This is a genomic window from Sphingobium anseongense (assembly GCF_037725245.1).
Lineage (GTDB): Bacteria > Pseudomonadota > Alphaproteobacteria > Sphingomonadales > Sphingomonadaceae > Sphingobium.
The window spans coordinates 342940-454010 of record NZ_JBBJUL010000002.1; the positions used below are offsets into that span (position 1 = coordinate 342940).

The following is a 111071-nucleotide window of genomic DNA, read 5'->3' on the forward strand; positions in this document are numbered from 1 at the left end:
CGTCGCCACCGGGCCGGAGATCGAGGACGACTGGCATAATTTCACCGCGCTCAACATTCCCGAAACGCATCCCGCGCGCGCGATGCACGACACCTTCTATTTCCCGGACGGGGAAGGGCAAAAGAAGATGCTGCTGCGCACCCACACCTCGCCGGTGCAGATTCGCACGATGATGGCCAGCCCGCCGCCGATCCGCATCATCGCGCCGGGCCGCGTCTATCGCAGCGACTCGGACGCGACCCACACGCCGATGTTCCACCAGATCGAGGGGCTGGTGATCGACAAGGGCATCACCCTTGGCCACCTCAAATGGACGCTCGAAACCTTTCTCAAGGCCTTTTTCGAGCGGGATGACATCGTCCTGCGCCTGCGTCCGAGCTATTTCCCCTTCACCGAACCCTCGGTCGAGGTCGATGTCGGCTACACCCTCATCAACGGCCAGCGGGTGATCGGCGGCGACGGCGACGCACCCGGCGGCGGCTGGCTCGAAGTGCTGGGCAGCGGCATGGTCCATCGCAAGGTCATCGAAGCCTGCGGTCTCGATCCCGACGAATGGCAGGGCTTCGCCTTCGGCACCGGGGTCGATCGCCTCGCCATGCTCAAATATGGCATGAGCGACCTGCGCGCCTTCTTCGACGGCGACCTGCGCTGGCTGCGCCACTACGGCTTTGCGGGCCTCGACGTGCCCACGCTGAGCGGAGGAGTGGGCGCATGAAATTCACCCTGAGCTGGCTCAAGACGCATCTCGCCACCGATGCCGACCTGCCGACGATCCTCAAGACGCTCAACGCCATCGGCCTCGAAGTCGAAGGCGTCGAGAACCCCGCCGAAAAGCTCGCCGCGTTCAAGATCGCGCGCGTCCTGACCGCCGATCCCCATCCGCAGGCGGACAAGCTTCAGGTCCTGACCGTCGACCATGGCGACGGCAATCCGTTGCAGGTGGTGTGCGGCGCCCCCAATGCGCGCGCGGGCCTGATCGGCGTGTTCGGGGTCGAGGGCGCGGTGGTGCCGGCGAACGGCATGGTCCTGAAAAAGACCGCGATCCGGGGCGTCGAATCCAACGGCATGATGTGCTCCACGCGCGAGCTGGAACTGGGCGACGATCACGACGGCATCATCGAACTGCCGGGCGACGCGCCGGTGGGGCAGGTCTATGCCGACTGGGCGGGCCTCAACGATCCGGTGATCGACGTCGCCATCACCCCCAACCGGCAGGATTGCATGGGCGTGCGCGGCATCGCGCGCGATCTGGCGGCGGCGGGACTTGGCACGCTCAATGCCATCGTCATACCCGCCATCGAAGGCACCGGCCCCGGTCCCGACGTGCGGACGGAGGACGGGGATGGCTGTCCAGCCTTCTTCGCCCGCACAGTGCGCGGCGTGACCAACGGCCAGTCGCCCGACTGGATCGCCAAGCGCCTCAAGGCGATCGGGCAGAAGCCGATCAGCGCGCTGGTCGACATCACCAACTATATCATGATCGACCTTGGCCGCCCGCTCCATGTCTATGACATGGCAAAGCTCCAGGGCGGCCTCGTCGCGCGCCGGGGCAAGCCCGGCGAGCAGGTGCTGGCGCTCAACGGCAAGAGCTACACCGTCGACGAGACGATGACTGTCATCGCCGACGATGCCGCCGTCCACGACATCGGCGGCATCATGGGCGGCGAACATTCGGGCGCGCAGCCCGGCACCACCGACGTCCTCATCGAATGCGCCTATTTCACGCCCGAACGGATCGCGATGACCGGGCAGAAGCTCGCCCTCACCTCCGACGCGCGCGGCCGGTTCGAACGCGGCGTCGACCCCGCCTTCCTCGACGATGGCCTGTCGATCGCGACCAGCCTGGTGGTCAGCCTGTGCGGCGGCGCCCCCAGCGAGGCGACCCGCGCCGGTACGCCGCCTGCAACCGCGAAGACGATCGCCTATGCCCCCGCCCGCTGCCTGGCGCTCGCCGGAGTCGATGTGCCCGCCGAGCGGCAGAAGCTTATCCTTGAAAGCCTGGGCTTCACCGTCGCGGTCGAGGACAGCCGCACCGATTATGAAGACGGCATGCCGGTCATCGTGCCCGGCGTCTGGACGATCACCGTGCCAAGCTGGCGGCGCGACGTCGACGGCTGGGCCGATATCGTCGAGGAAGTGGTGCGGATCGTCGGTCTCGACCATGTCCCCTCCACGCCGCTGCCGCGCGCGCCCGGCGTCGCCCGGCCGACCGCCACCCCCGAACAGCTGGTCGAACGCAAGGTGCGCCGCACCGCCGCCGCGCGCGGCCTGTGCGAAGCGATCAACTGGAGCTTCATTTCGGAAAAGGAAGCCGCATCGGTCGGCGGTGGCGAATGGACATTGGCGAACCCGATCTCCGAAGATTTGAAGGTCATGCGCCCGTCGCTGCTGCCCGGCCTGCTGTCGGCGACCCGGCGCAATATGGATCGCGGCGCGTCGTCGGTGCGGCTGTTCGAACTTGGCCGCCGCTATTTCGCGCAAGGCGAACGTGCCACCGTGGGCTTCCTGCTGGCGGGTGAAAAAAGCCCGCGCGGCTGGCAGGCAGGCAAGGCGCAGGGCTTCGTCGCCCATGATGCCAAGGCCGAAGTCACCGCCCTGCTCGCCGCTGCGGGCGCGCCCGTCGCCAATCTGCAAAATTTCGGCGATGCGAGCGCGGCCTATCATCCCGGCCAGTCGGGCACGCTGCGCCTTGGTCCCAAGGCGGTGCTTGCCGAATATGGCGTGCTGCATCCCGCCCTCGCCAAGCAGTTCGGCCTGACGGGTGTGGTCGTTGCGGGCGAAATCTTTCTCGATGCCATTCCGGCCAAACGCAAATCGGGCTTCATGCGCGCCCCCTATGCGCCGCCCGCGCTCCAGGCGGTCAAGCGCGACTTCGCCTTCCTCGTGCCGCAGAATGTCGAAGCCGACGCCCTGGTGCGGGCGATCAGGGGCGCGGACAAGAAGGCGATCGTCGATGCGCGCCTGTTCGACGTCTTCACCGGCCCCGGCGTCGATGAAGGCTTCAAGAGCCTCGCCGTCGAAATCACGCTCCAGCCCGGCGACAAAAGCTTCGCCCAGGACGAACTGGACGCGATCAGCGCCGCCGTGGTCAAGGCGGCGGCGAAGCTCGGCGGCGTGTTGCGGGGGTAGAAAGGCGTCAAGCCCCCTCAAGGCATTACGGCTTCTTCGGCTCGGTCTTTTCCACCACCGGCGGCGGCGTGATCGGCGCGACCTTGCACCGCTTGGCGCTTGCCAGCCCGCGCAGATAGCCGCGCCGCGCGACCCCTGCGGTCACGGCCGCCTGCAACCGCCTTTCGGCGGGCGCCGCGCCGCTGATCTCGCGCACCAGTCCGCGAAACGGGATCAGCGAATTGATGACCGTGCGACCGACCGCCTCGGCGATCTTGCCGGTGCGGTTCTCGTTCTGCTCCGCGCCGACGGTGAAATCGTCGCCCAGCGCGGCGTTCAGCTCGCCCAGGCCCTCGTTGATCGCCCGGCATCCGGGTGCGGGCGGCGCGTAGGGGTTCTGGACGGCGCTTTCCAATGCCGGCGGAATCTCGTCCTTGTCCAAGCCGATGTCGCGCACCGGCTGGATGGCGACCTTCCCCGCCTTGTCCAGCGTATCGTCCTTCTTCTTGTCCGGCTCCTGCGTGCTGGCTTGCTGCGCCATGGCGACCGGCGCGAGTATGAGCAGCGCCGCAGCCGCCAGATATCTGAATGTCATGACCTGTTCCTCCCGCGCGGTGAACTGCGGCGATGGCCATCGGTTCCCGCACGTCGGGTCGAGCGCGACCGAGACAAAGCCGCGGCGCGTTGCTATCGACGCAGGCGAAGGGATAAAGCGCATGGCCGACGACCGCATCACCATCCGATCGGGCGCCCTGACCGCCACCATCGACCCGGTCGGCGCGGAACTCTGGTCGCTCGCCGACGCGCAGGGCCGCGATCTGATGACCGACGCCGACCCCGCTTTCTGGACCGGCCATGCGCCCTTGCTCTTCCCCTTCGTCGGCCGCTCGCGCGGTGACGTCTATCGGCTGGACGGCGTCGACTATCCGATGCCTCAGCATGGCTTCGCCCGCCGCCTGCCCTTCGCTCCCGTCGACCAGAGCGCCCAGGCGGTCACCTTCCGGCTGGAGGCCGATGCCGACACCCGCGCCATCTATCCGTTCGACTTCCGGCTCGACATGGATTTCGCGCTGGCGGGCGCGACGCTGATGATGACCGCCACCGTCACCAACCGGGGCGAAGCGACCATGCCGTTCAGCTTTGGCTATCACCCCGCCTTCGCCTGGCCGCTGCCCTTTGGCGGCGCGGCGGAGGATCATCGCATCGTCTTCGACCGGCCCGAACCGGCGCCGATTCGCAAGGTGGGCGACGAACCCGGCCTCATCGCGCGGGACAGCGTCCGCTCGCCGGTCGTGGGCGATACGCTCGCGCCGACCCACGCCATGTTCGATGGCGACGCGCTGATCTGGGACGATCTTGCCAGCCACGGCCTCCTTTGGGGCGTGCCCGGCCGCACGCGGCTCAAGATCGACTTTCCCGACACGCCCTGGCTCGGCCTGTGGCAAAAGCCGGGCGCACATTATCTGTGCGTCGAACCCTGGGCGGGCATGGCCGATCTGGTCGGCTTTTCCGGCGACGTCTGGGACAAGCAGGGGATCATGGCGCTGCTGCCCGGCGATCGGCGTAGTTTCCGCATGGGCGTGAGCGTCGTCGGCGGCTGACGCTTTCGCTGTCCTACAGCCGGGCGACCGCGCTACAATGGCGCGACCGCTCCTTGACATCGTCAGCCCATCGTCCCCCTCCGCGATCCTTTATGACGGGAACGCGACATAAAATATCACATCGAACGCGAAAAGTGCGAAGTTAAGCGCCGCCGCCTCGCTGGCGTCGCTGGCAAAATCGCTTATATGCGCCCCTCATGACCATTCCATCCCGCCGCACCTTCGCGATCATTTCCCACCCCGACGCGGGCAAGACCACGCTTACCGAAAAGCTGCTGCTGGAGGGTGGCGCCATCCATCTCGCCGGTGAGGTGAAGGCGCGCGGGCAAAACCGCCGCGCCCGTTCCGACTGGATGAAGATCGAACAACAGCGCGGCATTTCCGTAACCTCGTCGGTCATGACCTTCGAGCGCACCCGCGACGGCGAAACCATCACCTTCAACCTGCTCGACACGCCGGGGCATGAGGATTTCAGCGAGGACACCTACCGCACCCTCACCGCGGTCGACTCGGCGGTCATGGTGATCGACGCGGCCAAGGGCATCGAGCCGCAGACTCGCAAGCTGTTTGAAGTCTGCCGCCTGCGCAACCTGCCGATCATCACGTTCGTCAACAAGGTGGACCGCGAAGGCCGCGAAACATTCGGCCTGCTCGACGAGGTCGCCGACCAGTTGCAGCTCGATGTCTGCCCGATGAGCTGGCCGGTCGGCATGGGCGGCGAGTTCGAAGGCATATATGACTTCGCCACCGACCGGCTGATGCAGCCGACGGGGCCGTCCAGGGAATTTGACGGCACCCGCCAGCAATTTTCCGGCATCGACGATCCCAGGCTCGCCGAATTCATCTCGGAACCCGGCCTGGCCAAGCTGCGCGAGGAGGCCGAACTTGCCCAGGGCGGCTATGCCCATTTCGACCTCGCCCGCTATCGCCATGGCGATCTGACCCCGGTCTATTTCGGTTCGGCGCTCAAGCTGTTCGGCGTGACCGAACTGATCGACGCTCTGGCCGCCCACGCCCCGCCGCCCCGGCCCCAGCCCGCTCAGCCCGCCCCGGTCGAACCCGAAGACAGCGAGGTCACCGGCTTCATCTTCAAGGTTCAGGCGAACATGGACCCGCAGCATCGCGACCGCATCGCCTTCATGCGGCTGGTGTCGGGCAAGTTCAAACGCGGCATGAAGCTGACACCATCGGGTTCGGGCAAGCCGCTCGCCGTCCACTCGCCGATCCTGTTCTTCGCGCAGGACCGCGAACTGGCCGACGAAGCGCATCCCGGCGATATCATCGGCATCCCCAACCACGGCGCGCTGCGGGTGGGCGACACGTTGAGCGAAAAGCCGGGCCTGCGCTTCACCGGCCTGCCCAATTTCGCCCCGGAAATCCTGCGCCGCGTCCAGCTCAAGGACCCGACCAAGACGAAACAGCTCAGAAAGGCGCTCGACGATCTTTCAGAAGAAGGCGTCATCCAGGTCTTCTACCCCGAAATCGGCAGCAACTGGATCGTCGGCGTCGTCGGCCAGCTCCAGCTCGAAGTGCTGATCTCGCGGCTGGAAGCGGAATATAAGGTCGCGGCCGGCCTGGAGCCCTCGCCCTATGATACCGCCCGCTGGATCAGCGGCGACGACGCCGCGCTTCGCGATCTCATATCCTTCAACGGCGGCAACATGGCCAAGGATCGCGACGGCAACCTCGTCTTCATGGCCAGGAGCGCCTGGGACATCGGCTATCAGCAGGAACGCCACCCCAAGGTGATGTTCAGCGCGACGCGGGAACGCTGATCAGTTCGCTGTCAGCGTGTCCATGATCTGCCGCACCGGCGACAGGTCGTATCCCGCCGCCGCCGCCTGCGCGGCCAGCGCGTCGCCGTCATCCCCCGCCCGCGCCCGCGTCAGCGCCCATAGCAATGTGCTGCGCGTGCCTGATCGGCAATAGGCGAGCGTCTTGCCCGCGCCCGCCTGCGCCAGAGCGTCGCCCATGCCGTCGAGCTGCCAGGGCGCAAAGCCACCATGCGACACCGGCACAGCCGCATAGCCGATGCCTGCAGCCTTCGCCGCCGCTTCGATCGTCGCGCCATTGACCTGGCCGGCATCCTCGTCATCCGGCCGGTTGTTGATGATCATGGTGACGCCCAGCGCCTTGGCCGCTTCAACGTCCTCGACGCCGATCTGTGGCGACACATACAGGCTATCGGTCAACTGCCGGAACATCGTGCTTCTCCATGGCTGGGGCGTTACAGATACGGTCTTATCGCCGCGAGAAAGGCGTCGCCATAGGCATCGAGCTTTTTCTGCCCGATGCCGCTGATCGTACCCAGCTCGCGGATCGAACGCGGCCGCTGCTCGGCCATCTCGCGCAGCGTGGAATCGTGAAAAATGACATAGGGCGGCACGCCAGCGTCCTCCGCCAGTTCCCGGCGACAGGCCCGCAGCGCGTCGAACAGCGGATCGCCGATCGGATTGGCCGCGACACTCCCCTTGGCGTTGCGCCTGCGTTCGCGCTTTGGCGGCAGGACGATCCGCACCTCCTCCTCACCGCGCAGGATCGTCCGCGCATTGGGGCCGAGCATCAGCCCGCCATGTTCGGTCGTTTCCAGCGCATCGCGCACCAGCAGCGCGCGCGACACCGGGCGCAGCAACGCCGTTTCCTCCCCGGAAACGATGCCCGAAACCGACAGCTTGTCGTGGCCGCGTTCGCGCACCTTGTCGTTCGCCGCCCCGGTCAGCACCGCCTCGATATGCCCGCTGCCATAGCTTTGACCGGTGCGATAGACGGCGGACAGATATTTTCGCGCGGTCTGCGTCGCATCGACGCTGGCGGGCGGGATCAGGCAGTTGTCGCAATTGCCGCAGCTCGCGGGCGGATCTTCGCCGAAATGGCGCAGCAGGACCGCCCGGCGACATCCCCCCGTTTCGACCAGCGCGCCCAGCGCGCCGATCCTCGCCCGCTCACCCTGCCTGCGTGCGGCCTCCACTTCCATGATGCGCTGGCGCGCCCGAGCGAAATCCTCCGCACCCCAGAACAGATGCGCGCGCGCCGGCTCGCCATCGCGTCCGGCCCGGCCCGATTCCTGATAATAGCCCTCGATCGACTTGGGCAGCCCGGCATGGGCGACGAAACGTACGTCCGGCTTGTCGATCCCCATGCCGAACGCGACGGTGGCGACCATCACCATGTCCTCGCTGGCGATGAAGGCGCTCTGGTTTGTGGCGCGGACCTTGGCATCGAGACCGGCATGATAGGCCCGCACCGCTCGTCCGCTCTTGCCCAGCATGTCGGCCAGCTTTTCGGTCGCGGCCCGCGTCTGGGCATAGACGATGCCTGGCCCCGGTTCTGAAGCAACCAGGTCTGCGAGTTGCCGGCTGAGGCCATCGCGCGGATGCACGGCGTAGCGGATATTGGGCCGGTCGAAGCCCGATATGATCAGTCCGTCGCGCGGAATGCCGAGCTGGACGAGGATATCCTCGCGCGTGTGGGCATCCGCCGTGGCGGTGAGGGCCAGACGGGGGACGTCGGGAAACTCATCCAGCAATGGCCGCAGCAGGCGGTAATCGGGACGGAAATCATGCCCCCATTCGGACACGCAATGCGCCTCGTCGATCGCGAACAGCGACAGCGTCGCGGAACGCAGCAGCGACCGGAAACCCTCGGTGCTGGCGCGTTCGGGCGCGACATAGAGCAGATCGAGGTCCCCGGCCCTCAGCCGATCCTGCGTCTCGCGCCAGTCGGTATCGACGCTGGTCAGGCTCGCCGCGCGGATGCCCACCGCTCTTGCCGCGCGCAACTGGTCGTGCATCAGCGCGATCAGCGGCGACACGACGACGCAGCAGCCATCGAGCGCAACAGAGGGCAGCTGGTAACATAGCGACTTGCCTGCGCCCGTCGGCATGATCGCGAGCGTCGGCTGGCCGGCCATCACCCGGTCGACCACCGCTTCCTGCACTCCGCGAAAGGCGGAAAAGCCGAATATGTCGTGCAGCAGATTGGGGATATCGGCGCGCATTGCGTTAATGATGATGCCCGTCATGCCCCTGCGACAAAGCTTCCAGCACATCGTCCATCCGCGCCGGATCGCCCAGCGCGATGACATTGCCGTCGCTGTCGGCGCACAGCGGTTCGCCCGTCCAGTCGCACATGCGCCCGCCCGCGCCCTCCACCACCGGCACCAGCGCCGCCAGATCATGCAGCTTCAGGCCCGCCTCCACCACGATGTCGACATGGCCCGATGCGACCAATGCGTAATTATAGCAGTCCCCGCCCCACACGGTATCGCGGCACTGGCCGGCGAGACGCGCGAAATGTTCGCCGGAACAGCCTGGAAAAAGCTGCGGCGCGGTCGACGCCAATATTGCCTGGTCCAGATCGCGACAGCGACGCGTCGTGACCGGCTTGCCGTTGAAAGTGGTCGGCTGGCCGACCATGCCTGCCCATCGCTCCCCCCCGATCGGCTGGTCGATAATGCCGATCGTTGGCCAGCCGCCTTGCGTCAGGGCGATCAGCGTGCCGAAGATCGGCCGTCCGGCGATGAAGCTGCGGGTGCCGTCGATCGGATCGAGAATCCAGACTCGCTCCGCATCCTCGCGCACCGCGCCATATTCTTCGCCGATAATGCCGTCGCGGGGTCGCTCCTTCTCCAAAATTGCGCGGATCGCCGCTTCGGCCGCACGATCCGCCTGAGTCACCGGTGACTTGTCGGATTTGAATTCGGTATCGTAGCGGGCACGGAAAAAGGGACGGATCGCCGTTCCCGCCGCGTCGGCAAGGCGGTTGGCGAGGGCAAGGTCATCGCGGCTGGTCATGGCTCCGCCTAGCGTGGATCATCGTCGCGCGCTAGGCTGCCGCAAACAGTTCAATAAAGGAGAGGCCCGTGCCCGGATCGCCCATCATCCCCTGCCTGCGCTATGCCGATCCGGCGGCCGCGATCGATTTTCTGTGCGGGGCGTTCGGCTTCGATCATCACGCCATCTATGCCGACCCGAACGACCCCACCATCATCCTGCACGCTCAGCTGGCCCTGGATGACGGCATGATCATGCTGGGCAGCACCCGGCCAGCCCATGCCGGCGACCTTTACCGCTGGCGGACGGTGCGCGAGGCAGGCGGCGTGACGGGCTGCATCTATATGGTCGTCGCCGATGTGGACGCCCATGCCGAGCGCGCCGAACGGCATGGCGCAACCATATTGCGCTATCCGCACGACAATGACGGCTTTCCGGGGCGCGGCTACGAAACGCTCGACAGCGAAGGCAATGTCTGGACCTTTGGCAGTTACGATCCCTGGGCCGCGTTCACCGATTAAGCCTTCGGCAACCGACATGCGCTAGGGTCTGGCCATGGCGCTCCTGGGATGGATCATCAGCTTTGGCACATTGTTCGCGGGCCTCGCCCTGCGACAGGACATGCCTGCCGGCGGATCGACGGCGATCGCCAATGGCCTGTTCATGGCAGCCTTTCTGGCCTGCCCGACAATCTGGCAGCCAAAGCCGCTGGGCATTTCGCGCGGTCAACGGGTTGTCGCGGTGGTGGCCCTGATCCTGTGCCTGCCGATGGTCATGCTACCGGCCTGAAGTCGCGCCGCGCGACTTTTGTGGGGCAAGATAGCATCGCCAAGCGGGCCAATGCCGCTTCGCCTCTGCAAATATTCAGTCGAACAGGCTGGAAACCGAGCTTTCATCGGCGATGCGCTTGATCGCTTCGCCCAACAGCGGCGCGATCGGCAGCTGGCGGATGCGGCTGGCGCCGTTGACGCCTTCGGTGCCCAGAATCGAATCGGTGATGACCAGTTCGTGCAGTTCGGATGCTTCGACACGCGCGACCGCCCCGCCCGACAACACGCCATGCGTGACATAGGCGACGACATCCTCTGCCCCTTCGGCCTTCAGCGCGGCGGCGGCGTTGCACAGCGTACCGCCCGAATCGACGATGTCGTCCACCAGCACGCAAAAGCGGCCGCGGACATCGCCGATGATGTTCATGACTTCCGATTCGCCCGCACGTTCCCGGCGCTTGTCGACGATGGCCAGCGGCGCATTGTCGAGCCGCTTGGCGAGCGCGCGCGCGCGGACCACGCCGCCGACATCGGGCGACACGACCATGATATTCTTGTCGCCAAAACGCGCCTGAATATCGGCGGACATCACCGGCGCGCCGAACAGATTGTCGGTCGGAATATCGAAAAAGCCCTGGATCTGCCCGGCGTGCAGGTCGACCGACAGGACGCGGTCGGCTCCCGCCGTGGTGATCAGGTTGGCGACCAGTTTGGCTGAAATCGGCGTACGCGGGCCGGGCTTGCGATCTTGCCGGGCGTAGCCGAAATAGGGGATGACCGCCGTAATCCGTTTGGCCGATGCGCGCTTGAGCGCATCGATCATGATCAGCAGTTCCATGAGGTTGTCGTTGCAGGGGTAGCTGGTCGATTGCAGCACGAACACATCCTCGCCACGGACATTTTCGTGGATCTCGACGAACACTTCCTCATCGGCGAAGCGGCGGACGCTGGCGTTGGTCAGGGGGATTTCGACATAGTCGGCGATCGCGGAAGCAAGCGGCATGTTCGAATTGCCGGTCAACAATTTCATGGCGAAAATCACCCCCGTGACAAATCGGTTACGCTGCGTGAGACGCCGCCCCTTTAGCGGCGTCACGCCAAGGTGCAAAGGCGCTTTTGCGCAAGGGGGTAAAATGCTTTAGGGGCGCGCTCCATGACCGAAAAACTCGTGATCGCCCTGGCGCAGATGACCCAGTCGGTGGGCGACCTTACGGCCAATGCCGACGCTATGCTGGAATGGCGCGACCGCGCGAGCGGCGCCGACCTGATCGTCTATCCCGAACTGCAACTCATCGGCTATCCGCCCGAAGACCTGGTGCTCAAGCCCGCCCTCATCGAACGCGCCAATGTCGAACTGGACCGGCTGGCGCAGGCGACGGCGGACGGCGGCCCGGCGATGCTGGTCGGCACGGTGGTCGCCGCGCAAGGGGTGTTGTTCAACGTCGTGGCGCTGCTGGATGGCGGCGCCGTCACTGCGATCCGCCAGAAGCGCGAACTGCCCAATTATGGCACTTTCGATGAAAAGCGCCTGTTCGCGCCCGGCCCGTTGCCCGCGCCGATCGATTTTCGCGGCGTGAAGATCGGCGTGCCGATCTGCGAGGATATCTGGTTCCCCTTCGTCACCGCCCATTTGAAGGCACAGGGGGCGGAAATCCTGATCAGTCCCAATGGCAGCCCCTATGAAGTCGACAAGGATGATCGCCGCATCAACGGCGTGGCCGGCACGCGCGTGCGCGAAACCGGCCTGCCGCTGGTCTATCTCAATCGCGTCGGCGGCCAGGACGAACTGGTGTTCGACGGCGCGTCCTTCGTGATCAGCGGCACGCTGGCATTGCGCCATCAATTGCCCGACTGGGAGGAAGCGCTGGTCCTCACCACATGGGAAAAGCGCGAGGGCGCATGGGATTGCCTGCCAGGCGCGATCCATGCCCTCGATGATCGGCCGGCCGACATCTATCATGCCATGATGATCGGGCTGCGCGACTATGTGAACCGCAACCGGTTTCCAGGCGTGGTGCTGGGCCTGTCGGGCGGGATCGATTCGGCGCTGTCGGCCGCCGTTGCGGTCGATGCGCTGGGGCCGGACAGGGTATGGTGCGTGATGATGCCGTCGCGCTTCACCAGCCAGGACAGTCTCGACGATGCATTCGCCTGCGCCGACCTGCTGGGCGTGCGCTATGATTCCATCCCGATAGAGCCGGCGGTCAGCGCGTTCGACACGATGCTGGCGCCTGTCTTTGCCGCCCGGCAGCCCGACCTTACCGAAGAAAATATCCAGTCCCGCATCCGTGGGCTGACACTGATGGCGCTGTCGAACAAGTTCGGCCACATGCTCCTGACCACAGGCAACAAGAGCGAAATGTCGGTCGGCTACGCCACCATCTACGGCGACATGGCGGGCGGCTATTCGGTGCTCAAGGACGCCTACAAGACCACGGTGTTCGACCTGTCGCGCTGGCGGAACGAAAACATGCCTTCGCTGGGCATGGGGCCAGCGTTGATGGTGATGCCCGATCGCGTCATCACCAAGCCGCCAAGCGCCGAATTGCGCGAGGATCAGCGCGACGACGACAGCCTGCCGCCCTACGAGATACTCGATCCCATTCTCTATGGGCTGGTCGAAGAGGAATTGTCGGTTGAACAGCTTGCCGCCCGCGGGTTCGAGCGCGACACCGTCGCGCGTATCGAACGCCTGCTCTATGTCGCCGAATATAAACGTCGTCAGTCACCGCCGGGGGTAAAGCTTGGAACCCGCAATTTCGGCCGCGATCGCCGCTATCCGATCACCAATGCGTTTCGGACAGTCTAGCCCCCTTCCGTTCGGATCGAGCGTGCCCAGAAGCCGGTGGAGCGTTCCCGATACGCGCGAGCCGGACGGAAAGAATGTATCATGACCATTATCACCCGCTTTGCGCCATCCCCCACCGGCCACCTCCATGTCGGCAACATCCGTGCCGCGCTCCATAACTGGCTGTGGGCGCAGAAAAATGGCGGCAAGTTCATCCTGCGTCTTGATGACACTGACCTCGAACGTTCACGCGACGAATATGCCGTTTCGATCCGCGCTGACCTGCAATGGCTGGGGCTGCGGTGGGACGGCGAGGAAAAGCAGTCGGAGCGATTCGCGCTGTACGAGCATCGGTTCGAGGCGTTGCGCGCGGCGGGCCATGTCTATCCCGCCTATGAGACGCCCGAAGAGCTGGACCTGCGGCGCAAGATATTGCTCGGTCGCGGCCTGCCCCCGGTTTACGAGCGGCAGGCGCTGACGCGCGAGCAGATTGCGGCCTATGAGATGGAGGGGCGCAAGCCGCACTGGCGGTTCCGGCTCGACCATGACCGGCCGATCGCCTGGACGGACCTGATCCGCAGCGACCAGCGATTCGATCCCCGATTGCTGTCGGACCCGGTCATTCGCCGCGCCGACGGGTCCTGGCTCTACATGCTGCCATCGGTGATCGACGACATCGCGATGGGTGTCACCCATGTCGTGCGCGGCGAGGACCATGTGTCCAATACCGCGACCCAGATCCAGATGTTCGCCGCGCTTGGTGCACCCCTGCCCGCCTTTGCCCACGAAGCGTTGCTGACCGGCAGCGAAGGCAAGCTGTCGAAGCGGCTGGGATCGCTGGGCGTCGCGCATTTCCGCGAGGCGGGAATCGAACCGATGGCGATCCTGTCGCTGCTGGCGCGGCTGGGAACCAGCCAGCCGGTCGAACCTTTCATCGATACCGCACCGCTTGTCGAAACGTTCGATTTCGCTCATTTCGGCCGCGCGCCCGCGCGATTTGACGAAGCGGAACTGGCCGGGCTGAACCAGAAGATCCTGCACCATCTGCCCTATGAGGCAGTCGCCGGGCGGTTGCCGCACGGCATGGATGCTGCGGCATGGGCGGCAATCCGTCCCAATCTGGAAAGGCTCGGGCAGGCAGCAGACTGGTGGGCGATCGTCACCGGCCCCGTCGATCCGCCTGCACCTGCGGATGAAGACCGCGATTATCTGGCGGCGGCGCGAACGCAGCTGGAAACTCTTGCGTTCGACGACGGCATATGGCGCGCGTTGACCGACGCGCTCAAGGACCAGACCGGGCGCAAGGGCAAGTCGCTGTTCCTCCCCCTGCGCCGCGCCCTGACGGGCCTCGACCATGGCCCGGACATGGCCGCGCTATTGCCGCTGATCGGTAGAAAGGAAGCGCTGGCGCGGCTTAGCCGCGCATAGAGGCAAGCGCCCTGCCGACCGCCGCAATGCCTTCGGGCGCGGCGGCAAAGCCCATATGGGTGCAATCCACCTCGATCGCCAGGTCGCGCTCGCCCGCGCGGCCTGCGGCACAGGCGGGAAGCACGACGCCATCGCGCGAAGACCATAAGGCGACCGTGGGCACCGGCGGCTTTTCCTCGCGATTGCAGGCGAAAGGCGGCATATCGACGGGAAAGCCCGATATCCATTCATACAGCCGCCAGGCATGGTTGGCGCGCGGATCGCCGGAAAAGGGCGTGCCCATGGTCACCACGCCCTTCACCCGGGCAGGCGCGAATTTGGCATATTCACGCGCATATAGTCCGCCCAGGCTCCAGCCGATCAGCGTTACCGCTCGTCCCGTCTCCCGCTGCATCATCTCGGCCCGGCGGTCTATCTGTTCCAGCGTGTCGAGACGCGGCCCCAGATTGCGGCCCATGCCCCAGTCGCGAGCGACATAGCCGCCCCGTTCAAGCACCAGCCGCATCGCGCCCATGCGCTTTTCCGACGCCAATAATCCGGGGATCAGCAGCACCGGCCGCCCGTCGCCGCCCATGTCCGCGACAAGCGCGTTCATCCGCCGTCGCGTCCTTGCAATGTCCATCGGCAACCCGACATTGCTCAACAGATGGCGCAATCCCGGACGGTCGGTACGCTTCTCCCGGTGCAGATCGGCAATGACGGGAACAAGGGACGACACAGACACAGTTCCTCACGCGAACGGCAAAGATGACAGTGTCGTGACAAACGCCGATCGCGTCCACCGGTTTCATCGCTCGCGACGTACGGTTCGACGCAATGGTTCAGGGTGCGAGTAGAGAGGTCTGCCTTGCCGGTCCGCCATTCGCGCCGGGCAAGGCGCGCGGCTCCAGCAGCGCGGCTGTCTCTATGAGGTCCAGCGCGCGATGCGCCTCAAGATAGCGGCGAGCATATTGCATCCAGCGATCGGCGACGATGCGATTGGGCATCCGCTCGACTTCGGCGAAGGCGGCGGGCACGCGGCCGGCGTCGATATAGCGCAGCGCCCGGTCCAGCGCCGCCTGCGGCCGGGACGAGGGTGTGGTTGTCTTGCGCAAGGTGACGAGCGCGCGGGCCTCCCGCTCCACTGCCTGCCACCATCCGTCTCTGGCCGGGGCGCTGGTCAGATCGGTCGCCACGTCCAGCAGCCCTGCGCGCAGGTCGACCAGCGTCACCGGCTCACGCGCGGCATTGATGATCGTCGCCACCGCGCGCGGCTGCGCCTGGCCGAAGCGCAGTCGCAACTGCGCTTCGAGATAGCCCAGCGGCATTCCGCTATCGAGCGCGCGGCGCGCAGCGAAAGCGACCAGCAGCCCTTCTGCTCGGGCGGCGTTGCTCGAAGCGCCCTGCGCTTCCACGCTGATACGGTTGAGCCGCTCTTCCAGTTGAACGACACGCGTGTCGAGCAACTGGCCGACCGGTCCGGCAAGCGCCGGCTGCGATACGGCCGCGCGCCCGACGAACGGCGCAGGCACGCGCGCCGTCGGGCGCACGACATCGCCGGCCCACCACCGCTGCACATGGGGTATCGCCCATAAGGCCGCGCCCACGCCAATGCCAAAGGCAAGCAACAGCGCCAGCGCAAGCCACAGGCCACGCTGACGCCGACCGGGCGAAGCCGCGCCGCCGTCCGTCGATGCGGCGGGACCTTTGATCGAAGGGGTCTCGTCATCCATGCCGACAGATCATTTGCACAAACGCGCCGCGAGGGCCAGCATCGCGTCATCATCAGGACGCGATGCCGCGACGGCACTCGCCCAGCCGTGGCTCGCCGCGCGAAGCGCCGCCGGACTGATCGCGACCAAGTGAAGCGATGCGCGTACCGCCTCGGGCAGCAGCGCGGCCAGGCGCTGTCCGGCGCGCGGCGAATGGACGAGCGCGACCATGCCTGGCGCGACCAGCGCGGCCAGGCCGGCCGCGTCGCCCGCTTCCCGCGCCGCATAAACGGCGACGCGGGTGATCGACAATGATCCGGCGTCAAAGGGCGCACTGTCGGCTCCGGCGATATGAAGCAGCCGGCGGTGACCATCCATCGCGATACGCCGAAGGATCGCGGCGCCATCGCTATCGCCTGCCACCACATTGCCGAACCCCGCCGCCTCAAGCGCCGCAGCGGTGCGTGCGCCCACCGCATAGGATGGCAGGCCATGATAGCGCGCCAGCGCATCGCCGGCCTGCGTCACGCCATGCGCGCTGGTCAGCAGCAGCGCGTCATGATCCTGCGGCGGCGAAGGCATCCAGTCGAGCGGCGCGACGGCGAACAGGGGATAGCAGGCGCATTCCAGCCCGATCGCGGCGGCGCGCGCGGCGGTTGCGGCGGCGCCGGGCTGCGGCCGCACCACCAGCAGGCGGCTCACCCCTCGAACAATGCGCGCAGTGCCGGGCTGGCGCGATCCAGCAAGGCATGGCCCAGCGCCATTGCGGCCTGCGCATCGCCGCGAGCGACGCGGACCTGCTCGCTCACGCACTCGCTGCCATCGGCAAGCAGGATTTCGGCACGTATATGAATGTCGCCCCCGTCAATCATCGCCAGCGCGGCAATCGGCGAATGGCAGGTGCCGCCGAGCGCACGCAGCACCGCCCGTTCCGCCATCACGCAATCGAACGTGTCGCTATGGCTGATCGGCCCCAGCAGTGCGCACATCGCCGCATTGTCCGCCAGCGTTTCGATGCCAACCGCGCCTTGCGCTGGCGCGGGCAGCATCGTTTCGACCGGGATCGTCACCCCGACGTCGCTCTGCCCCAGCCGGTCCAGTCCCGCTGCCGCCAGCAACGTCGCCTGAGCTTCCCCCCCCGCCAGCTTGGCGAGCCGGGTCGCCACATTGCCGCGAAACAGGACGATCGATGCATCAGGACGGGCGCGGAGGACCTGGGCGGATCGACGCGGCGAACTCGTTCCCACCACCGCGCCGGCTGGCAAAGCGTCCAGACTGCCTGCCCCCACCAGCCGGTCGCGCACATCGGCGCGCGGCAACATCGCGGCGATCACGATCGGTTCGGGCCGGTTGGTTTCTACATCCTTCATCGAATGGACGGCGAAATCGATCTCACCCGCCATCAGCGCCCGGTCCAGTTCCTTGGTCCACAGCGCCTTGCCGCCGATGTCGGCCAATGGCCGGTCCTGGATGCGATCGCCGCTGGTCTGCACGATCACCGTCCGTATCGCCTGTTCGCCCCAGCCATGCGCGACGCACAGCGCCGCTGCGGTCATGCGCGCCTGCGCGAGCGCGAGCGCCGATCCGCGCGTACCCATGCGCAACGGGCGGTCTGGCGGAGGAAAAGGAGGAATGGACATGCGGCTTGCTCTAATCGGCACGGCCATTAGAGGGAAGCGGCAATGACGATCATCCTCGGACTGGAATCGAGCTGCGATGAAACCGCGGCGGCGCTGGTGACGGCGCGGGGGGATATCCTCGCCCATCGTCTGGCGACGCAGGAAGAGGCGCACCGCCCTTATGGCGGCGTCGTGCCCGAAATCGCCGCGCGCGCGCATGTCGAGGTGCTGACGCCGCTGATCGCGGGCGCGCTGGCCGACGCAAAGCTCACGCTCGATCAGGTGGACGTGATCGCCGCCACCGCCGGCCCTGGCCTTATCGGCGGGGTGATGGTCGGGCTGGTGACCGGCAAGGCTCTCGCCCATGCTGCCAAAAAGCCGCTGATCGCGGTCAATCATCTGGAAGGCCACGCCCTGTCGCCACGTCTTGCCGATCCGACGCTGCAATTTCCCTACCTGTTGCTGCTGGTGTCGGGCGGCCATTGCCAGCTGCTCCATGTAAAGGGGCCAGGCGCCTATGCGCGCCTCGCCACCACCATCGACGATGCGGCGGGCGAAGCATTTGACAAGACCGCCAAGCTGTTGGGCCTGGGCTATCCCGGCGGCCCTGCCGTGGAACTGGCCGCCGCTTGCGGCGATCCAGGGGCCGTCCCCCTGCCGCGGCCGCTGCTGGGAACGAGCGAGCCGCACTTTTCCTTCGCCGGCCTGAAAAGCGCGGTGATGCGCGCGGCCCAATCCGGGGCCTATCGCGTCGAGGATATCGCCGCGAGCTTCCAGCAGGCGGTGATAGACTGTCTGATCGACCGCACCGCGCGACAATTGGGGGCAGGCCTGCCGGCCAATGCGCTGGTGGTCGCGGGCGGGGTGGCGGCGAACAAGCCGATCCGCGCCGCGCTGGAAGCGCTGGCGCATCGCCACGATCTGCGCTTCGTCGCGCCGCCGCTGTGGCTGTGCACCGACAATGCTGCGATGATTGCCTGGGCCGGGGCGGAGCGCCATGCCGCCGGGCTGATCGACGACCTGACCGTACCGGCGCGTCCGCGCTGGCCGCTCGATCCCGCCGCCGAAAAGGCGCGCGGCGCGGGAGTGAAGGCATGAAAGCGGGCGTCATCGGCGGCGGTGCATGGGGCACCGCACTCGCCCAACTGCTGTCCACAGGCGGCCAGGATGTGCGGCTTTGGGCGCTTGAGCCAGAGGTGGTCGATGCGGTCAATAGCCGGCATCGCAATCCGCTCTACCTGCCCGGCACCGCTCTCCACCCGTCGATCGTCGCTACGTCCGACATGACGGCAATGGCCGATCGGGACATGCTGCTGGTGGTCACCCCCGCGCAGCATCTGGGCGCGATCGTCGCACAGGCGCCCGGGCGCACCCCGCTGGTCCTGTGCTCGAAGGGAATTGAGGCCGGAACCGGCCTGCTGATGTCGCAGGTCGCTGCCCGCGCTCGCCCTGACGCTGCCATCGCCGTCCTCTCCGGCCCGACATTCGCCCATGAGGTGGCGGCGGGGCTGCCCACCGCGGTCACGCTCGCCTGCGCCGACGCCGATCTGGCCCGCCAACTGGCCGCGCGAATCGCCCGTCCCGCCTTTCGCCCCTATCTGTCGGACGATGTGATCGGCGCCGAGGTCGGTGGTGCGGTCAAGAATGTGCTCGCCATCGCCTGCGGCGTGGCCGACGGCGCTGGCCTGGGCCTTAACGCGCGCGCATCGCTGATCAGCCGGGGCTTTGCCGAAATGACGCGCTTTGGCCTCGCACGCGGCGCACGCGCTGAAACGCTGTCGGGCCTGTCGGGCCTGGGCGATCTCGTCCTCACCTGTTCCTCGACCAATTCGCGAAACTTCTCGCTCGGCAAGGGGCTGGGCGAAGGGCAGAGCGCCGCCGACCTGCTGGCCAACCGCCACACCGTGGCGGAAGGGGCCTTCACCGCGCCCGTACTGCGCGATGCCGCGCGCGACGCGGGCGTGGAAATGCCGGTGGTCGAAGCGGTGTGCGCGCTGCTGGAAGATCGCGCGCCGATCGCAACGATCATCGACGCGCTGTTGTCGCGCCCGCTGCGTCCTGAATAATATTTCGCCCTGCGCCCGATAATCCCTTACAGTTAAAGATCGGCACCATGGCAAACGAGGGCAAAGGGGGATTTTTGGCGACATCGGCGCCTCCTGCGCGGGACAGCGCGGCTCCGGCCGCCGGCGAGGATATCGCCGCGCTCGCCAGGGGCGGGCGCACCAACGTCATCGGCTTCCTGCTGCGGCTCGCCGCGCGTCTTCCTTTCCTGTTCATCGCCGGGCGGATCTATGGCGCGGATGCGCTGGGGCGCTTCGCCTATGCGGTGCTGGTGGTGGAATTCGCCGCGCAGCTCGCCACCCTTGGCCTCAAGCGCGGCCTTGCCGGCGCACTGGCCCAGACCGAACGACCCCATGCCCATGTCGTGACCGACGCGATGGTTGTGACATTGGTCGCTTCGTTGCTGGCGGGGGGCGCGCTGGTCGCTTTTCCCCAGGCGATGTTCCCCAATAGCGGCATCAACGGTTTCGACCGGCTGCTGCCGCTGATCGTCATCGCTGTCGCGCTGTCCGATGTCGCGCTCGCCGCCTGCGCCTATCGCTTCGATGTCGGCGCGACCGTGCGCGCACGGTCGATCATCGAACCATGGACGATCAGCATCGGCACCTTCGGCTTTGCCTTTTACTCCACTCGCGACGGCCTCATCCTCGCTTATGTGCTCTCGATGGTCGCCGCCCTGATCGCCTCGATCAGCCCGCTCGCCCGCCATTACGGCCTGCCCCAGGGCTGGCGGCCCGACCCTGGCCGCTTATGGCGGCTAGCCCGCCGCAATCTGCCGCTCGCGGCGGCCGATGGCGTCGAATGGGGCTCGCGCCGGCTTGACCTTGCGATCCTCGGGTTGTTTTTCAGCCCTGCCGTGATCGGCATCTACTACGTCGCGCAACAGGTCGCCTCGCTGCCGCAAAAGCTCAAGACCAGTTTCGACCCGATCCTGGGCCCGGTCATCACCCGCAACCTTGCCGAAGGCAATCTGGCCGCCGTCGCCCGGCAGGTCAGCCAGGTGGGTTTCTGGATCATCGCCGCGCAGGCGGGCATCGCCCTCGCCCTCGGCATTCCCGGCGAAGCCGTCATGGGACTGGTGGGTCCCAATTTCGTCGGCGGCACCGGCGCTCTCGCCTTCCTGCTGCTGGCCGAAGTCGTCGCCGCCACCGCCGTCGTCAGCGAAGCGGCGCTGGTCTACATTGCCCGGCTGCGCAACCTGATGATCTCGATATTGATGATCGCGCTCCAGGCGATCCTCAGCTTCGTTCTGGTCCTGCTTGCGCGGCGCATGGGCTATACCGACATGGTTGCCGCCGCCGCACCCGCGCTCGCCCTGTGCATCGCGCTGGGCGTCGGCGCGCTGATCAAGGCGAAGCTGCTTGCCGGGCTGCTCGGCGAGCCGATCCGCGTGTGGCGCTGGCCCCTGCTGAGCGCCGCCGGCCTCGCCTGCATCGTCGGCGCGGGGTTCGTGGCGCTGCCGCCGCGCTTTGAATGGATCGAACTGGTGTTCGGCATCGCGACGATCCTCGCGGCCTATGCTCTCGTCATCTGGCGCTGGGGCTTTGGCCCCGCCGACCGGACGCTGTTCAGGAGAGGGTGATGATCGGTATCTGGCTCGCTCTGCTAGTGATCGGACCGGAAGCAGCTGCATCGACGGGATGTAGCCCTCCGCGACCCATTGGCGGTGAGTGGGTGCTCGATTCCGATTATCCCGAAGAAGCGAGGCGCGCCGGCATATCAGGAGCCGTCGGCATCATGCTCCAGGTCGACAATCGGGGTTGCCCGACCGGGTGCGAATTCATCGCCTCATCCGGTTATCGCATTCTGGACGACAAGACCTGCATGTTGATGATGACGCGCGCACGCTTCAGGCCGACACTCGATGAAAATTGGAAGCCCATCCCTTCGACCTGGAGGCGCACTGTCTATTGGCGTCTGTAAGACAGGTTCCTTCGCTGCCCAAGTCATGACCGCTCAGCCGAACAGCGCGTCGCGGATCCTGTTGAGGTCGGCCTCAGGCCGCGCGCCATAGTGCGAAATCACTTCCGCCGCCGCCGCCGCGCCCAGCTTGAGGCAATCTTCGACCCCGCGCCCGTCGATATGCGCGGCCAGGAAGCCGGCGGCGAACAGGTCGCCCGCGCCGGTCGTGTCTACCACCTGCGCCACCGGCGCGGCGGGAACCTCGTACCGTATGCCGTCCACTACCGCGATCACACCCTTTTCGCTGCGCGTCGACACCAGCACCGGCACCTTTGCCGCAACCTGCGCCACCGCCGCGTCGAAATCGTCGATCTGCACTAGCGACTGGACCTCGCCCTCGTTGGAAAAGAGGATGTCGATCAGACCCTGGTCGATCAGGTCAAGGAAATCGGCACGATGACGGTCGATCACGAAATTGTCCGACAGGGTGAAGGCCACCCGCCGGCCCGCGTCGCGCGCGGCGGCGATGGCGGCGCGCATCGCCGCGCGCGGCTGCTGCGGGTCCCACAAATAGCCTTCCAGATAGAGTATACCCGCCGACCGGATGAGATCCGCGTCGATCGCGGTAGCCGGCAGATATTGCGATGCGCCCAGGAAAGTGTTCATCGTCCGCTGCGCATCGGGCGTCACCAGGATCAGGCAACGCGCGGTCGGTTCGTCGCCGCTGAGCGGCGCGGTCGCGAAGCGCACGCCCAGCGCGCGGATGTCATGCGCGAACACGGCGCCAAGCTGGTCGTCATTGACCTGGCCGATGAAGCCGCAATTCTTGCCCAGCGCCGCCAGCCCGGCCAGCGTATTCGCCGCCGATCCGCCGCTCGTTTCGATCGCCGATCCCATGTCGGCATAAAGCTGCTCGGCCGTGGCCGCATCGATCAGCTGCATCGCGCCCTTGTTCAATGCATGCTGGGCGAGAAAGGCGTCGTCGCTGCGGGCGATGACGTCGACGATCGCATTGCCGATGGCGACGACGTCGATGGTTGCGGGCGTCGGTTCGGTCAAGGGTCATGTCCTTCGCAGCGGGAGAATGGCGGCCTCTCTATCGGCGGCCGGTGCCTCGCGCAACCGCACGGATTGACGCGGCCGACGGTGAGCGGGATAGGTGCCGGAATGATCCTGACAGCGTTGCTCCGGGCCTTTCCCCAGATATTCACGCCGCAGGCCCGCGGCCTGCTCGCCCGCACGCTGTTGCTGACGCTGCTGGTATTCGCCATGCTGGGCGCGGGACTGTGGTGGGGCCTGCGCGCGTTGATCGCTTGGGCAGGCTGGGCACAGGGCGCGGGACTGGCCGGCGCGGCAGCCGCCGCGATCCTCGGCATCGTGGCCTTGTGGTTGTTGTTTCGCGTGGTCGCGATGGCGATACTGGGCTTTTTTTCCGACAGCATCGTCATCGCCGTGGAGACCCGCGACTATCCCGCCGCAGCGGTAACCGCCCGACCGGTCAGCTTTGGCGGCGGCCTGCGGTTCGCGTTCCGTTCGGTTGCGCGCACGGTCGGCTGGAACCTGTTGTTCCTGCCGCTTTACCTGCTGCTGCTGGTCACCGGCATCGGCACCGCGATCATCTTCCTTGGCCTCAACGCCTATCTGCTCGGCCGCGACCTTGCCGAAATGGTCGAGCCGCGCCATCCCGACCTGCCGCCGATCGCCGGCACCCGGCGCTGGCTGATGGGGCTCGCCTCGGCGCTTCTGTTCCTGTTGCCCGTCGTGAACCTGCTTGCGCCGATCTGGAGCGCGGCTATGGCGGTCCACATGCTGCACGGTCGCCGGAGGACCATCCCATGAACCGCATCGCCAGCGTCGTTGCGCTATCACTGTTGCTGTCGGCCTGTGGCGGCGCGATCCCCGGCCCCCAGCCGATCGGCGTCCCGCCGGGCGGGCCGCCGGCCAGCGCGTTTCAGCAGGTGGGGCCGCTCATGGGCATGGATGCGCGCCGGCTGACCCAGATGTTCGGCACGCCCCGGCTCGACATTCGCGACCGCACGGTGCGCAAGCTGCAATTCGCCAACGGCCGCTGCGTGCTCGACGCCTATCTCTATGCCCCGGCACTGGGGAAGGAGCCGGTGGTCACGCATGTCGATGCGCGCTCGCCCGCCGGCGCGGATGCCGACGTCGCCGCCTGCACGACGATATTGCGATCGAAATGATCGCCGCGGCATGACCCGCCTGCGCGCATTGCTCGATCCCTTCCTGCTCGCGTTGATGGCCACGATGCTGTTGGCATCGCTGTTGCCGGCGCACGGAGCGGGCGCACCGATCGCAAGCGGCCTGGCCGACGCCGGCATCGTCCTGCTGTTCTTCCTCCACGGCGCACGCCTCTCGCGCACCGCGATATTGAGTGGGGCACGGTCATGGCAGTTACATCTGGCGACGCTCTCCAGCACCTATATGCTGTTCCCCCTGCTCGGCCTTGCCATCGCGATGCTGCCTGGCGTGCCGCCGCTGGTCGGGGCGGGGATGCTGTTCCTCACGCTGCTGCCTTCGACCGTCCAATCCTCGATCGCCTTTACCGCCATCGCCCGCGGCAATGTCGCCGCCGCAGTGGTCAGCGCGTCCTTTTCCAATCTGATCGGGCTGTTCCTCACGCCGCTGCTGGTCGCGCTGCTGATGCGCGGCGGGACCGTGGCCGGGCCTTCGCTCGATGCGATCGAGGCGATCCTGCTGCAACTGTTGCTGCCCTTTGTCGTCGGGCATCTGCTGCGGCCCTGGCTCGGCAGCTTCATCACCCGGCACAGGGGACTGCTGGCCAAGGTCGATCGCGGGTCCATCCTGCTGGTGGTCTACGCCGCTTTCAGCGCGGCAGTGGTGGAAGGGCTGTGGCGGCGGCTGTCGGGCGCTGAACTGGCGCTGATGGCGGCGCTGTGCGTTGCGCTGCTGGCGTTGGTGCTGGGCGCGACCTTCCTGCTCGGACGCATGCTCGGCCTGCCCCGCGCGGACGCCATCGTGCTGCAATTTTGCGGCTCGAAAAAAAGCCTGGCGTCGGGCGTGCCGATGGCTGGGGTGCTGTTTCCCACGGCGATGGTCGGCCCGATCCTGCTACCGCTGATGCTTTTCCACCAGATCCAGCTGATCGCCTGCGCGATCCTTGCCCGCCGCTATGCCGCCGCAGCCGAAGTCATGGCGGACCCACCAGCCCGCCCTGCCAGATAATCGCCACGAAGATCGCGACGCGAATCGCGATGGACGCAATGCTGCGACAGCGCCATGCTGCGTCGGACATTTCTGGCCGGCGCGGATCATTTTCGCGGCTGCTTCGTCTGACAGGAAATAGACAGGAGCCGCCATGACCATTGACGATATCAGCCGGCGGGGCATTCTTAAGGGCGGTAGCGCGCTGGCTGTCGCAATGCCGGCCATCGCCTCGGCGCAGGCAAAGGTACCGAACGGCTCAGCGGGAGGCAAAATGACGTCGGTGACGATGACAATCAACGGCGAGGATCGTCATCTCGACCTCGACCCGCGCACGACGCTGCTCGACGCGTTGCGCGAACATCTGCACCAGACCGGCACCAAGAAAGGGTGCGATCACGGCCAGTGCGGTGCCTGCACCGTGATCGTCGAGGGGCGGCGAATCAACAGCTGCCTGACGCTCGCGGTCATGCATGATGGCGACAGCGTCACCACGATCGAGGGGCTGGGCAGCCCCGACAAGCTTCACCCGATGCAAAAGGCGTTCATCGTCCATGACGGCTATCAGTGCGGCTATTGCACGCCAGGGCAAATCTGTTCGGCGGTTGCCATGCTGGACGAAATCGAGGCCGGCATCCCGAGCCATGTCACCGACGATCTGGAAAAGGTGCGCTTTTCCGACGACGAGTTGCGCGAGCGGATGAGCGGCAATATCTGCCGTTGCGCCGCCTATCCCAACATCATCGCGGCGATACGCGATGTCGCCGGGAAGGATGCAGCGTGAAAACGTTCCACTATCATCGCGCCACCAGCGTCGAGGATGCGATCGACGCCGCTGCCCAGACGCAAGGCGCGCGCTTCGTCGCCGGCGGCACCAACCTGCTCGATCTCATGAAATTGCAGATCGAAACGCCACCCGCGCTGATCGACGTCAATCGGCTGGGTCTCGACAAGGTCGAACGAACCGACGGCGGCGGACTGCGCATCGGCGCGCTGGTGCGCAATACCGATCTTGCCGCCGACGCCGTCGTTCGTCGCGACTATGCCGTGCTGTCGCGGGCGCTGCTGGCCGGGGCATCGGCGCAGCTTCGCAACAAGGCGACCACGGCGGGCAATCTGCTGCAACGGACACGCTGCCCCTATTTCTATGACATGCGGATGCCCTGCCACAAGCGCAGGCCGGGCAGCGGCTGCGCAGCCTTGAAAGGTTTCAACCGCAATCTGGCGATCCTGGAAACAAGCGATTCCTGCATCGCCACGCATCCATCGGACATGGCGGTCGCGATGCGGTTGCTGGACGCTGGTGTCGACACGATGGCGCCGGACGGCATGCGCAGGACCATCCCGATCGCCGATTTCCACCGCCCGCCAGGCGACACGCCACACGTCGAAACCGCCCTGAAGCCTGGAGAACTGGTGGTGTCCATCACCCTGCCCCCACCCGTCAGGGGCCGCCACGTCTATCGTAAGGTGCGCGACCGCGCCTCTTACGCCTTCGCGCTGGTTTCCGTGGCCGCTGTGTTCGGCGAGGACGGAACGGCCCGATTCGCCTTCGGGGGCCTGGGCACCCGTCCCTGGCGCGCCGCCGCTGCGGATGCCGCGGCATCATCGGGAGCAAAGGCAGTGGCCGAAGCTGCACTCGCAGGGGCGCGCACGACCGATCAGAATGATTTCAAGAAGGTCCTGACGGCGCGTACGCTTGCATCGGTCTTTCGCGCGCAGGAGGCACGGGCATGAAGTTCGACACGCCGGCCACCACCAACCCGATCGATCAGGAGCGCGTCATCGGCAGGGCGCATGACCGGATCGACGGCCCGGCGAAGGTCACGGGCCGTGCGCCTTATGCCTATGAACGCCATGACGCCGCTCCCAACCCCGCCTATGGCTGGATCGTCGGATCCGCCATCGCCAAGGGGACTGTCGGCGCGATCGACACGCGCGACGCGCAAGCCGCGCCGGGCGTATTGGCGGTCATCACGCACGCCAATGCCGGCAAGCTCGGCAAGGGGAACATGAACACCGCGCATCTGCTGGGCGGCCCGGCCATCGAGCATTTCGAACAGGCGCTGGCGCTTGTCGTCGCCGACACGTTCGAAAACGCCCGCGCCGCCGCCGCGCTGGTGCGTATCGATTACAAGCCCGAACAGGGGCGGTTCGATCTGGCGGCCGAACGGGACCGGGCGGTGAAGCCGACGGGCGACTCCTACGCCGGCCGCCCCGATACGGCGACCGGCGATTTCGATACGGCTTTTCACAAAGCGACCGTCAGGGTCGACCAGACCTATTCGACCCCTGACCAAAGTCACGCGATGCTGGAACCGCATGCGACCACAGCGGCTTGGAAAGATGACCAGCTGACCTTGTGGACCGCCAACCAGATGATCGCCTGGAGCCTTGGCGACGTCGCCAGGACGCTTGGCATCCCCAAGGAAAAGGTCCGCCTCATATCACCCTATATTGGCGGCGGTTTCGGCGCGAAACTGTTCCTGCGCACCGACGCGCTGCTGGCGGCGCTTGGCGCAAAAGCGGTCGGGCGCCCGGTGAAGGTTGCGATTGCCCGGCACCAGATTCCCAATAACACCACCCATCGCCCCGCGACCATCCAGCGCATCCGGCTGGGGGCGAATGCGGATGGCGTGATCGACGCGGTCGGGCATGAGGTCTGGTCGGGCGATCTGCCCGGCGGCGAGGCGGAAATGGCAGCGGCGCAGACGCGGCTGATGTATGGCGGGGCCAATCGCATGACCGCCCACCGGCTCGCCACGCTCGACCTGCCTGAGGGAAATGCGATGCGCGCGCCCGGCGAAGCGGTCGGCATGCTGGCGCTCGAAGTGGCAATGGACGAGCTGGCCGAAGCATGCGGCGTCGATCCGGTCGAACTGCGCATTCGCAACGATGTGCAATATGATCCCGAGGCAGGACCCCAGCGGCCCTTTTCCAGTCGCAAGCTCGTCGAATGCCTGCGCCAGGGGGCCGAACGGTTCGGTTGGGCAAGACGCAATCGCCAGCCAGGGCAGGTCCGCGATGGTCGCTGGCTGGTCGGCATGGGGATGGCTGCGGCCTTCCGTAACAATCTGACCACCAAGTCCGGCGCGCGCGTCGGCATCGACGCGCAGGGGCGGGTGACGGTCGAAACCGACATGACCGACATCGGCACGGGCAGCTACACGATCATCGCCCAGACCGCTGCGGAAATGATGGGCGTCGAACTGGACGATGTCATCGTCCGGCTGGGGGACAGTCGCTATCCTGTTTCCGCCGGATCGGGCGGACAATGGGGGGCGAACAGTTCGACTGCGGGCGTCTATGCCGCCTGCGTCGCGCTACGCGCCAAGGTCGCCGAGCAGGCGGGCTTTGCGGTGGAAGAGGCGCTGTTCGAGAATGGCCTGGTCCGCAGCGGCAACAAATCGCGCAAACTGGGTACGCTTGCGGGGCGCGAGGGGATCTGGGCCGAAGACAGCATGGACTATGGCGATCTCGCCGAACGCTATGCGCAGGCAACCTTCGGCGCGCATTTCTGCGAGGTCGGGGTCGATATCGACACGGGCGAAGTGCGGGTGCGCCGCATGAGTGGTGCGTTCGCTGCCGGCCGCATACTCAATCCCAAGTCGGCGCGCAGCCAGGTGATCGGCGCGATGACCATGGGGGTGGGGGCGGCCCTGATGGAAGAACTGGTGGTGGACAAGCGCTTTGGCTTTTTCGTCAATCACGACATGGCCGAATATCATGTCCCGGTCCATGCTGACATTCCCCACCAGGACGTGCTGTTCGTCGATGAACTCGACGACAAAAGTTCACCGATGAAAGCCAAGGGGGTCGGGGAATTGGGCATATGCGGCGCCGGTGCAGCGGTGGCCAATGCGATCTACAATGCCACCGGAATTCGCCTGCGCGACTATCCGCTCACACTCGACAAGCTGTTGGCGGCCGCAGCGGGAACGGCGCTCGCCTGAGCGTCTGTCTCGAAATGCGCTCTTTCGCACATTTCGAGACAGACTCTAAGCGCCGCCCTATTCGTCATCATCGGCGTCGTCACGAAGCTCGTCCTCATCGTCCATCTGCGGCTCGCCCGCAAATGCATCCATATCGATCCGGCCGGAGCGGTTCATCTCCTCCATGCGCTCCACCAGGTCAGGCACGTCGTCCGGGATGATCTGCGCCGGATTGGGCCGCCCGCCGCGCTCGCTCTCCTCGGCCAGGTCGGTCGCTCGCAACCGCGCATCGCGGGCGACATCATGCGCCTGCGTGCCGCTGTCGCGCTGTTCATCATTTTCCTCGGTCACGTCGGGAAAGCGGGTGGCGTCGTCACGGTCCATGGACAAACTCCTGTTCTGCCTCACAAACCGTCGACGCGCGCGCCCGTTCCCTGATCAGCACCAGGGTTGGCGCGCCCCACCCCAGGTTCGCGCCAGCCCTTCGGCCACCAGCAGCCCGCCGATCGAGACGCCATCCCGCGTTACCACCCGCAGCTTGCGATCGTAGCGGTCGGTATCGCGCGCGCCTTGTTCCAGCGTAAACGGCCCCGCATTCAACAATTGTTGCAGACGGTCGGTCGCACGCGCGCCCAGTGCACCTTCCTGGGCGCAGCGCGGTCCGTGGGTTTCAGGCGTGTCGATATCGGCGATCCGGTATTTCGTTCCGCCAAACCAGAATGTGTCGCCATCGACGACGCAGTTCGCGCCGCCGCCATAGTGACAAAGGTCGAACCGGGCGGACAGGCTGTCGCTGCCGGTCGTGCCGCTGATCGAGGACGGTGACGCGATCCGGGACCGCCATTGCGGCGCATACCAGCCGATCAGAAAGGCAAGCAGGAACAGGTTGATGATGCTGACGGGCGTCAGCGAGGTCCGCTGCCGTCTGCTGCGATAGGTAAAGGGTGTGGCCATGCGCTCATCATACGGCCGCGCTGGCAAACAAGGGCTTAAACCCGGTCCATCATTGCGCCGCTTTGGCGCGAAGCGACAAGGCTCTGGACAGCGCCCCGCGCGCCCGGCACAAGCCGCGCGACTTCATGCCCCCAACCACAGGGAAACCCATGCCCCGCACATTGATTTCCTCCGGCTCGCCGTTCGAGGCGCAGGTCGGCTATTCGCGCGCCGTCGTTCAGGGCGACTGGTGCTTCGTCGCCGGCACAACCGGCACCAATCCCGATACCAAGCTGATGCCGCAGAGCGTCGTCGAACAGAGCCGCAACGCGCTCAAAGTCATCGGCGCGGCGCTGGAGCAGGCCGGCTTTTCCTTTGCCGACGTCGTGCGCGTCACTTATTATATCACCGATCCGGCCTATTGGGACGATCTGGGCCAGGCGACAGCCGCTGTGTTCGGCGACATCCGCCCCGCCGCGAGTTGCATCGTCACCGGCCTCATCAAGCCGGAAATGAAAATCGAGATCGAAGTCACCGCCTTCAAAGGTTGAACCCATGATTACCATGTACGGCATCAAAAATTGCGACTCCATCAAGAAGGCCCGCAACTGGCTGGACAATGAACGCTTTTCCTACAATTTCCACGATTATAAGGTGTCGGGTATCGATGACGCCACCCTGCGCCGCTGGGTCGGCGAACATGGTTGGGAAACCATTCTCAACCGTTCGGGAACAACCTTCCGCGCGCTGGACAGCGGCGACAAGGCGCATATCGATGCGGACAAGGCGATCTTTCTGATGATTACCAACCCGTCGATGATCAAGCGCCCCATACTCGACACCGGCCGCGAAACCATCGTCGGTTTCAAGGCGTCGACCTATGAGGCCGCGATGGCCGGGGTCAAGGCGTGAGGCGTCATGGCCTGCTGCACCTTTGCCTCCTGCTTCTGGGCCTGCTGACCTTGGCCCCCGCCGTCTCCGCCGAGCCGCTGATTATCGCCCATCGCGGCGCCAGCGGTGAGCGGCCCGAACATACGCTGGCCGCCTATGAACGGGCGATCGACCAGGGCGCCGATTTTATCGAACCCGATCTGGTGCTTACCAAGGACGGCGTGCTCGTCGCTCGCCACGAAAACGAGATCGGCGGCACGACCGACGTCGCCAGCCATCCCGAATTCGCTAGCTATCGCACGACCCGGACCATCGACGGACGGGAAATGACCGGCTGGTTTACCGAGGATTTCACTCTCGCCGAGTTACGCACCCTGCGCGCCCGCGAACGGTTGCCCGACCTGCGCCCTGCCAACAAGCGCTTCGACAACCTCTATCCGGTGCCCACCTTCGAAGAGATATTGCAACTTGTCCGCGCGAAGGAAGCGGAGGCGGGACGTCGCATCGGCGTCTATCCCGAAACCAAGCATCCAAGCTATTTCGCCAGCATCGGCCTGCCGCATCAGGCGCCGCTGCTCGCGTTGCTCGACCATTATGGCTACGCGACCGAAGCTGACCCGGTGTTCATCCAGTCGTTCGAAGTCGGCAATCTGAAAGCCATCCGTGCGGTGTCGCGGCTCCGCCTCATCCAGCTGGTCGATGCAGAGGGCGGCCCGGCCGATCTACCCGGCACGACCTATGCCGACATGCTGAGCGTCGAGGGATTGAGCGCGATAGCCGCCTATGCCGACGGCATTGGCCCCGCCGCCGGACAAGTGCTGGCGCCCGAGGGCGCGACCGCACTGGTCGGCCGTGCCCATGACGCGCGGCTGGAAGTGCATGTCTGGACGATGCGGCTGGAAAATATCTATCTGCCGGCGCTTTTTCGGCGGGCCGACGATCCGCAGGGCCATGGCGATTTCGCCGGCTATGTCCGCGCCATCGCCGCCACCGGCGTCGACGCGCTGTTCAGCGATTTTCCGCTCCAGGCCCGGGCTGCCCTGAACCCTAATCCCTAGCGGGCGCTTGTAAAATCGTTCGTCGCGCGCGATGGATGGGCCATGCTGTCGCAGAAGACCCGTTATGCCATCCGTGCTCTCCAGCATTTGGCCGACCGTTACCGCCAGGGGCCGGTGCCGCTGGGCGAGATCGCGACGCGCCAGAACATCCCGGCCAAATTCCTGACGGTCATCCTGTCCGAACTGTCGCGCGAGGGACTGGTCGCGACCCAGCGCGGCCGCGACGGCGGCTATTGGCTGGCGCTGGCTCCGGTCGACATCAGTTACGGCGATATCGTGCGCCTGACGCGCGGATCGCTGGCGCTGACACCCTGCGCCAGCCGCTTCGCCCATGAAAGCTGCACCAATTGCCTGCCCGAATCGGAATGCCGGCTGCACCGTGTCATGCTGCGCCTGCGCGACGAAACCGCGCGTGTGCTCGATGGCATCAGCCTGGCGGAAACCTTCGCCGTCGAATAGCGTATCGGGGGGCTTGTGCCGGCCCCGCCTGTTCGCCACATCGGCACCATGACCACGCCCCCGCTTCAGGCCACCCTGATCCCCGTCACGCAATTCCAGCAGAATTGCACGTTGCTCTGGTGCACCCGCACGATGAAGGGGGCGTTCGTCGATGCCGGCGGCGATCTCCCCAAGCTCAAGGCCGCCGCAGCGCAGCATGGCGTGACGATCGAAAAGCTGCTGGTGACACACGGCCATATCGACCATTGCGGCCAGACCGGCATACTCGCCCGCGAGCTTGGCGTGCCCATAGAGGGGCCGCATGAAGAGGACCGCTTCTGGATCGATCAGTTGGGAACCGACGGGGCGCGGTACGGCATGAGCGGGGAAATCTTCGAGCCTGATCGCTGGCTGGTGGATGGCGACCAGGTGACGGTTGGCGACCTGGTGCTGGATGTCATCCATGCGCCAGGCCACACGCCGGGCCATGTCATATTCCACCACGCCCCCAGCAAGCTCGCGATTGTCGGCGACGTGCTGTTCCAGGGCTCGATCGGTCGCACCGACTTTCCGCGCGGCAACCATCGGCATCTGATCGATTCGATCACGGGCAAGCTATGGCCGCTGGGTGATGACACCGCCTTTGTGCCAGGGCATGGGCCGATGAGCAATTTCGCCCATGAACGGCGGACCAACCCGTTCGTCGCCGATTCAGTGGTCGGCCGGACCTAGAGCGATCGATCCGGTTGCAACGGACCGACCGTTCCGGCCGTGTATTTCGCACGGCTCAGATCGTCGGATGTCCCCGTCTGATCGGAAACCGGTCTAAACCTGCGCTGCCAAAGCCGCAGGTGCCGGGACATCGCGGGTGCCGCTATAGGCCGCATAAAGCGCTGCGATCGCCAACACCAGCAACACCACCCATGTCGCCGTGATACCGGCGGCGCGGGCTGCATTGGGCCGGTCCATGTCCATGCCAAGGGTATGAGCGACACGGCTGACGATATAGACAAGCGCGACGATCCACAGCCAGAGCGCCGCGCCCAGCGCCAGTTCGATCAGCGCAAAGAGAATAAGCGCGATCGGCGTATATTCGATGAAATTGGCATGTGCGCGCATTCGCCGGACCAGCCGCGGATCACCGCCGTCGCCATGCAGCACCTTGCCGGCAATGCGGAGTTGCGAACAGCGAAGCGCCAGCCAGAGATTGAGCAGCGCGCAGGCGGCCGCGAGCGTCAGCGTAATGGGTAACAGCATCGGTAGCCCCTTTCATGGGTATGGGCGCAGAGCATGCGATCTGGGGTGGGTGGGCACAAGGAAGGACTTGCGCCCCCGGCAAAAAAGGCTATAGGCGCAGGGCTTCGCGATCAACCGGGCCGCATGGGTCTGCGGCGTCATTCGCCGTCGGCATCCCGTTCGGACACCGGCCAGTCGCCCACATCAAATATGGAATACAGGTGCCGATATGGCTGTCCCAAAGCGGAAAACATCTCCTTCCAAGCGCGGCATGCGCCGCAGTCACGATTCGCTGCGCATCGAATCGTTTCAAGAATGCTCCAACTGCGGCGAACTGAAGCGTCCGCATAATCTGTGCGATGCCTGCGGCCATTATAACGGCCGTGAAATCGTCGCCGTCGGGGCGTAAGCACTTCCGATTCCGATCCCAAAAGGGGTGAAAAAGTGAGCAGCCAACCGCGAATCGCAATCGACGCGATGGGCGGGGACGTTGGCGTGCGCGTGATGATGGCAGGCGCGGCGCTTGCACGTCACCGGCATGATGGGCTGCGCTTCACCCTGTTCGGTGATGAAACCGAGATCAAGGCCGCGCTCGACCGGCATCCCAATCTGCGGGCGGCCTCCGACGTCATCCACGCGGCTAGCGTTGTGGCAGGCTCGGACAAGCCGAGCGCTGCGATCCGCAAGAAGAACAGTTCGATGAGCCTCGCCATCGCGGCGGTGAAGGCGGGCGATGCCGGCGCGGCGGTTTCGGCCGGCAACACCGGCGCATTGATGGCGATGGCCAAGGTCGCGCTGCGCACCATGCCGGGCGTCGATCGCCCTGCGCTCGCGGCGCTGCTGCCAACGCTGGGCGCGAACGATGTGGTCATGCTGGATCTGGGCGCGAACACCGAATGCGACGCGCGCAACCTTGTCCAATTCGCGGTGATGGGCGCGGCCTATGCCCGGATCGCCTTCGATCTGGAGCGGCCCCGCGTGCGGTTGATGAACATCGGCACCGAAGAGATGAAGGGCACCGAAGAGATACGCGACGCCGCCGCGATCCTGCGCACGGCGTCGCTGCCGATGGCATTTGAAGGCTTTACCGAGGGCGACAAGATCGGCAGCGGCGATGCCGACGTCATCGTATGCGATGGCTTTTCGGGCAATGTCGCGCTCAAGACGGCGGAGGGCACGGCGCGTTTCGTAACCGACCTGCTGCGCCGCGCCTTTACCAGTTCGGTCCGCTCAAAAATCGGCTTCCTGATCTCCAAACCGGCCATGCACCTGCTCAAGCATCATCTCGATCCCAACAACCATAATGGCGCAGTCTTTCTGGGCCTGAACGGCGTCGTGGTGAAAAGCCATGGCAGCGCCGACGAAAAGGGCGTGGCCAACGCGGTCCATGTCGCGGCTCGCCTGCTCGAAGAAGACATCACCCGCAAGATCGCCGGCGACATGGCGCATCTGCGCCCGTTGTTCGCGCCGGCATCCGGCACGGCGCAGCCGGCGAAATGATCAGATCCATCCTTCTGGGCACGGGATCGGCCCTGCCGGCGCGGGCCGTTCCCAATGCGGAACTGGCGCAGACCGTCGATACGAGCGACGAATGGATCGTCGAACGGACGGGCATTCGCAACCGCTATATCGCTGCCGATGGCGAAACCACCGCCACGTTGGCGACGCTGGCGGCGCGTGCCGCTATCGACGCCGCCGGGCTGGAACCTGGCGCGATCGACCTCATCATCCTGGCGACCGCTACCCCGGACCAGACTTTCCCCGCCAGCGCGACCTTGGTCCAGGCCGCGCTTGGCATCGACGATTGCGTGGCCTTCGACGTGGCGGCGGTGTGTTCGGGCTTCCTTTACGCGCTGACCGTCGCCGACAGCATGATCCGGTCGGGTGCGGCCAGTCGCGCGCTGGTGATCGGGTCGGAAACCTTCAGCCGCATCCTCGACTGGGAAGATCGCACCACCTGCGTCCTGTTCGGTGACGGCGCGGGCGCGATCATACTCGGCGGGGAAGAGAGCGCGGATGATAATCCCGCCACCGCGCGCGGCATATTGGCCGCCAAGCTGCATGCCGACGGTCGGCACAACCAGCTTCTCTACGTCGATGGCGGCCCATCGACCACCGGCACGGTCGGCAAGTTGCGGATGAAGGGGCAGGAGGTCTTCCGTCATGCCGTGGTCAACCTCGCTTCGGTGCTGAACGAGGTGATGGCCATCGCCGGCATGTCGGCGCAGGATATCGACTGGCTGGTCCCGCACCAGGCCAATGCCCGCATCCTCGATGCCACCGCGCGCAAGCTGAAGCTTTCGCCGGACAAGGTCGTCGTGACGGTCGATCGCCATGCCAATACGTCCGCAGCGTCGGTCCCGCTGGCGCTCGACGTTGCGGTGCGCGACGGACGGATCAAGCCCGGCGACTTGGTCGTGCTGGAAGCGATGGGCGGCGGCTTTACCTGGGGCGCATGCGTCCTGCGCATCTGAATTCTTCGGTCTTCAGGTCGGATAGCAGCAAATTCTGCTGATCTTACAGCGGCAACTTGCGCATTGGTTGCAGATGCAGCACATTCCCTGTCGATCATCCGCGCCCGATGATTCAGTGGGGAGCCTGGGCGCCTGAAGGTATCTGATGACCGGCAATGGAACCCTGACTCGCGCCGATCTGGCCGAATCCGTCAATCGCCATATCGGCCTGTCGCGCGCCGAAGCGGCGACGATGGTGGAATCCATCCTTGAACATATGTGCGCGGCGCTCGCGCGGGGCGAAAATGTCAAGATTTCCAGCTTTGGAACCTTCGTCCTGCGCGACAAGACCCAGCGCATGGGCCGCAATCCCAAGACCGGCATCGAAGTTCCGATAGAACCGCGCCGCGTGCTGACCTTCCGCGCGAGCCAGACGATGCGCGACCGGATCGCCAGCAGCTGACGCACGACTCCCTGGGCCACATCGCCCCGATTCGCCAATATGTTACCAAGGTTGACGTTGTGCCGGTCTTGGGTGCAACATCATCGTCATGAACAAGGCGGAGGGGGCATTTCTGACCATCAGCGAGCTCGCCGCCGAGCTTGGGTTGCCCCAGCATATCCTCCGTTATTGGGAAAGCCGCTTTCCCCAGCTGCGTCCGCTCCAGCGGTCGGGTAACCGGCGCTATTATCGCCCCGCCGACGTCATGCTGGCACGCCGGATCAATCAGTTGCTCAATGTGGAGGGGTTCACCGTGCGCGGCGCGCAGAAGGCGCTGTCCGAAGTCGCCACCCCGGACCGCCAGCCTGCGACCGGGCCGCAATCGCCCCCCGTTCCAGCGTCGAATGGCAGCATTCTCGCTCGTCTCGAAGCGATCCGCGCCCTGCTCGCCGAGGCGCTGGAGACATAGCGCTGCTACAGTGCGCAGGCATAGACCAGATCTTCGAACGACGTCGCGCCGACCATGAAGATCACCCGACCGATCTGTTCAAAGCCATGCCGCGCATAAAAGCGGCGGGCGCCCTCGTTCTGCGGATAGACCGCGAGCAACAATCGGCGCGCTCCACGGCTGCGCGCCTGCGCCATGACATGACGCATCAGATCGCCGCCATTGCCACCGCCCTGCCAGCCGCTCAGCAGATAGATGCGCTTGAGCTCGATATCGCCGGCCTCGAGCGGCACAGCCAGGTCGGGCGGGGTCAACATGGCATAGCCCACGGGCGCGCCCAGTGGCGTTTCACCCAATAGCAGCCATTGTGCCGGGTCAGCGATCGCGGCACGATAATAGTCCTCGCTGTGCGCGCTGCGGATATGTTCGACCAGCGCGTCGCCCGGATGGTCATGCGCAAAGCTGGCAAGAAAGGTCGCGCCGCCCAGTATCGCGAGAGCCCGCGCATCGCCCGGCTCGGCTCGTCGCCACCGGATCGGCGTCATATGCCCGCCCTTACCGAGATTCCGGCCCCAACGCCGGGTCGAGATCGCGCGGCCGGGTGAAACTCACCAGGCTGGCGACTCCCTCCTTCGCATCGGCCCAGCGATCGATCGCCAGGTCCATGACGAGCAGGCTGGCGGTGGGGAATTTCGCCTCGACATCCTCGCGCAGCGGGCAACCGCCTTCCGGCGGCACCAGGTCGAGAACCAGTTCCTCCAGCCCAGGATTATGGCCAGCGATCAGGGCGTTTTCCACTTTCTCGGGCAATTCGCGAATCACGTCGAACAAGGTCGGGGCGGCGGCCAGGTAGATGCGCCGGTCCCATTGCGGTTCGAGCGTCGTGCCATAGCCGTCGAAAAATGTGTCGAGCGTCTCGCGCACCCGGACAGCGGGCGATGCCACCAGATGATCGAACATCATCTTGCGGTCGCGCGCGAACTGGCCGATCAGCCGGGCGGCCTTTTTGCCGCGAGCGTTGAGCGGTCGGTCGAAGTCGCGAGCCACCGGATCGTCCCAGTCGGACTTGGCGTGGCGCAACAGGGTCAACCGCTTCATTTCTTCTCCAGCCGGCCGAGGTCGGATTCGTTTCCCTGATGCACGACTGGCGCGCCTTCGCCAAGGCCATCGCCGCATGAATCGGCGCTGACGGCGATGATTGCCTGGTCCAGCGTGACCCGACGGATCGGCACGCCCCCCGGAAACGCACTCAGCAGGCGGCTTGGCATCGCCGCCGACAGGATGACGAAACTGCCCTTGTCGCCCGCGCGCCGGATGAGCCGGCCAAAGGCTTGCGCCAGCCGCGCGCGAATCAGTCGGTCGTCGAAACTGCTGCCCCCGCCGGCAAGTCGCCGCGCGCCGTGCAGCACCGTGGGCTTGGGCCAGGGCACCCCCTCCATCACCACCAGCCGCAGCGAATGGCCCGGCACGTCCACGCCGTCGCGCAGGGCATCGGTGCCGAGCAGCGACGCGCGTGGATCGTCGCGGAAAATATCGACCAGCGTGCCGGTGTCCATCGGATCGACATGCTGCGCATAGAGCGGCAGCCCGACCCGCGCCAGCCGGTCGGCGATGCGCGCATGGACGATGCGCAGCCGGCGGATTGCGGTGAACAGGCCGAGCGTGCCTCCGCCCGCCGCCTCGATCAACCGCGCATATGCCCCCGACAGCGCCGCCAGGTCGCCGCGCCGGATATCGGTGACGATCAGCACCTGGGCATTGGCAGCATAGTCGAAGGGACTTGCCGCCTCGAACCGCGCCGCGCCGCGCGGCAGATGCAGCGCGCCGCTGCGGCTATCGGCAGTGTCCCACTCGCCCCCGCCCTTGAGGGTCGCCGACGTCACGATAACGCCATGCGCCGGCTTGAGCACGATTTCGGCCAGCGGACGGGTTGGGTCGAGCCAGTGGCGGTGCAGGCCGATATCATATTCGCGCCCCTCGAACCGGTCGACCGCCAGCCAGTCGACATGGTCGGGATCGGCCGGGCCGCCGATCCGCGCCAGCAGCGCCAGCCATGCCGCCACCAGATCGCAGCGCCAGCCAAGCGAAGCCACCGCACCTTCAATCCGCGCTCTGGCCGGGCCGTCCAGCCAGTCCGGCGCATCCTGCACCACCGCTTCCAGCCGCTTGGCCAGCCGCGTCAGCGGCCGCAACAGCGCATCGAGCGACTGCGCCGCTTCCTGCGCCGCCTCGACCAGCGGACCGTCAGGTTCGGCCAGTTCGGTTTCCAGACCATAGCCGGCATCGGTTTCACCATTTTCGGCGGCACGCGCGTAAACGGTGCCGCGCACCGCCGCCAGCAACCGCTCGACCGGGCCGAACGGATCGCCAGCGACGATGCGCTTGAGCCATTCGTCGCCCGGTAGCGCATCGGCGGCGCGGCGCGCCTGTTCGATCGCCTCGCCGCCTTCTGCATCATAGCTAGCGACATCGGAAAGGCGTGCCGCAAGGCCCCGGCGGCGCCCGCGAGCATTGCCCTCCGGCCCGATCACCCAGCGGCGAAGTTCGATCGCCTCCTGTCCGGACAGCGCGACCGAAAAGGTCGAATCGGCGGCATCGAACAGATGATGGCCCTCATCGAAGATGATGCGGTCCGGCCTTTGCCCGCTTTCGCGACCCCGCGCGGCGTTGATCATCACCAATGCATGATTGGCGATGACGATATCGGCCTGCGCCGAGGCGCGCGCCGCCCGCTCGATGAAGCATTTGCGATAATGCGGGCAGCCGGCATAGATGCATTCTCCCCGCCGGTCGGTCAGCGCGGTCGATCCATTGCGGCGGAACAGCGTCGGCAACCAGCCCGGCAGGTCGCCGCCCACCATGTCGCCATCCTTGCTGTAGGCCGCCCAGCGCGCGACCAGGTGCGCCAGGATCGCGGCGCGCCCGGCGAATCCACCCTGCAACGCATCCTCCAGATTGAGCAGGCAAAGATAATTTTCCCGCCCTTTTCGAATCACCACATGGCGCGCGGCGATGTCGACATCGGGAAACAGTCGCAACGTTTCGCGATCCAGCTGGCGCTGCAACGCCTTGGTATAGGTCGAAATCCACACCGTGCCGCCCGCCTCGCGCGCCCATAGCGATGCGGGCGCAAGATAGCCCAGCGTCTTGCCGATGCCCGTCCCCGCCTCTGCCAGCAGCATGTTTGGCTGGTCGCGCGCCGCGCGCGGAACGAAAGTCGCGGCTGCCGCCTGTGCATAGGCGCGCTGGCCGGGGCGCGGCTCCGCGCCTGCCCCTGTCAGCATGTCCAGCCGGTCGAGGACCGCCGCTTCGCTCAGCGCGATGGCGCGGGGCGCGGGACGCGGCGCCTGCTCCTCCCATTCGGGCAGTTTCGAAAACAACCAGCGTTCGGCTTCGCGGGGCTTGGCGATTCGCGGCGCGATCAGATGCGCCCAGGGCCACCGCAGCCGCGCAAGCGTCTGGGCGCCGGTCCACGCGCCTTCGCGCTCGCGCCAGTCCGCGGCATCCAGCCGCGCGACCAGCGCGGCCGTGATGGCCTGCAGCACCTGTGCGATATCCGATTCGTCATCGGGAGGCCTCAGCCCCAGCGCCTGCGCCAAACCCTTGGCGGTCGGCACGACGAAGCGCGCGGGATGGACGAATGCCCATAATTCAAGCAAATCCAGTCCATTAAGTTCAGGATAGCCCAGCCGCTGTCCGGTCAATGGCGCATTGAGCAGAAGGACCGGCGTTTCGGCCGCTCGCGCGATCGCCCGCCCCTTGGGCAGCGCATGGGTCTGACCATCTTCCCGCAGCCAGACACCGCCATGGCTTGCATGCAGGGCTGGCAGAGAGGCGGGCTCGATCACGTCACCGGCTTAGTCCAGCGGGAACAAAAGGGAAACCGCCTTTGCGGTCAAATGCCCCGACGGCCAAAGCCGCCGCCGGGCACGCTGGCGAACGCCGGCTGGCGCGGCTGATAAATCGGCACAGGCCCGCGCTGGGCGAGCCGGGCAGCCTCCAGCAACTCGAACAGCGGGCCGTCATTCATCTCGAACGGAAAGCGGATGCCCATGCGATCGACTTCGGACCAGCGGACCGTGCCGAACACGATATGACCGTCCAGGTCTATCTGGCATTGCATCTTTGGCGGCAGGCTACACCCCAAAATCTGGGCGCCGCCTTCGCTTAGGTCGACGATACGTCCTTCCAGGCTGTCGAGCACGGTTGTAACCACGACCGGAATGTCGACGACGATGCGCTCGCGGCTGCGAATGATCTGCATAGTCCCTCCAGGGCGTCAATTATCGGTCGTCAGGGTTAATGAAGTTTGAAGCCGCGTTCCCCTTCTGCACACCATGCTGATTTTTCTCGCAGAAAAGGGCGTTTCCTTTCATCCCGCGCGGCGGTAGGGCCTTGACCCATGACTGTTTCCCATTCCATCCGCGCGGCGGCGCTTGCATCCAAGGCCTGGCCCTATGAAGAGGCCCGAAAGCTGCTCAAGCGCTATGCCGATGCCCCGCCCGCCAAGGGGCATGTCCTGTTCGAAACCGGCTATGGCCCCTCGGGCCTGCCGCATATCGGCACCTTCAACGAAGTGCTGCGCACGACGATGGTGCGCAATGCCTATCATGCGCTGTCGGACGTGCCGACCCGCCTGATCGCGTTCAGCGACGACATGGACGGGCTGCGCAAGGTGCCCGACAATGTCCCCAACAAGGACATGCTGGCCGCGCATCTGGGCAAGCCATTGACGCAGGTGCCCGACCCGTTCGAAAAGCATGAAAGTTTCGCGCATCATAACAATGCGATGCTCCGCGATTTCCTCGATCGCTTCGGTTTCGACTATGAATTCGTTTCGGCGACCGAACGCTATCGCGCGGGCGCATTCGACGACACGCTCAGGCTGGTGCTGCGTCGCTATCAGGCGATCATGGACATCATGCTGCCGACGCTGCGCAAGGAGCGCCAGGCGACCTATTCGCCGGTCCTGCCCATCAGCCCGAAAAGCGGCATCGTGCTTCAGGTCCCGGTCGAGGTAGTGGACGCCGAAACCGGCCTGGTCCGCTTCGAGGATGAGGGTGAAACGATCGAGCAATCGATCCTGTCGGGCGGCGCCAAGCTGCAATGGAAGGTCGACTGGGCGATGCGCTGGGTCGCGCTTGGCGTCGATTACGAGATGGCCGGCAAGGACCTGATCGATTCGGTCACGCAAAGCTCTAAAATCTGCCGCGCCCTCGGCGCTCGCCCTCCCGAAGGCTTCAACTACGAAATGTTCCTCGACGAAAAGGGCGAGAAAATCTCCAAGTCCAAGGGCAATGGTCTCAGCCTCGAACAATGGCTGACCTATGGCCCGCAGGAAAGTCTTGCCTTCTATGCCTTTCGCGAGCCCAAAAAGGCCAAGCAACTGCATATGGGCGTCATCCCGCGCGCGGTTGACGAATATTGGCAGTTTCGCGGCAATTACCCCGCCCAGACGGTGGAACAGCAGCTCGGCAACCCGGTTCACCACGTCCATGACGGCGTGCTGCCGCCGGGCAGGCTGCCGGTGACCTTCGGCTTGCTGCTCAACCTTGTCGGCGTTATGGGGGACGCCAGCCCGGATCAGGTCTGGGGCTATCTGCGCAACTATGTCGCGGACGCGGACGCGGCGACCTATCCCGAACTCGATGCGCTGATCGGCCATGCGCTTGCCTATCACCGCGATTTCGTTGCGCCGATGCTGCAACGCCGCGCGCCCGAAGCGAACGAGGCGGCGGCGCTGCGAAGGCTGGGCGCCGAACTTGCGGCCTTGCCCGAAGGCGCCTCCGCCGAGGACATCCAGAATATCGTCTATGCCATAGGCAAGGACGATGCGTTCGGCTTTGCCGAACTGCGCGACTGGTTCAAGACGCTCTACCAGACGCTGCTCGGTGCCGACCAAGGGCCGCGCATGGGCAGCTTCATCGCGCTCTATGGTATCGAAAACAGCCGCAAGCTGATCGGCGAGGCACTTTCCCGATCCTGAACCCGCGACGAACGGAACATTCACTTAGGATACACGTTTCCAACGTCGGTCCACCCCCTTTCGGACTGATAATGCGCCTCGCGCGTTATCGGCCGCGCCTGCCTGGAAACGGGCGGCGCGGCCAAGGGGCGGGGTATAAAAGGAAAAGACCCGGATCTCGCGATCCGGGCCTTTTCCTTTGTTGGTACTGTCAGATCAGACTGGTCACCAGAAGAAGCCGCGGTGCACCTGGATCACGCGACCGGTCCGGACATTGACCAGCATCACGTCATTATAATGACGGACCCAGCGCTGATTGGCCCCGACCCGGGGCAGGCGATAGCGATAGGGGTCGCTGATATAGTAGCGCGAGATGTAATAGACCGGGCGCAACTGCTGGCCCTGGTTCCACCTGTTGTAGCGAAACGGCGCGCGCCAGTTGCCGCCACGATAGGCGTCGCGATGCGTACGGCGGTAGTCGCGCCAATCCTCACGCACCTCGCGCCGCGCGTCGCGAACGTCGCGCCGCTCCTCACGGACATCGCGGCGATCGCCGTGGCGCTGCGCCTGACGCAATTCACGCTGCTCCTCGCGCAGTTCGTGCTGGCTGTGGCGCACTTCGCTGCGGGACTGGGCCATGGCGGCGCCCGGCAGAGCCGTTGCTGCCATCAGCCCCAAAATGATCAACTTACGCATATGTATCTCCCATCAGCATGGATGCCGAAAAAGCTGCTGTCGGAAAAACCGGTTGGTTCCGGTCAGGTTCCCGATTCAGCAATGCCCTTATCGGCCAAGCGGGCTGAACGGGCGGAGAATGGACGCGTCAGTTATCAGTCATTTATGTCGCAAATTGTATTACGCTTGCCCCGGCTCCGATATCAGGCCGATGGCGTCCAGCGCCGCTCGCGAAACCATTTGGTGACGACATATTTGGTGCCGGTCTCAACCGGGAGGGCCGCATGCACGCTCATCGGATTGGGCGCGCCGTGGCGATCCAGGTTGTTCCATATCAAAAGCATCCCCTCGCATGGCGGGACCATGAATTCGCAGTGCGGGAAATGGGTTTCGCCGCCCGCGCCCACCGGCGACAGATAGATCATCGCGGTCCAGCAACGTTGCCCGCCCGACCGTCGCATCGCCTGCCAATAATGGGCGGCAGGGGGAAAATAGTCGCAATGAACCTTATATTCCTGACCCACCGTATATCGCTGCCCCTGCAAGGTTTCGCCGCTGTCGTGGTCCAGCCCGGTCAGCGCGCAGATCCGGTCGCTGACCGCCACCACGGTCGGTTCCCAGGGGTTGAGATGGCAGCTGTGGCTGGTGCGATAGTCCGGGTTTTCGCCGCCCGAAAACAATGTCGACGGCTGCGCCTCCGCGTCGATCAGGCGGCGCAAATGCGCGCATTCCGTGGCGCTCAGAAAATCATGCCGGCCATAAATGTCGATATGCGGCGTGTCGATCCGACTCACCATCGGATTGCGGTTGAGTCGGGCGCGCACAGCGTCCCCGATCCGCGCGCGCGCCGGGGACGCCACGCCACCATCGTCAGGATCGGACTGGGTCATGCTCAGGCTCCTGCAACGACATATCGCCACAGGCAAATAAAAAGGACCCGGATCGCTCCGGGTCCAGTGTTCCTGAAGGCCAGTTCAGGGCGTGGGATCTTCCGGCATCACCAGAAGAAATCATGGATCACGTCGACGACATAGCCATCGCGGGTGTCAACGAGCAACGCATCGTCATAATAGCGCACCCACCGCAGCGAGCCGTAGGCCGGCGGCAAGCGATAACCGGCCGTGTCGTCCAGCCAATAATTGTTGGAATAGAGCAGGCTGCTCAGCACGATGCCGACGGAGAAGCGGCGATAGCCATAATCCCAGCCCCGAGGTGCGTAATAGCGTCCCGCCCGATAGCGGTCGCCAAAGCGCGAACGGTTGCTCTGCCAATCGTAGCGGCGATCATTGCGCCAGCCATTGTCCCAGCGGCGTTGATTGGTCCAGCGGGTGCGGTCGTCGAAACGACGATTGTTGGACCAGTCGCGGTTGCCGGGCCGGTTGTCGTTGCGCCAGTCGCGGCGATCATCCCGTCGCTCATCCCGGCGATCGACACGCCGGTCCTGACGGTCGCCGCGCTGATCCTGCCGCCAATCGCGCCGATCCTCGCGGCGATCCTGACGCCCGTCCTGCCGGTCGTCGCGCTGCGCCTGCCGCCAGTCCTGGCGCTGGTCGCGACGCGCCTCGATCGCGGCGGCCGGTGCCGTCACACGCTGCACCTGACGCTGCTGGCGTTGAGGCTCGACCCTTTGCCGGGCCTCGGCGCGCTGCTGCGCCGCCACCTGCGCGCGTTGACGCACCTCGACCGGGCGCTGATAGTCGGCGCGTTCCTGCTGCCGCTGGGCACGCTGCTGCCCGGCATCGCGCTGCTGCGACCAGCGCGCGTTGCCACGTTCATTCTCACCGCGCTGCGCATAGGCCGGCGCGATGCTGCCGAGCGTGGTCGCGGTCATCAGCCCGGCCAGCATCCATTTCTTGAAATCAGCCATGTCTCATCCTCTCGCGGGCCAAGCGCCCGACATGGCTTGCTTCTAGACCGCCGTCGATGTCGCAAGGCTGAATTCACTTGTCAGCCTAGCGAAAGGATGCCGCGTACGAGATGGGGCGACGGCGAGCCTAACGCCCCTTCCAGACGCCGGCGCGCTTTTCGACAAAGGCGGCCATGCCTTCGGTCCTGTCCTCGGTCGCGGTCAGGATCTGGAACAACCGCCGCTCGATCAGGATCGATTGCGACAGGTTGGTTTCGAAGGCCAGGTTGACCGCCTCCTTGTTCACCATCGCGGCCATCGGCGGCATCGCCGCAATCTGGGTCGCGGTCCTGAGCGCTTCGTCCAGCAGGTCGGCGGCGGGCACGACGCGCGAGACCAGGCTGGCGCGCTCGGCTTCCTGCGCGTCCATCATGCGACCGGTCAGGCACATCTCCATCGCCTTGGCCTTGCCCACCGCGCGGGTCAGGCGCTGTGAACCGCCCATCCCCGGCGCAACGCCCAGCTTGATTTCAGGCTGGCCGAATTTGGCGGTGTCTGCCGCAATGATGAAATCGGCCATCATCGCCAGTTCGCAACCACCGCCGAGCGCAAAGCCCGCCACCGCCGCGATCCACGGCTTGCGCGTCGCCACGACGCGCGACTGCCAACCGGCGAAGAAATCCTCAAGAAAGAAGTCGGCCGCCTGCTTGTCCGCCATCTGCTTGATGTCGGCGCCCGCGGCAAACGCCTTTTCGCTACCCGTCAGCAGAGCGCATCGCTGCGAAGGGTCTGCGTCATAGCGGGCAAAGGCATCGGCCAGGTCTTCGAGCACCCGGCTGTTGAGCGCATTGAGCGCCTGCGGGCGGTTGAGGGTGATCAGCGTGACCGCGTCGCGCTGTTCAACGATGATGGTGTCATAGGACATGGCCGACCTCTTCCTTGATGCAACGGGCGCTGGTGCGCTTGCCATAGGCGGACGCCGGGCCGAAGAAAAGCGGCCCCTGCGCGACCGGCCTTTTCTACACGGGACAGGAAATGCAGAGCTTGTTGCCCACCGGATCGCGCAGATAGGCCGCATAGGCGCCAAAGCCCTTGCGTGCGCCCGGCGGATCTTCACAGGTCGAGCCGCCCGCGGCGAGGCCGGCATCATGCCATGCCCTGACCTGTTCGGGGGATGCGGCGGCAAAGCCGATGGTTCCGCCGTTGGCGACCGACGCCGGCTGACCGTCGATCGGCCTGGTGATGCCAAAGGCGCCGGCCGGAACCCGATAGAATACCCGTCCCGTCGCGTCGGTTTTCCCCGCGGGAATATCCATCGCGCCGAATATCGCATCGTAAAAGGCTTTAGAGGCCGCGATATCGTCAGCACCTACCATCACGTGGGTGAACATGATTTGCCTCCCAGCACCCGTTCAATGCCGATTTAGCGCATCGGGACCGGTTGCCGATTCCGAGGGACAAAAAAAAGGCGCCGAAGCATTTGCCCCGGCACCCTTTATCTTGTCAGTTGCCCGGAGTTCAAGCAGCAGCGGGCAGCGCCGCCTTCGCCTGGGCGATGATGGCGCTGAACGCCGCGCCTTCGTGCATCGCGATGTCGGCAAGGACCTTGCGGTCCAGGTCGATTCCGGCGAGCTTGAGCCCGTGCATGAACTGCGAATAGGTCAGCCCCTCGGCGCGAACGCCGGCGTTGATGCGCTGGATCCACAGGCCACGGAAAGACCGCTTCTTAACCTTGCGATCGCGATAGGCATATTGGCCGGCCTTTTCGACGGCCTGGCGGGCGATGCGGATCGTGTTCTTGCGACGGCCATAATAGCCCTTCGCCTGTTCCAGGATGCGCTTGTGCTTGGCGCGGGTGGTAACACCCCGTTTGACGCGTGCCATTGTCCTCTACTCCTTACTTCAGGCCGTAGGGTGCCCAGAGGCGGACGTGACCCACGTCGGCATCGGACAGCACGGAAGTGCCACGGTTCTGGCGAATATATTTGGCGTTGTGGCTGATCAGGCGGTGACGCTTGCCGGCGACACCATGCTTGACCTTGCCGGAAGCGGTGAATTTGAAGCGCTTCTTCACACCGCTCTTGGTCTTGAGCTTGGGCATTTTCGTCTCCTTGGACTGACGTGGCGGACCATCGCGGCAGCCCTACTGGCCGGACCGTCCCATCAAATTCCCGCGTGCCAGAAGCCCGCAGGAACGCGCGCCTATAGGTGGCCAACCGTATAAAGGCAAGCGATTCGGACCCAAAGCGCGCAGCCGGCGTTATGCCTGGCGATGGCCGATCTCGATCCTTCAGGGCCACCCATGGCGAATGCGCCGATCCTCGAACGCGGCGGACGGTTCAGCCATGCTCGTGATCGCTGGCGCAAATTGCCCCTGCCGGTGCGAATCATCCTGTGGATCGTTGGCGTCCTCTTCGCCCTGTGGCTGATCCTGTTCATCACCAAGGGACGGTTTCTCAAGGACCCCTTTGAACGGACGATGACGAGCCTGTTGCAGCGTGAAGTCGCCGTGGGCGGCGATTTCCAGCTCTATTTCGCGCCGGTCAGCATCAAGTTCCGCGCCGAACGCATGACCATCGCCAACCTGCCCTGGGCGAGTTTGCCGCATCTGTTCCGCGCCGACCTGATCGACACGCGCATCGCTCCGCTCAGCCTGATCTTCGGCGACAAATATCGCGCCACCTGGCTCGAATTGCGCAACGGCGCTGTCGATCTCGAATGGGCGAAGGATGGCAAGACCAACAGCTGGAGCTTGGGCGACCCCAACAAAAAGGGCGAACCGCTCAACCTGCCGTTGATCCGCCAGGCGATCCTCAGCGGCACGACGCTGCGCTATCGCGATCCACGGCTTCAGCTCGCGACCGATATCGCGTTCGAAACGGTCAAGGCCGCCGACACGCGCTTTGCCGGCGACATCCGCTTTACCGGCGACGGCACGATGCGCGCCAGGCCTTTCGCCCTGCGCGGCGAGTTGCTGTCGCCCAATGCAACCGTCAGCCGGGGCAAGAACAGGCTCGTGCTCCATGCCAGGTCGGGTGCGACGCGGGTTGATGTCACCGGCACGCTGTCCGGCCCTACCGAACTGGAAGGCAGCGACCTGCAACTGGTGGCGCGCGGCCCCAATCTTAGCCACCTGTTCGATTTCCTGGGGGCCGCCATCCCCGACACACGGACCTATCGCTTCACTTCAGCCCTGACTAAGGTAGGCGGCGAATGGCGCTTCACCCGGCTCAAGGGACGATTTGGCGACAGCGACCTGGCCGGGCGGATGACGGTGTCGCTACCCGGCGGGCGGGTGTCGATCAACGCCGATCTCGCGACACAAAAGCTCGACATCATCGATGCCGCGCCCTTTTTCGGCTATGATCCCGCCCGGATCGAACGGCAGGGGGCGGCCGGCGCGATCGAGGTCGAAGGGGGCCGACCGCGCGTGCTGCCCGACGCGCCGCTGCGGATCGCAGCGCTGCGCAACTTCGATGCCGACGTCAAATATGGCGTGAAGACCATCCGTGCGGACAATGTGCCGATTTCCAATGTCGCGCTTGCGGTGAAGCTCGACCGGGCGCTGGTCTCGCTGTCGCCCTTCACCTTCGATATGTCGGGCGGGCATGTCAGTTCCGATATCGAAATCAATGCGCGCGGCACGCCCGTCCGTACCAGCTATGACATCCGCCTGTCGCCGACGCCGATGGGGTCGTTGCTGGCGCGCTGGGGCGTATCGGAATCGGGCACGACCGGTACGATCAAGGGTCGGATGCAGCTTACTGGCCTTGGCGATTCGGTGCATGATTCGCTCGCAAACGCCGATGGGCGGATTGCGGTCATCCTGCTGGCGGGCAGCATGTGGGCGCGCAACGTCCAGCTATCGGAACTCGACATCGGCACCTTTGTCACCAAGATGTTCCAGGACAAGCTCAAGGATCCGGTCCAGATCAACTGCGGGCTGATCGCCTTCACCGTGCGCAACGGCGTCGCCGCCGCCGACCCGATCATTATCGATACCCGCAAGAATGTCATGCTGGGGCGCGGCGGCTTCAGCTTCCGCAACGAAAGCATCGACCTGCTGTTTCGCGCCGACAGCAAGAAGATCAGCCTGTTTTCCGCCCAGTCGCCGGTGGGCATTCAGGGCTGGTTCGCGGAACCGAAGATCGACGTGATCAGCCCCGAATTGCTGGCGCGCGGCGGTGCCGGGGCCGCGCTTGGGCTGGTGGGCGGGCCGGTCGGCGCCATGCTGGCCTTTGCGGACATAGGCGATGCCAAGGCCGCAGCCTGCGGCCCGGTGCTAGCCGGCGCGAACGCGGCGGCGCAACGCACCAGGGCTGGCAAGGCTCGCGACGATGTCGGCCGGGGCACGACCGCCAAGGACGAAGCCGGCAAGGGCACCAAAGCCGAAGCGAAGCAGCAAAAGAAGAAATTTCTCGGGATCTTTTGACGGGTCGAGCGCGTCCGGCGCCTGAACCTGTGTTTCGCAATGCGCTTTTGGCGCAATCGCAATGGCCCGCTAAAGCACCTTTTCATAAAGCTGGTAGACTTTGTTGATCCGGCTGTCGATCGCCAGGGCAATCGCATTCATGCCTTGATTGTCGTCGAGCACCCAGCCGATCTCGCCTCGGCTGGCGCCATAGACGCTGACGGCTTCGCGGCGGATCAGTTCGATCATCATGAAGGCAAGCTGGCTGGCGAGCCGCGAGGATTGCAGGCTCTGCCGCACGCCCATCAACGGCACACGCATCGTGCGCACCTGCGGCTTGCGCAGCCACCAGAGCAACCGCGCCCAGCCCAAGGGCAACAGCGATCCGTTGAGGGGTTTGAGCGCTTCGTTGAGGTCCGGCAGGGTCAGCATGAAAGCGACCGGCTCGCCATCGACTTCGGCAATGCGGATCAGGTCCTCATAGACGATGGGCTTGAGCTTCTTGCCGGTAAAGGCGATTTCCGCGTCGGTGATCGGTATGAAGCCCCAGTTTCGGCCCCATGCGTCGTTGAGGATGTCGAGGATGATCGCCGCCTCGGCATCGAAGCGGCTCTTGTCGACCTTGCGGATGCGGATGCGCGGATTTTTTTCGCCCGATGCGACGATCCGCTGGATCAGCGATGGAAAGCCATGGGTGATTTCCACCTCGTAGCAATTGAGCCGCTTGACCGGCCGATAGCCCGCTCCCTCGATCCACGCCTGATAGGCGGGACTGTGATGGCCCATCATCACCGTGGGGGAATGATCGTGGCCCGCGATCAGCAACCCCGGCTCTTCCCAGATCGACAGCGAGATCGGCCCGACCACGCGAGTCATGCCCTGCGCCCGCAACCATTCTTCCGCCGTCGCGATCAGGGCGCGGGCGCTGGCCTCGTCCTCCGCTTCAAACAGGCCGATATTGCCCGTGCCCGGCCCCATCCCCTGTTCGACCGGCATCGCCAGCGCCAGCCGGTCGAAATGCGCCGAAATGCGCCCCACCACCTGGCGCCCTCGCCGCGCGAGAAAATATTGCGCCTGCGCATGCTCGAAAAAGGGGTTCTTGCCCGGCGTCAACAGCGCATGGACTTCGGATTTGAGCGGCGGCACCCAATGGGGATCGTTGGCATACAGCCGCCATGGCAGGTCGACGAAGGCTTTGAGGTCGGCCTTGCCGGCGACTGGAGAGATGACTGGATCGGAACGCGCCATGCTGTCGGCCTCGCTGGAGAAGGGCCAAGCAGTGCGTAGCTCGCCCCCCACCTGTCAAGTCGCGCCAGCGTCGATTTTGTCATGTTGCTGCCACGATCTGCGCGCAATTGGCCGTTAGGAGCGCGGACATGACTGTGCATGAACCCATGATCGCGCGCGTCCGCGATGACGCGAACAAGGCGCGCCCGCGCATTCCCGACGATGCCGCAATGCTGCGCGTGGCGGCGGAGCTGGCGCGCGACCTGTCGGTCGCCAATCCGGCGATCTACTGGCCCGATTTCCTGGCGTCGGCGGCGATCGGCTATGCGGGCCTTGCGGGCGCGCTGCTGCTGGGCGACCCCGCGCTTGCCATATTGTCCGGCCTCGTCGCGGTGCTTGGCCTGTATCGCGCGGCCAGCTTCATTCATGAGCTGACCCATATCCGCAAGGGCGCGTTGCCCGGCTTTCGCTTCGCCTGGAACCTCATCATCGGTATTCCGCTGATGATCCCGTCCTTCATGTATGAAGAAGTCCACACCCAGCATCATGCGCGCACCCGCTATGGCACCGCCGAAGACCCGGAATATCTGCCGCTGGCGTTGATGAAGCCCTGGTCGTTGCCGCTGTTCATCCTGGTTGCCGCGCTCGCGCCGGTCGGGGTTCTGCTGCGCTTTGGCGTGCTGGCGCCGCTCGGCGCGATCATCCCGTCGCTGCGCACGCTGGTGCGCGAACGCTATTCGGCGCTGTCGATCAACCCGTCCTATCGCCGCCGCGCGCCCGAAGGCGCTTTCAAGCGGACGTGGTTTTGGCAGGAAACGGGCGCAACCGCCTTTGCTTGGGGCCTGATCGCCAGCGCCTTTGCCTTCGGCTGGAAACCCCTGCTCGTCTATATGGCGGTGCATTCGACGATGACGGTCATCAACCAGTTGCGCACGCTGGTCGCCCATTTGTGGGAAAATGACGGCGACGCGATGACAGTGACGGCGCAATATCTCGATTCGGTCAATGTGCCGCCGCCTGGATTGCTGGCTGCATTATGGGCGCCGGTGGGCCTGCGCTACCATGCGTTGCATCATCTGTTGCCGAGCGTCCCCTATCATGCGCTGGGCAGGGCGCATCAGCGGATGATGGCGATGCTGGATGCGCGGTCGCCCTATCATCGCGGCAATTATACCGGGATGGGGCCGCTGGTCGGCAAGATCGCGCGCAGCACCATGATGCGACGCTGACGCCTATTCTTCGGTGCGGAACAGCACCGTTTCGCCCAGCAGCAGGAACAGGAAGAATGGCGCCCAGGCCGACAGGATGGGCGGATAGGCGCCTAGATTGCCCATCGCCAGCGAGAAATTGTCGGCGACGAAATAGGCAAAGCCCAGCGCCATGCCCATTACCGCGCGCAGGAACAGCTGCCCCGAACGGGCAAGGCCAAAGGCGGCGACCGAACCCAATATCGGCATCAGCAGCGCCGAAAGCGGCCCCGCCAGCTTGTGCCACAGGCTTGCCTCCAGCGAGGCGGTGGGCCTGCCGGCGTCGCGCAGGTCGGCGATCGCGGCGCGCAGCTGATTGAAGGTAAGGGCGTCGGGATCGACCTTGGCCAGGGTGAACTGGTCTGGGCGGATGTCGTGGCCGAACCGGACAGTGCCGATCGGGCGCGATGTCCCGCGCGCCACGTCAAACTGGCGGGCATCGTCCAGCAACCAGCTCTGCGACGCCGCATCATAATGGGCGCGAGGCGCCTGGACGATGGTCGTCAGGCTGTTGTTCACCCGGTTGAATATTTCCACCTGGCGCAGTTGCACGTTGGTGCCGCGCCCGGCGACGATAGCGGCGGTGACCAGATTATTGCCGTCGCGCACCCAGGCATTGCTCTTGACGCCGCTGTCGCGCGGTATCGGCCCGAAATCGACCGCTTCCCATGCGCTGAGCGAAGCGGTGGCGCGCGCCACGATCCGTTCGTTGAAGGCAAAGCTGACCAGCGCCACGCCGAGCGCGGCGGCCACCAGCGGGGCGAGGATCTGGTGCGCCGACAGGCCCGCCGCCTTCATCGAGACGATTTCGCTGTTCTGGTTGAGACTGGTCAGCATGACGAGCGTGCCGAGCAGCACCGAAAAGGGCAGGAAGCGGGCGATGATCTGCGGCGCGCGCAGGCCGACATAATGCCACAATTGCGCGTCGCCATTGCCGGGATAGGCCAGGATGTCACCCGATTGGCCGAGCAGGTCGAGCGTCTGCAACACCACCACCAGCAGCGCCAGCACCGCGAGAGTGCGCGTGAGGAACAGCCGCACCATATAGAGGCTGATCTGGCGCGAGGGGAAGAATTGCAGCTGGACCGACATCAGGGCGCTTCCACGGCGGGGCGAGCGCGCTTGACCAGCCGGACGAGTTGCTTGCCGATCTTGGCAAAGGCAAATTCGAGCGCGCCGATCGGCTGGCCGCCGGGTCGATGCGCGACGACATGATACATCCACAGGATAAGGCCGGCGACGGCCAGGAATGGCGCCCACAGCGCGATGATCGGATCGATCCTGCCGAGGCCGCCGACGCTTTCGCCATATTGATTGATCTTGTGATAGGTCACGATGAACACGATCGACAGGAACACGCCGAGCGCGGAGGTCGATCGCTTGGGTGGAATGGCGAAGGCCAGCGCCGCGAGCGGCAGCAGCAGCATCATCGCCACTTCGACCATGCGGAAATGGAAATTGGAACGGACCTGATCGCGCAACTTGTCTTCGGTGCCGGGGGCATGGCCGATGCGGACGAGTTCGGGAATGGTCAGTTCCCGGTCGACATCGCGGCCACGGAAATTCTCGATCTGGGGCAAGTCGATCGGCAGGTCATGGCTGGAAAAGGACAGGATGCGGGGGCTTTTGTACGTCGGCGCATCGTTGACCAGTACGCCGTTGCGCAGGCGGAATATGATCGTGTCGGGATCGTCTGTGGCAAGGAAGCGGCCCTGTTCGGCCGTGACCGCGAGCGATTGGCCGTTGCGACTGACCGCGCGGACGAAAATGCCCTGCAGGTCGCGGCCTTCATCCAGGCTGCGTTCGATGCGCAGGGTCATACGCTTGCCGAAACTGGTAAATTCACCGACCTTGATTGACGCGCCCAGCGCGCCCGAGCGCAGTTCAAAACGCAACGCTTCATAGGCGTGGCGCGAGAGCGGCTGAACGAATCCCACGATCGCGAAATTGAGCAGCATGAGCGCGATCGCATATAAATAAGGCACGCGCAGTAGCCGTCCGTAGGACAGGCCGACCCCGCGCATCACATCCAGTTCCGAAGACAGCGCGAGCTTGCGGAAAGCCAGGAGGATGCCGAGCATCAGCCCGATCGGGATGCCGAGCGAAAGATATTCGGGCAGCATATTGGCCAGCATCCGCCATACCACGCTGACCGGCCCGCCTTCTGCAGCGACGAAATCGAACAGACTGAGCATCTTGTCGAGTACCAGCAGCATCGCGGCGATGACGAGCGTGCCCAGCATGGGAACGGCGATCAGGCGGGCCAGATATCGATCGGTAGCACTCAGCATTTCTATATCTGGTCGTTCCATCACCATGTTTTGGCCGCAAACCCCGACCATATGAACATGAAGTCGAGCGGGGCGAACAGGGGCTCGTCGTCCGAACCAATCGGGCGGCTATAGCTGCCAGGAGTCGTGTGGTCATGTTGAAAGTTGCATTTGGGGTTTTGACGGCGGGAGCGCTGGTTGCGTCCGTGCCGGCATGGTCCCGGCAGCATGAAATCGGGAATGATCTGAGCCGGTGTGCGGCATCGGCGGAAGGGCCGGCCATATTGGTGGACGTCAAGGGCTTCGCCAGCGCCACCGGCAATATCCGGGTGCAATCCTATCCGGCGGTCAAAGACGCCTGGCTGACCAAGGGCGCCTGGCTCAACCGGATCGATTCGGCGGTCAAGCCGATGTCGGGGGCGATGCGCTTTTGCCTGCCGGTGCCCGAGCCGGGGCGTTACGGCATTGCGGTGCGCCATGACCGTAACGGCAATGGCAAGACCGATCTCAGCCTGGATGGCGGCGGGTTTTCGAACAATCCCTCGATCAACATTTTCAACCTGGGCAAACCTTCGGTCGAAAAAAGCGCGGTGCGCGTGGGGCCGGGGGTCACCCGGATCACCATCAACCTGAGATATATGTAGGGGTTTATGGTTCGCGTCGCCCTTCTGTCCAACCCCAAGTCGACGGGCAACCGGCAGACGCTTCCGCGCGTGCGCAGTTATTGCGCCAGCAATCCCGATATTTTTCATTATGAGGTCGAGCATGTCGACCAGATCGGCCGCGCGTTGCAGACCATCGCGCGCGTCGAACCGACCGTCATCGTCATCAACGGCGGCGACGGCACGGTGCAGGCCGCGCTGACCGAACTGTATCAAGGCGCCCACTTCCCCGGCCGGGTGCCGCCAATCGCGGTGCTGCCCAATGGCAAGACCAACCTGATCGCGCTCGACCTTGGCATCCATGGCGATCCGATCAAGGCGCTGGAACGGATCGTCGCCATCGCCAAGGCGGGCGTGGACGAGCATGTCGTCGCACGCGAACTGATCGCCCTGTCGGACGGGCAGGCGGACAGCCGGCCGGTGCTGGGCATGTTCCTGGGCGGCGCGGGGCTGGCCGATTCGATCCTCTACTGCCGCAACCGCATCTATCCATTGGGGCTGTCCAATGGCCTTAGCCATTTCCTGACCGCGCTCGCCGTGATCGCATCGATATTGTTCGGCATACGCGGGCGTTTCATGCCGCCATCGACACGGCCGGTCAGCATCTCGCTGATTCGCGACGGGCAGTTGGCGGGGCGGTTCGCGGTGCTGATCGTCACCACGCTTGAAAAGCTGCTGCTGGGCGCGCGGCCGGGCGACAGTCGCACCGGCAATATGAAACTGATGGCGGTCGACCAGAGTGTGCCGGCCCTGTTCCGTTTCCTGTGGGCCAGCCTGTTCAAGGGCCTGGGCAAGGGCGCGATGCAAGGCATCCACATGGCGCAAGGCGACACCATCCGTATCGAAGGCGACCGCAGCAGCGTCATCCTGGACGGCGAGCTGTTCGAGGCGGCCGAGGGGCGGCCGATCGTGCTGAGGTCCACCGCGCCGGTGCCGTTCCTCCGCCTCGCGGCCTAATTTTTCGGGTTCAGCGCCTGCGCCAGCGACATCGTCGCACTGCCGCGCCGCGCTGGCTTCGCCTGACTGGGGTCCGGTTTCCAGCCGCTCAGATAGACGATCACGAACCGTTCGGACGTCCGCCCGTCGGCGTCGGCCGCGGCCGCGAAATGCTCGGCCGCCCGCGCCAGTGTCGCGCGGGTAAGGTGCGGCGCGCGCTCGGTCATGATGTTGGATGCGCCCATGCCGCGCAGGTCGGCCATCAACGCGAACAGGCTGGCGTAGCGGACCGTCAGCGTTTCGGCATCGGCGACCGGCATGGCGTATCCCGCGCGGCTGAGCAGGTCCCCGGCCGCGCGCACATCGACCTGCGGATGGACATGAGCCGCGGCGTAATCGCCCTCGCCCGCCATCAGCGCCGCCCGCAGCCGGACGAGCGATCCCGCGCCGGGAAAAGCGGCCAGCATCAACCCGTCGGATCGCAGCACGCGCCGCATCAGGATCAATGCCCCGGGCAGGTCGTTGACGCTGTCAAGCGTGCCGCAGGCGATGACCAGGTCGAAACTGTCTTCGGCAAAGGGCAGCGCATCCTCATCCGCCTGAATGCCGTCATTGGCGTTGGCATTGACCTGTCCTGGATCGACGCAGGTCACGTGCGCGCCGATCGCCTCCAGCCGCTCGCGCGCGCTGGCATCGGGGCAACCCACCACCAATATATCCCTGAAATCGCGGCGAACGTCGGCCAGCCGGTCGAGCAGTTCGTCCAGCATCGCGCGGTAGAGAAAGTCATGGCGCGCGAAATCGCGCGCGGCGCGATCACGGCGTCGCGCCCGCAGGCGGCGGTCGAAAATGGCGGGGGCAGCGTCCATGGCCGGCCTTGTGCATCGCCGCCAAAGCAAGGACAAGGGGGCGTGATCGCCCCACTTGCCTTCATCCGCCAGGGATTGCGCGCCGTGCTGCGCCCCGCGATCGACTATGCGCTGCCACCGCGCTGCCCTGGATGCGGCGCGATCGTCGGGCAGGATCACGCCTTCTGTCTCGACTGCTGGAGCGGGGTGCAGTTTCTGGGGCCGCCCTGTTGCGCGCGGTGCGGCGTGCCATTCGCGCATGAACAGGGCGAAGCCGCGCAATGCGGCGCGTGCCTCGCCGATCCGCCGCCCTTTGACAGCGCGCGGGCGGTTCTCGCCTATGGCGATGTCGCGCGGACAGTGGCGCTGCGGCTCAAATATGGGCGTCGAATAGGGCTGGCGCGGTTGATCGCGGCGCATATGGCCCGGCATGTGCCGCCGGACGATCGCGCCGCGATGCTGATCGTGCCGGTGCCGCTGCACCGCTGGCGGCTGTGGTGGCGGGGCTTCAATCAGGCGGCGTTGATCGCCGATCATCTGGCTTGGAACACCGGCATTGCGCTCGACAAGGACGCGCTGCGGCGGGCGCGGCGGACGCGACCGCTGCGGGGCATGAACCCGGCCGCACGGCGGCGCGCGGTGAAGGGAGCCTTTGCCTTGCATGACCGGCAAGCGGTGCGGGGGCGGGCGATCCTGCTGATCGACGATGTGCATACCAGCGGCGCGACTGCATCGGCCTGCGCCGCGATGCTCAAAGCCGGCGGGGCACGCTCGGTGCATCTGCTGTGCTGGGCGCGGGCGTTGCCGCGCGATCGGCCGGCCACCGATTGACAAATGCCCGCCGTCCCCCAAATTCGCTATTCAAGGAGAATGTTCATGGCGCGGGTCGAAATCTACACCAAGGCTTTTTGCGGCTATTGCGCGCGTGCCAAGGCGTTGCTCGGGGCCAAGGGCGTCGCGTTCGAGGAATATGACATCACGACGGGCGGTCCCAGGCGCGCCGAGATGCTGGAACGGTCGAACGGCGGCATGACGGTGCCGCAGATCTTCATCGACGGACGCCATATCGGCGGCAGCGATGACATGGCGGCGCTGGAGCGGCGCGGCGCGCTCGACCCGCTGCTCGGCCTTTAGGGGCAATGCGCGCCGCGATCTTTCAGATGACCAGCGGGATTGACCCCGCCGCCAACGCCGCGGCGATCGTCGCGATGATCGACCAGGCGAAAAGCGAAGGCGCGGACATGCTGTTCACGCCCGAAATGGCCGGCTATCTGGATCGCGACCGGAGCCGGGCGGCGATGCGCCTGCATTCGCAAGCCGATGACCCGCTGCTCGCCGCCGTGCGCGATGCGTCGGCGCGCGCGGGACTTTGGGTACATCTGGGATCGCACGCCTTTTGCGACGAGCGCGGCGACGGGCGCCGCGTCAACCGCAGCCTGATGATAGACGACAGCGGGGCAATCCGCGCCTACTATGACAAAATCCACCTGTTCGATGTCGATCTGGCTACCGGTGAAAGCTGGCGCGAATCGTCGGTCTACGGGCCGGGCGAGCGGGTCGTCGCGGTCGATACGCCCTGGGCGCGGATGGGCCTGTCGGTCTGTTACGATATGCGCTTTCCCGACCTGTATCGCGCGCTGACCAATGCCGGGGCGACGGTGTTGCTGGTCCCGGCCGCCTTTACCGTACCGACCGGCATGGCGCATTGGCATGTGCTGCTGCGCGCCCGTGCGATCGAGGCCGGCGCCTTCGTCATCGCCGCCGCACAGGTCGGCCAGCATCCCGATGGGCGCGCGACCTATGGCCACAGCCTGATCGTCGATCCATGGGGCGAAGTCGTGCTGGACATGGGCGTGAAGCGCGGCCTTGCCCTTGCCGACATCGACATGGCGCGCGTAGAGGACGTGCGCGGGCGGGTGCCCGCCATCGCCAACCGCCGGATATTGCCGCAGAAAGTGGACATTTCGTGATCGTGTTCGACCTCAGGTGCGAAAGCGCCGGCCATGTGTTCGAGGCCTGGTTCGGCTCAAGCGCCGATTATGAGGACCAGCGCGCTCGCGGATTGCTGATCTGTCCGCTGTGCGGCGACGCGGCGGTGACCAAAGCGGTGATGGCCCCCGCCGTCGCCGCCAAGGGCAACAGCCGCGCCGCGCCAGCGTCCGCCAGCGATGGCAGAGCCGTGCCGATGGGGCGGGGCCAGGAACCGGACATGGCCAGGATGCAGGCGCTGATGCAAAAGCTCGCCAGGGCGCAGGGCAAGGCGCTGGAGGGATCGACCTGGGTCGGCCGCGACTTTGCCGAACAGGCGCGGGCCATGCATTATGGCGAAAAGGACATGGGCAGCATCCATGGCGAGGTCGCGCCGACCGAAGCGCGCGCGCTGATCGAGGAAGGCGTTCAGGTCGCCCCGCTGCCCTTTCCCGTCATCCCGCCCGAAGCAAAGAACTGACATATCGTCGAACCGCATGTTCGGGCGGGCGGGCGATGATGAAATGGTGGTCCCGGAGGGACTCGAACCCCCGACGCCCACATTAGGAATGTGGCGCTCTATCCTGCTGAGCTACGGAACCGCTGAGCGCCCTCATATCGCCGCCGGCGCCGTTTCGCCAGAGGCTAAAACCCGTTCGATTCACATGGAACCAGCGCCGGCCCGCGCCCGTTCAAGTGCCCGCCACACAGGAATGCGAAGGCGCTTTTCCCGCTGCACGCCACAATCCCATGTCGAGGTGGATTTGCAGGAGCGAAAATCGCTGTTATCGGGCGATTCGGATTGCACAGTCGGGCAATGGACCTCGTCCTGTGCCCGCGCTATGCACCCGGCTGCATAAACACAGGAAGGCCATTATATGAACAATAGCGATCTCGCCGAAAAGCTGGCCGCCAGCCACGGTGTCACCAAGGCCGATGCGCGCAAATTTGTCGATGGCGTCTTTGACGCGATCGGCGAGGCTGCCGCCGCTGGCGAGGAAATTTCGTTGAACGGCTTCGGCAAGTTCAAGGTCAAGGACACGCCCGCACGCGAGGGCCGCAACCCCTCCACCGGCGCGACCATCCAGATCGCGGCTGCCAAGAAGATCAGCTTCACCCCCGCCAAGGGCATCAAGGACAAGCTGAACGGTTGATCCTGTTACCCCGCCGCCGCCATATGCGCGGCGGCGGCGGGACGTTACGCTACGATGCGCCGTCCATCCGGCTAAGAGGCCATGCCCTTGGCCTGATTACCCGCATTCCACGGTAACATGCGCCATTCGGGGCAGCGCGACGATGCGCGCGCGCACGGCGGGCGCGTCGGCACCGGGCGCCAGGCTGACGATCGCGGCGTGGGCGTGGGGTCCGATCCGCCAGACATGGAGATCGCGGATGATCGCGCCTTCCGCTTCGGCCAGTTCCCGTACCCGCGCGGTCAGTGCCGGTTCGGCGGTGTCGAGCAGGATGGCGGCCGTGTCCTTTATGAGCGCCCAGGCCCAGCGCGCGATCACCACCGCCCCCAACAGGCCGACCGCGGGGTCGAGCCATAGCCAGCCAAGATAGCGCCCGGCGAGCAGCGCCCCGATCGCCAGCACCGACGTCAGCGCATCGGTCAGCACATGGATATAAGCGGCGCGCATATTGTTATCGGCGTGGCCATGATGATGATGGTGATCGTCATGCCCATGGTCGTGGCTATGATCATGCCCCAACAGCAGCGCGCTCACCAGATTGACGATCAGGCCGATGATCGCGACCAGCGTCGCCTCGTCGAAATCGACGCGCACCGGCTCGAACATGCGCAGCACCGATTCGACGGCGATGAACAGCGCCATCAGCGCCAGCAGCAACGCCGAGGCAAAACCGGCGAGGTCGCCGACCTTGCCGGTGCCAAAGGTGAAACGGGGATTGCGGGCATGCCGGCGGGCAAAGCCATAGGCGCCTGCCGCTACCGCCAGCGCCCCGGCATGGGTCGCCATGTGAAAGCCATCGGCCAGCAGCGCCATCGAGCCGGTGAGCCAGCCAAATACGATTTCCACCACCATCGTGACGGCGGTCAGCCACACGACCCACATCGTCTTGCGGGCGTTGCGGTCATGGCCCGCGGACAGATAGATATGGTCGAAATAATGCCGGTCTTCGGGCACATCGCCGGTCGGCGGGGTGTGATTATGATCCATGCTCATCTCGTCCTGCCCATATTCGGCTGCACGGCGGGTCGCGATGGCGTCGAGCGCAGGGCCAGCGGTCGTTCCTCTCCGTTACGTTCGTCAAAATATGTTCCTAGGACGATCGCGCGCGCCGATCCAGCGCCCTTCACGCCATCATGGCTATCGGCTACAGCCGCTCCCGGTGAGCAACTCTCTTTCCTGCGACCTCGCGATCATCGGCGGCGGCCTGGCCGGCGGGCTGATCGCGCTTGCTTTCGCCACACGCCGCCCCGACCTGGACATCCTGCTGATCGAACGTGAAGCGACGCTCGGCGGGAACCACCTCTGGTCCTTTTTTGACGGCGACGTGGCCGATGCCGACCGCTGGCTGGTCGACCCGCTGGTCGCCCATCGCTGGCCGGGCGGGCATGACGTCGCCTTTCCCGGCCACCGCCGCACATTGGCGACCCCCTATAACAGCATCACCTCCTCCCGGTTCGATGCGCATCTGCGCACCGTGCTGGGCGACCGGGCGATCACGGGCGCCGCGGTTGCCGATATGACCGCGCACAGCGTCACGCTCGCGGATGGCCGCATGATCGCGGCCCAGGCCGTGATCGACGCGCGCGGCGGCGGCGACCTTGGCGCGCTGCGCTGCGGCTGGCAGAAATTCGTTGGGCAAACCCTGCGTCTCGGTAGGCCGCACGGGATCGACCGGCCCGTCATCATGGACGCCAGCGTGCCCCAGATCGACGGCTACCGCTTCGTCTATCTGCTGCCCGTTGATCCGCACACGATCTTTGTCGAGGATACCTATTACAGCGATTCGCCTGCCCTCGATGAGCCGGCTGTCGCCGCGCGCATCGCCGCCTATGCCCAGGCGCGCGGCTGGACGGTAAAGGCGCTGGTGCACAGCGAATCGGGCATATTGCCGGTGGTGCACGGCGGCGATTTCGATCGTTTCTGGCCCCGGGACGCTCCCGTCGCCCGCGCAGGGGTGCGCGCCGGCCTGTTCCACCCCATGACCGGCTATTCGCTCCCGGACGGTGTGAACTTCGCTCTGTGGCTCGTCGAACAGCCGCTCGCCACTCTGCCCGCCGCCACGCGCGCGCGCGCCGCCGCGCACTGGCGAGCGGGCGGCTATTATCGGCTGCTCGGCCGGATGCTGTTCGGCGCGGCCGCACCCGACCAGCGCTGGCGTATCTTCGAACGCTTCTACCGACTGCCGGCGCCGCTGATCCAGCGCTTCTATGCCGGCCGGTCGCGGTGGACGGATCGCGCGCGCATCTTGTGCGGCCGTCCCCCCGTGCCCATAAGGAGCGCCATGCGCGTATTGACGAAACACTCCGCCTGATGGATCGCAAAGCCATTGTCATCGGCGCGGGCTTTGGCGGGCTGGCGCTCGCGATCCGCCTGCAATCGGCGGGCGTCGCCACCACGCTGGTCGAAGCGCGCGATCGGCCCGGCGGCCGCGCCTATATGTGGGAAAAGGACGGCTTCACCTTTGACGCCGGACCCACCGTGATCACCGATCCCGCCTGCCTGGCCGAACTGTGGCGGTTGTCGGGGCATGATATGGCGCAGGACGTGACGCTGATGCCGGTGACGCCATTCTATCGGCTCAACTGGCCCGACGGCACCAATTTCGATTATGGCAATGACGAAATTCGGCTGCGCGCGGAAATCGCCAAGCTCGATCCCGCCGATGTCGCGGGCTATGAGCGTTTTTGCGACTATGCCGCCGGCGTCTATGAGGAAGGCTATCGCAAGCTCGGCGCGGTGGCGTTTCTCGATTTCGCGTCGATGATCCGGGCCGCCCCGGCGCTTGCTCGCCATCAGGCATGGCGATCGGTCTATTCGATCGTGGCAAGCTATGTGAAGAATGAGAAGCTGCGTGAGGCACTGTCCTTCCACACGCTGCTGGTCGGCGGCAATCCGATGGACACAAGCGCCATCTACGCGCTCATCCACAAGCTCGAAAAGGACGGCGGCGTCTGGTTCGCCAAGGGCGGCACCAATCGGCTGGTCCAGGGCATGGCGACCCATTTCGAGCGGCTGGGCGGCGTGCTGCGGCTTGGCGACAAGGTGGTGGAAATCGAAACCTTCGGCGACCGTGCAACGGCGGTGCGGACCGCGTCTGGCTGGCGTGGCGAAGCCGATGCGGTCGCCAGCAACGCCGACCTGATGCACAGCTACAAGGATTTGCTGGGCGCGCACCCCAGGGGCGTGAAGCAGGCGGAAAAGCTGTCTCGCAAGACATGGTCGCCAAGCCTGTTCGTCGTCCATTTCGGTATCAAGGGGACCTGGCCGGGTATTCCCCACCACATGATCCTGTTCGGCCCGCGCTATAAGGGGCTGTTGACCGACATTTACGATCATGGCGTGCTTCCGGCCGACTTCTCGCTCTACCTGCATCACCCGACCGTGACCGACCCGTCGATGGCGCCCGAAGGTCATTCGACCTTCTACGCGCTGGCCCCGGTGCCGCATATGGGCAAGCTGCCGATCGACTGGGCGCAATTCGGGCCGGTCTTTGCCGAACGCATCCTCGACGAGATCCAGCACCGGCTGATCCCCGACATCCGATCGCGCATCGTTACCCAGTTTCACTATGCCCCGCCCGATTTCGCAACCGATCTGGCCGCGCATATGGGAAGCGCCTTCAGCCTGGCGCCATTGCTGACCCAGAGCGCCTGGTTCCGCGCACATAATCGCGACGACGTCATCCCCAACCTCTATCTGGTGGGCGCGGGCACGCATCCGGGGGCTGGCATTCCAGGCGTGGTGGGCAGCGCCAAGGCGACCGCGGCGCTGATGCTCGGCGATCTCAAGTGACGGTCGCACGGTGAAGCGGTTGGCGGTCTATTGCGGCTCGGCGACGCCTGCCGACCCTGCCTATGCCGATGCGGCGCGCCTCGTCGGGCGCACGCTGGCAGGGCGCGGCATCGGTATCGTCTATGGCGGGGGGCGGCTCGGGCTGATGGGCACGGTCGCCGACGCGGCGCTGGAAGCGGGCGGCGAGGTGATCGGCGTGATCCCGCAGGCGCTGGTCGGCGCGGAGGTCGCGCATCGCGGCTGCACCGAACTGCAAGTCGTCCAGACCATGCATCAGCGCAAACAGGCCTTCACGGACCTGTCTGATGGCTTCGTCACTCTGCCGGGTGGCGTCGGCACGATGGACGAATTGTGGGAAGCGATCAGCTGGGCGCAACTGGGCTATCATCGGAAGCCGGTCGGCCTGCTCAATGTCGGTGGCTTTTACGACCCGCTGATCGCCTTCAATCGCCAGATGATCGACGCCGGCTTCATTCGCCCCCAACATGCCGGCATCATGATCGCAGCAGGGGATATCGACACGCTGCTTGACCAAATGGCCACTTACCGGCCGCACGAACCGATCCTCGCGATGAAAGCGACAAGCCTCTGACGCCGGACCGCGCCGCCCTCGTCGCCCATGCCCGCGCCAGCATCGCGCGCGGTTCGAAAAGCTTTGCCATGGCATCGAAGCTGTTCGACCGCACGACGCGCGAGCGCGCGTGGCTGCTCTACGCCTGGTGCCGCAAGTGCGACGATGTCGCCGATGGGCAGGACCATGGTGGAACCATGAGCGGCGTCATCGACGGGCAGGCGCGACTGTCCACTCTTCGCTTGCTGACCGGGCTGGCGCTGCGGGGCGAAACCACCGGCGATCCGGCGTTTGACGGCTTTGGGCTGGTGATGCGCGAATGCGCAATTCCGCATCGCTTCGCCCATGACCTGATCGACGGCTTTGCCCTGGATGCGCAGGAGTGGCGACCGCGCAGCGAAGACGACATGCTGCGCTATTGCTATCATGTCGCGGGCGCGGTCGGCTGCATGATGGCGGTGCTGATGGGGGTGGACCCGGACGATCACGCCACGCTCGACCGCGCCTGCGATCTGGGGCTGGCTTTCCAGCTCGCCAATATCGCGCGCGACATCAGCGAGGATGAAGCGGCCGGCCGCTGCTATCTGCCTCAGGACTGGCTGGCCGAAATGGATATCCCCCCCGGCGAGCATATGAAGCCGTGGGCGCGCGCGCGGCTCGCGGTGCTGGGCAAACGTCTTGCCACCATGGCGGGCACCTATGAAAATAGCGCCCGTCACGGCACCGGGGCGTTGCCGCCGCGCGCGGCCTGGGCGGTGTTGGCGGCGGCGGGTATCTATGGCGATATCGCGCGGCAGGTCGCTCGGCGCGGCGAGCAGGCGTGGGACCGGCGTATCGTGACGCACGGCAGGGAAAAGCTGGGCTGGGTGCTGCGCGCCGCCGGTCAGGTGCCGGGTCGCGGCGGGCGCTGGCCGGCGGCGGCGCCTCGCCGCGCATTATGGACGCGCCCATAAGCGCGGTCGGCCTCGGCCGCTTTGCCAACGAAAAAAAGGGCCGGTCCGAAGACCAGCCCTATGAAAGTTTTAGGAGAGGATGCCTGAAAGGCCTCATCTAATTGGCTGCGAATCGAAAATGCTGCAAGTGCGTAAAGCCGCCTCGCGATTGCAAAATATGCAATCGTCTCGCTTTGCCACCTGTTCCGTAGGGTAAATAGGCGCGTCACCTCGCCAATGATTTTCGCACGGCTAATGAAAATCGCGCGACTTCGGCAGAATTCGTACATTGCGCGGGTGGCTCGCCGTACGCGGATGTTGCGGATGAAGGAATTCGTCGGCGGGCGAGAGCGCAGGACGGCGAGGATGGACATCGGACAGCCGCAACAGGTCAGCCGTGCGATCATGAATGCGCGTCGCCATCAGATGGACGACGCCTTCCTTGCTGCGCTGCACCTCCCCCTCCACCAGCATCAGCCGGCTGGCCATCACCGCGCGGCGCTGCATTTCGAACAGCCGCGCCCATAGCAGAATATTGGTGACGCCGGTCTCATCCTCGATGGTGATGAAGACGGCATTGCCCTTGCCCGGTCGCTGGCGCACCAGCACCACGCCAGCGGTACGAAGTATCGCGCCATTCCTGGCGGCGCTGGTATCGGCGCAGCTCAGCACGCCTTCGGCTGCAAAGACAGGCCGCAGGAATTGCATCGGATGCCCTTTGAGCGACAGGCGCATCATCTGATAGTCCGCCGCCACCTGTTCGCCCGGCGCCATGGCCGGCAGCATGGCATCGGGTTCGGCCCCCAATTCGCGCGCGGCGGGATCGCGCCTGCGGGCGGCGGCGAACAGCGGCAGTTCGTCCGGTGGCGTGCGCCGCGCGTCCCATAATGCCTCGCGCCGGCCCTGCCCCAAGGATCGGCACGCATCGGCATCGGCCAGTAGCCGCAGCGCGCGCGCGGGCAGCCCGGCGCGGCGGGCGATATCCTCGATACTCGCGAACAGCCCGCCTTCGCGTGCAGCGACGACCTGTGCCGCCCAGCTTTCGCGAAACCCGTCGATCTGGCGCATACCCAGCCGCAGCGCCAGCGCACGGCCCCGCCCTTCGCCACCCCCCGAATTGCGCGAGCGCAGCAGCGGTTCGAGCCGATTGTCCCAGTCGCTCATGTTGACATCGACATCATTGACGGTAACACTATGTTCGCGCGCGTCGCGTACCAGTTGCGCGGGCGCATAGAATCCCATTGGCTGCGAATTGAGCAACGCGCAGGCGAAGACCGCGGGCTGGTGGCATTTTATCCACGCCGAAACATAGACCAGCCGCGCGAACGACAGCGCGTGACTCTCGGGAAAGCCATAGCTGCCAAAACCTTCGATCTGGCTGTAGCAGCGATCGGCGAAGTCGCTCTTGTAACCGCGTCGCACCATGCCGCCGATCATCTTTTCCCTGAACTTGTCCATGCCGCCGACATGACGAAAGGTCGCCATCGACCGGCGCAGCTGGTTCGCTTCGGACGGGGTGAATTCCGCTGCCACGATCGCAAGCTTCATCGCCTGTTCCTGAAACAGCGGAACGCCATAGGTCTGTTTGAGCAAATCCCTTAGTTCATTGGGATTGTGCGGCGGGGCGGGCGAGGGAAATTCAGGCTTTTCAAGGCCTGCCCGCCGCCGCAGATAGGGGTGCACCATGTCGCCTTCGATCGGGCCGGGCCGCACGATCGCCACCTGCACCGTCAGGTCGTAGAGGTTTTCAGGCTTGAGGCGGGGCAGCATGTTGATCTGCGCGCGGCTTTCCACCTGGAACACGCCGATACTGTCGCCTTTCTGAAGCATGGCATAAACCGCCGGATCCTGTGAATCGAGATCCACGGTCAAGTCATGATCGCCAAGGCCATGGCGGCGCATCAGATCATAGGCCTTGCGGATGCAGCTGAGCATGCCGAGCGCCAGCACATCGACCTTCATCAGGCCGAGCGCGTCGATGTCATCCTTGTCCCACTCGATGAAGCTGCGGTCGGGCATGGCGCCATTATGGATCGGCACGGTTTCATCGAGCCGGTTCTGGGTCAGGACGAAGCCGCCGACATGCTGCGACAGATGCCTGGCGAAGGGCGCCCGGATCAACTGTTCGACCAGCGAGCGCAACCGCACGATTTCAGGATTGTCGAGCGCATAGCCCGCATCGACGATCCGCCCGTCGCCAAGGTCGCCGGAATAGCTGCCCCATACCGTGCTCGACAGCCGGGCCGATATGTCTTCGCTCAGGCCCAGCACCCTGGCGACTTCGCGCAGGGCGCTGCGCGAACGATAATGGATCACCGTCGCGGCGATGCCCGCCCGCTCGCGGCCATAGCGGCGGTAGATATATTGCATCACCTCCTCGCGCCGTTCATGCTCGAAATCGACGTCGATGTCCGGCGGCTCGTTGCGCTCCTCCGATACGAAGCGGGAAAAGAGCAGGTCGTGCTTCATCGGATCGACGGAGGTGACGCCGAGCAGGAAGCAGACGATCGAATTGGCGGCCGACCCGCGCCCCTGGCACAAAATCGGCGGCTGTTGCGCGCGGGCGAAACACACCAGATCGTGGACGGTCAGGAAATAATAGGCATATCTCTGCCTGGCGATCAGCGTCAGTTCCTCGCCGATCAGCTTTTCCACCTCCTCGGGCAGCGTGTCGCCATAGCGCGCCGTCGCCGCTTCGCGCACCAGATGTTCCAGCCACCCCTCCGGTGACCAGCCGGGCGGCACAGGTTCGTGCGGATATTCATATTTGAGGTCATCGAGCGTGAAGGTGATCCTGCCGATGAAGCGGATCGTTTCCGCCAGCGCCTGCGGGCAGGCGGCATAGATGCGCTGCATTTCGGCAGGGGACTTGAGGTGACGTTCGGCATTGGCTTCCAGCCGCCGTCCCGCATCCTTGAGCGTGACGCCATCGCGGATACAGCTCAACACATCCTGCAACGGTCGCGCCGACGCTGTGGCATAAAGAATGTCGTTGGTCGCGATGACCGGTACGCCCGCTTGCGCCGCCGCCGCCTTGATCACCGCCCGGTGCCGCGCATCGCGCCCCTGGTAGCGCATGGACAGGCCCAGCCATACGCGTCCTGGTGCGCTTTGCTGTAAGGCCCGCAAGGCGGACTGCCATGTCGGCGGAGAGGATGGCGGCACCAGTTTGAGGCGGGAGGCAGGCTGGCTGTTTTCGCTGTCGTCGAAAGGGTAGGCAGGCGGCGCCTTGTGCCTGCGCTGCTCGCGCGCGGTCGAAAGCGGCAGGACGATCAGCAACAGGTCATCGAGATGGCCGACCAGATCCTCGAAACGCAAAATGCAATCGCCCTTGACCGCCGCCATATTGCCCTTTGTCAGCAATCGGGTCAGGCGGCCCCAGCCCGGGCGGCTGACCGGATAGGCGATGATATCTGGGGTGCCGTCGACAAAGACCAGACGCGCGCCCACGATCAGGCGCAGAGCGGTTTCGCAAGCGGCACGTTCCTGAAAGGTCAGTTCGGGCGCTTCCCCCCTTTCCTTCTTTGCTTCCATCATCGCCGCGCGTGCTTTGGCCGGTGCGTCGCGCAACGCGACATGGGCGCGCACCACGCCCGCCACACTGTTGCGATCGGCTATGCCGATGGCCGCGAGCCCCAGATTGATGGCCTCCCCGACCAGATCGGACGGGTGGGATGCGCCATGCAGAAAGCTGTAATTGGACATGGCCCCCAGTTCCGCGAAGGGCGGTCCGCCCAGGTGCTGGGGCGGGAGCGATCGGGGCGACTCTTCCTGTGGCCGTCCGTGCGCCCTCTCCAGCGCTTCGCGTTTGCGCCAGTCGGCCGATTTGGGCTTGGCGGGGTCGGGATAGCCGCGCTCCTTCATGCGAACAGGCCGTGCAGATACCAGTCGGGCCGCACCGTCTCGCCGCCATAAAGGCCATGGCGAAAGATCCAGTAGCGGCGACCGCGCGCATCTTCGACACGATAATAATCGCGGGTGCGGCCATGCCCCTCCAGCGCTCCGTCGGCTGCGCGCCACCATTCGGGCGCAATCCGTTCTGGCCCTTCGAACCGCGTCACCTCATGCAGCGTGCGCCGCCAGCGGAAGCGATGCGGCGGCCCGTCCGGCACCTGAGCGATCGCTTCGATCCGCTGGGGCGGGTCGAACAGGTGAAGCGGGCGCAGCGGAGGGTCCTCGGGATCGCCAGGTCGGTGCCAGCTTGCCGGCGCGCGACTTTCGACGGCGGGCAGCGCAAGTTGCGCCTGTTCCGGGATGTGGCTGTCGCGGGGCGTCAGGCGCTGGATTCGATGGCGGCCCGCGCGCACCGACAGGCGGTCGACCAGCGCCGCGACATCGTCTTGCGGGGGCACCTTCCCCCCTTCCAGCGCCAGCTGGCTGGGCGCGAGCGGCTCGGACCGCGGCACCGACAGGCGCAGCATGTCGAAGCCAAAGCCAGGATCGAGCGGATCGGACAGGCTATCGACCCTTTCCTCGAACAATCGCATGATCGCGGCGGGTTCACGGATGGGCTGGCTGGTTTCGACGCGCAGCGGGAAAGCCAGGCCGTCGCTGCGGAAAAATATCGCTTCGAACCGTCGACCACCCTGCGCCCGCTCGCTCAGTTGATCCCCTGCTTCCACCGCCATCTTTGCCAGCACGGCCAGTGCATGCGCCGTGCTGCCCATCGGCTCGGCGAAGCGGCGCTCGACCATGATGGCGGCGATGGCCCGGCGGGGGCGGAGCGGCCGGTCGGCAAGCCCGAGCAGCCGGTGCAGCGCATCGACCGACTCTTTGCCAAAGCGCGCGGCCAGCGCGGCGGCAGGGCGAGCGGCCACGTCACCGATATGGCGTAATCCCGCGCGGCGCAGCGCGAGCGCGCTTTCCGCCTCCAGCCCCAACGCCTCGACCGGCAAGCGGCGGATCGCCGCATCTTCGTCCGGCGCAGGCGCGGCAGGATAGCGGGCGAGCGCGTGGGCCGCTTCGGCGGTGCCCGCGAGCGCATGGCGCGCGCGCATGCCGTGACGCACAAGCCGGTCGGTCACGGCACTCGCCAGCGGCGCTTCACCACCCCACAGATGCGCGCAACCGCCAATGTCCAGCATCAGCCCCGCCGGCCCGTCGAGCGCGGCGATCGGCGTATAGCGCGCGCAGCCGTCGCACAGTCGCTCAAGCCAGTCCTGATCGGCATGGGGATCGGCCTCGAACACCGCCAGGCCAGGTTCCTGTGCACGCGCGTCGGCCAGCGCCATGCCCGCGTTCAGGCCCAGGGCCAGCGCATCTTCGTCCGGGCAGACGAGCCGCATCGCCCCGCGCACGCTTTCCACCATCGCGCGCGGGCCATCCGTCCGCGCCCAGTGGTCAGGCCGCGCGATCCGCAGCCGGTCGAGCGGCAGGAATGGAAACCACAGCGCCAGATAGCGCCGCTCCCTCCCTTCCATGCTGCTGCTGTCCGCCCTGTCCACCGCTCCATTCTCCAAAAACGCCTTCGGTCGCACGCCATTCCAGCCGCCATCTCATTCCATCCGGCCCGGCGCGGCGGCGCAGCAGGGTCAGGTCGAACGCGCCATGCCCCGGCGCATCGCCGGCCAGGGGAGCAGACGGCGCCGCCGCCACCTGCCACCGCGTCTCGGCGGCGCTCGGCCCGGGCACCCCGCCGACCAGCAACAACAGCGCCGTCACGCCCGAGGCTTCCGCCGCCAGCGCCAGCCGGCGGCTGGCGGTGAGGTCGAGCAAGCGATGGCGTCCCCGGCATTCGATCATCACCGCGCCCAGGCCAGGGCAGCGAACCGCATCGAGGCCGGCCTGGAGCAGCATCGCTTCATCCGTCATCGTTCCCAGCAGCAGCCGGCCGGGGTCGATGCCCAGCGCCGCCAGCCCCGGCCCATAGGGGGCGCCGCCCTGCCGGCTCGCTGCGTCCAGTCGCAGCCACAGCAAGGGCGCGACATCATCCGCCCGCGTCGCCAGTCGGGCCAGCAGCAGCGCCATGCCCGCGCCCGCGCCTGCTTCTTCCTCCGCACAAACCAGCTCATGCACGCGCCCACGCGCCAGGCCGCCGCCCAGGGCGGTGTCCAGTCCGCCATGACCTGTGCAAAAAAAATCGCTATCCCACCGTGGCTTACCCCGGTCGAGGGCGGCAATTGTTCGCCGCAAAGCGGCCAGTGGAGAAGCCGAATCGCTCATTATGTTCCCTTTATGTTCTATTCTGCCGTAATGAACCAGCATGTCAATGCGGGGCCGGGAGCGATCGATTAGGAATGGCAAATAGAGCCTGGGAGCGGCGCGATCTGTGTCAATTTGGCCGCATCCGCGTCATTTTAGCCGGCCCGATTGCATAAAGCGCCGGCAGGAGTAAGACGCTTTAAGCAAAGAGGAATCCACAGGATATGGCCAAACCCGAAGCCTGGCGGTTAAGCCCTGACGCTTATGTCTTTACCACGACGCTGGACACCCGGTTCGGGGACATGGACACAATGGGGCACATCAACAATGTCGCCATTTCAGCAATGTTCGAAACCGCCCGCATCCGCTTCCACCATCATCTGGGCCGCCATCCGCAGGAAGATTTCGTCCGCTGGCTCGTGGCTGCGGTTTCGCTCAACTATATAGAGGAAGCGCATTTCCCCTACCCGTTCGAGGTGCATTGCGCGATCGGCCACATCGGTCGCACCAGCTGGACCGTATCATCCGCCGCATTTCAAAAGGATGTGTGCGTCGCCACCTGCGACACGACGGTCGTCACCCATGGCGCGGAGGGCCGCCGCCTGATCGACGGCACTATCCGCGAAATCATGGAACAAAATGCCCTGCGCCGTCCGGCGTAGCATCTGAACCCTAGCGGAAGCCGTGCATCCGGCGCGACCATTGGAACGCGATGACCGCGGCCTTGGCGGGTTGGATCAACAGGGTCGCCAAAACCAGCGCCAGGCAGGGCCATAGCGCCGCCTGCACCCCAAGCGGTATCGACAGTGCCCCGTTCACCTCGATCATCAGCGGCACCAGCAGATGGCCAAGCAGCAGGATCACCAGATAGGCGGGAAAATCATCGGCCTGATGCTGGTCCCACGCCTGCCCGCATGACTCACAGCCAGCGGTGGGTTTGAGGAAGGCAGCGAACATCCGCCCCTCGCCACACGCGGGACAGCGGCCGCGCAGGGCATGGACCAGTGCCGGCCGGAAAGGACGGGCCAAAGGATCGGCGGCGGGTTCCTGGATCATCGCCATCGTTTATAAGCTCGGCGTCCGCATCGCAATGGCATCCGCCAAGTACAAAGCCTTGTCCACGGCCGCCGGATGGTTCAAATGCGCGGATTGCTCGGCGGTCTTCGTTATGGAACGCAGGACAGAGGGGATCAAAGTCGATGACGGCGGTATGTGAAGACGATCATTCCCACCCTCGCAAGGCAAACCAGAATGAAAAGCTGGTTATCGCCGCCTCCTCGCTGGGCACCGTGTTTGAATGGTATGACTTCTACCTCTATGGCCTGCTCGCCACCTATATTTCAGCGCAATTCTTTTCGGGCGTAAACGAAACCACAGCCTTCATCTTCGCGCTGGCGGCGTTCGCGGCGGGCTTTGCCGTGCGCCCGTTCGGCGCGCTGGTGTTCGGCCGAATCGGCGATCTGGTGGGGCGCAAGAACACGTTCCTCGTCACCATGGGGATCATGGGCCTGTCGACCTTCGCGGTCGGCCTGCTCCCCAATTATGATGCGATCGGCGTTGCGGCACCCATCATCCTGCTCGCCCTCCGCCTGGCGCAGGGCCTGGCGCTGGGCGGCGAATATGGCGGCGCCGCCACCTATGTCGCGGAACATGCGCCCGAAGGAAAGCGCGGCCTCTATACCAGCTGGATCCAGACGACCGCGACATTTGGCCTGTTCGCCGCGCTGCTGGTGGTTATCGGCTTCCGCTTTGCGTTGGGAGAAGCCGCCTTTGCAGCCTGGGGCTGGCGGCTGCCCTTCCTGATCTCGCTGCTGCTGCTCGCCGTGTCGATGTGGATCAGGCTCCAGCTCAACGAAAGCCCGGTCTTCCAGAAGATGAAGGATGAAGGCACCACGTCGAAGGCGCCGCTGACCGAAGCCTTTGGCCGCTGGGGCAATCTGCGCTGGGTCATCATTGCGCTGTTCGGCGCGGTCATGGGCCAGGCGGTGGTCTGGTATGCCGGACAATTCTACGCATTGTTCTTTCTGGAAAAGACATTGCGGGTCGATGGCGCGACCGCCAACATCCTGATCGCCATCGCACTGGCGCTCGCCACCCCCTTCTTCGTTTTCTTCGGCTGGCTGTCGGACAAGATCGGTCGCAAGCCGATCATCCTTGGCGGCTGCGCGCTCGCGGCGGTCACATATTTCCCGCTGTTCGGCGCGCTGACCAGCGCCGCCAACCCGGCGCTTGCCGCAGCCCAGGCGTCGGCCCCCGTGACGATCAGCGCTGATCCGGCGCAATGCGCCTTCCAGTTCGATCCGGTCGGCAGCAACAGGTTCGACAGTTCCAGTTGCGACATCGCCAAGGCCTATATGGCAAGGACCGGCATCAGCTACGCCAATGTCGTCGCCCCCGCCGGCGCAATCGCGACCGTTCGCGTCGGCGACCGCCGCTTCACCGCGCCCACCCCCGCCGCCCTGCCCCCAGCAGCACGCGCCGACGCCATCGCCGCCTTTCAGACAGAGCTTCAGGCCGGGCTGACCGCGGCCGGTTACCCGCCACGGGCCGACAGCGCGAAGATGAACAAGGTGGCCGTGGTGGCAATTCTGTGGGCGCTCGCGATGCTGGTGACCATGGTCTATGGCCCGATCGCCGCGATGCTGGTGGAACTCTTCCCCAGCCGCATCCGCTATACCTCGATGTCGCTGCCCTATCATGTCGGCAATGGCTGGTTCGGCGGATTTCTGCCGACCACCGCTTTCGCCATGGTGGCTGCGACCGGGAATATCTATTATGGCCTGTGGTATCCGGTAACACTTGCCGCAGCGACGGTGGCGATTGGCCTGCTCTTCCTGCCCGAAACATTCCGCCGAAACATCAGCCAATGAAGCAAGGAAGCCTGCCCGTGCGCCTCGCCCTGCTGTCGATGCTGCCCATTCTTGCCGCCACCGCATCGGCAGCACGCGATGCGCCGTCATCCGCGCTGGTCGACCTCCATGTCGAAGTCCTGGCCGCACCTGGAACCCCGATGCCCCGCTTCAGGGCCGATGCTGCCTGGCCCCGGATGCCGTCGGACCTGCTGCTGGGCCAGGTGAGCGGCGTTGCAGTGGACAGGGACGATGATGTCTGGGTCGTGCATCGCCCCCACTCCCTGACCAGCACCGACACGGGCCTGGCCCAGAACCCGCCGATCGCCACCTGTTGCAAGCCAGCGCCGCCGGTCGTGCGCTTCGCCAGCGACGGTCGCTATCTGGGCGGCTGGGGCGGCGCGGCCAGCGCGCCGGTTGTGGACGGGGTCAACCAATGGCCCGCCAGCCTGCACGGGATCTTTGTCGACAAGGACAAGACGGTGTGGCTTGGCGGCAATGGCAAGGACGATCATGTCGTGCTCAACTACAGCGCCGACGGCACCTTCCTGCGCGCGCTGGGCAAACGCGGCCAGACCGGCGGCAATGACGCGACCGACCGGCTCGGCAATCCATCAGACGTCAATCACAGCGACGGGATGGTGATGATCTCCGACGGTTATGTGAACCGCCGCGTCATCGCCTTCGATTCCGCTGGCGGATATAGGGGCCGCTGGGGCGCCTATGGCAAACCGCCGATCGCGCCCGTTCGCGAAGGCGCGTTCGATCAGAGCCACGCCGTCGATCCCGGCAAGGTCGCCGACCCTAAATCCCCGACATTCGCCGATATCGTCCATTGCGTCGTGCAGGCCCGCGACGGCCATGTCTATGTCTGCGACCGCAACAATAATCGCGCGCAGATATTCAAGCGCGGCAAGGACGACAGCCTGGTTTTCGTGCGCGACCTCGTGATCGCCGGGGATACAGGCGGCACCCATACCGTCACCGACATCGCCTTTTCGCCAGACGCCGCGCAAAAATATCTCTACGTCGCCGACATGATGAACGGACGGATCTGGATATTGCTGCGATCGACGCACCAGATATTGGGAACGATTGGGCGGGTCGGACGGCAGGCGGGCCAATTCACCTGGCTGCACAGCATCGATACCGACAGCCGGGGCAATATCTACACCACCGAAGTCAATACCGGCCGGCGCGTGCAGAAGCTGGTATTTACCGGGATCGAATGAGCATCAGCCGGCGATCAACCGCACATAGGCGCTCGCGACCCAGCCGCTGGGGCAGGGGCCGGCATAGGCGCGTTTGCTGTCGACCGGCGATGTGACACCGCAATCCGCCGCAGGGGCCATATCGTTTTCGACGCTCCCGTCCGGTTCGGGCACCACGACCACGCCCAGCCATTTCTGGTCGATGCTGCGCGTGCAGACATGGACGCGGGCACCCTCGGCCAGGCGGTCCACTTCTCGCGCATCGGCAAAGGGCGCAGCGAGCAGCGCGAGGCCACCGCTTCCCGATCGCGTCACCAGCCCCAGCGCCCCGCAGGCGTCGAGCCGGGGGCCGTCTTCGCCGATCGTCACCGCTCGCGTCATCGGCGCGTCCATGCGGCTTTCGGGCACATCTTCGCGCGCCGCGCCCGCCAGCGAGCTGTTGGGAAGTTCGTCCATGACATCGCGGCTATCGGAACAACTTGCAAGGATCAGGGCCAGGCCAAGGACTATACGCATGGCCCCCTGATAGACCGCCCCGCAGCGCCGGGAAAGGCGGCATGTTTCGCTTTAGTTTCATCCCCGCCTTCCCTATATGCTCGGGCATGAGCGAAGACAGTCAAATCAATCCCAACAGCAACGAATATGGTGCCGACAGCATCAAGGTCCTCAAGGGCCTGGATGCTGTCCGCAAGCGCCCTGGCATGTATATTGGCGACACCGACGACGGGTCGGGTCTGCATCACATGGTGTTCGAGGTTTCGGACAATGCGATCGACGAGGCGCTGGCGGGCCATTGCGACCGGATCGACATCGTCCTCAACCCGGACGGATCGGTCAGCGTGACCGATAATGGCCGCGGTATCCCCACCGGCATCCACACCGAAGAAGGCGTGTCGGCCGCCGAAGTCATCATGACCCAGCTCCATGCGGGCGGCAAGTTCGAGAATACGAGCGACGATAACGCGTACAAGGTGTCGGGTGGACTGCACGGCGTCGGCGTCTCGGTCGTCAACGCGCTGTCCGATTGGCTGGAGCTGAACATATGGCGCGACGGCCAGGAACATTGGATGCGCTTCCGCAACGGCGACGCCGAAGCGCCGCTCAAGGTGCTTGGTCCCGCCAGGGACGGGCAGAAGGGCACGAAAGTCACCTTCATGTTCTCGGCAGAGACGTTCAAGAACGTCACCGAATATGATTTCGACAAGCTGGAGCATCGCTATCGCGAACTGGCTTTCCTCAACAGCGGCGTGCGCCTGTTCCTGACCGACGCGCGGCATGAGGAAAGCAAGACCGTCGAGCTGTATTATGAGGGCGGCATCGCCGCCTTCGTCAAATATCTTGACCGCAACAAGGCAGCGATGATGCCCGAGCCGATCGCCATTTCCGGCACGCGCGATCATGTCACGATCGACGTCGCGCTGGAATGGAACGACTCCTATTATGAAAACGTCCTCTGTTTCACCAACAACATTCCCCAGCGCGACGGCGGCACCCATCTGGCGGCTTTCCGCGCGGCGCTGACCCGCACGCTCAACAATTACGCCGAAAAGTCCGGGATGCTGAAGAAGGAGAAAGTCTCCCTCACCGGCGAGGACATGCGCGAAGGGCTGACCGCGATCGTCTCGGTCAAGCTGCCCGATCCCAAATTTTCGTCCCAGACCAAGGACAAGCTTGTGTCCTCCGAAGTGCGCCAGCCGCTCGAAAGCCTGATGGCCGACAAGATGGCCGAATGGCTGGAGGAAAATCCTGGCCACGGCCGGATGATCGTCCAGAAGGTCATAGATGCCGCCGCCGCCCGCGAAGCCGCCAAGAAGGCGCGCGAACTGACGCGGCGCAAGGGCGCGATGGACATCGCCTCGCTGCCCGGCAAGCTCGCGGATTGCCAGGAGCGGGACCCCGCCAAGTCCGAACTGTTCCTGGTCGAAGGCGATTCGGCCGGCGGATCGGCCAAGCAGGGCCGCAACCGCCAGAATCAGGCAATCCTGCCGCTCAAGGGCAAGATCCTGAACGTCGAACGGGCGCGCTTTGATCGCATGCTTTCGTCCAAGGAGGTCGGTACGCTGATCCAGGCGATGGGCACCGGCATTCGCGACGATTTCAATATCGACAAGCTGCGCTACCACAAGATCGTCATCATGACCGACGCGGACGTGGACGGCGCGCATATCCGCACCTTGCTGCTGACTTTCTTCTATCGCCAGATGCCGCAGATTATCGAAAACGGCCATCTCTTCATCGCCCAGCCGCCATTGTACAAGGCGACCCGGGGACGGTCCGAAGTCTATCTGAAGAACGAAGCGGCGCTGGAGCAATATCTGGTCGACAATGGCGTCGAATCGATGGTGCTGGAGGGCGCTGGCGGCCCCCGCACCGGCAACGATCTCAAAAGCCTGGTCGATCATGCCCGCCGCATGCGCGCGGTCATGCGCTATGTGCCGCGTCGCTACGACCCCACGATCATCGAGGCGCTCAGCCTCACCGGCGCGCTTGATCCCGAACTCGACGACGCCGCGCAGGCCGAACGGCTGGACGCGGCGATCGTCTGGATGGGCGCGCATGATGCGGAAGGCAAATGGACCGGCCGCATCGCCGAAGGCGGAGGCTTTCATTTCGAGCGCCTTTGGCGCGGCGTCACCGACCATCATGTCATCGAACATGGCTTTCTGGGGTCGGCCGAGGCGCGCAAGTTGCACAGCACCGCTGCCGAAGATGCGGCAAGCTACCGCTCGCCGAGCCGGCTGGTGTCGGCCAGGGCAGCCGCCGCGGCCCAGGAGGAAATGGGGGATGACGACCTGCCCGCCGCGCCAACCAAGGGCGTGTCACAGATATCGCGGCCCAGCGATCTGCTGGAAGCGATCCTCGCCGCAGGCCGCAAGGGTCTGTCGATCCAGCGTTACAAGGGACTGGGCGAGATGAACGCGGAACAACTGTGGGAAACCACGCTCGATCCCGACAACCGGTCGATGCTGCGGGTCGAGGTCGAACAGGCGGACGTCGCCGACGAAATTTTCACCCGGCTGATGGGCGACGTGGTCGAACCGCGCCGCGAATTCATTCAGGACAATGCGCTCAACGTCGCCAATCTGGACGTTTAGCGCGATGCTGGGGCCGCCGGCGCTGCTGTGGCTGGCGTTGCCCCCGCTGCTGCTCGCTGGCTGTGCCAAACATGATCCCGGCGCGGAAAATGCCGCGGCGAACGGTGCCGCCATATCCGGGGCGGCCGCGGCCAATATGTCCGCCCCGATCGTCGACAAGGACATAGCGCGGGCAAAGACTGCCGTCCCCATGATCGCCCCGATCGCCAGCCCGGCGCCGCCGGCCCAAAACCTGCCGCGACGGGATGTGGGCTATCGCGCCCTTGGCACCGAACCCTTCTGGGCCGTCACCCTGCGCGGCGACCGCGCGACGCTGGAACGGCCCGACCACTCGCCGCGCAGCTTTACCGGCGCGACCACCGACGATGATGGCCGCACCCGCCGCTATATAGCCGATGGCCTGACCCTTACCATCACCCCCGGCCCATGCAGCGACGGCATGAGCGACTCCATCTGGTCCGACAGCGTGCAGGTGGCGTTTGGCGAAGGCACGCTCAAGGGCTGCGGCGGCGACAAAGAGATGCCCGAAGACAATTAGTCAGATCACCCGGTCCGCCTCCAGCGCCAGCGCCATCGCGTCGCGCGCCACCGGAGCGCGTGCATGCAGCCGCGCATCCGCCGCCGCCAGCCGTTCGACCCCCAGCGCCAGTTGCTCTTCGGGCAGGGTAAAGGGCAATCGCACGAACCGTTCGAACGCGCCATTGACGCCGAAGCGCGGCCCCGGCGCGATCCGAACGCCATGGCTTTCGCCCAGCGCCGCAAGCGCCGTCCCTTCGGCACGCGGCAATTCGACCCACAGCGACAATCCGCCGGCGGGCGGTTCGACCCGCCAGTGCGGCAGCCGCTCTTCGACCAGCGCGATCAGCCGGTCACGCCGCGCCCGCAATATCCCGGCGCGCGCGCCCAGCCCTTCCTCGAGATCGAGCAGCCGCGCCACCGCCAGTTGGTCGACCACGGGGCTCGCCATGTCGAGCGTCGTGCGGATTCGCCCGAGCGCCGCAATCGTCTGTGGATCGGCGCGAATCCAGCCGACCCGCAAGCCACCCCAGAAGATCTTGCTCGCCGATCCCAGGGTGATGACGCCGCGACCGGACGGATCGTGCAAGGCCACAGGCGGTGGCGCGGCGCCTTCCAGCCCCATCGCCACCATCGTCTCGTCGATCACCAGCGGCATGTGGCTGCGCGCGGCCGCAGCAACCAGCGCGCGACGCGTGCCCGCATCCATGCTCCGTCCGGTGGGGTTGTGGAAATCAGCGATGACATAAGCGAAGCGAGGCGATGTCTGGCGAAACGCCGCGTCCATCGCGTCGATATCCCAACCCTGGCCAGGCAGCCCGACCGGCACCGGCACGACATGGCTGCGCTGAAGCGCCAATATGGCGTTATGATAGGTCGGATGGTCGATCACCACGCGATCGCCCGGCCCGGCGAACAGCAGCAACAGCAGCGACAGGCCGTGCTGCGCGCCGTTGGTAATCATGATCTGGTCCGGCCCGGTGGGGCAGCCACGCCGCCCATAATGATCGGCCACCGCCTGCCGCAACGGCCCGAGGCCCAGCGCGTCATAGCCGATATCGCCAAGCCAGGCCGGCAGCGCCTCGATCGCGGCCTGATAGGCCTGCGCCACGCCATCGGCGGCGGGCAGCGCCGCAGCGGTCCAGTTGAGCAGGCCACTACCCGCTGGCCGATCATCGTCGGGCAGCACCGGCCGGGCGCGATTGGAGGGCAGGCGCGTGACGCTGCCCGAACCCTGCCGGCTTTCCAGATAGCCCTCATCACGCAGCCGGTCGAAGGCCGCAGCAATGGTCGTACGGCTCAGGCCCAGCGCCGAAGCCAGTTCGCGCTCACCCGGCAGTCGCACATCGAGACCGACCCGCCCGTCCAGCACCAGCATCCGCAAAGCCTGCGCCAATTGACGATAGGCTGGCTCGGCGCTTTCGCGCGCCCGCCACGCTCCCAGCAAGCGTATCAGCGAGGGTGGGCGAAGGCTGGAAGTGGACATGATCGAACTCCGAATTCGTCTAATTCAGATGCCACCTACGGTATATTGGTCACTTTGTAAAATGCCACTTCCACATGCCAGCGCGATAATGGCATAGTTTCCGACAGGGACAGCTTGCGCTAGGGGGTCGGGAATGAAGATCGATGATCACCCATCCCGCCATTCGGACACCGCGCGAACGCGCGGAAGGCATAGTCGCCGATGAAGCCGCGCGAACTTCTCGGCACGGCCAAGGTGCCTGGCGGCCCTGACCTGCGCCTTTATCGCCGGGGCGACGATTTCATGATCGTCCTCGAACGCAACGAGCTGATGAGCAGCCGGATGAGCGGATCGGAAGAAGCGCTCGCGCTGATGAGCTGCGACCGGCTCGGGAGCGGACCGGCGCCGCATCTGCTGATCGGCGGCTATGGCATGGGCTTTACCCTGCGCGCGGCGCTGGCGCGGCTTGGCCCCGACGCGCGGATAACGGTGGCCGAACTGGTCCCGGACATCATTGCCTGGGCGCGCGGACCGATGGCCGAGCTTGCCGCCGGCTGCCTTGACGACCCGCGCGTGCGGCTGATCGAGGACGATGTCGGGGCGGTGATCGCCGCGGCCACCTCAACTTACGACGCGATCCTGCTGGACGTCGACAATGGCCCCGATGGCCTTGTGCGCAGTGGCAACGACCGGCTCTATGCCATGCGCGGCCTCACCGCCGCGCGCGCCGCGCTGAAACCCGGTGGCATCCTCGCCATCTGGTCGGCGGGTCCCGACAAGGCCTTTGCCGCGCTGCTCGGCACGGCCGGATTCCGCGTCGAGGAAGTGGCCGTGCGCGCGCGCAGCAACGGCAAGGGACCCAAGCATGTGATCTGGTTCGCCACTCGCCCCTGATCGCCCAGCGGCTCAGGCGAACGGGAACAGATAGGTCACATGTAGCTGCTGAAGCTATTTCAAATCAGACGAACAGGTCTGATGAATGAGAAAATTTATTGATATCAGCAAGATATATCGACGTTTGACAGAATGTGAGGCAGGCGGCAACCTCAGCGCCATTGCGCAAGTTTTCCAAGGGCGACCAAAGCCGTTGTCTCGCCCGATACAGGCTGCACGTCAAAGCGGGATGGCCGTCGTATATTTCACCTGTGCCAGCGCGAAATGAGACGAACCGGTTGCAACCGAGGGATGCCGCAGCACGATCCGCATCAGGAAGCGGGTATAGTCCTCAACATCCGCCACGAGGATACGCAGCAGATAATCCCACTCGCCCGACATCGAATAGCATTCGATGATTTCGTCCCGCGACGCGACGAAGCTTTCGAAGGCCTCCGTCGCTTCGGCCAGATGACTCTTCAAGCGAATATGGCATAACACATTCACACCGCGCCCAAGCCGCGTCGCGTCGAGAAGGCGGACCTGCCGCCCCAGCACGCCGTCGGCTTCCAGCGCCCGGATCCGGCGCCAGCAGGATGCGGTCGATGCGCCAACGCGCTCGGCAAGTTCGGCATGGCTAAGGCTGGCGTCCTGCTGGAGTTCGGCCAAAATTCTGCGGTCGATGGCATCGATTTCCCGCCGTGCGGTCATACCGCCGCCCCGCCGGCATCGGGCTGCATCCTGATCCTTGCCCTGGTGAAAGCGTCAGGACCCCTGCGGGCCTCGTCCATCGCAAGAAAACGCCAATAGCTGTAGGGGACGATGCTCACGAGAGGGGAAGCTGAAGACTGTTGCTGGGGGTCATTCATCATCTCGGCAGTGCAGGGCCTGCGTACCGTCCAGCGGTACGCGGCTAACTGGATATATATTTCATATTAATGTGATATATGCAAGATTTTTATCATGGTATGAAATAATATAGTAAATTATGAATTGGTTTTTCAGCTTTTTTCGCTAGATTATCGTCAGGACGCGTTCAACTCGCTCACGCGGCCCCGACCGGTCCGTTGCGCAGGTCTGGAAATCCTGCGGCGCCGGCCCGCACCATCGGATCTTGCAACCGCCTTCGATCATTTTACTCATCGGAAGGACGCATAATCATGAACTCCGAGAACCCGCTCGGTATCGATGGCTTCGAATTTGTCGAGTTCACCTCGCCCGTACCCGATGCACTGGCAACATTGTTCGAGGGCATGGGCTTTACGCATCTGGGCGACCATCGCTCCAAGAACGTCCGTCGCTACAATCAGGGCGATATCAATTTCATCCTGAACATGGATCCGTCGGGTCAGGCCGCCAGCTTCCGCGCCGCTCACGGCCCGTCGGCCAATGCCATGGCGTTTCGCGTCGAGAACGCCGCGCAGGCCCTGGAAGAGGCCGTACGCCGGGGTGCCAGGCCGATCATCGGCCCGGTGGGCGTCATGGAACTCAACATTCCCGCAATCGAGGGCATCGGCGGATCGAACCTCTATCTGGTCGACCGCTATGGCGCCCAAACCATCTATGATGTCGATTTCAAACCGGTGCCGGGCGCGATGCAGGACGACCGATCGGTGGGCTTGCACACGCTCGATCACCTGACCCACAATGTGGCGCGTGGGCGCATGGATCATTGGGCCGAATTTTACGAGCGCGTGTTCAACTTCCGCGAGATCCGGCATTTCGACATAGCGGGTCAAGCCACCGCGTTGCTCAGCCGCGCCATGACGGCACCCGACGGCAAGATCCGCATCCCGCTTAACGAGAGCCAGGACGAACATAGCCAGATCGAGGAATTTCTGCGCGAATATAAAGGCGAAGGAATCCAGCATCTGGCGCTTGCGACCGACGACATATTCGCGACCGTCGATGCGTTGCGGGAAAACGGCATTCGCTTCCAGACCACGCCGCAAACCTATTTCGACTTGATCGACGAACGCCTGCCCGGACATGGCCATGACATTGCCGCGATGCGCGAGCGCGGCATATTGATCGACGGTGCGCCAGAAACCGGCGGCGGCCTGCTGCTGCAGATCTTCACCGAAAATATGGTCGGACCGATTTTTTTCGAGATCATTCAGCGCAAGGGCAATGACGGCTTTGGCGAAGGCAATTTCAAGGCCTTGTTCGAAAGCATCGAGCTGGACCAGATCCGGCGCGGCGTCATTCCTGCGGGAACATCCACATGACCACGCCCGGCAAATGTCAGACCACCCAGACGGATCGTTTCAAACCGGCATCCCAAGACTGGCCAATAGCGTTTTCGCCGCCATCCGACCGGTTTGCGCGCCGCCATTCATATATCCGGGAAAGGCGTCGGACAGATGCTCGCCGGCAAACAGGATTGGTCCGGCCACGGCCTGCTGCCTGACGCCATCCTCATCCTCGACCCAGAAATGTGAAGCGAAACGGCTAAGCTGGCCAGGTTTGAAGGTGGAATAGGCGCCGCGCGCATAGGGATCCTGCCCCCAGGCGGTGCGCCGCATCGACCGGGCGTTGAGACCGGGCACGGCCGACGCGATCGCGGATTCCGCGCGTCGCAATGTCGTTTCCGGATCGACCGCCATCAGCGCATCAACCTGATCCCCGCCGAAAAACCAGGTGAGGACACCTGCCTGCCCCGGCTGGCCCGAGCTGGCTTCCCAGAATTCGGAAAATACGCCCGCCCCCTTGGTATCGACCGCCCAGGCCGAGCCCGCCGGACCGGTGTGCTCCTCCCAGATGCGGGCGGCATAGCCCGCGTTGATCTTTTCATTGCGGCCACATTCGATTTCCCCCACCAACGCCGTCCAGGCATCGGGCAGCAGGCCGCCATAATCAATCGTGCGCATTAGTGGCGCGGGGACTGTGACGATCACGCGATCGACATGGTCCATCCTGCCATTGGCGAAATGCAGATCGATACCTCCATTGTTCGGGGCGATCGAAACGAGCGCATGGCCGGTGGAAATCCTTGGCAGCATCGGGGCGGAAAGCGCCTTCACCACGCTGGACGATCCTCCTGCGAGGATGAATCGCTCGTCGCTGAGAGAAATCAGCTCCGCATGCCTGCCATCCACCACGGGCAGATTGAACAGCAATTCGATCGCTGATGCCTGGCCCGGTTCCGCGCCGAATTCGGTGCGGATCGTGGCTTCCAGCAGCGCGCGGATATACGGCTTCATCAGATTGGCATGACTGTCGAGATAGGTCGTCACCGACATGGCATCCATACGTGGCGCGACGGCTTCATAATCGGCATCGAGCGCCGTAGCATCCTTGCCGATCTGCGCTGCGATCGGACGCAGGTCGCGGATCAGGCTGGCATCGCTGATCAGGCGACCATCGACGACATAGCGGCTGTGCCCGCGCATCGGCTTGCGATCGATCAGCCCGATGCCAAAGCGCCTGGCCAAGCCCAGCATATCGGCATGATCGCTATTGATCAGGTTGCCGCCATCCTCGATGTCCAGCCCCGGCTCGGGCGCATTGTTGGCCGTGAACACGCGACCGCCGAGGCGCCCGCGGGCTTCATAGAGATGGGCGTCCACCCCCGCAGCGACCAACGCGTCAAGCGACGTCAGACCCGCGAGGCCACCGCCGATGATGGCGACGCGCACGGCGGATCGCGCGCGGGACCGGGTGGGCCAGCCGGCCAGAGGAAGCGCCGCAACCCCAGCCAGAGCAGAGAGCATCCGGCGGCGAGTGACCCCTTGAGGTGACGGGACGGGCGGGGCCACCCCCTGTTCGGTCAGATTGGCACGGCGCGCCTGGTTGAGCAGTCCCCACAATGGCCCCGAACCCCGCATCGGTTACCTCCCCTGCCTACCCTGGGCACAGCGTAGCATGGTTGCACAGCCGAGGTGAATATAAGGCCGCATGAGCGGATTCGCGCGGCGGCGCGCCCCATAGCGACAGGCCCGAATTCAGCTGGCCTATTCAAACCGGATCAGGGCTGGACCTGTATGCCGACCGGGCGAAACATCGGCGCGCGGGTCATACGCATTGCCAGCGAACCCACCGATGGCAGGGTTGCCAGCAGCGCAAGTACCGGCCCGGCAAGGGCCGGTCGCTCGGCAAGCGACCACAAGAGGGTGGCAAATCCGATCGGCAACGCAATCTGCCGCGAACCGGCGGCCTGATAGGGCTGCGGCGCGACGCCAGCGATAATCGCGTCAGCCGCGGCGATCCCGGTCGCAAGCGCGATGCCCACGCCTTCGCCGACCAGCGAGGGAATGACGGCGGCCTGATCGCCCACGCGATATAGATGATCCGTGCCGCCCCGCGCCCGCCAGCCGTAAGGAATATTGGCAATTGCCTGGGCCTTGCCAATGCTGCTGCATGCCAGACGTTCGGACAAGCCTGGAATGTCGGCCATGATCGCAGCCAGCATGGCGTCCGGACGTCGGCCTACGCCGGAAAAGGCGCTTTGCCGCACGGCCAGGCATAGATTGGCCGCCCCATCTTCCTGCATGAGCAATCCCGCATAGCCCTGGCGAAACAGATGCAGTTCGATCGCATCATCAAGCATCTGGACAAGTCGCTCGCTTGCCCGAAACCGCCAGCGCAGTCCGACGGCGGGATCGTCGGATACCGCGGGCCGTGCCGCACCGCGCACATCCTGTTTCCCCGACGCCAAAATCAGACAATCTGGAGTCTCAGATGTCCCGTCAGCGTAACGAACGATGCCGCCTTCGATCGCGCGAACCGCAATGCCCCGCCTGATCTGCACGCCAGCCTGTTCCGCGCGGTGGAGCAATGCTGCGTCCAATCGCCTGCGCGACAGACCCATCGCCGTGGCAGGCAGCGCCAGCTCGACTATCCTTTTCCCCGCGAATATGCGGGCGCGACGGATGGCGTGCCCGCCCAGTCGCTGTGGATCGACATGACATCGGTGCAGCAGTTCAACGCTGTTCCAGCTGAGAAATCCGCCACACAGGACATCCGCCGCGACAGCGGTCCGCTCGACGATCACCGGGGCCATACCTGCTTGTGCCAGCCTGATCGCCGCCGCAGCCCCTGCCGGCCCGCCGCCGACGATCAGCGGCATTGTTCGACGCACAAGCGGAAAGGAAAGGCACGGAACACCCGCGCGCCGGATATATTGGCTTCATCAAGGAAGGGCAGCCATTCGGCGGGCTGATAGGATCTGGCGATGGATAAGGTCCCATCCTGCCGTACGATCGAATGCCATCGCATCAACCGTGCAAGCAGCGGATATCCCAGCAAGGCGGCGCGATGGCGCAGCAGGTCGTTGACCAGCCACCCCCGCTGGGCCGTGCTGTCCATGAAGCGCAGAAACCGGACAAGTTCGGCGCCGGTCATATGATGCGCGACCAGGCTGGAGAGAATGACGTCCCAGCCGCGATCTTTCAGATCAGCATAGTCGCCGGTCAGATATTCTATCCCCAACGCAGGGGTCGTGGCCGCCCGCGCGACAATGGCCGAGCGAGGATTGAGGTCGATGCCGGTCAATTCCGCCGCGATGCCGCGCCTGGAACTCCATTGCGCGATCCTTCTGAGCATGTCCCCTGCCCCATATCCCACGTCCAGAATGCGCAGCTTTTCGCCCGGGCTGGCAATCCGTTCAAGAAAGCCGATCGTCGGCCGCGCGGCCATGGTCCACCAGTTCACCCGGGCAAGGTCGCGCAGCACCGCGGCGAAAGTGTCGGGCGCCAGGTCCGGCGCATCCATCTGTTCCTGCGCAATGACGGGATGCGACAAGTCGATCATCGCGGGGACCGATAGCGCAAGCCCTCGATAGCGAGGCCGGGGCCGAACGCCATGGCAACGCCGGCCGAACAGCGGGCGTCGCTCGCCAGAATCCGGGCGAGAACGAACATGAGGGTCGCCGAACTCATGTTGCCGAAATCGCGCAGCACGGCCCGTGAATTGGCGAGCGTATCCGGGGGCAGATCCAGACTGCGTTGTACCGCATCCAGTATCGAACGTCCGCCGCCATGGACGGCCCAGCTGTCGATTTGGCCGCCGCCCAATTGCTTTTGAACGCCAGGATCGAGCAGCGCATTGGCGATCCTGCCCGGAACCGCGCCGGATAGTCCCATCACAAAGCCGGTGTCGCTGACCGTCCAGCTGATGAGGTCGCCACTGTCGGCAAGCGCGAGCGAGAATGTGTCGACAATTTCCAGGCCTGACGGTCGTGCGCTGACGATCGCTGCCGCCGCACCGTCGGCAAACAGGAGCATGGCGAGCAAGGATTCCAGGTCATCTGAATTTTGAAGATGCAGCGTGCTCAGTTCGACCGTCACGACCAGCACCACCGCATCGGGTTGCGAGCGGACGATATGATAGGCCGTCCGCAAGGCAGCGATGGCGGCATAGCAGCCCATGAAACCGATCAGTGTCCGCTCCACGCCCGGGTCCAGCCCCAGTCGTTGCGCCAGCAATTGATCGATACCAGGCGCCACAAATCCGGTGCAGCTGGCCAGCACCAGATGGGTCACGCCTGCGAGTGAAGGCAATCGACCGATGGCTCGCTCGGCAAGCGCCAGCGCCTCCCGGGCATAGGTGGACATGCGCTGCATCGTGCCCGGCCACGCATCTTTGTCATAGAAGCCCCCGGCATCGGTCTGCGCAAGATTTTCCCCCGGTGGCGCCAGCACGCTCCAGCGATGGTCGATGGCTGCCCGGTCGACCATTCGCGCGAAGATTGCCCGCTGCCTGTCGTCTCTGATCTGGCCCTGGGCCCAGCTTATGAAGGCATGATGGACATCATGCTGCGGCACTGCGGTAGAAATGGCATTGATATGGGGGGCGGGTTGCACATGCATTCCTCTATATTGCCGATGGACAGGCCGCCCGTCGCTGGCTTTTACATCTGACTGAACGCAAATAGCCGCGACACGTTGCGGAACAAGCAACGAGTTCGAAAGGGGCTATCATGTCTGATGCCCCCATTGTCTGAAGGCTACACTTAGGCTTGCAAAACAGGCTCTTCAGGACATTCCCGGCGACACAATCTTGCTCGCGCTCACGCGAGGGCCGGAGCGGCTTCTGAAGTCGTTTTCCCGCCGGATTGGTTGCCTCCATGACGCTCCAGAAGCGCAGAAAATTGCCGCGCAATGGTTGGAAGAAGGCGGATGGCTTTCGGAAGTTGAGAACTTTAACGAATTGGGTCAAACCCTCTTCGACAACATCGCTCCTGTTGATCCAGAAGCTACTTTGAAATGTATTGAAAGAGCGGTTGCCCGTGGTCCAGCCCTCTTTGAGAAATCCGACCTCAACCGTAGCAGGTTCATTCACCTGCTCCGGGCATTGGCATACGAGCCGCGCCTATTCGATCGCGCCTTGAGAATATTGATTGGGCTCTCCGGAAATGCGGAGCCATCAAACAATAGCGGCGAGGCGATCAACGTTTTCAAATCAATGTTCATGATCACGCTTTCGGGCACTCATGCTCCAGCGACCCAGCGCGCGGCCTTCCTGCTGCATCTGGCGCAGTCGGACAGCGAACGTAATGTGAAACTCGTCCTAGCCGGACTCGATGCCATGCTGGAATGTTCGCATTTCAGTTCTTCTTACGGGTTCGAGTTTGGCGCGAGGAAGCGCGATTACGGCTTCCATCCGGGGACGCATGAGGAAGTTCGCGACTGGTTCGGCACCGCCTTTGACTTGTGCCAACGTTTGGGACCTATATATCTAACTAGCCACGACAGAGAAATTCGAGGTGGTCGCCCGCAATTGCCATAGACCCTCGGGCAGGCATGCCGCCGGTGTAATAGCAGCCAACATCGGAGCGGCGCTGACCACGCCACGTCCAAGAGATAGCGGGGCCACCCTCGCCGGAAAGCGGTTGCGTAAACATGACGTGCTCGCCGGGCTTGAGATCGCCGAGCGGCCAAGTCGTTTTCCCATCGCTGACGGTTATGCCGCTAACCAAATCTCTTGTTCCGTCCGACAATCTGAGATCGCTAGGATCGCTGCATGACGCAACGATGAGTGCAAAACTTATTGCTGCGGCGGTACGGCAAGCAACTTTCATGAAAGTGCGCTTGAGGATGCGGGAAGGTGTGAACCATCGGCGAGCATTTTTTGGAAGCGCTTCCACTCTGTTTCCGCATGTTCCATTGCCCTGTCTTTCAGGTAATCTCGATACCCATTGAAAACAGGATAGTCATTAGTCTTGAGCAACTCATCTAGCTTAAGCGCCAGATCGTCCATGGTCATCGATTTCCCGCGAATTGCGCGAGACTCCGCGTAAAGCAAAAACTGCTCGCACAAGATGTGAAGCACATAGATTTCATCGCGATGCAGGAAGTTTTTCCCAGTCTTAGCGTCTGCCTTGGTGGGCAAATTGCCTTTCATACTGGTGAGTCCCATATTGTGCTTTGCGGCGTCGGCGCGATCCAATATCAGCTCGGAAGCAGTCTTTCCGGTGATCGCGAACAGAAATTTGTCTTGTAGCCGCGCGTAAAATGAACGGACCTTGGGGGAATCCTTATCATAATCGATGGATGCCACTTTGTAGCAGTCGCGGACAGCCTCATAGATCGTCTTTTCCTCGCTCCGTAGTGCCCGAACTTGGGCGGCAAGATCGCGGAGGGCGTTCGGGTCTGATCGGAGCCTGGATTCATTCAGCGCGAACCCGTCAGTTATATACCGCTTGAGGGTCAGGCGCATGGTGGCCAGCCAATTGAGGTTTTTGGTTGCGAAAACAGGGATGACCGATGCGCTTGTGAGCCTCGCGGATACATTTGTTCAAGATGGAGGTTGGCCGGAAGGTTGGGCTGGTGTGCTGGGCGCAATACGATCCGTGAACAAGGAGAAAGCTCAGGACGATATCGCCGCCTTGGAGCTTTTAGCGGAACGCCTTCGGCCCCAGAGCCTGACGGACCGTATCACCTGCTACGTCACCCCGCAGGCATGGTCGGCCCTCGACCTCGCGGAGCTAGATTTCGACGAAGAGCATGACTATGCGGCGGCAGAAAATGAAATTAACCGCATCTGTCGAGAGATCGGCACCGAAATAGCAGCCGATCTAGACCTTTTGGAACAACATGCCTCTCAACTAGCGGATGCAAAATCATACCGTGTTTCTGCGGTAGTGAGCACGATTGGCGAGCATGTTCAGGATATCGATGGAGCTTGGGAAATTATTCGGGACGCTCGTCCAACGAATGGGGACGATGATTCCTATATAATCCAAGCCATGTTCGTTAACGGCCTCGCGCGCCAGAACCGGGAAGCAGCAGAAGCGATCCTCGATGCGGCTCTGGAGGATGAGGCCCAGCATAAAAACCTTATCCCGATGCAGGTGGGCGTCACATTAAATGCGCCCGGTATCGAGCGCATCATAGCAGCAACCAAGCTGCCGACTGTCCCGATCAATGCGTTCGCCCGGCTTCAATATAACGTGGATTGGCAGGCGCAGCCTGCCGCCGACTTCTGCCGGGTTTTGCGTGCCGTCGCGGATCGCGAAAACGGCTTCGATATTGCTTTTGGTATTCTCGAAGTTTTCGCCCACCGAGACAAATTGAAACAAGAGGCGATTGATCCCGCCGTTCAAGAGGTCGCGAAAGAGCTGCTATTCGCTTTGCCCTTCGACGAGAAGCGACGCGACAAGGGGCATGGCGTCGCGCGGGTAATCTCGACATTTTTGCAGGCAGAGGACAGCGCTGTTGCAACGGAGTTATGCAGCAAGCTGCTGGATGCTTTCGCAACATATGCGATCTATGCAGGAAGCTATAATGAGGTCGTAAAGGCGCTCGCGACCAAGTTCCCGACCATCGTATTGGATATCCTGCTTGAGAGAGCCGCAGACGCTCAGGATCGTGGCTATCTGTTTCTGACCTCGCGCATCGGTAGGGTCAATCACGCTGCCAGCATCGATCCAGACACGATGTTTGGCTGGGCCGAAGAAAAGCCCGTCTCACGCTATGAGGCGTTAGCTCATGTGGTGCCGATCTGGGAAAAGATTGACGGCACTTCTGAAGATGTGACGGATTTAGATGAATTTTCGGGAGCGTTGAGATGGACGGAAACCGCCAAGCGGCTCATCAGGTCCGCGCCTGATCCGATTGCGATACTCAATACGTTGTTGGGGCGCTTCAGACCTTCGGGCTGGAGCGGTTCTCTGGCGGCGATCCTAGAAGGGCGGCTCCCGCTCCTTGAAACGATGGCGAGAGACGACGATCCGCGCTTTGCGGCTTGGGCTAAAGCCGCTATCCCGACCTACAAACGAGAAATTGAAAATCAACGCGAGTGGGAGGCGCGGGACTCACGCGAACGAGATGAACGATTTGAGTGGTGATCATTTTCGTCCAACGTCACTCAGGATCGGTCACACCTCAAAGCGTGTTAAAGAATCAAAGTGGCAAGCAAAGCTAGGGCAAGCCCGGGAAGCGCTAACCAAATAGCTGCCTTCAAGAAGGCGTACTTTCGGGAACAGACCTTGGACACGTCGAAGCAGTGCTTCAGACGTATAGCTGTCATCTCTGACTCCGAGCGAGCAGCAATCTCGCGGATGTAGTCATCGCCCGACTTACGCTTGGCGACCGCTCCAAAGAAAACAATGCTTTCGCCGGTCACTGAATCAAGACGCGGCGCGATGACCGCAAAGGCGCAACCGGCGGCCACTATCAAAAACAGCAACGCTGACGCCACGATGCCGAACTGCGCCGTGCAGGCTGGCGCAACAATGAATGCCTGAACTTTGTCCTGGCTAACGAGATATCCGACGACCGCCGACATCACGCCAAAGCAGACACCAGCCTTTGTGTCTGCAAGTGCGATATAGTGCCTTACATAGTCCTCATGAAATGACGCAAATTCGGCATGATGTAGATCAAGACCGTTCGTCGGCATCGGTTCCAACGACGGCATGGATGAGGGCGGCGGTTCGAGCCGTGGTGCATTTCCGATTTCGGGTGGGACGAGCGCAGCGGACGCTGCATCGTTTTCGGTGTGCTGCTTACTCATATCACAGGTATCTTCCAGCGGCCGATGTAGCGCCAGAAAGCGTAAGCTGTCTGTGATTGGCGATACGTCCAGCCGCTCTCTAATGTTTCCAATTGGACATATTGCTGAACCCATCCAGCCGGAAGCCCGGACAGCATTTCATTTCCCAAGAGGATGGTGTTCGCCCCGGCCACCTTGAGCATTTTCGATGCGACATTTGCGGTCGTGCCGACTGCGACAATACCATTGAATCCACGTGCGGCGCCGACCTTGGCAACGGTTATAAATCCGTGGTCGAGGCATACCCGAAAATCGATCATCTGAATATTCGAGCGACTCAGCAATGGGTTTATGAGATTGTCTGCGGCCGAGAACATTGTGAGCGCACAAGTTAGCGCACGTTGTTGAATAGATATGCCCGGAATATCATTTTTCGCGAAATATGCCATCAGACCATCGCCGGTATTCTTTTCGACGACGCCCCCGTGATCCGCAATAATCCGTATCATCTCGGTGAAAAATAATGAGAGTATCTGGACAATAGTAACTTGCTCTTCCGCACTTTCACAAGGCCGATTGGAGAACTTGCAAATGTCAAGGAACATCACAGTAGCTTCAAGCCGACGACCGTCGTGAATGGCGATGTCGTCGGCATCAGGGACTACGTGCCCTAAAGTAAGTGGGTTGGGCCGTTTAACGATCTTGTTGAGCGTGGCGACCACGCGGCCAATCTGCGCGCGATAGTAAGCTGGGGTCAGTTCGTTAGAAGATGGATTGGCCATCAACAGACCCGATATGTCTTATAGCCGGGCATTCCCACGCATGCGCCATCGAATGACGTTTCAGTTGCGCGTTCCAGCCACTGGACATGGATAAGCTCATAAAGACACCGTCCGATCCAGAATTGGTTCGATCCGCAAGCCTCCTCAATCTTAACTGCGCGATTTAGTGCGTCACTCGCAATTTCCTGCGCAGTAAACCCGGTCGCAGGAATGGCGAGCTTCTTCACGACGGCTTCACCGTAGTCAGCGCCGATGCGAATGTTGAGTGGCTCGATGCCTGCTTTAATTAAAATCGGATTCAGAGATTGGTGTAAAACTACGAGAAAGCTCAATCCCATATCGACGACATTGTCGCATAGTCTCGTGAAAGATGGGTGGTCGATATAAGCGATAAAGCCGTCGCCCTTGGTCTTCAGAATTGTACCGTTGAACTGTCCGACGACCGTGCCCAGTTCGCGGGTGAACAACTCATAAGCGCGATCAAATGCCGCTTGGTTACGTTGCCGAAGCGCGGTAGCGCCGCAAATATCGACGGACAGGAATCCTATCTGGCGTTCGCTTTCGCCCAAGTTAAGTTCGGAATGCTCGAGCGGGCTTTCGATGGGCGGGGTATACGCCCCGGTCTCCCATTCAGCAGCGAGCGCAGATTGGCGAGCTTGTGCATAATCTGGTGTCGATTCAATCCTCGGCTTAAGCGTGTAGCAAGGCATTCCATCCCAGCCACCGGCCGCCATATCCTTCAACGAAAACGCATAACGTAGATACTTGTCGAGGTAAAACGTCTCGCCATCCTTCTCGAACTGACTATAGCGGCGCGGATCAGGCTCCATGCGGAAACTCGCAATGCGCGTCGTTTCGTCATAGTTAGTGACTTCGCTGATGAAGTCGGTTCGCATTGGCCTTCTTGCCATATCGCGGATGATTTCTGGCGTCATGCCTAGATCTTATCATGCCGCGGGCGACTTTCCAAAGCGGAGCCGAGCGGCAATTGCAAAAAACAGGTTCTCAGTGGCTCCCTTTCGGCATCCGGCGTGATACGCTCGCCTCGCTTTCGCTGGGGGTTGCACAGGGGCGGGCACCGCCCTTTGCCGAGTGAACGAAGCGAGGGAGCAAGCGCGCTGTCCTACAGCGCACAGCTTGCGTATTTGTACTACGCCTCTTTCCCTTCCACTGTCTGTCCTACGGTTTGGCCTGATCTCTATCAGTGCCCTACACTTTCTGACTTTTTGATCCTCGCCTCGCCCTCATCAGCCATTCTCACCACATTCTACCTGCGAACTCTCGCTCCTCCTGCCCCACGGCGTCCATATAGATTGCCGTCGTCGAACTCGATGCGTGCCCCATCCACCTCTGAATCAGATTTAGCGGTATTGAACTACCTGCTGCCTTGATCCCGAACCCATGCCTGAGCCCCTTAGGCGTTGCCATCGGTCCGCTGATTTTCGCATTGATCATTGCTTTCTTGACCTTCCGCCACGCTGTCGAGCGGTTCATCTGGAACACGCGCCCATCTGCATTTTTTTGCTGTGTTAGAAGCATGCCGATCAACCTTCCCGGCACTGGAACTCTACGGAAGCAGAGCTTGCGCCGTTTCAATGTGCGAATGACCAACATTCCCTGCTCAACGTCGATTTGGTCATGCGTAAGATTCAGAGCTTCGGATATCCGGCAGCCAGAATACGCAAGGACATAGCAGAGCGCTCGCGAGTGATCACTCATCTCATCGGCGGCGTGAAGAAAGCGCGTTCTTTCGGTCGCGCTGACATATTTGCGGCGTCCAACCCCATCATAAGGCTGCCAATCGCCGACCTGCATATGCGACATGAACCACTATCCCAGATTCGCATCAAAATGAGCAATAGGGTTGCGGACATAAATTTCGATCGAGGCGCATTTGCCCCGCGCACAACAGGCTCGATTCGCCGCTCGGCTTGGTCCCAACTATTCAACGCTAGCGCGTCAGAAATTGGATGGTAGGCCTAGACGCGGTATTTGACGTATTCACAAGCGCAGAAAGGCGGCGGGCGCATGCTTTGCTCATATACAGCGGCAGTCGATAGCCACTGGCTTGTGGACGTTTACGATCACGTCGATTTTTTCCTGGGTTTTAGGTTCGACGAATGCCCATACTGCCTTGCCAACATGCGCGCAGGCAGGAGTATGGCGAACTGGGTAATACTAAGTGTATGCGACATTTGCGGCTATTGGCGAGTTGTTGACTTATCCAACGCCGGGAGTTCCCATCACGGCCGTCGAGTACCGGCGAAGGTGTCAGTTGCGAAGCACTTCTCGATCGACGCGTCTGATGCTCCGATAGACGACTTACGGCGCTTCTTGCGAAAAAATCCCCTCCGAATGGGAGAGGTTGATCCAAGAGCATTTGAGCTGTTGATCCAAGACTGTTTGAGATCAGTATTTCCACACTGCGAAATTCGCCACGTGGGTGCGACGGCGGACGGCGGCGTCGATCTAAAAATTGTTGAGACGGGCGCAGACCCTATTCTCGTCCAAGTGAAACGTCGGCGCGACTTGGACGTCAATGAAGGAGTCGACGTCGTTCGAAGCCTAAATGGAGTTCTGTTCCGTGAAGGCATCGCGTCTGCCATGGTAGTGACTTCAGCTAAGGGTTTTACGCCCGCAGCTCGCTTAGAAGGCAACATCAGGACAAGAACGCAACGCAAGTATCGGATGAGACTGCATGCCTTCCCCGACATAGTGCGTTGGCTGAACTTGCCCGAGCCGACCCCCTATGAGCCGTGGCTTGCACACGTGCCGGACTCTGATTTTCTTCTCGAGTCAATTCCTTCTGGAAGCAAAAGCAGGCAAATCGCCTTTTAAGTGAAGCACAATAAAATATTGAAAATAAACAATTAAGTGTGCAACAAAATTGCTCATAATGTTGCATGATGGCAGGTTCCCGGTCGGCAGGACCGGAGATCATCATGGGAATTGCAAATCTGAATCGTCGCGCACGACGACCAACTCGAGCCGCCGCGCTGTGCATTTTAACGCTACTGCCGGAGCCGACGCTGGCACAGCAATCCAAGCCTGCAGCAGCCTCAACGGATAGCATCCGCATCCCATTGAGCGATGCACGGAACGTAGGTGCTAACAGCGTGAGATTTTCAGCACGACAGTTCTCGTCTGAAGCGCCGAGCGTCGCCCTGTTTGGGGCGACTACGGCAACTTGGCACAAAGCGCGCGCCGCGCTTCGACAGGCGGCGGCTGAAGGCCATCCTGTAAAAGGCGTCTTCATGGGACCGACGACTGAAACGCCGTCATTGGAGATTTACGCCAAGGGATCGCACGTCACCAACCCCATCGATCCGAACGTGATCAGTCAAGCCGAGATCACGACGCTGCTTCGTGACATCTATCGCGAATATTACCCTCGCTGATCACGACGCGCTACCGCCATAAAGGGAGTTCGTATCATGCCTAAAGACCCAAACATGGAAGCCGCCAATGAGCGGATGCGGCAACAAAAGATCGACGACCGCCGGGATGAAAATAAAAAGCACGGTGAGAATATGGATCGGATCGCGCAGGGCGGAAGCAGAACCGGACAAGGCTCTGGTGGCGGATGCCCTCTGATCATCCTCTGCCTGCTCGCTCCGTTCGGCATCTATGTTGCCGATAGATTGATTTAGGTACAGTCAAGAAGGCTTAGGTACGTTAGCGGATTTGGTGGACGACACAGCGTCGGCTAGCTCAAAATCGTCGCTATCCTTATTTAGGATTGCTCCTTCGTTGCGGAGCACAGCATCCCGGTTATAGGTTTGACTCTCGGTGCGAACTGCCGCCTGCTCATTCGATGCCACTGCATCGGCGGCTCTTATCTTCACGCTGCGGTCCTCGGCGATATATGCTACTTCGGCGATCTGCTGGACACCAAGGAGCGATGACGCGCGACGCTCGGCGAGAATGCGCACCTCTGCCGTATCGGCTGCTGCAAGTTCCGCCTCGATCTCCACAGCGGCATCGCGTTCTTTCACGATGCCTTTGCGAAGCTTGAGCCACTTGTTCCATTGATCCTCAAGCTGGCCGTCTTCCCGATCGAGGTCGCGACGGCGCATACGAAGATCGTGGACGGACATGCGGTCGAGCTCTTCGGGAGACAAGCCCGCGCTGCGCGCGAGTTGGGCATGTGCAGGATTGTTGAGATCAAATTTGCCCGAACGCTTTAGCCGGGTAAGTTCGTCCAGCGCTTCCAGTTCTTGGCCGATTTCATCCCGGCGAGTATGGATTTTTTTCATAGCCGCGTCGATGTCCACCAACATCGCGTTGAGCCTTTCAATATGACGGCGCAGATTCTCGCGCATCTGATCGAACGCGAAATCCGTGATGTCGTGCTCAGCGCGTTCAGACTGAATGACCTGGGCATTGCGGGCGACGGCCTGTGCGCCGGTCAGAAGGAAGGTTGGGCCAGCAGCGTCTGCGTCGGGACTGTTGAGATACGCCATGCCGAGATTATGGCGGTCCCGTTCGGTGCCCTCCAGGGCAGTAGATTTGCGCAGCAAATCTACTGCCAGAAAATCATTGGTAAGTTGCCCCGCTGCTTGCGGCCGCGGTCGATAATCGATCGGAATAGCAGCCTTGAGCCGCTGGATTTCAGTGGCGTCGAACGCCATGCACCCTCTCATACGGCCCCTACTTTTTGCTGCTTAAGGCCAAAGTCATGATACGTCGCAAAACGCTAAAAAATAGTTAAGAAACGATGAATGGCTCGGCCTGCAATAAAATTGGGCATCCCGAGACGCATTACATCGCTTTGATCTCTAAAATCTAATGTATCGGAACACGCTCTTGTCACGGCTATCGCGGGCATCAGCCTGCCACCTCCCTCTGCCCGAATTGACGGAGTTCGGAAGGAATACAGTACGGTTTCGACGAGATTTATGTAGTTCGACGCCGTGCGCTGAGATCACGGATCGGTGCAACTAATAAACATCAGAAGCCATCAGGTTCAGGGCCTTTGAAAACGATACGGACAACATTACTATCATCCAAATCCAGAAATTCTTCTGCAAGCTTATTTTGTATCAGATTACAAGCATCAAAATTCCCTGCCTCTTCGGCTGCCTTGTATGCAATTCGCCCTGCATGGTCAGCTATGCGAAGATCGATCTCCGGATGACTCAAAAGGATTTCAACGATATCATTAAATCCCTTAGTCGCGGCAATATGGAGCGCCGTTATACCCGTCCCGGGTTCGCGCATGTTAACATCGCAACCTTCTTGAAGCGCGTTAGAAACTCCCTCCAAAGAACCAGATTCAGCGATTGCAATTAAATTAACATTATTCACACCTTCAGAATATTCTACCCGATATACCGAAGTAAAGTTTTTAATCATGTCAAATATCCCATTTCTTGGATCGACATTCATCAGATATAGATTTACATATTACTTTAATGGCCTTTACTGAATCGTAATCTGTGCTCTCGTGTGGAGTTATATTTAAAGAGGATGGCATTTTTAATATAAGGTCATTCGAATCCATATAATATGAGACAGTCTGAGGGGTCCGCCTGTGAGGGTCTCTCAGCATCAGGCTACCGGTATCTCCATCGAATAGGCAAAACCCCGTCCAATCGCGGAGAATTTTGGTTACAAGGCCTTTGTTATCTGGAATGGCACTAGAATTTATCCTTGAATTAAGAATTATCAGTTCTGAAATATAATCATCTTCAAACTTGGTCGGAAATTCAAATAAACTATTACGAGTTTTACTTGTAATCCGCCTTGCTCGAAAAAATCTATTTATTAGTGTGCGAAACGTTCTAATTTTCTCTCCATTCGACGCAGATTTATCGTGCGCCACGGTAAAAATTTCGCACAAAAGATAGGGTGAATTTTCTACATGCTCTAAATACAGAAAGCTTACATCGTTGGTGTGTAAAACATACGGACGATATTTTGTACAGAGTAGGTATACCCCTTCTAAATTTTTGGATTTTGATGACAAAATAGATCTGTCATAAGAGCTTATTTTGGAAATCGTAGAAAACATGCTTAGCAACACGTCTCCATATAGCGATACTCTGTCAGCATCGAATATCATATTATATCGTTCTGGCGATGCTAATTTTAGGTATGCCAGTAAAACTCCTATTTTGTCATCAAGTGGTTCTGATCCATTGATAAATTCACGTATTTGCTCTCGGTCTTTAAATACATGAGCGCCAGCAGGCACCAGTTTTCGAATATCCACTAGAAGATTCCCGGCTCCCATACCCCGCTCACTACCATGCAGAGTTATCGCCTGACGAAGTTGCGCACGCTCGAACACAGAATAGGTAGAATTTTTAAGAGTACGTGCTTTTCTGGTACTCATGAATTGGCTCCATCGTTCATAGAGACAAGAAGCTCGGGTGCCGACAGCCGCAGGTACTCTATTAGGATCAGCATACAATTGTCAGAGAGCTCTTGCCCGTTGAGGAAATTTCGCAATTGCTCGCGGTCTTTGAGAACCATCGAGCTTCTTGGCAATATCGCATGGATATCAGCCAGCAGAGAGCCCATGCTGGCTCCACGATTATTGAGATGTGCACGAAGGGCGCTTCTGAGTCGCTGGCGTGTAAAAACCGAGTGGATCGATCTCGACATATGTAGAAGCCTCCATGTCATCGCTAGCTGGCTGCTGCTGCGGAAACTCGTGCTTGCCATGATATCATGTCAGATGGGCAGGCGACACCCAGAGCCTGCAAGGCGACTGCAAGGCCTAAAAAACGCGCCTTGAGGCTTGCAGATGCCGGGCATTTGCAAAGAGCAAAATTCGCCTATCTGTAGATCAAGCAGTGCTGATTCGTCGGTTAAATCCTTGAACAAGCACCGCTTAAAAAGTGGATGTCGGCCGTAGGTCGAGACACGAGATGAAACGAAGTGACTATGCGAACCGGCTCTGTCTCTCTCTTCCTGATGGGATGGGATGGCTAGGCCTCGAGTTTCAAGGGTATCGTCACGAACTCCACGAGATTCAGAGCGAGCAAGAGAACAGCGATCTCCTGACAGCGCAGAGGGTCTCTGCCCTTTACGCTGGTCCCATCGCCAGCGGGCAATGGTTGCTCAATCAACTCGAAATCTCGGGAGACGGCAAACCCAATCTCATCCCCGGCCCGTTATTGGAAGAGGCGCTTTCCTATGACCGGGACGTGCTTCGCAAGAAATTGGCGCGGCTCGTGGAAGAGACCGAACCTGCCTCGATCCTCGCAAAGATGCGCAAGGCGCGTGCGGCCGCCTCCGGAAAGGAGAAAGGCAAATGAGCATGACGCATCGCCTCCTGATCGCTTCGGCCATATCGCTTTCGTCCGCCTGCCAGCAGGCGGACACGCCGCAGCGCACGGAGCCTGTCGATTTCGTGGTGCTGCTCGATGACTCCGACAGCTTCGGGCTGCGCAGCAATCCGCTGTTGCGTGAGAAAGCGGCGGCTCGTGTTCGATCCGACCTGTCGCGAAGCGGCATGGTCCCCGGTGATCGCGTGATGCTGCTGCACATTGGACAGCGCAACACGGATCAAGGCACAAAAGATCATCCCGTGGTGCTGGTCATTGGCGGCGGACAAGCATCATGGCCCAAGATTGTCGGAGCCTTGCAACAGGCATCATTCGAAGGCGCACCTGTGCGCGGGATCGTTCTCGGCCCAACCGATGGCAAGCCGCAGCTTGAAATTTACGCGCAGGGAACCTTGGTAAGCAAACCAATCGATCCCAACACCGTCACCAAGGAAGCGCTCACGGCGGCGGTTCGCACCATTCACAGAGAAATGTATCCTACGAAGCTTGCCGCGCGTTCTTCCTACGAAGCGCACGCAGAACCCTAATCACGCTTGCGGAAAAACAGGTGGGACCGATCCTGTCGGCAAGGCCTTTATGTCTGCGCTGGCAAGATTGGCCGGACTTTTCCCGCTTGCAGCTTGAGCGAAGGCCGCTCCTGCATCTGGTGCGCCGGGAAAGATTGCATCACTCGAAGCAGTGGCTCCTTTTTCAAACATGGCATCAATGTTCTGCACGCTTTTGTCCGTGACCAGTGCTGTCGCGGCTTGCCTTTCAAGAGGAGCAACGTTGCTGATGGTTTCCGCCGCGGCCTCTTTCACCGCAACCGATTGCGATTGGAAGGCCGCACCGCCCAGAGCGTCCCTACCTTTCTGATCGGTTGCAATGTCCGCCATTTCCCGGCGGGTGTCCACCCAGCCATTGGTTGATTGTCGGGGCGTCCAGACCGTCAGGATGGTTGTCATCCCGGCGGAGCAGTCCAAGCGGCGTGACGCCGGTGCGCGCAAGCTCGTTGTGGAGCTTTTGCCGGATCGCGCGGGTGAGCGGGACATGCCCGCTTGGCATTTTTCGTTGAACCAGCGCGATCACCTCCTGATACGGCACTGTCGCGCGTGGAACTGGCCAGCGTCCAGAGCGGACGCCATCGCGGGCTAATTCTCCTGTGGAAATTGACCGCCGACTGCCCGGTATGGCATAATGGACAAAATGGACATTTTGGGAATTTGGGAATGAAAATCACATCGACAGAGTTCAAGAACGGGATTGGGCGCTTTCAGGATATCGCCATGCGCCAGCCCGTGGAAATCACCAAGAACGGGCGGACCCATACGGTGCTGATCTCGGCGGACTATTACGAGTTGCTCACCCACGGGCGCATCGTGCGGCGGATCGAGGATATGGATGCGGAAACGCTCTCCGCCATCGCCGCCGCCGAGGTTCCCGCCGCGTATGCGCATCTCGATGCGCTGCTGGTGCCGGACGCATCGAACTGATCCGGCGTCATGGCGCTTCCCGTTCCGCATCCCGGCCTCGTGATTTCCTATTCCTATCTTTGGGCCGAGGAACATGACCGGGGCCGCGAGGAAGGCGTGAAGGACCGCCCCTGCGCGGTCGTGATCGCGCGGCGGGTTGCGGAAGATAAAACCATCGTGACGGTTGTGCCTGTCACGCATGCGCCGCCAGCCGATCCCAAGGCCGCGCTGGAAATCCCGCCCGCGCTCAAGGCGCATCTCGGGCTGGATACGCAGCGCTCATGGATCGTCCTTAGCGAGTATAATGAATTTCTGTGGCCGGGGCCGGATGTGCGGCCCGTCGCCTCCGGCGCGGACAGCTTTTCCTATGGCGTGCTGCCGCCCGGATTCTTCCGGCAGATGCGCGAACGGCTTTTATCGCTCATCGAAGCACGGCGCGTTCAGCACGTCCGGCGCACCGAATAGAGCGGCACCGGATCAGCGCTGCGCCTCGGTCGGCTCGAAGCTCACACGCAGCCGCGTCCCGGTCGCGCGGGCGATCTTTTCCAGTGTTCCGTGCGAGGGCTTGAACTTGCCGCTTTCCATGCGGGCGATGGCGCTCTGGGTGGTGCCCATGCGCTCGGCCAACTCGGCCTGCGTGAGGTGCGCCTGCGAGCGCGCCGCAATCATTGCGGCCGCGATGAGAAACTCGCTCTCGGCTTCCGCATAGGCTTTCCGGTATTCCGGGTCCTTGCGCCACGTCTTGAACATGTCGCCTGCGGCGATGGTCTTCGTCTTTTTGGTTTTATCGGTCATTCTATGTCCTCCGCTCTTTTGAGAGCCAGTTCGATTTCACGGCGCGGTGTCTTCTGCGTCTTCTTCCGGAACGCCCGCACGATGACGATCCGCTTGCCCTTGGCGGTCAGGTAGAGCGCGCGGGCAATGCCGTCGCGCCCGATCAAGCGCATTTCCCAAAGCCGCCCTTCAAGATGCTTCACATGCGGCTCCCGGACCTTCTCAAGGCCGAAGAGGGTTATGAGCCTGACGATATGCTCAAGCTTGGCCCGCATATCCGCCGGAAGCTCGGACAACTCGCCCGCAACCTCTTCATTCAGAATCTCGACGGTCCATATCATCAGGATGAGTATATAGCATTTATGCTATAATTTCAACTGGCGTGAAAAGACGTGCGGTTAGCGGCGGATGATATTGTCCGGCAGGCGCGCGTAGCGTTTGAGGACATAACGGATATGCGCCGGATCGGCGGTGCGCGTCCGACCTGACAGCCAGCCCGCGATCATGCCTAAACTCAAGCCGGGCGGCTTGTCCGTCGCGCCGTTGAGAACGATTGCGCCGCCCGCGCCCGTGCGGTTGCGGTGAGCTTGCAACGCCGCGCGGTCTTTATCCGGGATGACGATCCGGCCCGGCGCGGCCTTCATGTTCCGCCTGCCCGATATCGGACGCGCAAAGGCTTTGTCCGGTGTTTGCGCGAGCAGAGCGATCACGAAATTCCACGATGCGGCATCGACGGCTTTAACCTCGCGATAAACCCAGCCTTTCACGATACGGCCATTGAGTCCGCGCGGCACGTCATCGCGCTTGGCGAGAAGCTCGGCAGGCGTGCCAGCGACGCGGCCCAACTCGGCGCGGAGCTGGCGCGACATTTCGGGTGTGAGCGGGATAGATGCAGCCGATATACTGCGCGCGCCGCTGGCGGGCGCAGCGCCGCGATCCGGCAGGTTCGCCCATCGTGTCAGCACGAAATCGAGATGCGATTGTCGGGCCATCTTCACGATCCCACTGGTCCAGCGGTTCACCAGCCGGGAGGTAAGACCCTCGGGACAATCCTGCGCATCGCGCAGCAAGGCGCGGGTGGTTACACCCGTGCGTGTGATTTCGGCCTTTATCTGGTGCCGGATAGCGCGGGTGATTGCGGTGTCCGCATCATGTGCGTCGGACGGTTTCAGTGGCGGTCCTCCTGCCGCGATTGTCCCGCGAATGCCGCCGCGTTGTCCACCGGATCGGTATGCCCAAAGGTAATAGGCTGTGGAGCTTTGTCGATTTTCTCCGACGACGTGTGCCGGAGGGAGGAAACGGGGAGCCGGGTTTGCTGGGGGTTGCACAGGGGCGGGCACCGCCCTTTGCCGACCGAGCGAAGCGAGGGAGCCAAGCGCGTGTCGTCAGACACGCACAGCTTGCGTAATTTTCCTACGCCCCTCTCTTCTGACCTACGTTGCCCCCTGTCTTACTGCCTACTGCTCTGCTGTCGCTTACGTCTGCCCTTTCCATATTTCACTCCCTGCTCAAATCCGATGAATTTCTTGCCGCCTATCTTTCCCATGTGCCATGCTACGGCGTCATATGAAGTGACTACCGTCATCATTAGGAATGATAATTATTGTCAATAAAACTGGGCGGCGTGTTTGATTTTGGGGAAGGGTTAACTGTCAGGCCAAGGCGGCTTAGGGGCGAAGCGCATTGCACACAGCTGAAGGCAAACGCCAATCTTTTTGATTAAGATCAGAATCGACTCACACCTGTCAGAGTGGCATATAACCGCCATTGGGTAGGCTCTCCTTGGAGGTGCTCGTGGTCAATTTGAGGGCGTATCAGCGCCTCGCTTTGCGAGGTGCTTTCACCATCATAGTCTTTAACTACATTGTGCTTTTATCAAGCCACTTCCTTTTTAATCAGTATGACATCTCTTTTAGTTCGGCCTTGGCGTCCGCTATCAGCGGATTCGCGTCTGTATTGTTTATAATGTCAAATGGACTCTCCGGCTCAAAATTTTTGGCAGTTTTACGTAGCAACGAAGCACCCAACATTGCAACCATCGCGCTCCTTATAGCGTTTGCATGGTTTTTTTCAGTTAACATCGCAAACGATTTACGATTCCCAATAACCATGCCTAACAAGATCGATGAATTTATCAGAGGCGGTATTATAATTGGCGTCACGCCTTCCATTCTTATTTGGACTTTATTTTGCTTTTCTGCAAGAAAATCTGACTTATTCACAGATTAGTTGCGAGTGATTATCATTATCTCTTTCCAGCAGAGGTCGTGTTGTGTTTGTCTGCACTTCGTTGTTATTTGAGGTGTAGAATGAAAAAATATGAAACTCTTTCGGCGCTTGCACTTGCATTTTTAATATCATCTTCCCACGCGCTATATCGCGACCATGCCCCGCCAGTCGATCTAATAGCTGAGGTGGACAAAGAGGCGAGTCCGATGCACGAAGATATTAGAACCCTTGTAAGGTTCGTTGTTGACTTCAATTTGCCGCCTCCCTGATCGGAAGGTGCTTGATAGCGTGATCCGACGCCGTTGACCGGGAGTGTGTCCGTCGCAGCTGATTTTCTACCGCCTCGATGGCGATGATATTTTCACCCAGCGTATCCGTCACGGGCACGAGGACTGGATCAACAGCACCTCCGCAGACGATTGATCCTATTCCGGCTGTCTCCCGACTATCGGTGCCGGAAGTCCCAACAGGTCATGCAGGCCGGTGACCGCGCTGCTCGCGCCGATAACGATATCAAGCGCGATCTCGTTGAGATCGTCGGCCATGAGGGTTTGCAGTTGCGCGGTGCGCTGCGCCGCCGGAGGATGCTGGCGGTCGTTCTCCAGATCGACGCTCTTGGCGATCAGCCACGCCTCGAACAGTTCGAGGATCATGGAGAATATCAACGGCGCGCCCGCCATTTTCGGATCGACGTGGATATGGGTATCGCGATCCCGCTGGCCGTAGCGCACGACCTGCCGGAAATACGCCGCCGCCTTGGCATCCGCCTCCAGTTCGAGTTCTGGCGCGCCTTCGCGGGCGAGATGGCCAAGCTGAATGTGCGCGATTTCATGGCACAGGATGAAAACGATCATCGCGCGCGCCAGCGGATATGTGACTTTGAGAATGTCGCCGCCATAGCGGGGATCAAGAAGGTAGGGCGCGATGTAATCGCGCGAGCGGTCGAACGCGCCGGAATGGCCGTAAAGATCGAACAGGCGCGACACATCGGATGCGATCCGTTCCAACTCGCGCGGCGCTGGCGCGGTGAAGGTCAGGATGCCGACGAGATGGGTGCGTCAGGCTAAACACGAACCTCTGATCAGCCTTGCCACATTCAATCTCATCCAGCAGCGCCTGACAAAAGGCGTCTATGCACCGATGCGCGCGGACATCATCGATGATTTCCCACTACGCGGCGCGGTCTCATGTGCGGGGTGCGGCAAGCCGTTCACCTCGGGCTGGTGCAAAGGCAAATACCGGAAATATGCCTATTATTTTTGCCAGCAGAAAGGGTGCCAGCTTCGCGGCAAGATGATCGCGCGCGACATGTTGCACCAAGCATTTTCTGCTTATCTCAAGAGCCTCACGCCGAGTCCGGTGCTGTTTGAAATGGCGCGAGAAATGTTCGCCGATCTTTGGAAGCAGGAATCCGGGCGCGCTGCCGAAAGGGTCGCGGCCATGCGTGGCCAGATCACGAAGATCGAGCATGACATCGACCAACTCTTAGAGAGCATCGTTGAAACCAAAACCGCTCGCGTGAGGGCAGCGTTTGAGGATCGTATCGCCAACTTGGAAATGGAAAAACTCGTCCTGCTCGAACGGAGCAAAGGCGAAAAATCCGGCCTGCCAACATGGGGCTATAGCGAGTTGATTGAACTCTCGATGCAGTTCCTCAAAAACCCCTCAAAACTGTGGGATTCCGGCATACTTTCGCTGCAAAAACTGGTGCTGAAACTGGTCCTCACGGAGCCTGTCGTCTATTGCAGGAAGGAGGGGTTATTGAACACTAAAATCTCCCTCCCTTTCAGGGCGTTAGACTCGATTTGCGGGTCGAGAGGAAGAATGGTGCTGCCGGTGAGGATTGAACTCACGACCTCAGCCTTACCAAGGATGCGCTCTACCACTGAGCTACGGCAGCATAACCATTTTCGTGCCGCCCGTCCGGGGCAGCGGAGCCGGGCCTATGGCCGCGAACCGACCCGATTGTCAAGGCGGCTTGCCGTATCCCCCGGAAATTCGCTAGAAACCCATCATGAGCGAAACCGAAGACGCGCGCAAGGAGAGGCTGGCCCAGGCGCTGCGCAACAATCTGCGCAAGCGCAAGGCGCAGGCGCGCCAGAGCGCGCCGCCTTCGGCTGAACCCCGCGACCCCGATTAGAGCGGCGCGCAGGCCGCTTCGATCCATGCCCGCGCCTCGCCGTCCAGCTGCACACCGACCACTGCCAATACCTGCGCATGATAGCTGTCGAGCCATGTCCGCTCGCTATCGGTCAGCCATTCGACAAGAATCGCGTTGCGATCGATCGGCGCGAAAGTCAGCGTCTCGAACCCCAGCATCTCGCGTTCCGCACCGGCGACATCGCGCGGCTCGACCAGCACCAGATTTTCGATGCGAATGCCATATTCGCCGGCCTTGTAATAGCCTGGCTCGTTGGACAGGAACATGCCTGCCACCAGTGGCTCGTCGCCGCCGCCGAACGTCGCGATCCGCTGCGGCCCTTCATGCACCGACAGGAAGCTGCCGACGCCATGGCCGGTGCCATGGGCATAATCCAGGCCGTGGCTCCACAGAAATTGCCGCGCCAGGACATCGAGCTGACTACCCCGCGTGCCCCTGGGGAACACCGCGCACGCCAGCGCGATATGCCCCTTGAGGACCAGCGTGAAGCGCTCCTTCATCTCCCGCGTCGGCAAACCGATCGCGACGGTCCGGGTCACGTCGGTGGTGCCGTCGCGATATTGCCCGCCCGAATCGACCAGATAGAAGCTGCCGGGTTCGATCAGCCGGTTGGTCTTTTCCTCGACGCGATAATGAACCACCGCACCGTTCGGCCCAGCGCCGCTGATCGTATCGAATGACAGGTCGACCAGTTCGCCGGTGGCACGCCGAAACTGCTCCAATCGGGCAGCAGCCGTCAGTTCGTCGACATTCCCCTTAGGTGCTTCGACCGCGATCCAGTGCAGGAAACGGCTGAGCGCCGCGCCGTCGCGCGCCTGCGCCGCCCGGTGGCCGGCAATCTCCTGCATATTCTTGATCGCCTTTGGCAGGACCGCCGGATCGCGTTCCGCCAGGATGGTTGCGCCGCCTGCCTCCAGCGCATCGAATATCGCCGCGACGGCGCGCTCGGGATCGGCGATCACGCTCTTGCCCGCCATGGCCTTGAGCGCGTCGGCGAACGTGGCGCGATCATGCACCCGCACCGCGTTGCCAAGATGCTGGATCATGCCCTTGTCGACCTTTTCTGGCGCGACATAGAGGTCGGCGGTGGCGTCTGCATGAACGATGGCATAGGCGAGCGCGACCGGCGTGCGCTCGACATCCTGGCCGCGAATGTTGAACGCCCAGGCGATCGAGTCCAGCGCCGACAAAATGGCCGCATCGGCTCGCTTCGCCGTCAAAAGGTCGGCGATCTGCTGGCGCTTGTCGGCGGCGCTGCGTCCGGCATAGCGTTCGTCATGCGCGACCAGCCGGGCCGTGCTGGGGGTGGGTCGATCGGGCCAGACGCGGTCGATCGGATTGGTATCGACCGCGACGAGTGTCGCGACCTTTTCCTTGAGCGCCTGCATCGCCTGCATCACCCAGGCTCTGGTGTGCAGCCATGGATCATAGCCGATCCGCCCGCCCCGCGGCGCATGTTCGCCAAGCCAGGCCGTGACCGAAGTGTGCGGCACATCCTCGAACCGCCAATGCGCCCCGTCCACCTGCTCGCGCACCTGCAACGTATAGCGTCCATCGGTAAAGATCGCCGCCTCCTGCGGCAAAACCACCGCACTCCCTGCCGATCCGCGAAAACCGGTGAGCCAGGCCAGTCGCTGCGCATAGGCGCCGACATATTCGCTCATGTGCTCGTCGGTCAGCGGGACGACAAAACCATCGAGCCGGTCGCGGACCAGTTGGTCGCGCAGGGCCTTCAGGCGGTCTTCATAGGTGGACAAGCGTCTGCTCCTAGCAATGCGGCAGCCAGCATAGCCGCTCCCCTCGACAGGTGCCAGACGAAGCCGGCGATACATTGCGGCCGCCGCACGCTCCCCGCGCTGCCGAAGCGTACCTGTGCGCCAGGTGGTGCTCGATCGCTCCATCCCGCACCGTGATGACGACAGCCAAATTTGATCCGATGCGCGCTTTCCCCTTGTCCGGCCGGTGGGGCGGGATAGGGAGGGCGCATGACCAAAACCATCTCTGAACCGGCAGCGCCGCAACGACCCTACAGCTTTGAACGCCATGGCATCAGGGTGGAAGACCCCTGGGCGTGGCTTCGCGATCCTGCCTATCCCAAGGTCGGCGACAGGGACATACTCGACTATCTCGAAGCGGAAAATGCCTGGTTCGACAGCGCAATGGCACCGCACAAGCCGCTGATCGACACGCTGTTCGCCGAAATGAAGGGGCGCATCAAGGAAGATGACAGCTCGGTGCCGCAGAAGGACGGCGACTGGCTCTACTGGCGCGCATTCGAAGCCGGCGCGCAATATCGCCTATGGTATCGCAAGCCCGTTGCCGGCGGAGAGGACCAGCTGATCCTGGACGAGCCGGCGCTGGCGCAGGGGCATGAATATTTCCGCCTTGGCGCCATGTCTGTGAGCCCGAATGGCCGCTATCTGGCCTATGCCATCGACACCGATGGTTCGGAGCGGTTCGAAGCGCGGATCAAGGACCTGTCTACCGGCGCGTTGCTGCCCGATATCATTCCCGACACGCTGTCGGCACTGGTGTGGACCAGCGATTCGCAAGGGCTGGTCTATGGCGTCGCCAATGACAATTGGCGCACCGACAACGCCCGACTGCACCGGCTGGGCCAGCCGGTCGATAGCGATGTCGAGTTGTTCCACGAAGACGATGACGGCTTCCGGGTGTCGGTCGGCCTCACATCTTCGGAAAAATGGATCGTCATCGCCACCGGCGACCATGTCACCAGCGAAGCCTGGCTCGTCCCCGCCGACGATCCCACCGCCGCGCCGCTGCTCGTCGCCCCGCGACAGCCCAACCGCGAATATGACGTCGACGAGCATGAAGGCACGCTCTACATCAAGACCAATGACAGCCATCCCAATTTCAGGCTGGTCAAGGCTTCGCTGGACGCACCGGACGACTGGCAGGAGATCATCGCACCCGACGATCATTTCTACCTGACCGATTTCACGCTGTTCAAGCAATTCTACGTTACCGAAGGCAGGCAGGACGGTCTGGACCAGATCGAAGTGCGCGACTATGCGACTCACGCGGCCAAGCGCCTGCCCTTTCCCGAGGCGAGCTATTCCGCTTCGCTCGACGACAATCCCGAATATGACGTGACCAAGCTGCGCATCGGCTATGAATCGATGGTCACCCCCGACACGATCTACGACTATCATCTGGTCGACGATCGGTTCGAACTGCTCAAGGTGCAGGAGATTCCGTCAGGCTATGACGCGAGCCGATACGCCACCGAGCGGCTGATGATCCAGGCGCGCGACGGAACCGACATTCCGGTGTCGATCGTCTATCCCAGGGACCTGCCCCGCGACGGCAGCGCACCGCTGCACCTTTATGGCTATGGCGCTTACGGCATCGCCATGGAGCCGGGCTTTTCGACCGGGCGGCTGTCGCTGCTCGACCGCGGCTTTGCGTTCGCGCTCGCCCATATTCGCGGCGGCGACGATCTGGGCCAGCAATGGTATCTCGACGGCAAACTCGACAAGCGGACCAACACGTTCAACGATTTCGTCGATGTGGCCAGGGGCCTGGTTGCGCGCGGCTACACCAGCGCCGGGCGGATCAGCATTTCGGGCGGATCGGCGGGCGGGGAGTTGATGGGCGCGGTCATCAATTCCGATCCCGATGTGTGGGGCGCGGTGGTCGCCCATGTCCCGTTCGTCGATGTGCTCAACACCATGCTGGATGAAACGCTGCCGCTGACACCGGGCGAATGGCCTGAATGGGGTAATCCCATCGAGGACGCCGATGCTTTCCGCACCATCCTGTCCTATGATCCCTACAGCAATGTTCGCGCCCAGGCCTATCCGCCGCTGATGGTCACCGCCGGGCTCAACGATCCGCGCGTCACGTATTGGGAGCCGGCCAAATGGGTGGCAAAGTTGCGGGCGACGAAGACGGACGATAATATCCTGCTGCTCAAGACCAACATGGGCGCGGGCCATGGCGGGAAGTCCGGGCGCTTTGAAAGCCTCACCGA

At 63.3% G+C, this 111071-nt stretch carries 117 protein-coding genes and 2 tRNA genes (2 of these 119 only partly in view); 60 read left to right on the forward strand and 59 right to left on the reverse strand.

Translation table 11 applies throughout. The features are described from left to right. Together pheS and pheT are read left to right on the forward strand one after the other, a co-directional pair. Window positions 1-715, forward strand: the 3' portion of a protein-coding gene (pheS, locus tag WG908_RS03920; protein ID WP_340185259.1) for a phenylalanine--tRNA ligase subunit alpha. 377 nt of this gene lie to the left of the window's left edge; only the last 715 of its 1092 coding nucleotides appear in the window; its start codon lies off the left edge, out of view; its stop codon occupies window positions 713-715. After that, window positions 712-3129 carry a phenylalanine--tRNA ligase subunit beta gene (gene pheT / locus WG908_RS03925; RefSeq protein ID WP_340185260.1) on the forward strand — a complete coding sequence of 806 codons (2418 nt, stop codon included), beginning with the start codon at window positions 712-714 and terminating at the stop codon, window positions 3127-3129. Before pheS ends, pheT begins: the two co-directional genes overlap by 4 nt. 25 nt (window positions 3130-3154) lie before the next feature. Here the strand turns inward: pheT and WG908_RS03930 are convergent, their stop codons facing one another. Next, window positions 3155-3703, reverse strand: coding sequence for a hypothetical protein (locus WG908_RS03930; RefSeq protein WP_340185261.1), 549 nt, complete (start codon window positions 3701-3703; stop codon window positions 3155-3157). A 121-nt stretch (window positions 3704-3824) separates the two neighbouring features. Here WG908_RS03930 and WG908_RS03935 point away from each other — a divergent pair, with 121 nt between their 5' ends. After that, complete coding sequence (locus WG908_RS03935) at window positions 3825-4709, forward strand: aldose 1-epimerase family protein (RefSeq protein WP_340185262.1); 885 nt, start codon at window positions 3825-3827, stop codon at window positions 4707-4709. Window positions 4710-4906: 197 nt separating this feature from the next. Next, a complete protein-coding gene (locus WG908_RS03940; RefSeq protein WP_340185263.1) occupies window positions 4907-6484 on the forward strand; it encodes a peptide chain release factor 3 in 1578 nt (525 codons plus the stop codon). On the opposite strand, the gene WG908_RS03945 is transcribed toward WG908_RS03940, so the two are convergent. The 3 genes from WG908_RS03945 to hisN are packed head-to-tail and all read right to left on the reverse strand — an operon-like array spanning window position 6485 to window position 9502. Next, window positions 6485-6913, reverse strand: a complete 429-nt coding sequence (locus tag WG908_RS03945) for a protein tyrosine phosphatase family protein (RefSeq protein WP_340185264.1) — start codon at window positions 6911-6913, stop codon at window positions 6485-6487. Window positions 6914-6936: 23 nt separating this feature from the next. After that, on the reverse strand, window positions 6937-8706 hold the full coding sequence (gene recQ / locus WG908_RS03950) for a DNA helicase RecQ (protein ID WP_340185389.1): 1770 nt from the start codon (window positions 8704-8706) through the stop codon (window positions 6937-6939). Between the two features lie 4 nt (window positions 8707-8710). Further along, entirely contained in the window at window positions 8711-9502 is a 792-nt protein-coding gene (gene hisN / locus WG908_RS03955) for a histidinol-phosphatase (protein WP_340185265.1), read from the reverse strand. 68 nt (window positions 9503-9570) lie between these two features. Between hisN and WG908_RS03960 the strand changes: the two genes are divergently transcribed. Both WG908_RS03960 and WG908_RS03965 read left to right on the forward strand, forming a co-directional pair. Continuing rightward, entirely contained in the window at window positions 9571-10002 is a 432-nt protein-coding gene (locus WG908_RS03960; RefSeq protein WP_340185266.1) for a VOC family protein, read from the forward strand. Window positions 10003-10036: 34 nt separating this feature from the next. Then, on the forward strand, window positions 10037-10270 hold the full coding sequence (locus WG908_RS03965) for a hypothetical protein (protein WP_340185267.1): 234 nt from the start codon (window positions 10037-10039) through the stop codon (window positions 10268-10270). Window positions 10271-10345: 75 nt separating this feature from the next. Here WG908_RS03965 and WG908_RS03970 read toward each other — a convergent pair whose 3' ends face one another. After that, window positions 10346-11281 carry a ribose-phosphate pyrophosphokinase gene (locus tag WG908_RS03970; protein ID WP_340185268.1) on the reverse strand — a complete coding sequence of 312 codons (936 nt, stop codon included), beginning with the start codon at window positions 11279-11281 and terminating at the stop codon, window positions 10346-10348. Between the two features lie 123 nt (window positions 11282-11404). Between WG908_RS03970 and WG908_RS03975 the strand changes: the two genes are divergently transcribed. Further along, window positions 11405-13060, forward strand: a complete 1656-nt coding sequence (locus WG908_RS03975) for an NAD+ synthase (RefSeq protein WP_340185269.1) — start codon at window positions 11405-11407, stop codon at window positions 13058-13060. An 81-nt stretch (window positions 13061-13141) separates the two neighbouring features. Then, window positions 13142-14467, forward strand: a complete 1326-nt coding sequence (gene gltX / locus WG908_RS03980) for a glutamate--tRNA ligase (RefSeq protein ID WP_340185270.1) — start codon at window positions 13142-13144, stop codon at window positions 14465-14467. Here the strand turns inward: gltX and WG908_RS03985 are convergent. The 4 genes from WG908_RS03985 to hemC all read right to left on the reverse strand — a co-directional run bounded on the left by WG908_RS03985 (window position 14454) and on the right by hemC (window position 17798). Next, window positions 14454-15185 (reverse strand): esterase/lipase family protein, encoded by a 732-nt coding sequence (locus WG908_RS03985; RefSeq protein ID WP_340185271.1) that lies wholly within the window; start codon window positions 15183-15185, stop codon window positions 14454-14456. The two genes, gltX and WG908_RS03985, sit on opposite strands and share 14 nt — an antisense overlap. A gap of 103 nt (window positions 15186-15288) precedes the next feature. Beyond that, window positions 15289-16179, reverse strand: a complete 891-nt coding sequence (locus WG908_RS03990; RefSeq protein ID WP_340185272.1) for a hypothetical protein — start codon at window positions 16177-16179, stop codon at window positions 15289-15291. 9 nt (window positions 16180-16188) lie between these two features. Further along, the gene (locus WG908_RS03995; RefSeq protein ID WP_340185273.1) at window positions 16189-16860 is read right to left on the reverse strand and encodes a uroporphyrinogen-III synthase; all 672 of its coding nucleotides are present in this window, start codon (window positions 16858-16860) and stop codon (window positions 16189-16191) included. Then, window positions 16857-17798 carry a hydroxymethylbilane synthase gene (gene hemC, locus WG908_RS04000; protein WP_340185274.1) on the reverse strand — a complete coding sequence of 314 codons (942 nt, stop codon included), beginning with the start codon at window positions 17796-17798 and terminating at the stop codon, window positions 16857-16859. The genes WG908_RS03995 and hemC overlap by 4 nt, the downstream gene beginning before the upstream one ends. Before the next feature lie 42 nt (window positions 17799-17840). Here hemC and tsaD point away from each other — a divergent pair, with 42 nt between their 5' ends. From tsaD to WG908_RS16530, 4 genes are read left to right on the forward strand one after another with little or no spacing between them, the layout of a single operon-like run. Beyond that, window positions 17841-18875 carry a tRNA (adenosine(37)-N6)-threonylcarbamoyltransferase complex transferase subunit TsaD gene (gene tsaD / locus WG908_RS04005; RefSeq protein ID WP_340185275.1) on the forward strand — a complete coding sequence of 345 codons (1035 nt, stop codon included), beginning with the start codon at window positions 17841-17843 and terminating at the stop codon, window positions 18873-18875. Beyond that, window positions 18872-19843 (forward strand): NAD(P)H-dependent glycerol-3-phosphate dehydrogenase, encoded by a 972-nt coding sequence (locus tag WG908_RS04010; RefSeq protein WP_340185276.1) that lies wholly within the window; start codon window positions 18872-18874, stop codon window positions 19841-19843. Before tsaD ends, WG908_RS04010 begins: the two co-directional genes overlap by 4 nt. 47 nt (window positions 19844-19890) lie before the next feature. Further along, complete coding sequence (locus WG908_RS04015; RefSeq protein ID WP_340185277.1) at window positions 19891-21423, forward strand: lipopolysaccharide biosynthesis protein; 1533 nt, start codon at window positions 19891-19893, stop codon at window positions 21421-21423. Then, window positions 21423-21764 (forward strand): energy transducer TonB, encoded by a 342-nt coding sequence (locus WG908_RS16530; RefSeq protein ID WP_445326656.1) that lies wholly within the window; start codon window positions 21423-21425, stop codon window positions 21762-21764. The genes WG908_RS04015 and WG908_RS16530 overlap by 1 nt, the downstream gene beginning before the upstream one ends. A gap of 33 nt (window positions 21765-21797) precedes the next feature. Here WG908_RS16530 and WG908_RS04020 read toward each other — a convergent pair whose 3' ends face one another. Beyond that, a complete protein-coding gene (locus WG908_RS04020) occupies window positions 21798-22802 on the reverse strand; it encodes an adenosine kinase (RefSeq protein ID WP_340185278.1) in 1005 nt (334 codons plus the stop codon). A 108-nt stretch (window positions 22803-22910) separates the two neighbouring features. On the opposite strand from WG908_RS04020, the gene WG908_RS04025 reads away from it, so the two are divergent. From WG908_RS04025 to paoC, 6 genes are all read left to right on the forward strand, one after another. After that, window positions 22911-23582, forward strand: coding sequence for an EI24 domain-containing protein (locus tag WG908_RS04025; RefSeq protein WP_340185279.1), 672 nt, complete (start codon window positions 22911-22913; stop codon window positions 23580-23582). Beyond that, window positions 23579-23944, forward strand: coding sequence for a hypothetical protein (locus WG908_RS04030; RefSeq protein WP_340185280.1), 366 nt, complete (start codon window positions 23579-23581; stop codon window positions 23942-23944). The genes WG908_RS04025 and WG908_RS04030 overlap by 4 nt, the downstream gene beginning before the upstream one ends. Window positions 23945-23954: 10 nt before the next feature. Further along, on the forward strand, window positions 23955-24947 hold the full coding sequence (locus tag WG908_RS04035; RefSeq protein ID WP_340185281.1) for a bile acid:sodium symporter family protein: 993 nt from the start codon (window positions 23955-23957) through the stop codon (window positions 24945-24947). Window positions 24948-25080: 133 nt separating this feature from the next. Then, entirely contained in the window at window positions 25081-25710 is a 630-nt protein-coding gene (gene paoA / locus WG908_RS04040) for an aldehyde dehydrogenase iron-sulfur subunit PaoA (protein WP_340185282.1), read from the forward strand. Then, complete coding sequence (locus WG908_RS04045) at window positions 25707-26663, forward strand: FAD binding domain-containing protein (RefSeq protein WP_340185283.1); 957 nt, start codon at window positions 25707-25709, stop codon at window positions 26661-26663. The genes paoA and WG908_RS04045 overlap by 4 nt, the downstream gene beginning before the upstream one ends. Beyond that, window positions 26660-28879 (forward strand): aldehyde oxidoreductase molybdenum-binding subunit PaoC, encoded by a 2220-nt coding sequence (gene paoC, locus WG908_RS04050; RefSeq protein ID WP_340185284.1) that lies wholly within the window; start codon window positions 26660-26662, stop codon window positions 28877-28879. The genes WG908_RS04045 and paoC overlap by 4 nt, the downstream gene beginning before the upstream one ends. A gap of 57 nt (window positions 28880-28936) precedes the next feature. Here paoC and WG908_RS04055 read toward each other — a convergent pair whose 3' ends face one another. Both WG908_RS04055 and WG908_RS04060 read right to left on the reverse strand, forming a co-directional pair. Further along, window positions 28937-29242 (reverse strand): hypothetical protein, encoded by a 306-nt coding sequence (locus tag WG908_RS04055; protein WP_340185285.1) that lies wholly within the window; start codon window positions 29240-29242, stop codon window positions 28937-28939. Window positions 29243-29296: 54 nt separating this feature from the next. Next, complete coding sequence (locus WG908_RS04060; RefSeq protein WP_340185286.1) at window positions 29297-29812, reverse strand: thermonuclease family protein; 516 nt, start codon at window positions 29810-29812, stop codon at window positions 29297-29299. Window positions 29813-29961: 149 nt separating this feature from the next. Between WG908_RS04060 and WG908_RS04065 the strand changes: the two genes are divergently transcribed. From WG908_RS04065 to WG908_RS04085, 5 genes are read left to right on the forward strand one after another with little or no spacing between them, the layout of a single operon-like run. Beyond that, a complete protein-coding gene (locus tag WG908_RS04065; RefSeq protein ID WP_340185287.1) occupies window positions 29962-30342 on the forward strand; it encodes a RidA family protein in 381 nt (126 codons plus the stop codon). Window positions 30343-30346: 4 nt separating this feature from the next. Beyond that, window positions 30347-30703, forward strand: a complete 357-nt coding sequence (locus tag WG908_RS04070) for an ArsC family reductase (RefSeq protein WP_340185288.1) — start codon at window positions 30347-30349, stop codon at window positions 30701-30703. Then, window positions 30700-31740 (forward strand): glycerophosphodiester phosphodiesterase, encoded by a 1041-nt coding sequence (locus WG908_RS04075; protein WP_340185289.1) that lies wholly within the window; start codon window positions 30700-30702, stop codon window positions 31738-31740. Before WG908_RS04070 ends, WG908_RS04075 begins: the two co-directional genes overlap by 4 nt. A 42-nt stretch (window positions 31741-31782) precedes the next feature. Then, the gene (locus WG908_RS04080; protein WP_340185290.1) at window positions 31783-32199 is read left to right on the forward strand and encodes an RrF2 family transcriptional regulator; all 417 of its coding nucleotides are present in this window, start codon (window positions 31783-31785) and stop codon (window positions 32197-32199) included. Between the two features lie 48 nt (window positions 32200-32247). Further along, on the forward strand, window positions 32248-32910 hold the full coding sequence (locus tag WG908_RS04085; RefSeq protein ID WP_340185291.1) for an MBL fold metallo-hydrolase: 663 nt from the start codon (window positions 32248-32250) through the stop codon (window positions 32908-32910). A 93-nt stretch (window positions 32911-33003) separates the two neighbouring features. On the opposite strand, the gene WG908_RS04090 is transcribed toward WG908_RS04085, so the two are convergent. Then, the gene (locus tag WG908_RS04090; protein WP_340185292.1) at window positions 33004-33435 is read right to left on the reverse strand and encodes an MAPEG family protein; all 432 of its coding nucleotides are present in this window, start codon (window positions 33433-33435) and stop codon (window positions 33004-33006) included. 208 nt (window positions 33436-33643) lie between these two features. Here WG908_RS04090 and rpmF point away from each other — a divergent pair, with 208 nt between their 5' ends. The 5 genes from rpmF (at window position 33644) to WG908_RS04115 (ending at window position 36778) form a co-directional block, all read left to right on the forward strand. Beyond that, entirely contained in the window at window positions 33644-33823 is a 180-nt protein-coding gene (gene rpmF / locus WG908_RS04095) for a 50S ribosomal protein L32 (protein ID WP_340185293.1), read from the forward strand. A 68-nt stretch (window positions 33824-33891) separates the two neighbouring features. Beyond that, window positions 33892-34914: a phosphate acyltransferase PlsX gene (gene plsX / locus WG908_RS04100; protein ID WP_340185390.1), complete on the forward strand. Its 1023-nt coding sequence runs from the start codon at window positions 33892-33894 to the stop codon at window positions 34912-34914. Continuing rightward, window positions 34911-35888: a beta-ketoacyl-ACP synthase III gene (locus WG908_RS04105; RefSeq protein ID WP_340185294.1), complete on the forward strand. Its 978-nt coding sequence runs from the start codon at window positions 34911-34913 to the stop codon at window positions 35886-35888. The genes plsX and WG908_RS04105 overlap by 4 nt, the downstream gene beginning before the upstream one ends. Before the next feature lie 145 nt (window positions 35889-36033). Continuing rightward, window positions 36034-36330 carry an integration host factor subunit alpha gene (locus WG908_RS04110; protein ID WP_340185295.1) on the forward strand — a complete coding sequence of 99 codons (297 nt, stop codon included), beginning with the start codon at window positions 36034-36036 and terminating at the stop codon, window positions 36328-36330. 88 nt (window positions 36331-36418) lie between these two features. After that, window positions 36419-36778, forward strand: coding sequence for a MerR family transcriptional regulator (locus tag WG908_RS04115; protein ID WP_340185296.1), 360 nt, complete (start codon window positions 36419-36421; stop codon window positions 36776-36778). A gap of 5 nt (window positions 36779-36783) precedes the next feature. Here WG908_RS04115 and WG908_RS04120 read toward each other — a convergent pair whose 3' ends face one another. From WG908_RS04120 to WG908_RS04135, 4 genes are read right to left on the reverse strand one after another with little or no spacing between them, the layout of a single operon-like run. Further along, window positions 36784-37302, reverse strand: a complete 519-nt coding sequence (locus WG908_RS04120; protein ID WP_340185297.1) for a GNAT family N-acetyltransferase — start codon at window positions 37300-37302, stop codon at window positions 36784-36786. A 10-nt stretch (window positions 37303-37312) separates the two neighbouring features. Continuing rightward, window positions 37313-37855 (reverse strand): SixA phosphatase family protein, encoded by a 543-nt coding sequence (locus tag WG908_RS04125; RefSeq protein WP_340185298.1) that lies wholly within the window; start codon window positions 37853-37855, stop codon window positions 37313-37315. Continuing rightward, on the reverse strand, window positions 37852-40605 hold the full coding sequence (locus WG908_RS04130; RefSeq protein ID WP_340185299.1) for an ATP-dependent DNA helicase: 2754 nt from the start codon (window positions 40603-40605) through the stop codon (window positions 37852-37854). The genes WG908_RS04125 and WG908_RS04130 overlap by 4 nt, the downstream gene beginning before the upstream one ends. 47 nt (window positions 40606-40652) lie before the next feature. Then, a complete protein-coding gene (locus WG908_RS04135; protein WP_340185300.1) occupies window positions 40653-41021 on the reverse strand; it encodes a PilZ domain-containing protein in 369 nt (122 codons plus the stop codon). Between the two features lie 138 nt (window positions 41022-41159). Between WG908_RS04135 and WG908_RS04140 the strand changes: the two genes are divergently transcribed. Then, complete coding sequence (locus tag WG908_RS04140) at window positions 41160-42743, forward strand: lysine--tRNA ligase (RefSeq protein ID WP_340185301.1); 1584 nt, start codon at window positions 41160-41162, stop codon at window positions 42741-42743. A gap of 204 nt (window positions 42744-42947) precedes the next feature. On the opposite strand, the gene WG908_RS04145 is transcribed toward WG908_RS04140, so the two are convergent. The 7 genes from WG908_RS04145 to rpmI form a co-directional block, all read right to left on the reverse strand. Continuing rightward, on the reverse strand, window positions 42948-43418 hold the full coding sequence (locus WG908_RS04145) for an RcnB family protein (protein ID WP_340185302.1): 471 nt from the start codon (window positions 43416-43418) through the stop codon (window positions 42948-42950). 182 nt (window positions 43419-43600) lie between these two features. Beyond that, window positions 43601-44287 carry a prolyl hydroxylase family protein gene (locus tag WG908_RS04150; RefSeq protein WP_340185303.1) on the reverse strand — a complete coding sequence of 229 codons (687 nt, stop codon included), beginning with the start codon at window positions 44285-44287 and terminating at the stop codon, window positions 43601-43603. Between the two features lie 107 nt (window positions 44288-44394). Then, the gene (locus WG908_RS04155; RefSeq protein ID WP_340185304.1) at window positions 44395-45264 is read right to left on the reverse strand and encodes an RcnB family protein; all 870 of its coding nucleotides are present in this window, start codon (window positions 45262-45264) and stop codon (window positions 44395-44397) included. Window positions 45265-45391: 127 nt separating this feature from the next. Next, window positions 45392-46168 carry an enoyl-CoA hydratase-related protein gene (locus WG908_RS04160; RefSeq protein WP_340185305.1) on the reverse strand — a complete coding sequence of 259 codons (777 nt, stop codon included), beginning with the start codon at window positions 46166-46168 and terminating at the stop codon, window positions 45392-45394. Window positions 46169-46262: 94 nt separating this feature from the next. After that, window positions 46263-46634: a VOC family protein gene (locus WG908_RS04165; protein ID WP_340185306.1), complete on the reverse strand. Its 372-nt coding sequence runs from the start codon at window positions 46632-46634 to the stop codon at window positions 46263-46265. Between the two features lie 127 nt (window positions 46635-46761). Further along, window positions 46762-47127, reverse strand: a complete 366-nt coding sequence (gene rplT / locus WG908_RS04170; protein ID WP_340185307.1) for a 50S ribosomal protein L20 — start codon at window positions 47125-47127, stop codon at window positions 46762-46764. Window positions 47128-47140: 13 nt separating this feature from the next. Then, a complete protein-coding gene (gene rpmI / locus WG908_RS04175) occupies window positions 47141-47344 on the reverse strand; it encodes a 50S ribosomal protein L35 (RefSeq protein WP_340185308.1) in 204 nt (67 codons plus the stop codon). Window positions 47345-47515: 171 nt separating this feature from the next. On the opposite strand from rpmI, the gene WG908_RS04180 reads away from it, so the two are divergent. Continuing rightward, a complete protein-coding gene (locus WG908_RS04180) occupies window positions 47516-49675 on the forward strand; it encodes an AsmA family protein (RefSeq protein ID WP_445326657.1) in 2160 nt (719 codons plus the stop codon). A 69-nt stretch (window positions 49676-49744) separates the two neighbouring features. Here WG908_RS04180 and WG908_RS04185 read toward each other — a convergent pair whose 3' ends face one another. Next, a complete protein-coding gene (locus tag WG908_RS04185) occupies window positions 49745-50902 on the reverse strand; it encodes an N-acetyltransferase (RefSeq protein ID WP_340185310.1) in 1158 nt (385 codons plus the stop codon). 128 nt (window positions 50903-51030) lie between these two features. On the opposite strand from WG908_RS04185, the gene WG908_RS04190 reads away from it, so the two are divergent. Then, complete coding sequence (locus WG908_RS04190) at window positions 51031-52110, forward strand: fatty acid desaturase family protein (RefSeq protein ID WP_340185311.1); 1080 nt, start codon at window positions 51031-51033, stop codon at window positions 52108-52110. A 3-nt stretch (window positions 52111-52113) separates the two neighbouring features. Here WG908_RS04190 and lptG read toward each other — a convergent pair whose 3' ends face one another. Next, window positions 52114-53220, reverse strand: coding sequence for an LPS export ABC transporter permease LptG (lptG, locus tag WG908_RS04195; RefSeq protein ID WP_340185312.1), 1107 nt, complete (start codon window positions 53218-53220; stop codon window positions 52114-52116). Then, entirely contained in the window at window positions 53220-54419 is a 1200-nt protein-coding gene (lptF, locus tag WG908_RS04200) for an LPS export ABC transporter permease LptF (protein WP_340185313.1), read from the reverse strand. Before lptF ends, lptG begins: the two co-directional genes overlap by 1 nt. Window positions 54420-54553: 134 nt before the next feature. Between lptF and WG908_RS04205 the strand changes: the two genes are divergently transcribed. Both WG908_RS04205 and WG908_RS04210 read left to right on the forward strand, forming a co-directional pair. Then, window positions 54554-55042 carry a DUF2141 domain-containing protein gene (locus WG908_RS04205; RefSeq protein WP_340185314.1) on the forward strand — a complete coding sequence of 163 codons (489 nt, stop codon included), beginning with the start codon at window positions 54554-54556 and terminating at the stop codon, window positions 55040-55042. Window positions 55043-55048: 6 nt separating this feature from the next. Next, entirely contained in the window at window positions 55049-56017 is a 969-nt protein-coding gene (locus WG908_RS04210; protein ID WP_340185315.1) for a diacylglycerol/lipid kinase family protein, read from the forward strand. Here the strand turns inward: WG908_RS04210 and WG908_RS04215 are convergent. Beyond that, window positions 56014-56865: a class I SAM-dependent methyltransferase gene (locus tag WG908_RS04215; protein ID WP_340185316.1), complete on the reverse strand. Its 852-nt coding sequence runs from the start codon at window positions 56863-56865 to the stop codon at window positions 56014-56016. The genes WG908_RS04210 and WG908_RS04215 overlap by 4 nt on opposite strands. A 42-nt stretch (window positions 56866-56907) precedes the next feature. On the opposite strand from WG908_RS04215, the gene WG908_RS04220 reads away from it, so the two are divergent. The 4 genes from WG908_RS04220 to WG908_RS04235 are packed head-to-tail and all read left to right on the forward strand — an operon-like array spanning window position 56908 to window position 59293. Next, the gene (locus WG908_RS04220) at window positions 56908-57675 is read left to right on the forward strand and encodes a double zinc ribbon domain-containing protein (RefSeq protein WP_340185317.1); all 768 of its coding nucleotides are present in this window, start codon (window positions 56908-56910) and stop codon (window positions 57673-57675) included. A gap of 45 nt (window positions 57676-57720) precedes the next feature. Continuing rightward, window positions 57721-57978: a glutaredoxin 3 gene (gene grxC / locus WG908_RS04225; RefSeq protein ID WP_340185318.1), complete on the forward strand. Its 258-nt coding sequence runs from the start codon at window positions 57721-57723 to the stop codon at window positions 57976-57978. A 5-nt stretch (window positions 57979-57983) separates the two neighbouring features. After that, window positions 57984-58814, forward strand: a complete 831-nt coding sequence (locus tag WG908_RS04230; RefSeq protein ID WP_340185319.1) for a carbon-nitrogen hydrolase family protein — start codon at window positions 57984-57986, stop codon at window positions 58812-58814. Beyond that, window positions 58811-59293 (forward strand): DUF1178 family protein, encoded by a 483-nt coding sequence (locus WG908_RS04235; RefSeq protein ID WP_340185320.1) that lies wholly within the window; start codon window positions 58811-58813, stop codon window positions 59291-59293. The genes WG908_RS04230 and WG908_RS04235 overlap by 4 nt, the downstream gene beginning before the upstream one ends. A 44-nt stretch (window positions 59294-59337) precedes the next feature. Here WG908_RS04235 and WG908_RS04240 read toward each other — a convergent pair. Next, window positions 59338-59414 (reverse strand) — tRNA-Arg (locus WG908_RS04240). A gap of 276 nt (window positions 59415-59690) precedes the next feature. Here WG908_RS04240 and WG908_RS04245 point away from each other — a divergent pair. Further along, window positions 59691-59966, forward strand: coding sequence for an HU family DNA-binding protein (locus WG908_RS04245; protein WP_340185321.1), 276 nt, complete (start codon window positions 59691-59693; stop codon window positions 59964-59966). Between the two features lie 96 nt (window positions 59967-60062). On the opposite strand, the gene dmeF is transcribed toward WG908_RS04245, so the two are convergent. Further along, window positions 60063-60998 (reverse strand): CDF family Co(II)/Ni(II) efflux transporter DmeF, encoded by a 936-nt coding sequence (dmeF, locus tag WG908_RS04250; RefSeq protein WP_445326658.1) that lies wholly within the window; start codon window positions 60996-60998, stop codon window positions 60063-60065. A 166-nt stretch (window positions 60999-61164) separates the two neighbouring features. On the opposite strand from dmeF, the gene crtY reads away from it, so the two are divergent. Genes crtY through WG908_RS04270 form a run of 4 tightly spaced genes read left to right on the forward strand, consistent with a single transcriptional unit; the run spans window position 61165 to window position 65321 of the window. After that, a complete protein-coding gene (gene crtY / locus WG908_RS04255) occupies window positions 61165-62316 on the forward strand; it encodes a lycopene beta-cyclase CrtY (RefSeq protein ID WP_340185323.1) in 1152 nt (383 codons plus the stop codon). After that, window positions 62316-63797, forward strand: coding sequence for a phytoene desaturase (locus tag WG908_RS04260; RefSeq protein WP_340185324.1), 1482 nt, complete (start codon window positions 62316-62318; stop codon window positions 63795-63797). Before crtY ends, WG908_RS04260 begins: the two co-directional genes overlap by 1 nt. 10 nt (window positions 63798-63807) lie before the next feature. After that, on the forward strand, window positions 63808-64389 hold the full coding sequence (locus WG908_RS04265) for an LOG family protein (RefSeq protein WP_340185325.1): 582 nt from the start codon (window positions 63808-63810) through the stop codon (window positions 64387-64389). A 41-nt stretch (window positions 64390-64430) separates the two neighbouring features. Beyond that, window positions 64431-65321: a phytoene/squalene synthase family protein gene (locus WG908_RS04270; RefSeq protein ID WP_340185391.1), complete on the forward strand. Its 891-nt coding sequence runs from the start codon at window positions 64431-64433 to the stop codon at window positions 65319-65321. Between the two features lie 231 nt (window positions 65322-65552). Here the strand turns inward: WG908_RS04270 and WG908_RS04275 are convergent, their stop codons facing one another. The 3 genes from WG908_RS04275 to WG908_RS04285 are packed head-to-tail and all read right to left on the reverse strand — an operon-like array spanning window position 65553 to window position 71462. After that, window positions 65553-69164, reverse strand: a complete 3612-nt coding sequence (locus tag WG908_RS04275; protein ID WP_340185326.1) for an error-prone DNA polymerase — start codon at window positions 69162-69164, stop codon at window positions 65553-65555. Next, complete coding sequence (locus tag WG908_RS04280; RefSeq protein ID WP_340185392.1) at window positions 69161-70720, reverse strand: Y-family DNA polymerase; 1560 nt, start codon at window positions 70718-70720, stop codon at window positions 69161-69163. The genes WG908_RS04275 and WG908_RS04280 overlap by 4 nt, the downstream gene beginning before the upstream one ends. Further along, the gene (locus tag WG908_RS04285; RefSeq protein ID WP_340185327.1) at window positions 70641-71462 is read right to left on the reverse strand and encodes an ImuA family protein; all 822 of its coding nucleotides are present in this window, start codon (window positions 71460-71462) and stop codon (window positions 70641-70643) included. Before WG908_RS04285 ends, WG908_RS04280 begins: the two co-directional genes overlap by 80 nt. Window positions 71463-71665: 203 nt before the next feature. Between WG908_RS04285 and WG908_RS04290 the strand changes: the two genes are divergently transcribed. Then, window positions 71666-72103 carry an acyl-CoA thioesterase gene (locus tag WG908_RS04290; RefSeq protein ID WP_340185328.1) on the forward strand — a complete coding sequence of 146 codons (438 nt, stop codon included), beginning with the start codon at window positions 71666-71668 and terminating at the stop codon, window positions 72101-72103. Between the two features lie 10 nt (window positions 72104-72113). Here the strand turns inward: WG908_RS04290 and WG908_RS04295 are convergent, their stop codons facing one another. Continuing rightward, complete coding sequence (locus WG908_RS04295; protein ID WP_340185329.1) at window positions 72114-72497, reverse strand: DUF983 domain-containing protein; 384 nt, start codon at window positions 72495-72497, stop codon at window positions 72114-72116. A gap of 143 nt (window positions 72498-72640) precedes the next feature. On the opposite strand from WG908_RS04295, the gene WG908_RS04300 reads away from it, so the two are divergent. Beyond that, window positions 72641-74311, forward strand: a complete 1671-nt coding sequence (locus WG908_RS04300) for an MFS transporter (RefSeq protein WP_340185330.1) — start codon at window positions 72641-72643, stop codon at window positions 74309-74311. Continuing rightward, window positions 74308-75522 (forward strand): NHL repeat-containing protein, encoded by a 1215-nt coding sequence (locus WG908_RS04305; RefSeq protein WP_340185331.1) that lies wholly within the window; start codon window positions 74308-74310, stop codon window positions 75520-75522. Before WG908_RS04300 ends, WG908_RS04305 begins: the two co-directional genes overlap by 4 nt. A gap of 3 nt (window positions 75523-75525) precedes the next feature. Here the strand turns inward: WG908_RS04305 and WG908_RS04310 are convergent, their stop codons facing one another. Beyond that, window positions 75526-76017, reverse strand: coding sequence for a hypothetical protein (locus tag WG908_RS04310; protein ID WP_340185332.1), 492 nt, complete (start codon window positions 76015-76017; stop codon window positions 75526-75528). Window positions 76018-76103: 86 nt separating this feature from the next. Here WG908_RS04310 and gyrB point away from each other — a divergent pair, with 86 nt between their 5' ends. Both gyrB and WG908_RS04320 read left to right on the forward strand, forming a co-directional pair. Further along, complete coding sequence (gene gyrB / locus WG908_RS04315) at window positions 76104-78596, forward strand: DNA topoisomerase (ATP-hydrolyzing) subunit B (RefSeq protein ID WP_340185333.1); 2493 nt, start codon at window positions 76104-76106, stop codon at window positions 78594-78596. Between the two features lie 4 nt (window positions 78597-78600). After that, complete coding sequence (locus WG908_RS04320; RefSeq protein ID WP_340185334.1) at window positions 78601-79134, forward strand: COG3650 family protein; 534 nt, start codon at window positions 78601-78603, stop codon at window positions 79132-79134. Here WG908_RS04320 and yczR read toward each other — a convergent pair whose 3' ends face one another. Further along, window positions 79135-80598 carry a MocR-like transcription factor YczR gene (gene yczR / locus WG908_RS04325; RefSeq protein ID WP_340185335.1) on the reverse strand — a complete coding sequence of 488 codons (1464 nt, stop codon included), beginning with the start codon at window positions 80596-80598 and terminating at the stop codon, window positions 79135-79137. 201 nt (window positions 80599-80799) lie between these two features. On the opposite strand from yczR, the gene WG908_RS04330 reads away from it, so the two are divergent. Continuing rightward, window positions 80800-81471, forward strand: a complete 672-nt coding sequence (locus WG908_RS04330) for a spermidine synthase (RefSeq protein WP_340185336.1) — start codon at window positions 80800-80802, stop codon at window positions 81469-81471. Between the two features lie 219 nt (window positions 81472-81690). On the opposite strand, the gene WG908_RS04335 is transcribed toward WG908_RS04330, so the two are convergent. Further along, window positions 81691-82161, reverse strand: a complete 471-nt coding sequence (locus WG908_RS04335; protein ID WP_340185337.1) for an Lrp/AsnC family transcriptional regulator — start codon at window positions 82159-82161, stop codon at window positions 81691-81693. Between the two features lie 449 nt (window positions 82162-82610). On the opposite strand from WG908_RS04335, the gene hppD reads away from it, so the two are divergent. Continuing rightward, complete coding sequence (gene hppD / locus WG908_RS04340) at window positions 82611-83678, forward strand: 4-hydroxyphenylpyruvate dioxygenase (protein WP_340185338.1); 1068 nt, start codon at window positions 82611-82613, stop codon at window positions 83676-83678. Window positions 83679-83717: 39 nt separating this feature from the next. On the opposite strand, the gene WG908_RS04345 is transcribed toward hppD, so the two are convergent. The 4 genes from WG908_RS04345 to WG908_RS04360 form a co-directional block, all read right to left on the reverse strand. Further along, a complete protein-coding gene (locus WG908_RS04345; RefSeq protein WP_340185339.1) occupies window positions 83718-85277 on the reverse strand; it encodes a flavin monoamine oxidase family protein in 1560 nt (519 codons plus the stop codon). 140 nt (window positions 85278-85417) lie between these two features. Further along, on the reverse strand, window positions 85418-86518 hold the full coding sequence (locus WG908_RS04350) for an NAD(P)/FAD-dependent oxidoreductase (RefSeq protein WP_340185340.1): 1101 nt from the start codon (window positions 86516-86518) through the stop codon (window positions 85418-85420). After that, window positions 86509-87201, reverse strand: a complete 693-nt coding sequence (locus tag WG908_RS04355; protein ID WP_340185341.1) for a methyltransferase domain-containing protein — start codon at window positions 87199-87201, stop codon at window positions 86509-86511. Before WG908_RS04355 ends, WG908_RS04350 begins: the two co-directional genes overlap by 10 nt. After that, window positions 87198-88259: a type III polyketide synthase gene (locus WG908_RS04360; RefSeq protein WP_340185342.1), complete on the reverse strand. Its 1062-nt coding sequence runs from the start codon at window positions 88257-88259 to the stop codon at window positions 87198-87200. The genes WG908_RS04355 and WG908_RS04360 overlap by 4 nt, the downstream gene beginning before the upstream one ends. A 190-nt stretch (window positions 88260-88449) precedes the next feature. On the opposite strand from WG908_RS04360, the gene WG908_RS04365 reads away from it, so the two are divergent. Beyond that, window positions 88450-89178: a hypothetical protein gene (locus tag WG908_RS04365; RefSeq protein WP_340185343.1), complete on the forward strand. Its 729-nt coding sequence runs from the start codon at window positions 88450-88452 to the stop codon at window positions 89176-89178. 288 nt (window positions 89179-89466) lie between these two features. Here the strand turns inward: WG908_RS04365 and rhuM are convergent, their stop codons facing one another. Continuing rightward, the gene (rhuM, locus tag WG908_RS04370; protein WP_340185344.1) at window positions 89467-90108 is read right to left on the reverse strand and encodes a RhuM family protein; all 642 of its coding nucleotides are present in this window, start codon (window positions 90106-90108) and stop codon (window positions 89467-89469) included. On the opposite strand from rhuM, the gene WG908_RS04375 reads away from it, so the two are divergent. Beyond that, window positions 90107-91738 carry a hypothetical protein gene (locus tag WG908_RS04375; RefSeq protein WP_340185345.1) on the forward strand — a complete coding sequence of 544 codons (1632 nt, stop codon included), beginning with the start codon at window positions 90107-90109 and terminating at the stop codon, window positions 91736-91738. The two genes, rhuM and WG908_RS04375, sit on opposite strands and share 2 nt — an antisense overlap. A 47-nt stretch (window positions 91739-91785) precedes the next feature. Here WG908_RS04375 and WG908_RS04380 read toward each other — a convergent pair whose 3' ends face one another. The 4 genes from WG908_RS04380 to WG908_RS04395 form a co-directional block, all read right to left on the reverse strand. Then, window positions 91786-92406, reverse strand: a complete 621-nt coding sequence (locus tag WG908_RS04380) for a Pycsar system effector family protein (RefSeq protein WP_340185346.1) — start codon at window positions 92404-92406, stop codon at window positions 91786-91788. Beyond that, window positions 92403-93167 (reverse strand): adenylate/guanylate cyclase domain-containing protein, encoded by a 765-nt coding sequence (locus WG908_RS04385; RefSeq protein ID WP_340185347.1) that lies wholly within the window; start codon window positions 93165-93167, stop codon window positions 92403-92405. The genes WG908_RS04380 and WG908_RS04385 overlap by 4 nt, the downstream gene beginning before the upstream one ends. Next, window positions 93167-94102 carry an adenylate/guanylate cyclase domain-containing protein gene (locus WG908_RS04390; RefSeq protein ID WP_340185348.1) on the reverse strand — a complete coding sequence of 312 codons (936 nt, stop codon included), beginning with the start codon at window positions 94100-94102 and terminating at the stop codon, window positions 93167-93169. Before WG908_RS04390 ends, WG908_RS04385 begins: the two co-directional genes overlap by 1 nt. 322 nt (window positions 94103-94424) lie before the next feature. Continuing rightward, the gene (locus WG908_RS04395; RefSeq protein ID WP_340185349.1) at window positions 94425-94991 is read right to left on the reverse strand and encodes a tyrosine-type recombinase/integrase; all 567 of its coding nucleotides are present in this window, start codon (window positions 94989-94991) and stop codon (window positions 94425-94427) included. Window positions 94992-95522: 531 nt separating this feature from the next. On the opposite strand from WG908_RS04395, the gene WG908_RS04400 reads away from it, so the two are divergent. From WG908_RS04400 to WG908_RS04410, 3 genes are all read left to right on the forward strand, one after another. Beyond that, entirely contained in the window at window positions 95523-96005 is a 483-nt protein-coding gene (locus WG908_RS04400) for a restriction endonuclease (RefSeq protein WP_340185350.1), read from the forward strand. Between the two features lie 104 nt (window positions 96006-96109). Then, a complete protein-coding gene (locus WG908_RS04405) occupies window positions 96110-96565 on the forward strand; it encodes a hypothetical protein (RefSeq protein WP_340185351.1) in 456 nt (151 codons plus the stop codon). 36 nt (window positions 96566-96601) lie between these two features. Beyond that, entirely contained in the window at window positions 96602-96817 is a 216-nt protein-coding gene (locus WG908_RS04410) for a hypothetical protein (protein ID WP_340185352.1), read from the forward strand. A gap of 6 nt (window positions 96818-96823) precedes the next feature. On the opposite strand, the gene WG908_RS04415 is transcribed toward WG908_RS04410, so the two are convergent. The 4 genes from WG908_RS04415 to WG908_RS04430 form a co-directional block, all read right to left on the reverse strand. Beyond that, window positions 96824-97798: a hypothetical protein gene (locus tag WG908_RS04415; RefSeq protein ID WP_340185353.1), complete on the reverse strand. Its 975-nt coding sequence runs from the start codon at window positions 97796-97798 to the stop codon at window positions 96824-96826. A gap of 319 nt (window positions 97799-98117) precedes the next feature. Further along, window positions 98118-98522, reverse strand: a complete 405-nt coding sequence (locus tag WG908_RS04420; RefSeq protein ID WP_340185354.1) for an ankyrin repeat domain-containing protein — start codon at window positions 98520-98522, stop codon at window positions 98118-98120. A gap of 1 nt (window position 98523) precedes the next feature. Then, the gene (locus tag WG908_RS04425; RefSeq protein ID WP_340185355.1) at window positions 98524-99504 is read right to left on the reverse strand and encodes a hypothetical protein; all 981 of its coding nucleotides are present in this window, start codon (window positions 99502-99504) and stop codon (window positions 98524-98526) included. Then, a complete protein-coding gene (locus WG908_RS04430) occupies window positions 99501-99692 on the reverse strand; it encodes a hypothetical protein (protein ID WP_340185356.1) in 192 nt (63 codons plus the stop codon). The genes WG908_RS04425 and WG908_RS04430 overlap by 4 nt, the downstream gene beginning before the upstream one ends. A 350-nt stretch (window positions 99693-100042) precedes the next feature. Here WG908_RS04430 and WG908_RS04435 point away from each other — a divergent pair, with 350 nt between their 5' ends. Both WG908_RS04435 and WG908_RS04440 read left to right on the forward strand, forming a co-directional pair. Then, window positions 100043-100432, forward strand: coding sequence for a hypothetical protein (locus WG908_RS04435; protein ID WP_340185357.1), 390 nt, complete (start codon window positions 100043-100045; stop codon window positions 100430-100432). Continuing rightward, window positions 100429-100989, forward strand: a complete 561-nt coding sequence (locus WG908_RS04440; RefSeq protein ID WP_340185358.1) for a hypothetical protein — start codon at window positions 100429-100431, stop codon at window positions 100987-100989. The genes WG908_RS04435 and WG908_RS04440 overlap by 4 nt, the downstream gene beginning before the upstream one ends. Here WG908_RS04440 and WG908_RS04445 read toward each other — a convergent pair whose 3' ends face one another. Then, window positions 100990-101406: a hypothetical protein gene (locus tag WG908_RS04445; protein ID WP_340185359.1), complete on the reverse strand. Its 417-nt coding sequence runs from the start codon at window positions 101404-101406 to the stop codon at window positions 100990-100992. It abuts the gene before it with no gap. 93 nt (window positions 101407-101499) lie between these two features. Between WG908_RS04445 and WG908_RS04450 the strand changes: the two genes are divergently transcribed. Together WG908_RS04450 and WG908_RS04455 are read left to right on the forward strand one after the other, a co-directional pair. After that, the gene (locus WG908_RS04450) at window positions 101500-101934 is read left to right on the forward strand and encodes a type II toxin-antitoxin system prevent-host-death family antitoxin (protein WP_340185360.1); all 435 of its coding nucleotides are present in this window, start codon (window positions 101500-101502) and stop codon (window positions 101932-101934) included. 9 nt (window positions 101935-101943) lie between these two features. After that, window positions 101944-102378, forward strand: a complete 435-nt coding sequence (locus tag WG908_RS04455) for a hypothetical protein (RefSeq protein WP_340185361.1) — start codon at window positions 101944-101946, stop codon at window positions 102376-102378. 12 nt (window positions 102379-102390) lie between these two features. On the opposite strand, the gene relB is transcribed toward WG908_RS04455, so the two are convergent. From relB to WG908_RS04490, 7 genes are all read right to left on the reverse strand, one after another. Next, the gene (gene relB, locus WG908_RS04460; protein ID WP_340185362.1) at window positions 102391-102708 is read right to left on the reverse strand and encodes a type II toxin-antitoxin system RelB family anti-toxin; all 318 of its coding nucleotides are present in this window, start codon (window positions 102706-102708) and stop codon (window positions 102391-102393) included. Further along, a complete protein-coding gene (locus tag WG908_RS04465; RefSeq protein ID WP_340185363.1) occupies window positions 102705-103028 on the reverse strand; it encodes a type II toxin-antitoxin system RelE/ParE family toxin in 324 nt (107 codons plus the stop codon). The genes relB and WG908_RS04465 overlap by 4 nt, the downstream gene beginning before the upstream one ends. A gap of 57 nt (window positions 103029-103085) precedes the next feature. Beyond that, window positions 103086-103679, reverse strand: a complete 594-nt coding sequence (locus tag WG908_RS04470) for a hypothetical protein (protein ID WP_340185364.1) — start codon at window positions 103677-103679, stop codon at window positions 103086-103088. Window positions 103680-104582: 903 nt separating this feature from the next. Further along, window positions 104583-104909, reverse strand: a complete 327-nt coding sequence (locus WG908_RS04475) for a hypothetical protein (RefSeq protein WP_340185365.1) — start codon at window positions 104907-104909, stop codon at window positions 104583-104585. A 432-nt stretch (window positions 104910-105341) separates the two neighbouring features. Then, entirely contained in the window at window positions 105342-105902 is a 561-nt protein-coding gene (locus WG908_RS04480) for a phage exclusion protein Lit family protein (protein WP_340185366.1), read from the reverse strand. Between the two features lie 199 nt (window positions 105903-106101). After that, window positions 106102-106386, reverse strand: coding sequence for a hypothetical protein (locus tag WG908_RS04485; protein WP_340185367.1), 285 nt, complete (start codon window positions 106384-106386; stop codon window positions 106102-106104). Between the two features lie 355 nt (window positions 106387-106741). Beyond that, window positions 106742-106816 (reverse strand) — tRNA-Thr (locus tag WG908_RS04490). A 114-nt stretch (window positions 106817-106930) separates the two neighbouring features. Between WG908_RS04490 and WG908_RS04495 the strand changes: the two genes are divergently transcribed. Then, entirely contained in the window at window positions 106931-107056 is a 126-nt protein-coding gene (locus WG908_RS04495; protein ID WP_340185368.1) for a hypothetical protein, read from the forward strand. Here the strand turns inward: WG908_RS04495 and WG908_RS04500 are convergent. Further along, on the reverse strand, window positions 107053-108834 hold the full coding sequence (locus WG908_RS04500) for an aminopeptidase P family protein (protein ID WP_340185369.1): 1782 nt from the start codon (window positions 108832-108834) through the stop codon (window positions 107053-107055). The two genes, WG908_RS04495 and WG908_RS04500, sit on opposite strands and share 4 nt — an antisense overlap. 228 nt (window positions 108835-109062) lie before the next feature. Between WG908_RS04500 and WG908_RS04505 the strand changes: the two genes are divergently transcribed. Then, window positions 109063-111071 carry the 5' portion of a S9 family peptidase gene (locus tag WG908_RS04505; RefSeq protein WP_340185370.1) on the forward strand. 52 nt of this gene lie beyond the right edge of the window, so 2009 of the gene's 2061 nt are visible here — the first part of the coding sequence; its start codon is at window positions 109063-109065; its stop codon lies beyond the right edge, outside the window.

Excerpts from the sequence above, each read along its gene's own strand:
- yczR (WP_340185335.1), bottom strand. The coding sequence starts at position 80,598 with ATGTCCACTTCCAGCCTTCGCCCACCCTCGCTGATACGCTTGCTGGGA.
- WG908_RS03940 (WP_340185263.1), top strand. The coding sequence starts at position 4,907 with ATGACCATTCCATCCCGCCGCACCTTCGCGATCATTTCCCACCCCGAC.
- WG908_RS04155 (WP_340185304.1), bottom strand. The coding sequence starts at position 45,264 with ATGGCTGATTTCAAGAAATGGATGCTGGCCGGGCTGATGACCGCGACC.
- WG908_RS04110 (WP_340185295.1), top strand. The coding sequence starts at position 36,034 with ATGACCGGCAATGGAACCCTGACTCGCGCCGATCTGGCCGAATCCGTC.
- WG908_RS04145 (WP_340185302.1), bottom strand. The coding sequence starts at position 43,418 with ATGCGTAAGTTGATCATTTTGGGGCTGATGGCAGCAACGGCTCTGCCG.
- relB (WP_340185362.1), bottom strand. The coding sequence starts at position 102,708 with ATGACCGATAAAACCAAAAAGACGAAGACCATCGCCGCAGGCGACATG.
- WG908_RS04260 (WP_340185324.1), top strand. The coding sequence starts at position 62,316 with ATGGATCGCAAAGCCATTGTCATCGGCGCGGGCTTTGGCGGGCTGGCG.
- WG908_RS04420 (WP_340185354.1), bottom strand. The coding sequence starts at position 98,522 with ATGATTAAAAACTTTACTTCGGTATATCGGGTAGAATATTCTGAAGGT.
- WG908_RS04425 (WP_340185355.1), bottom strand. The coding sequence starts at position 99,504 with ATGAGTACCAGAAAAGCACGTACTCTTAAAAATTCTACCTATTCTGTG.
- WG908_RS03935 (WP_340185262.1), top strand. The coding sequence starts at position 3,825 with ATGGCCGACGACCGCATCACCATCCGATCGGGCGCCCTGACCGCCACC.
- lptG (WP_340185312.1), bottom strand. The coding sequence starts at position 53,220 with ATGTCGGTCCAGCTGCAATTCTTCCCCTCGCGCCAGATCAGCCTCTAT.
- WG908_RS04355 (WP_340185341.1), bottom strand. The coding sequence starts at position 87,201 with ATGATCGACTTGTCGCATCCCGTCATTGCGCAGGAACAGATGGATGCG.
- rpmF (WP_340185293.1), top strand. The coding sequence starts at position 33,644 with ATGGCTGTCCCAAAGCGGAAAACATCTCCTTCCAAGCGCGGCATGCGC.
- WG908_RS04335 (WP_340185337.1), bottom strand. The coding sequence starts at position 82,161 with ATGACCGCACGGCGGGAAATCGATGCCATCGACCGCAGAATTTTGGCC.
- WG908_RS04205 (WP_340185314.1), top strand. The coding sequence starts at position 54,554 with ATGTTGAAAGTTGCATTTGGGGTTTTGACGGCGGGAGCGCTGGTTGCG.
- WG908_RS04120 (WP_340185297.1), bottom strand. The coding sequence starts at position 37,302 with ATGACGCCGATCCGGTGGCGACGAGCCGAGCCGGGCGATGCGCGGGCT.
- paoC (WP_340185284.1), top strand. The coding sequence starts at position 26,660 with ATGAAGTTCGACACGCCGGCCACCACCAACCCGATCGATCAGGAGCGC.
- WG908_RS04140 (WP_340185301.1), top strand. The coding sequence starts at position 41,160 with ATGACTGTTTCCCATTCCATCCGCGCGGCGGCGCTTGCATCCAAGGCC.
- WG908_RS04285 (WP_340185327.1), bottom strand. The coding sequence starts at position 71,462 with ATGAGCGATTCGGCTTCTCCACTGGCCGCTTTGCGGCGAACAATTGCC.
- WG908_RS04495 (WP_340185368.1), top strand. The coding sequence starts at position 106,931 with ATGAGCGAAACCGAAGACGCGCGCAAGGAGAGGCTGGCCCAGGCGCTG.
- lptF (WP_340185313.1), bottom strand. The coding sequence starts at position 54,419 with ATGCTGAGTGCTACCGATCGATATCTGGCCCGCCTGATCGCCGTTCCC.
- WG908_RS04295 (WP_340185329.1), bottom strand. The coding sequence starts at position 72,497 with ATGATCCAGGAACCCGCCGCCGATCCTTTGGCCCGTCCTTTCCGGCCG.
- WG908_RS03970 (WP_340185268.1), bottom strand. The coding sequence starts at position 11,281 with ATGAAATTGTTGACCGGCAATTCGAACATGCCGCTTGCTTCCGCGATC.
- WG908_RS04055 (WP_340185285.1), bottom strand. The coding sequence starts at position 29,242 with ATGGACCGTGACGACGCCACCCGCTTTCCCGACGTGACCGAGGAAAAT.
- WG908_RS04090 (WP_340185292.1), bottom strand. The coding sequence starts at position 33,435 with ATGCTGTTACCCATTACGCTGACGCTCGCGGCCGCCTGCGCGCTGCTC.
- WG908_RS04330 (WP_340185336.1), top strand. The coding sequence starts at position 80,800 with ATGAAGCCGCGCGAACTTCTCGGCACGGCCAAGGTGCCTGGCGGCCCT.
- gltX (WP_340185270.1), top strand. The coding sequence starts at position 13,142 with ATGACCATTATCACCCGCTTTGCGCCATCCCCCACCGGCCACCTCCAT.
- WG908_RS04345 (WP_340185339.1), bottom strand. The coding sequence starts at position 85,277 with ATGCGGGGTTCGGGGCCATTGTGGGGACTGCTCAACCAGGCGCGCCGT.
- WG908_RS04025 (WP_340185279.1), top strand. The coding sequence starts at position 22,911 with ATGATCCTGACAGCGTTGCTCCGGGCCTTTCCCCAGATATTCACGCCG.
- dmeF (WP_445326658.1), bottom strand. The coding sequence starts at position 60,998 with ATGAGCATGGATCATAATCACACCCCGCCGACCGGCGATGTGCCCGAA.
- WG908_RS04305 (WP_340185331.1), top strand. The coding sequence starts at position 74,308 with ATGAAGCAAGGAAGCCTGCCCGTGCGCCTCGCCCTGCTGTCGATGCTG.
- WG908_RS04015 (WP_340185277.1), top strand. The coding sequence starts at position 19,891 with ATGGCAAACGAGGGCAAAGGGGGATTTTTGGCGACATCGGCGCCTCCT.
- WG908_RS04430 (WP_340185356.1), bottom strand. The coding sequence starts at position 99,692 with ATGGGCTCTCTGCTGGCTGATATCCATGCGATATTGCCAAGAAGCTCG.
- WG908_RS04415 (WP_340185353.1), bottom strand. The coding sequence starts at position 97,798 with ATGGCGTTCGACGCCACTGAAATCCAGCGGCTCAAGGCTGCTATTCCG.
- WG908_RS04390 (WP_340185348.1), bottom strand. The coding sequence starts at position 94,102 with ATGACGCCAGAAATCATCCGCGATATGGCAAGAAGGCCAATGCGAACC.
- WG908_RS04230 (WP_340185319.1), top strand. The coding sequence starts at position 57,984 with ATGCGCGCCGCGATCTTTCAGATGACCAGCGGGATTGACCCCGCCGCC.
- pheT (WP_340185260.1), top strand. The coding sequence starts at position 712 with ATGAAATTCACCCTGAGCTGGCTCAAGACGCATCTCGCCACCGATGCC.
- WG908_RS04165 (WP_340185306.1), bottom strand. The coding sequence starts at position 46,634 with ATGTTCACCCACGTGATGGTAGGTGCTGACGATATCGCGGCCTCTAAA.
- WG908_RS04065 (WP_340185287.1), top strand. The coding sequence starts at position 29,962 with ATGCCCCGCACATTGATTTCCTCCGGCTCGCCGTTCGAGGCGCAGGTC.
- WG908_RS04320 (WP_340185334.1), top strand. The coding sequence starts at position 78,601 with ATGCTGGGGCCGCCGGCGCTGCTGTGGCTGGCGTTGCCCCCGCTGCTG.
- WG908_RS03990 (WP_340185272.1), bottom strand. The coding sequence starts at position 16,179 with ATGGATGACGAGACCCCTTCGATCAAAGGTCCCGCCGCATCGACGGAC.
- WG908_RS04470 (WP_340185364.1), bottom strand. The coding sequence starts at position 103,679 with ATGGCCCGACAATCGCATCTCGATTTCGTGCTGACACGATGGGCGAAC.
- WG908_RS04485 (WP_340185367.1), bottom strand. The coding sequence starts at position 106,386 with ATGCTCGATCTTCGTGATCTGGCCACGCATGGCCGCGACCCTTTCGGC.
- WG908_RS04300 (WP_340185330.1), top strand. The coding sequence starts at position 72,641 with ATGACGGCGGTATGTGAAGACGATCATTCCCACCCTCGCAAGGCAAAC.
- grxC (WP_340185318.1), top strand. The coding sequence starts at position 57,721 with ATGGCGCGGGTCGAAATCTACACCAAGGCTTTTTGCGGCTATTGCGCG.
- WG908_RS04400 (WP_340185350.1), top strand. The coding sequence starts at position 95,523 with ATGGGAGAGGTTGATCCAAGAGCATTTGAGCTGTTGATCCAAGACTGT.
- hisN (WP_340185265.1), bottom strand. The coding sequence starts at position 9,502 with ATGACCAGCCGCGATGACCTTGCCCTCGCCAACCGCCTTGCCGACGCG.
- WG908_RS03945 (WP_340185264.1), bottom strand. The coding sequence starts at position 6,913 with ATGTTCCGGCAGTTGACCGATAGCCTGTATGTGTCGCCACAGATCGGC.
- WG908_RS04280 (WP_340185392.1), bottom strand. The coding sequence starts at position 70,720 with ATGGAAGGGAGGGAGCGGCGCTATCTGGCGCTGTGGTTTCCATTCCTG.
- WG908_RS04275 (WP_340185326.1), bottom strand. The coding sequence starts at position 69,164 with ATGAAGGAGCGCGGCTATCCCGACCCCGCCAAGCCCAAATCGGCCGAC.
- WG908_RS04135 (WP_340185300.1), bottom strand. The coding sequence starts at position 41,021 with ATGCAGATCATTCGCAGCCGCGAGCGCATCGTCGTCGACATTCCGGTC.
- paoA (WP_340185282.1), top strand. The coding sequence starts at position 25,081 with ATGACCATTGACGATATCAGCCGGCGGGGCATTCTTAAGGGCGGTAGC.
- WG908_RS04105 (WP_340185294.1), top strand. The coding sequence starts at position 34,911 with ATGATCAGATCCATCCTTCTGGGCACGGGATCGGCCCTGCCGGCGCGG.
- WG908_RS03965 (WP_340185267.1), top strand. The coding sequence starts at position 10,037 with ATGGCGCTCCTGGGATGGATCATCAGCTTTGGCACATTGTTCGCGGGC.
- WG908_RS16530 (WP_445326656.1), top strand. The coding sequence starts at position 21,423 with ATGATCGGTATCTGGCTCGCTCTGCTAGTGATCGGACCGGAAGCAGCT.
- WG908_RS04035 (WP_340185281.1), top strand. The coding sequence starts at position 23,955 with ATGACCCGCCTGCGCGCATTGCTCGATCCCTTCCTGCTCGCGTTGATG.
- hppD (WP_340185338.1), top strand. The coding sequence starts at position 82,611 with ATGAACTCCGAGAACCCGCTCGGTATCGATGGCTTCGAATTTGTCGAG.
- WG908_RS04150 (WP_340185303.1), bottom strand. The coding sequence starts at position 44,287 with ATGACCCAGTCCGATCCTGACGATGGTGGCGTGGCGTCCCCGGCGCGC.
- WG908_RS04440 (WP_340185358.1), top strand. The coding sequence starts at position 100,429 with ATGAGCATGACGCATCGCCTCCTGATCGCTTCGGCCATATCGCTTTCG.
- WG908_RS04350 (WP_340185340.1), bottom strand. The coding sequence starts at position 86,518 with ATGCCGCTGATCGTCGGCGGCGGGCCGGCAGGGGCTGCGGCGGCGATC.
- WG908_RS03975 (WP_340185269.1), top strand. The coding sequence starts at position 11,405 with ATGACCGAAAAACTCGTGATCGCCCTGGCGCAGATGACCCAGTCGGTG.
- WG908_RS04310 (WP_340185332.1), bottom strand. The coding sequence starts at position 76,017 with ATGCGTATAGTCCTTGGCCTGGCCCTGATCCTTGCAAGTTGTTCCGAT.
- hemC (WP_340185274.1), bottom strand. The coding sequence starts at position 17,798 with ATGTCCATTCCTCCTTTTCCTCCGCCAGACCGCCCGTTGCGCATGGGT.
- WG908_RS04395 (WP_340185349.1), bottom strand. The coding sequence starts at position 94,991 with ATGTCGCATATGCAGGTCGGCGATTGGCAGCCTTATGATGGGGTTGGA.
- plsX (WP_340185390.1), top strand. The coding sequence starts at position 33,892 with ATGGGCGGGGACGTTGGCGTGCGCGTGATGATGGCAGGCGCGGCGCTT.
- tsaD (WP_340185275.1), top strand. The coding sequence starts at position 17,841 with ATGACGATCATCCTCGGACTGGAATCGAGCTGCGATGAAACCGCGGCG.
- WG908_RS04080 (WP_340185290.1), top strand. The coding sequence starts at position 31,783 with ATGCTGTCGCAGAAGACCCGTTATGCCATCCGTGCTCTCCAGCATTTG.
- WG908_RS04385 (WP_340185347.1), bottom strand. The coding sequence starts at position 93,167 with ATGGCCAATCCATCTTCTAACGAACTGACCCCAGCTTACTATCGCGCG.
- WG908_RS04380 (WP_340185346.1), bottom strand. The coding sequence starts at position 92,406 with ATGAGTAAGCAGCACACCGAAAACGATGCAGCGTCCGCTGCGCTCGTC.
- WG908_RS04190 (WP_340185311.1), top strand. The coding sequence starts at position 51,031 with ATGACTGTGCATGAACCCATGATCGCGCGCGTCCGCGATGACGCGAAC.
- WG908_RS04070 (WP_340185288.1), top strand. The coding sequence starts at position 30,347 with ATGATTACCATGTACGGCATCAAAAATTGCGACTCCATCAAGAAGGCC.
- WG908_RS04125 (WP_340185298.1), bottom strand. The coding sequence starts at position 37,855 with ATGAAGCGGTTGACCCTGTTGCGCCACGCCAAGTCCGACTGGGACGAT.
- WG908_RS04010 (WP_340185276.1), top strand. The coding sequence starts at position 18,872 with ATGAAAGCGGGCGTCATCGGCGGCGGTGCATGGGGCACCGCACTCGCC.
- WG908_RS04245 (WP_340185321.1), top strand. The coding sequence starts at position 59,691 with ATGAACAATAGCGATCTCGCCGAAAAGCTGGCCGCCAGCCACGGTGTC.
- WG908_RS04375 (WP_340185345.1), top strand. The coding sequence starts at position 90,107 with ATGGTGGCCAGCCAATTGAGGTTTTTGGTTGCGAAAACAGGGATGACC.
- WG908_RS04360 (WP_340185342.1), bottom strand. The coding sequence starts at position 88,259 with ATGCATGTGCAACCCGCCCCCCATATCAATGCCATTTCTACCGCAGTG.
- WG908_RS03930 (WP_340185261.1), bottom strand. The coding sequence starts at position 3,703 with ATGACATTCAGATATCTGGCGGCTGCGGCGCTGCTCATACTCGCGCCG.
- WG908_RS04290 (WP_340185328.1), top strand. The coding sequence starts at position 71,666 with ATGGCCAAACCCGAAGCCTGGCGGTTAAGCCCTGACGCTTATGTCTTT.
- WG908_RS04445 (WP_340185359.1), bottom strand. The coding sequence starts at position 101,406 with ATGACAACCATCCTGACGGTCTGGACGCCCCGACAATCAACCAATGGC.
- WG908_RS04410 (WP_340185352.1), top strand. The coding sequence starts at position 96,602 with ATGCCTAAAGACCCAAACATGGAAGCCGCCAATGAGCGGATGCGGCAA.
- WG908_RS04465 (WP_340185363.1), bottom strand. The coding sequence starts at position 103,028 with ATGATATGGACCGTCGAGATTCTGAATGAAGAGGTTGCGGGCGAGTTG.
- WG908_RS04180 (WP_445326657.1), top strand. The coding sequence starts at position 47,516 with ATGGCCGATCTCGATCCTTCAGGGCCACCCATGGCGAATGCGCCGATC.
- WG908_RS04215 (WP_340185316.1), bottom strand. The coding sequence starts at position 56,865 with ATGGACGCTGCCCCCGCCATTTTCGACCGCCGCCTGCGGGCGCGACGC.
- rhuM (WP_340185344.1), bottom strand. The coding sequence starts at position 90,108 with ATGCGCCTGACCCTCAAGCGGTATATAACTGACGGGTTCGCGCTGAAT.
- recQ (WP_340185389.1), bottom strand. The coding sequence starts at position 8,706 with ATGCGCGCCGATATCCCCAATCTGCTGCACGACATATTCGGCTTTTCC.
- WG908_RS04160 (WP_340185305.1), bottom strand. The coding sequence starts at position 46,168 with ATGTCCTATGACACCATCATCGTTGAACAGCGCGACGCGGTCACGCTG.
- WG908_RS04455 (WP_340185361.1), top strand. The coding sequence starts at position 101,944 with ATGGCGCTTCCCGTTCCGCATCCCGGCCTCGTGATTTCCTATTCCTAT.
- rpmI (WP_340185308.1), bottom strand. The coding sequence starts at position 47,344 with ATGCCCAAGCTCAAGACCAAGAGCGGTGTGAAGAAGCGCTTCAAATTC.
- WG908_RS04435 (WP_340185357.1), top strand. The coding sequence starts at position 100,043 with ATGAAACGAAGTGACTATGCGAACCGGCTCTGTCTCTCTCTTCCTGAT.
- WG908_RS04210 (WP_340185315.1), top strand. The coding sequence starts at position 55,049 with ATGGTTCGCGTCGCCCTTCTGTCCAACCCCAAGTCGACGGGCAACCGG.
- WG908_RS04030 (WP_340185280.1), top strand. The coding sequence starts at position 23,579 with ATGAACCGCATCGCCAGCGTCGTTGCGCTATCACTGTTGCTGTCGGCC.
- rplT (WP_340185307.1), bottom strand. The coding sequence starts at position 47,127 with ATGGCACGCGTCAAACGGGGTGTTACCACCCGCGCCAAGCACAAGCGC.
- gyrB (WP_340185333.1), top strand. The coding sequence starts at position 76,104 with ATGAGCGAAGACAGTCAAATCAATCCCAACAGCAACGAATATGGTGCC.
- WG908_RS04185 (WP_340185310.1), bottom strand. The coding sequence starts at position 50,902 with ATGGCGCGTTCCGATCCAGTCATCTCTCCAGTCGCCGGCAAGGCCGAC.
- WG908_RS04085 (WP_340185291.1), top strand. The coding sequence starts at position 32,248 with ATGACCACGCCCCCGCTTCAGGCCACCCTGATCCCCGTCACGCAATTC.
- WG908_RS04060 (WP_340185286.1), bottom strand. The coding sequence starts at position 29,812 with ATGGCCACACCCTTTACCTATCGCAGCAGACGGCAGCGGACCTCGCTG.
- WG908_RS04115 (WP_340185296.1), top strand. The coding sequence starts at position 36,419 with ATGAACAAGGCGGAGGGGGCATTTCTGACCATCAGCGAGCTCGCCGCC.
- WG908_RS04405 (WP_340185351.1), top strand. The coding sequence starts at position 96,110 with ATGGGAATTGCAAATCTGAATCGTCGCGCACGACGACCAACTCGAGCC.